This window comes from Amycolatopsis pigmentata, from assembly GCF_042684065.1.
GTDB lineage: Bacteria > Actinomycetota > Actinomycetes > Mycobacteriales > Pseudonocardiaceae > Amycolatopsis_E > Amycolatopsis_E pigmentata.
The window spans coordinates 158,851-274,193 of the sequence record NZ_JBHUKR010000020.1; the positions used below are offsets into that span (position 1 = coordinate 158,851).

Here is a 115,343-nt window from a genome sequence, read left to right on the forward strand (position 1 = left end):
GCCCGCCACCTTCTTCCAGTCGTCGTGCCGGAGCGCGGCGATCAGGTCCTCCGACAGCAGCAGACCGCGCGGCTCGGCCTTGTCGCGAACGCCCAATCCGATGAAGTGCGTGGCGGGCACGTCCGCCGCGGCGATCACCTCCGGCAGCTCGGCGGGGATCCGGTCCAGGATGAGGCTGTAGTCCCGCAGCAGCCCGAAGTTCTCCTTCGTCGGCTCCAGGTCCAGTTCGGACAGCACACCGAGGATGTGGTCGTAGTCCATCCAGGGCGTGGTGGCGAGGTCCTTCTCGACGTCGGCAACGGTGAGACCGAGACCCTGGTCGGCCCACCACCGGGCCAGCCACCACTGCGCCTCACGCGGGTCCTGCTCGTGGGCCGCCTCGCTGAACATCCAGAACTGCATCGGCAACGGCTCGGCGATCTCGGCGGCGGCCTCGTCATCCACGACCTCACGGCCGAGGTCGGAGAAGAGGTCGTCGGCGTCGTCCCACCCGCGGTCGCCGGTCACGCTCCTGGCGTCGGACACGCTCGTGTCATCGGTCACGCTGGTGTTCTCGGACGCGCTCGTGTTCTCGGACGCGGTCGTGTCTTCGGACGTGCTCGTGTCTTCGGACGTGCTGGTCTCGTGGGAAACGCCGGTGGCCTCGGTCAGGCCGGTGTCCTCCGAGATGAGGTTGATCCGGCCGCCCCGCGGGAAGTCGCCCAGGCCGGCGGCCGCGGGGCGACGGGGCGCGTTGGCTCCGCCGAAGTAGCGGAGGGCCCGCTCGCGAAGGTGGTCGGCCAGTTGCTCCGCGCTGAGCCGGTCCGCGCCGAACCTGCCGGTGCGGATGGTGCCCGCCAGCCACTCCAGCCGCCGCGGCTCGACCTCCAGCCGGTCGGCCACCGTGAACACGTAGTCCGCGGTGGTGCCCATCCGGTGCGCCACCCGCGCCAGTTCCTTCGGCACGCGCTCGTGCCGCTCGCTCATCCGCAGCACGTCGCCCACCGGCAGGCCGGTCTTCTTGAGCACCGCCTCGATCCGAGGCGGGACGAACCATTCCTCGCCCGCGAGTTCCCGGTAGCTTTCCTCGGTGATTCCCAGCCGGGCAGACCATTTCGCGGCCAGTTCGGGCCGCCGGTAGTCCACACGCGACAGTCCGGCGCGCGGGTCCACCGGTTGGTGCTCGGTATGCGCCGGCGGCGGTTCGTCCGGTCGCGGCCGGGCGAAACCGGTTGCCCGCAACTCGGCGATGTCGGCCTTGATCTCTTCGTACTGGTCCGAGATCGGGTCGCGGGCCAGGCCGTCGTCCTCCGAGCGCCGGTGGATCCGCTGGATGTCCAGCATCCGGCGTTCGCGCAGCAACCGCGCGAGCTCCACCGCCCGGCCCCGGATGTCGTCGTGCGGGCCGGACGAAAGGAAGTCCGCGACCAGGTCCCTCAGCCGTGCGGTGGTGGCCGCCGCGGTCAGTTCGGTGAGCGGGAAGCCGAGCCGGGTACTCGCCCTGACGTAGGCGCCGAGCTCGAAGTCCCGCTGCTCCACGTCTTCCTTGAGCTTCGCGACGATCCGCAGCGCGTGGTCGCGGGCGCTGTTCCACCGCGGGCCGGTCTCCTCGATGGGCTCCACGTGCGGCAGCACCCGGTCGAAATCGTCCCGCAGCGCCACCAGATCGGCCGGGCGCGCCACCCCCAGTTCGCGCGCCACCTCCGCCATGACCCTGCCGTCCGGCAGCCCCAGGTCACCGGCCAGCACGTCCTCGGCGACCGAGCGGGCATTCGCGTCGTCGTTCGCGGCGTGGACGGCCACTTCTTCCGCGTGCGCCTCGGCGTCGCGCAACCGCGCGAAGTACTTGGAGAGGTTCACCGGCATCTCGTCGAGGAATTCGAGGGAGATCCCCCGGGGCCCGGCGTAGGACTCCAGCGGCCGGAAGTCGCCGGGGGCCCAGTCGAACTCGTTCGCCAGATTCACCAGCAGCCCGAGGTCGCTCGTGGTCCGCACACCGTAGGGACGCAAGCGTTCCCGCAGCTTCGAGAGGAGTTCCTCGCGGCTCAGCAACATGCCGTCGGCGCCCGCCTCACGGACGACGGCGGTCAGGTGCGGCCCCAGCACCCGCAGCCGCTCCGGATCCTCGCCCAGCGCGTCCGCCAGCCGGAACACCGGGATCGGACTCGGCAGCCCCATCTCCCGCGCGACCTCGAAGACGTTCGTCGGCACGTGCCTGAGGAAGACGGTCAGGGCGACCAGCCGCCCGGCGTCCTCGTCACCAAGCTGCCGGGCGAGCCCGGTGAGTTGCTTCGGGCTCGTGTCCAGTCCGAGCGCGGTCAGTTCCGCGAACTTCTCGTCCGGGACGCCGAGCGACTTCGCCAGCAGGCCGGCGACTTCCGGGTCGTATCCGGAGCGGAGCCGCATGATGTCGTCGAACGGACGCGACCAGCCCACATACTCCGGTCGCGGGTCGCGCTCGCCGGGCGCCGGCTTCGGGGCCAAGGCCGCGTGCTCCGGTCCCGGTACCGGGAAGAACTCGCCCTCGGGCAGCTCGTCGTGCAGCGCGAACCAGACGTCGTGGTCGGAACCCTCCAGATACGGCGCAGTGCCCTTCTGTGGGTCGATGAAGTCGGCCAGACCGGTTTCCGGGTTGTGCACGGCGATGATCGCGTGCCCCACGATCTTGCCTTCGGAATTCGCCGTGATCAGCGAGCCCACGGTGCCGATGGGCTGCTTTTCCATGAAGTCCCGCACGCCGTCGTAGCCGCCGGGCAGCCGCGTGTAGCGGCGGCCGATCACGCCTTCCAGCCATGCGGTCTTCGCCCGGCGCGTCTCCGGGGGAGCTTCGAAAGTCCGCGGCGAGCCTTCCTTCCGCGCCTTGTAGGCGTTGTGCCACGACACAACCGTGGCCGGGCAGTTCGTCTTGTATCCGGGCTCGCGGCCGCCCGTGTGGTAGTTCGGGTTCACCGCGGGCAGATCCGGCGAGGCGAGCGCCGCGTACCCGTATTCGCGGAAATGGGCTTCGTAGGGGTCGCCCTCGGCGCGGGTCTTCGCATCCCCCGCAAGCTGCCGCCGGATCTCGGCGATCTCCCCGGCGTCCCGCTCCGGGTGGAGGTCGGTGAAGGTCCGGCCCGTGCCGCGCAGGTGGTCGAACACCTTCGCGATCGGCTCGTGCTCCGACAGTCCCAGCCGCTTCCGCACGGCCTGCGCCCACTTCGGATACCGCTTCACGACCTCGTTGAGCAGGACCTTGCCGTCCTTGTCCCGGCTGACGAAGGGCGTGGACAGCACGAACGTCGCGATGTCCGCCGGATCGGCCACCCGCCGCACCGAAGCCACGAACAGATCGTGGGTCCGCATGCCGCTGCGCTCGGCCAGGTACTCGAAATCCGGGACCCACCGGATCACCCGCGACAGGCCGAGGATCGTGTTCAGATGCTCGGCACCCACCTGCGTGACCGCCCGCTCCAGGGCCGCCGGATCGAACCACTCCTCGGTGTAGACATGAGCGAAGTCCGGCCCCGCCTTGGCCACCAGTTCGGGAATCAGGCCGTGCCTGGCCGCCCAGCGGCGCACCGTGATGTCCGACGGGGACAGCGCCCGCAGTTCCTCCGGCGAGCGCGGGTGCTCGCCGAGGAACTTGAACACCTGCCTGTCGCTCCAGCCCGGCCCCAGCCTGCGTGCCACCGCTTGGGCCCGGGCGCGGATCGCGTCCTCGGTCAGGAGGAGCTGGGCCCGCGCGTGCCCGTATTCGTCGATCAGCTGCCGGCTGTCCGGGATCAGGTCCGCGAACGCCCGCAAGGCCTCCGGCGGGGCGATGAACTTGTCGACCAGCTTGTGGACGACCGCGGTCGTCGTCCCCAGGCGCTCCGCTTCCTTGGGGAGGTCGGGAACTTGGCCCAGGTCGCGGCTGAGGCCGTGCAGCTGGAGGAACCGGTGCTCGGGCCGGTCCAGCGGCTCCATGCGCGTGATCACGTCGAGGATGCGGGCGTAGCTGATCCCCGGACGGCTCTCCAGATCCCGCGCGATGGTGTGATCCGGCAGGCCCCAGGACCGCCACCGCTCCACGAGCCGCTGGCGCATCCGATTACGGACCGGCTTGATCTCCTGGCGTGCGCGGTCGGAGTCCATCGCCAGGAGGTCGGCGAAGGACATCTCGTGCTTCTCGTGGAGCAGGTACTTGAAGACCTCGCCGATCGACTCGTTCAGCGACAGTCCCAGGTGCTCCCGCACGGCCTTGGCCCAGTCCGGGTAGGCGTCGATCACCTTGGAGAGCACGATCTTCCCGGCGTCGTCCCGCACGCTGTCACCGCTGGATCCGACGAACGCCGCGACGTCCGCCGGGTCGGCCTCCCGCGCCAGCGAGGCGTCGAACAACTCGTGCGCCGTCATCTCCACGTCGCGGGCCCAGCCGTGCAGATAGCCCGGCGTCTGCCCGATCGTCCTGGTCAGCTCCAGCAGGTCCGGCAGGCGCTCGATCCCCAGCGCCGTGATCGCCTTCCGCAGTTCCTCGCGGTGGAAGACCGGATCGAGGTCGACCTTCTCGAACTCGTCGTAATTCTTGAGGTAGTCGAACCTCCCCGGCGCGTACGAACGCGCGAGGTCGACATAGTCGACCTCGACGTCGTGCTGTCGCGCCCACTGATTGGCGGCCCGCACGAGGTGGTCCTGCCCGCTCGGTTCCCAGGGTTCGTGCCGGCGCAACGTGTCGAGCGCCGACGTCATCCTCGTGGATGTCACGCGCAGATCGCCGAAGAACCGGTACACGTCACCGGTCCCGAACCCCAGCCGCGTGGCGAACTCGGCGACGGTGGTCTCGATCCGGTCGATCGTGTCGGTCAGCAATCGCGTGGGCCGCCCGTTGCCGTCCCACATCGCACCGGCCTTGAACCAGTGCTCGAACGCCAGCATCGCGTACGGTGGCGCGTCGAATTTCCGCGCCAGCCCGAAGAGACCGTAAGCGTTCAAGCCCAGGAACTTCCCCAAGGCGGGGATCTCTTCCGGAACGTGTTCCCTGGCGATGCTGAAAGTGCGCAGTTCGCGGAAGTACTTCGGCACCGGCGGCAGGCCCATCCGGGGCATCAGATGGACGATGCGGCCGTAGTCCAGCCATCGAGACTCGACCAGGTCACGGTTGACGTCGTCCGCGGGGAGCCAGTAGCCCGCCCAGCGGTCCGCGACCTGACGGCGCAAGTCGTCACGGATCGGCTGGATTGCCTCGCTCACCTGGTGCCGCGACAGCTTCGCGATCCGCGTTTCGACGTCCGCGAAGGGCAGGTCCTCCTCGTCCCGCTCCCGGTACTTGTGGGCGAGATGCCGGTACACGAGGGCAAGCGACTCGTTGGCCGACAGCCCGAATGTCTCCCGCCTGGCCTTGGCCCAATCCGGGTAGCGCTTCACCACGTCGCCGAGCACGACTTGTCCGTCGGCGTCCCGGGCGATGTCCGGTGTCGAAGCCACGAACGCGGCGATGTCGGCGGGATGCGCGACCGTCCGGTCCGTCGCGGTCAGCAGGTCGCCGGGCGCCATCCGGATCTCGCCGGCCAGGTCGCCGAGGGAGCCCGGCGCCTCCGCGATCCGGCGGGACAAATCGAGGATGTCGCCCAGCCGCTCGATTCCGGCCGCCTCGACCGCCTTCCGCAGCTCGACGGGGTCCAGCCGGGGTGCCCGGCGCAGGTCGTTGAACCGGTTCCAGTCCGCGAACAACGCCATCTCGAGGTGGTCCGGCCGCCGCACACCGTTGTTTCCGGCCCACTCCTGGGCGGCCCGGAACAGCGCGTTTTCCCCCACCTCGCCCAGTGCCGGACGCGGGGCGGTCAGTTCGTCCACCGCTTGGGCCGAAGGCCGTTCGGCATCCAGGAACCGGAACAACTCGCCGGGCGACCAGTGGAACCGCTTCGCCAGGCGGTCGACGACCTTGTCGAAGTTCGCCGTGGCTTCGTCGAAGGTGCGGTGACGCAGGTCTTGGAACAACCGGTCGAAGGTCATCAGCGCGGCCGGCCCGGTCTTGTACTTCACCGCCAGCCTTGCCAGGAGTTCCACCGTCGTCCCGCGGTCCCTCGCCAGATCCGCGAATTCGCGGGCCGGCACGAACCGGCCGACATGGACCAGGTATTCGCGCAGCCGCTGGAAATCGACGGGCGCCTGCGTCATACCGAGTTCGGTCAGTGTGGCGGGCACCTTGTCGTGGTCCAGCCACGGCCTTTCCGCCATGTCGGCCTTGATGTCGGCGAGGCGCACGTTGAACTGGGTGGCCAGCTTCATCTGTTTCAGCTCGAGGGCCGCCGCTTCGTCGGTCAGCGTCTTGAGGTCGGCGAACGTGCGCCGCGATTCCTCAAGTGCTTCCTGGACTCCCCACATCGTGTCCGTGTCGGTCATCCGGAGCTTGGCGCGCCAGCCGTCTTCCCACGCGCCGTAATTCCGCACCACCTCCTCCACAACGGACTCTTGGTCGGCGAGTGCCCTCGTGCCCGGAAATTCCGAGGCGACGAAAGCCCGGATATCCCTCGGGTCCCGTCCACTCCGGAAGGCCGCATCCAGAATGCCTCGCGGGCCACCCAGGCGGCGGGTGATCGAGTCGTCCTTGACCACCTCATCGGGGATCCGGTCGTCCCTCCGGCTCACCGCGAGAAGCCGCGCCTCGTAGTCGGCACCCAGCCGGTCGACCAGCGCGTCGATCTTGGTACGCAGGTACCACGGCCTGCCGTAGGAAGCCTTGACCTCGGTGGCCAGCTTGTCGAGGTCCTCGCCCCGCACACCGCCGCGTTCGGCTTTCCACCGCAGCGCTTCGACGTGCGCCGCGGCCTTGTCGGCCAGAACGTCCGGCCCCGCCTTCCGCTCCGCGATGAACCGCCAGACCAGCGGCTGCTTCCACCCCAGCGACAGGGCGAGACCGCGAACGAGGTCCTCGGCTTCCCGGGAGAGGCCGAGGTCGTAGCCCCAGTCGGTCTTGGACGTCCGCAGGCTGGCGATCAGCTTCTGGAACGGCAGCAGTCCTTCCGGTTCGGCACCGCGCTCGGCGGCCAGCCGGAGGAAGCGCTCGGCCGGCACTTTGGCCCCGGCCACGACCTTCGGCAACTCGTAGGGAATCCGCTCCAGTGCGAGACTGAGCCCGCGCAGCCTGCCGAAATTCTCCCGTGTCGGCGGCAGTTTCGCCTGGGCCAGGACGTCGATCAGATCGTCGTAACGCAGGTACGGCGCGGCGAGGTCCTCGACGACGGTGCGGAAATTCAAGCCGAGTCCCCGCTCCGGCGCCGCCCACCACCGGGCCAGCCACCGGTCGGCCTCACGGGGGTCCTGCTCGCCCGCGGCCTGGCTGAACATCCAGAACGCCCACCAGTACCGGTCACCCGGGAACTCGCGGACACCGCCGACGTCCCGGGTGGGAATCATTTTCGCGAGATTCTCGCGGACATGCCCGACCAGCGCCTCCGCGCTCAGCGCGTCCTCACCGTATTTGCCGGTGCGGAAAACCGGTGCCAGCCACTCCAGATACCGCGGCTCGATCCCCGCCTTCTCCGCGACATCGAACAGGTACCCCGCGGTCGTTCCCATCCGGCGTGGCAGCTTCGTCAGTTCCATCGGCACTCGCGCGTGCTGGGCACTCATCGCCAGCACCTTTCCGACCGACCGCCCGGTCTTCGCGACCACCGCCTCCACCCGGTCCGGCTTGAACCAGACTTCGCCGGCGTGCTGGAGATAGAGCTCTTCCGAGATCTTCAGCCGGCGAGTCCACTTATCCACCTGATCGGGCAGCCGATAGTCCACACGCGACAGAGCGGCCGGCCGGAGGGGCTCCGGCACTTCCGCGTCCGGCGCTCGCTCGCCCGCCGCGCCCGGACTCGTCTCGGCGTACCCCGGCGGCGGGTCGCCCACCCGCCGGGGGGCACGGATGAGCTCACCGGCCAGGGCAGCCGCGCGCTTCCGGTCGGTCCCCGGGTAGAAACCGGCGAACCCGTTCCTTTCCCGGTCCACGATGACCTGGTCGAGGTCCCTTATCCGGGCATCGACCAGGCCCGCGGCGAGCGGCGCGCTCAAGTTCGTCGACCCGAAGTACATTTGCCTGCGCAAGACCGCATGCCAGCGCTCGCGTACCAGTTTCGCGTGGGAGACCGCCAGCTCGGCGGTCCTGTCGTCTTCGGTGTCCGCCAGGAAACTCGGGACCAGTTCGAGGATCCGGATCGGCGGTAGCGGCCCGTGCCAGGGCTGCGTGCTCCCGAGTTCCGGATTCTCGTGAGAGAGCAGATCCTTCTCCGACACCAGATGGGTCACCGGGAAGCCCAGCCGGGTGCTCAACTCGACATGGCGATCCAGCGCGGAACTCCGGCCGGCGGCCAGATCCTTCGCCAGGGCCACGACGATCCGCTCCGCGTAGGCGGCGGCGCTTTCGCCCTCGCTTCTCTTGACGCTCGGCAGTATCCGCTCGAAGTCGTCCCGCAACGCGACCAGATCCGCCGGGCGTACCGGGCGTGCGGCTTCCTCTTCCCATCGCTCGGCGGCATCAATCCGCGGAACCGGCGTGGCGGCCGCGGGAGCGGCCTCCCGTGACCCGGACGCACCGGCGGTTCCGGACGGCGTGGCGTCCGAAGCCCGTTGTCCGGACGCGCCCGCGTTCCCGTCGCGCGGCTCCGGCGGTCGCCGCCGCGGATTGGCCAGTCGTTCGCGGGGCGGCGGTTTCAGCCTGGCCGCCACCTCGCGCACCACGTCACCGTCCGGCAGGCCCACGTCCTTCGCCAGCGCGGTGAGGTTGTGCGCGTGAGCCTCGGCGTCGGCCATGCGGCCGAGCCACTGGCCCACGAACTCTTCGGGAAGGTAGTCGGTCAGCGTGTCGAGGAACTCCAGCGACACCGCCCGTCGCCGGGCGAAGGACTCCAGCACCCGCATGTGGTCCGGGCTCCACCCCGGCACCCGGTGCGCGATGTCCAGCAGCAAACCCAGATCGCTCTTCGTCCGCACACCCAGCGGGCGCAACCGCTCCCGCAACTTGCCCACGAGTTCGTCACGGCTCAGTCGAGCGCCTTCGTCACCGGCTTCGCGCACGATCTCGGTCAGGTACGGACCCAGGACCCGCAACCGCTCCGGTGCCTCGTTCATCGCGTCCGCCACCCGGTACACCGGCACCGCGCTCGGCAACTCCAGGGAATCGGCGACCGACCGCACGTCCGAGGACACCGCCGCCGGGGTGCGGTCCAGCGACACCGACAGGCCCACCAGCCTTCCGGCGTCCTCGTCTCCCAGGCTCGACGCCAGAGCCAGCACCCGCGCGGGCCGGGTCCCCGGATCGAGTTCGCGCCACTTGGCGAGGTCTTCCGGGGAAACGCCGGCCAGTGCCTTGTCCGAGCCCCTCAAGCCCCCCGAGCCCAGCAGCCAGTCCTTGAACTGTCCCACCACGTCGGTCGAGGCGCCGAGCCATTCCGGTCGTGTCCAGGGGCCTTCCGTGCCTGCCGGGGCGTCCTTCTCGTGCTCCTCCGCCGGCAAGGGGAATTCCTCACCCTCCGGCAGTTTCCGGTGCAGGGCGAACCACACCTGCTCGTCCGAACCCCGCAGGTCCAGCGTGATTCCCCGCTGGGCGTCGAAGAAGTCGAGGCGCTTGGTGACCGGGTTGTTGACGACGAGGATGGGATGGCCCAGTCCGTCCTTTTCCGACCACGTCACCAGCGAGCCGCGGGTCCCCACGGCCTCCCACTTCATGCGCTCACGGATTTCGTCGTAGCCGCCATCCACCGGCTCGTACCTCGCACCGATCACGCCCTCCAGCCACGTGGTCGGGGTCGGCTGGTCGTCCTTCGCCGGGGGCGCCTCGGTGAATCGCGGCTCCCGGTCCTCGTACCGGGCCTTGAGGATGTTGTCCAGGATCACCATCGCGGCCGGGCAGTTCTTGGTGTAGCCGGGCTTGCCGTAGTTCTGCCGGTTCACCCCGCCTATTTCCGGCTCGGCGAAATCCGCGTATCCGTACTTCTTGAACTCTTCGTAATAGGCGAGCTGCGTCGGGTCCGCGCTCAGGCGCTCGATTTCCGCCAGCCGCTCCCGGATTTCCCTGAGCTCGAACCGTGCGTCGCCGGCATCGGTGATCGCGTCGAGGCGGGCCAGCGGCCGTGACCAGTCGTGCCCGCGCCCGGGCCGCGAGAGGTGTTCGAGCACCGCGGCGAGCGCCCCGTGGCCGGAAACCCCCAGCCGATCCTGCTGGTACTTCGCCCATTCCGGATAACGCTCGATGACGTCGTCGAGGGCGACCTTCTTGTCCGAGTCCAGACGGAGACCCGGCGCCGACGCAACGAACGCTTGGACGTCTTCGGGATGCGCCGCCAACCACGTCGAGGCGATGAAGAGATCCCGCGGCCGGATCAGGCTTGCCGGCTTGGCGGCCTCGACGAAGACCTCGGGCGAGGACCTGGTCGCCATGCCCAGCCGCAGAATGCCCCGCAGCGCGTCGTGACCCACCGCGTCGACCGCACGCCGCAACTTCCACGCGTTGAAATGGGCGTCTTCGCGCAGGTGCGCGAATTCCTTGCCCGCCTTGGCGAGGTAGTCCGGCGGGAAGCCGTGCTCGGCTCCCCATTTCCACACCGACTCATCCTTGGCCGAGAGGTTCTTCAACTGTTCGGGCGTCACCCGCTGATCGACCAGGTAGGCGTAGATCTCCCCCCTCGTCCAGCCGAGCTCACGCTGCACCCTGGTGCCTTCTCGCCCGACGTTTCGCTCCATCGCCGCGTAAGGGCCGACGAGTTGGGACTTGAAGGACTCCAACGCGCGTGGCGGAGCCTTCCGGGCAAGGACCAGACGAGCGACCACATCGTCGCGGAGGTTCACCTTCTTGGCCACGTCCGGGATGCCCTCGGGAAGCATTCCCGTCTCCTGGTGGTACTTCCGCCACTGGGGCAGGTAGCGCTCCCGGTGCCGGAAGAAGCCCAACTCGTCGTTGAGGGCGATCATGCGGCCGTAGTCGAGCGAGCGCGATTCAGCCAGGTCCCGCCGGACGTCCTCGCGCGAGAACCCGGTCCGTGGGGCCCACCGCTCGACCGCGAGTTCGGTCAGCAGGCCGCGGACCGGCCTGATCGCCTCCCGCGCCTTGTCCTCCGGCATCGCCCTCAGCCCGGTGAAGGACGTCCCGGGCGGCAGGTATTCGAACAGCTTCGAGAGCGACTCGTTCGCGGACAAGTCCAGGTGCTCGCGGATATCCCGCGCCCACGTCTCGTATTCCGTCTCGATCTTGCTGGGGTCGACCTTGCCGTCGGCATTCCGGACGAGGTCGCCCGCGGAATGGACGAACGCGACGAGGTCCGCCGGATCCCTCATCGACCGGACCGCGACCCCGAACAGTTCCTCCGCCGTCAGGCCGATTTCCCGGGCGGGCGCGGCGAAATCGCCCGGCATCCGGCCCGTCAACTCGTTCAGGGCGAGAATCGCCTTGAGGTGCCCGAGCCCCACGGATTCGATGGACTCCCGCAACGGCGCCTCGTCGACGAGCGGGCCGCGGCCGAATTCGTTCACCTGCCCGGCGATGGAGCGGTAATCGGGCTGTACGCCGTTCTCGCGTGCCCATTGTCGCGCTTCCTGGAACAGCCTGTTCTCCGGATGCTCCCACGGCCGCCACCGCTGGCCGTAGGCGGCGGCCTCGCGCACCTCCTCGTACGACGGCTTCCGGTGGGCGAAGAACCGGAACAGGTCCTGCGCGGTCCAGCCCAAGAGCTTGGTCAGGTCCACCGTCTGCAGAAGGTGGAACCGGTGCCTCATCGTCTGTGGGGAGAGAGGTTCCCTGGTCAGGATTTCCTTGAAGGGCATCAGCCCCGTGGGGTGGGCGCCCATGCTCAACGCGGTCCGGTAGAAGTGGACGGGGTCCACATTCAGTTCTCGCGCCTGCTGCGGGAGCTTGTCGGGAACGTCCCGGATTTCGATGCTGAAGTCGCGGAGGTCCTCGAAGTTCTCCGGGGTGTCGGGCAAGCCCAGTTCGGTCAGCAGGGCACGCAGCTTGCCTTCGTCGGGACGGAACGGCTTCGCGACGGTGGCCGGCTGTCCCAGGAGCGCGTCCGCGATCGACTCCTCCGCCGACAGTCCCAGCCGGGCCCGCTGCTGGACCGCCCACTCCGGGAAGCGCTGACGGATGTCGTCGATGTCCGTCCTGCCGTCCGGGCCGCGCACCGAGTCGCCCGCGAACGGCACGAAGGCCGCGATGTCCGCCGGGTCCGCGTTGAGCTCCGATGCCGTCGCGAACAGATCTTGGATGTTCATCCCCGAGTCTTCGACCACGCGCGTCGTGTCGTCGAAGATGCGCATCGACCGGGGCTTCACGGCGGCGAGGAACCGGGTGACCCGTTCTTGGGGTTTCCAGCCCAGCCGTTCGGTCAGCCGGTCGATCCGGGAGTTGATGCGGGACACGACCTGGACGCCGAGCAGCGTGGTCTTGCCCGACTCGTCGAAGAGCCAGCGCGGCTGAGGCCCGATCAGGCCTTTGAAGGTGGCCAGCAACTCCGGGTCGGCCTTCAGCGCGGCCGCGAAGTAGTAGGTGAGCAGGGGCGTCATCCCCAGCTTCGCCGCGGTTGCGTGGATATCGAGAACCCGTCCGGCGTCCCGTGTCGCGGCGGCCAGCGCCCGTACCTGGTCGGGCGCCGGGCGGACGCCGAGATCGACCAAGGTGCCCACCAGGCGGCCGTAGTCGACCCACGGGAAATCGGTCTGGTCATCGAGGTACTCCCGCTCGGACTGGCTCAGCACCGGGCCCCAGCGTTCCCGCACCGTGGTGGCCAACTGGTTCCGGAGGCCCGTGATCAGCCGGCGCGCTTCGTCCTCCGGCATCGCCATCGCGTCCGCGAACGACTTCGGCTCCGCCTTGTTTCGCAGGTGCTCGAACACCTCCGCGAGCGGCGCGTTCGCGGAAAGTCCCAGATGGTTTCGGACGCCCCCGTCCCATGCCCCGTACCGCGCCTCGACCTTGGCGGGATCGATGTTCCCCGCGTCGTCCCGCACGGCGTCGCCCACCGAGAGCAGGAACGCCACCAGGTCGGCCGGATCCTTCTTCGACCGCGAAGCCAGGCCGAACAACTCGGCCGGTGTCATCGCGCGGTCACCGGCCTGCTTGATCTCCCCGGCCAACGTGGCGATGTCACCGGGCACCCGCCGGGTCAGCCGGGTCAGGTCCAGGATGGCCGGCACCGCCTCGATCCCCAGCGCCTCGACCGCTTTCCGCAGGGGTTCCCGGATCCAGCGCTGGGTCTGGAGGTCCTCGAACCGGTTCCGGTCCACGTCGACCGCCATGGTCAGGTAGTCCGGCCGCACGTCGTGCGCGCGCGCCCAGTCCGGCGCGTCCTGAAGCAGAGCCCCCTCACCCGGCCGTTCCCAGGGCGCCCAGTTCTCGGCGAACACCGCCGCGCGCGAGACCTCCTCGGCCGAGGGCCGCCGTTCGGCCAGATAGGTATAGACCTCTCGGTTGCTCCAGCCCAACCGGTAGGCCAGTGCCAAGCCCATGCCCCGCACGCGCGTGAGTTCGTCCTCGTCGAGTCCGGGGCCTCCGGTCCTGACGCTTTCCCGCAGCTTGTCGAACATCGGCAGCGCCAGCGAGTCCAGCCCGGTCCCCCGCACCCGGTCCAGCAAGGTGTAGACGCCGGCGCGGTCCAGGCCACGTTCATCCGCCCAGCGGATGACCTCGTCCAGCGGCACGCCGATCTCACGCAGGAGCGGCAGCACCTCGTGGAGCCGGTCGTTGCTGCCGCTCTCGAGACCGATGTCGCTCAGGCGGTCGAAGGTCTTCTGGTGGTCCAGCCAGGGCCTCGTGGCCTGGTCCTCGACGATGTCCTCGAACCTGACCCCGAAGCGGCGGGCCATCCTGGCCTGCGCCACCTCCCGCGCCGCCTGTTCCGGCGAGAGCGCGTCCAGGTGCTCGAACGTCCGGCTTCGCTCCTGCAGCAGGCTGAACACTTCCCGGATCGACACGTCGGGAGGCAGGTTCAGCCGCTCGCGTTGCCTGGTCTCCCACTCCGGATACCGCGCCACCACCGCATCGGTGAACGCAGGGCCGTCGGCCCCGCCCAGCATGCCCCGCTTTTCTTCGGCTCCCTGCTGGTGCACGATCGTGAAGTTCCGGATCTCCGACATGACGAAGGCCCGGATGTGCCACGGGTCCTTCCGCAACCGCAGAGCCGCGTCCCGCATCTGCTCCGCGGTCATTTCGCGCATCACGGTCGAAATCACCGTGTGGTCGAATTCGCCCTGCGCGGGAATCCGGTCGATTTCCAGGGCCAGCGCGAGAACCTGGTCCTCGCGGTCCCGGCCCACCTCGTCGATGAGGCGGTCCAGCCGCGCTTGGGAGAACCAATCCTTGGTGCGGATCCGCTCGCGGTATTCCCGCACCTCGGGTGACGGCTCCGGCTCACGTGGCTCCTGACGCGCGGTGGCATCGGCCGCGGGCTCGGGCTCGGGTCGCGCGCCGTCCCAGATCCTCGCCCTGGCAACCAGCCCTTCCTCGTCGATCGGCCGCGCCGCGCCGGCCGACGCGGCGTCTTCACCTCCGGCGTCGGAGGCGGCCTCATCGGCCGTTCCGTCCCGCTGTGGTCGTAGTTCGGCGAAGAACCGGAGCGCCTTTTCGCGGGGCCACCCCAGGGTGTCCCTCAGGTGTCTCGGCAATCCGTCGAAGGACCGGAGCACTCGTTCCCGGGACCAGCCCAGCGTGTCTTCGAGGTTCTCCAGCATCCCGTCGTGGTCGGTGATCACCTTTTCCATGTGGGCGGGGTCGAAGCCCCGCGACTCCACCAGATGTGGCTGGTCCCTGAGGCTGTCGAGCAGTTCCGGGAAGGACCCCAGGCGCTCCGGCGCGGCCTCCAACCGGTACGCCGCTTCGAGGAGGCGGCGGGCGGGTACACCGAATTCCCCCGCCACCCGGGAAATCTCGTCGGGGAGCCGCTTCAGCACCCCGCCGAGGCCGAAGATCTGCTCGAGCGCCCGCGCCCGTCCCTCGGTGTCCTTCGCGTCGATACCCAGCCCTGGCAGCATGTCCACCGCACGGCCGAAGTCCAGCTCGGGATGTTCGGCGAACAACCACCGCAGATCCGCCTTCTTCAGGCCCAGGTCCTGCTTGGCCCACCAGTTGAGCATCCACCAATCCGCGTCACGCGGACCCTGGTCGTGGCCGAACAGCCAGTGCACCCACCGCGGCCGGACCGGGCCCTCAAGGTCGACCTGGAAGGACTCCCGTGCGTGCTCCCGCAGTTCGGCGACGAGTTCGCGCGGCGAGAGTTTGCTCGCCCCGTACCGGTCCGAGCGCACGATGTCGGACAACCAGAGCAGTTCGTGCGGTCGCAGTCCGCTCTCCTCGACCAGGCCGAGCAGATAGGCCGCACTCACCCCCAGCTGATGCGCCCGCTGCGCGACATCGGCCGGGAGCCACTGCTGCTTCTCGCCGACCCGCAGCCAGTCTTCGACCGGCACCTCCGTGTCCTCGGCCAGCTTTTCCACCGTGGCCGGGTCGAACCACGACTCCCCCGCGAGCCGCCTGAACCTCTCCTCGTCGATACCCAGCCGCTTGGACCAGTCGGCCACCGCCTTCGCGGAGTACTCGTAACGCGGCAGAACCGGTTCGGCGGGCGGCTCCGCGACGAGGCCTTCCTCCGACCCGTAGACGCTCGACGTGTCCGACGCCGCCTTGGGGCGCGGAACCTCGCCCTCGTCCGGCTCGTAGACACTCGACGACGAATCCTCGCGGGGCGGGACCGCACCCTGGCCCGGGTCATGGACCTCCGACGACGAGCCCGGCAGCTCGTAGCGGGACGGAACCGCGGCGTCCGGTGGTTCGAACAGTGTCCTCCGCGGCGGGACCTGGCGCTCGTCATGGATCTGTTCGTTCGGCACGTCGATGCCCGGCGGCGGGGTGCCGAACAACGCTTCGATCAGCGTGCGTTCGGCACCGGCGCCGGCCAGCATCGTCATGCCCGGCCGGTCCAGCACGCGAAGGCGGTTCCTGATCTCGGTCACACTCCGGTCGGTCGCCTTGGCGGACCGGTAGGCACGCAGTTCCTTCGTGTAGGCGGCCGCGCGGTCGGTGACCCGGAAATCGGGGGTGTCCTCCAGGAAGTCCGCGACCAGCCTGCGGAACCGGGGCGAAGTCTCCACCACGACGGCCAGATCCCGCCCCGGCACACCGAGCCGCGTGCTCGTCCGCGTATACCGCGCGAGGTCGATGTGCTCGGCCGCGAAGGCCTCTTCCAGCTTCGTCACGATCAGGTGCGCGTCCGCCACCGCCGACTTGCCCAACTCGACGTTCTCGTCGGCGGCCAGCTTCGCCAGCGCGAGCTTCAATTCGTCCTTCAGGACGATCAGATCCGCCCGCCGCACCCGGGCGACGATCCTCGTCACCGGCGCCGGCTCGTGCGGCTTCACCGCCGGGACCTGGAAACCCTCCAGCACCAGTACCTTGTTGTTCAGCCGGGCCGCCACCTCGTCCATCACGTCGGCGGCGTGTTTCGTCCCATCGATGTCCAGGGCCTTCGGCTTGCCCTTCGGCATGCCGAGGTGCGCGGCCAGGACGCGCCGGTCCTCGGCGAGATCGTGCGCCAGCGCGAACTCACGCCACTGGCGGACGAAATGGTCACCGGGGACGTGGTGCAGCAGAGCGTGCAGCAGTTCCGGCGAAACCGCGCCCTGGCCGGAGATCTTTTCCACCAGGGGCAGCCGGTCCGCGCCCCAGCCCAGCTTGCTCATCGACCTGGCGAGCCAGCCGAGGTCGTTGTTCGTGCGCACACCGTACGAACGCATCTCTCGCCGCAGGCCCGTCAGCAGGCCCGCACCGGTCAGCCTCCCGGCGGCTCCACCGAGTCTTTCGACCACCGCCTTCAGGTGCGGCTCCAGTACCGACAACAGCTGCGGATCCTCGGCCAAGGCCTGCGCCATCTCGTGCACCGCGCGGGCGTGGGGCAACCCGGCCAGGTACGCCAGCCAGGACATGGACTGGAACAACCGCAGCGGCGACCGGCCGGTCAGCAGCGCCAGGTCCACCAAGCGCGCCGCGTCCCGTTCTCCCAGCCGGGTCGCCAGATGCTGCACGAAAGCCGGATCGAGTTCGTCGCCCAGCGCGGCCAGTTTCGCGTACTTGGAGCCCGAAACGCGGGCCACTGGTGAGCCCACGTCGTGATATGCGGACCGGAGATCGTCATCGAACTCGGGCGAGTTGAGGCGCAGCAACCCGGCATGCAGATCCTCGCCGGTCAACCGCGCCACGTCACCGGATTGGGACACCACGCTTCGCAGGTGGGGCACGAGCTTGCGCAGGTTCACCCCGAGTTTGTCCGCCAGCTCGTAGACCGGCCGCACACTCGGCAGCCCCAGCGTGCGCGTGACCTCCTGAAGATCGGCGACCAAAGCCGCCGGTGGCCGGTCGGTGGCCAGCGAAAGCCGCACCAGATCCCGCGCGTCCGGGTCGCCGACCTGCCGCGCGAGGTCACCGAGTTGTTCCGGATCCACCCCGGGATCCAGGGCCTTCAACCGTGCGAAAGTCGCGCCCGAAACGCCGGCCAACGGCGAGTCCAGGCTTTCCAGCGACTCCACGACCCGCAGGTCTGCGGGCCCCCATCCGTTCCGGTTCGCGGCGTCGAGCAACCGGCTCAGCTCGTCGTCGTTCCGGACGCCGTAGGGCTTCAGCCGCTCCACGACGCCGACGTGCAGATCCTCGGCGGTCAGCCGCGCGGCGTTCTCTCCCGCGGTGTCCAGAACGTCTCTCAGGTGCGGCTCCACCAGCCGGACGTCCTCCGGCTCCCATCCCATGTCGGCCAATCCGGCCAACCGGTGCACGCCGAAGGGTTCCGCCTGCTCCCGCACGGCGGCGACCAGTTCCGCGTCGCTCCACCGCCCGGCATCCTCGCCCGCGGCGCGCACCGCGTCTCCCAGACGCAAAGCCAGGAACCGCAACCGGTCCGGCTCCTCACGCAGCGCCCGCACCATCTGATACGCCGGCCGCACGCTCGGCAACCCCGCGCGCTCCGCCAACCGTGACAGACCGTTGAACAGCTCCCACGGTGTCTGACGCAGCAACAGCGACAGGTCCACCAGGCCGTGCGCGTCCCGGTCACCCAGCTCCTCCGTCGCGAGGTGACGGACCAGGTCCGGACGAACCTCGAGACCCAGCGCCCGCAACTCGGCGAACTTCACCGGGGACTCGGCACTCGCCACCTGGTCGTAACCCGGTGGTCGCTCGGCCGCGTCACGGGAGGCGGCCTCCGCGAACATCGCCTCCCGGGGTGTGGGCACTTCGGGTGCCGTCTCCCGGCGGATGACCCTCCCGGACATGCGCCGGGCGGCGTTTCGCAGGCGGCGCAGGCTATCCCGGCCGGGGAAGCCCGCCACCCGATCCGGGCGCGGGTCACGGACATCGCCGAACCGGGGCCGCTCGGCCGGATGCCGGGGCGGCGTGGCCATTGTGTGCTCCGGCCGGGACGGGTGCACGGTGAACCACACCTTGGCGTTGGAGCCACGCGGGTCCGGCGAAGTCCCGTCGTCGGTGCTGTCGGTGCTGTCGAAGAAGTCGACCGTGCCGGTCTCCGGGTCGTGCACCACATTGATGGTGTGGCCCACCCGGAGAGCGGCGTCCTCGGGCTCTTTTTCGTCCACAGTGGACATGATGATCACGGTGCCCCGGGTGCCCTCCGGCTGGGCCGCCATGAACCGCCGCACGGCGTCGATGCCCCCCGGCACCGGGAGGTAGTCCGAGCCGAACTCCCGCTCCAGTCGCGCCGTTGTCATCGGGCCACCGCTCGCCTCGACCTCGAAGTCGCCGGCCGCGCCCGCCAGCCGTGCCTTGATCACCTTGTCGGTACGGATCGCGGCCGGACCGCAGCGAAGGCCCGTGCCGTCACCGGAGTACTTGCTCCCGTTCCCCTGAAGGAGCTCGGGCCACCGCAACCGGGTGTAGGCGTACCTGCGGAAACCGGGTGCCCAGGTCGCTCCCGCGGCGAGCCGTCCCTCGTCGCGCTCCAGGGCCGGACGGAAGGGGTCGATTTCCCGCGCCGCGTCGTGGTCGTCGACGATCGCGTCCAGGTGCTCGAACGTGCGGCCGGTCTTTTGCAGGTGCTCCAGCACCTTGCCGAACGAAACGTGCTCCGGCAGTTCCAGGCGCTTCTTCTGCCGTGCCGCCCACTCCGGGTACCGCTCGTCCACATCGGACGGACGGACGTTCCCTGAGGCGTCGCGGGCGATATCCGGAGTGGACACGACGAACGCCACGAGGTCCGCCGGATCGGCCACCTTCTTCACCGACAGCGCGAACAACCGGTACGGCGTCATGCCGATCTTCTTGGCCAGATCGCCGACGTCCCCCGGCACCCGTGCGATCACCTGGGTCAGCTCCGCGATCGTGGCCAGGTTCTTCTCGCCGAGCGTTTCGACCGCGCGCCGGAGATCCTCGGTCCTGAACCAGTTCTCCGTGCGTAGGTGCTCGAACGACGGCCCGAGCCTGGCGAGGTAGTCCGGGGGCAGGTCGTTCGCCTTCGCCCACTCCGGTACCGAGTCGTCGAGGGCGCTCAGAACCCGGAAGCTTGGCGCGTCAAGCCGTTTCTCACCCGCGAACCGGAGCACCTCGTCGCGGCTCCAGCCCAGTCGGGCCGCCACCCGGTCGGCTCGATCCTCGATCTTGTCCAGCAGTTCGTCGAAGAGCGGCGTGCGGTTCATCGTTGCCGGGTCGAGGAACCCGTCCGCGAAAAGGCCCGGTTTCTTGGCCTCGTCGATGAGGTCGGTGAAGGCCTTCAACGCGTGCGGCGGCGCCTTGAGCAGGGAGGCCGCGATGAAGCCGCCCATGAAGGACAGCCCCGCGTTCGTCGCCGCCTCCGTGAGGTCTTCCGGCACCTCGCGGGACGCGTCGCTGATCAGGCGCATCCCGTGGAAATTGAGCTGGTTCTCCACCAGGCGGAGTTCGTGCAGCGTCTGGGCTATCCGGCCGTAGTCGATCCAGTGCGCGGTGGTCAGATCGTGCTGGATCATCTCGTCGTCGAAGCCGAGCCTCGCGGCCCACCGCCGGCGCACCGACTCGGCCAGTTGCGTCCGGGCCGGCTCGATGAACTGTCGCGCGTCCTCCCGCGACATCCGTCCCTCGACCAGGTCGGCGAACGAGGCCCCCCGCTGTTCGAGGAACCGGTCCAGTTCGGCGAGGGACTCGTTCGCCGACAGCCCCAGACGGCGCCGGGTGTCCGCGGCCCACTTCGGATAGTTCTCCGTCAGCTTGCCGGGCACGACGTTTCCGTCCCCGTCGTGCACGAGCGGGCCGGCCGCCCGGATGAACGCCGCGACGTCTTCCGGGTCGGCGTTCACTCCGAGCGCGTAGTAGAACAAGTCCTCCCGCGACATCCCGGCCTTCGTGGCGGCCGCGTCGATGTCGCCGATTTCGCCGGTCCGCCGGGCCATCCGCAGGATGTCGGGCAGCCAGTCGAACCCGAGCGAGACGACCGCCCGCCGCAACCGCTCCGCGTCGATCCACCATGCCCCGCGCAGGTCCCTGAACTCGGCACCTGAACCGAACGCGGCGGCGATGGACAGGTAATCCGACCGCACGCCGTTGCGCTTCCCCCACTCCTCGGCGCGCCGGATAAGCGCGTTCGAGGCCACGGTCCAGCGCGGCTCCGCGCGGACGAAGGCAACGCCATCCCCGATGGCCTCCGGGGATTGCCTGGTCTCGGAGAGGAACCGGTAAACGTCCCTGTCGCTCCACCCCAGCCAGGCGGCCAGGTCACCGACCTGACTTTTGATCTCCTGAACGGTTTCCCAGTAGTCGCGGTCCGGGTTCCAGAGGCTTTCAAACAGGTCTTCGAACGGCCGCAGGTGCTCCGGGGCGGCACCCATGGTGCGAACCATGTCGTAGAGCGTGCCGGGATCCACCCCGAGTTCGCCGGCCACGTCCACCAGCCGCTCGGGGACCTCCCCGAGCCCGAGGCTGGTGACGCGCATCGGCCGGAAGTCCTCGGGTGCCAGACCGAGTTCCGGCAGCAGCGCCTCCACCGCGGCGTCGTCCGGCGACCAGCGGCCGCCTCCGGCGCCCACCAGGTTCGTCTGCCGCTCGGCCCACTTCGGATAGTGCTCCCCCAGCTTGCGGTGGTCGAGTCCTCCGTCCACGGTCCGCACCGCGCCGCCCTCCGACCCCAGGAACGCCGCGAGATCCGCCGGATCGGCCGTCACCCGGACGGCCCCGGAGAACAGCGCCTGCGCGGTCACCCCGCTGTCCTTGGCCAGACGAGGGCCGTCCGCGAGCAACTGCCCCATGCGCTCCGGCGTCGGCTGGACCGCGGCGAGGAACCGGTAGACCTCATGCGGTTCCCAGCCCAGCCAGCGTCCGATGGCACCGACCCGGCTCGTGATCGCTCGCTTGAGCCGGCGATACCCGGCGGCGGGCTCGCCGGAGGTGGTCAGCAGTTCGTGAGACGTTTCGAACAGGTCCCGGAAGGCGACGAACGCTTTCGGATCCGCGTTCAGCTCGGTGACGAGCCGGTAGCCGACCGGAATGGACCGGAGCTCCGGTGCCGATGCCTCGGGGATGTCGTCGGGAACCCGGCCGATGACGCGGCTCACCGTGCGCAGTTCCCCGAAGTGCGCGGCGTCCTGCGCCATGTTCATGGCCTCGAGCTCGCCGAGGATGGCGCTGTAGCTCACCCACGGTGCGCTTCGCCGGTCGGACTCGATCATCCGCTCCGACAGGCCCAGCCGCCCCGTCCAGCGCCGCCGCACCGAGTCGTCGAGCTGCTTCCGGATCTCGTCGATCGCCCGGCGCGCGTCGGCCGGGTCCTTGAACGCCGCCAGGCCGCCGAACGACGTGCCCTTCTCCCGCAGGAAAGCGAACACCTCGCCGAGCGATTCGTTCGCGGAGAGACCGAGCACGCTCCGCCAATGCGCCGCCCACTTCGCATACCGCGCCTCGACCTCGGGGGTGACAACCCGGCCGTCCTCGTCGGTCAGCGAGGCGAGTTCCGAGTGCACGAACGCGGCGACATCGGCCGGCTCGGCGTTCCGCCGGAGGGACACGCCGAAGAGGTCGGCGGCCGACATGCCGATGCCTTCGACCAGCTTTTCGATGTTTCCGGGCACCACACCGGTGTTCCGGATCAGCCGCAGGATGTCCGGCAGGCGCTCGATCCCCAGCGAGCCGACCGCATCGCGCAGCTGTTGCCGGTCGATCAGCTCGCCCATCGGGGGCTGCCTCAGATCCTCGAATTCGTGGGCGTCGGTGTTCACCGCCAGGTCGAGGTAGTCCGGCCGCACGTCGTGGGTTTCCGCCCACTGCCGGGCTTCCTCGAGCAGTTCGTTCCCCGGCTGCTCCCACGGCACCCAGTCCGTGGTGAAGTCACGCGCCTCGACGATCTCGTGTTCGGCGGGTTGCCGGTCGGCGAAGAACCGGAACACCTCGTGGTTTTCCCAGCCCAGCTTCCGTGCGATGGCACCGGTCATCCCGGTGACACGGTCCGATTCGAGCATGTCCGGCAAGAAGCCGTGCCTGATGCTGTCGAGGAGGGCGGTGAACGGTTTCAGGCCGTCGGGATCGGCTCCGTGGCGTACCGCGAGTCCGTAGAACTCCTTGACCGGCACCCCGAGTTGCTTCGCCACGCCCGGAAGGTGATCGGGGAGGCGGTGAATCCGGATGCTGTACTTACGCAGCTTCTGGAAGTTCGCCAGCGTCTTGGTCCGACCGAAGCCGGGAAGCATGTCCCACAGCCGCTGGTAGTCGTGCAGCCATGGCCTGTTCAGCTTGTCCTCGCTGACTTCCTCCAGCGTCAGCCCGTGGTCGCGAGCGAGGCGGATCCACTCCACCAACCGCGCCGCGTCCTCGGGCGAGCGCTGGTCGAGGTGGGCGAAGGTGAGAGCCCGTCGCCGCAGCACCTCGAACAGGTCCGCGATCGACTCGCCGGGGAGCATCCCCAGCCGCCGGCGTTGCCTTTCCTCCCACCCGGGGTAGTGCGCGACCACCGCGTCCACGAGCGGGTCGGATCCGTCACCGGGCCTGCCCTTGAGCACGAGGTACTCGGACAGCAGGAACGCCTGGATGTCCCGCGGGCTCCGGTAGCCCAGCCGCGCCGACGCGGCCAGCATCTGCTCCGGGCGCATCTCCGGCATGCCTTGCGCGGTGGCCACCCGGGTCAGCTCGTCCGGAACCCCGCCGAGATGCAGGCTCAGCGCGAGGAGCGGTTCCTCGTGCCGGTCACCCATCGTCCGGAGCAGGCCGTCCAGTTTGGCCTGTGCGTTCTGGTCGTACCACGGTTCGGCGTGGACCTGCTCCCGTAGCTCCAGCAGATTCATGCCGAGGCCGTCCACGTCGAACCACAGACGCTCTTCGTCGGTGACGCCGGCCCAGTCCCTCGCCGCGGTGAGCAAGGAATCGTAGTGGTCCGGTCCACCGAGGGCGGGCTGACGATCGGCGAAGAATTCCCAAACCTTCGTGGTGTTCCACCGCAGATCGAACGCGAGGGACCTGACGAGGTTGCCGGCCTCCCGGAGGAGCCCGAAGTCGGGAGCCGTCCAGTCGTCGCCCTTCAGGCTTTCCAGCAGCGCCTTGAACGGCAGCAGGCCCCGCGGCACCGCATGCAGCGTCGCGGTCGCGCCGAAGAAACGGCCGACCGGCACGCCCGCTTCTTCGGCCACCTTGGGAATCTCCGTGGGAAGCCGGTCCATCCGGGTGCTGATCTGCCGCAGCTCGGCGAAATTCTCGCGCGTGGGCGCCACTTCGATCTCGGCCAGCAGCCTCGTGGCGCGGCCCGGCCGCATCGTGGGGGTGCGCAGGGTGTCCCGCACCACGTCCCCGGGCTCCAGGCCCGGTATCCGCCGGGCCCACCAATCACTGAGCCACCGGTCGACCTCCGCCGGCCCCAGGTCCTTCGCCGCCTGGCTGAACAGCCAGAAGATCCACCGCGGCCGCACCCTTTCGTTCTGGTAAAGGGCGAAATGCTTCAGAGCGTGCGCGCGAAGGACCCGGGCGAGTTCGCGTGGGTCCGGCCGGTCCCCACCGTCGTCCGGACGCGCCGCGCCGGCCAGCCATTCGAGGTGCCGCGGGTCCATTTCCAGTTCGTCGGCGAAATCGAACCAGTACCGCGTCCCTTCGGCGATCCGGGCCGGGTCCTCCCGGTGGGCCATCTCCAGGAACTCGGTGGGCACCCGGCCGAACTTCTCGCTCACCCGCACCACGTCGTCGACGGGAAGACCCGCCCGGACAAGCTTTTCCATCTCGCCCGGCTCGAACCAGGCCTGCTGAGCCAGTTCCGTGAACTTGTCCCGGCCGATACCCAGCCGCGCCGACCACTCCTCCACCATCTCGGGCGAGGCGTACGGATGGTCCTCCCAGCGAGGGAGCGGCACGCCACGCTCGCCGGGCGGCGCCGCGTCGTACTTCGGCAACTCGTGTGCGGGTGCCGTGAGCAGGGCCCGGGCCAGCACGTCCCCGTCGGCAGCCAGCATCAGCCGGCCCGGCCGGTCCACGCCCCACTGGGCGATTTGGGCCAGCACGTCTTGCCGGGCGGTGTGAATCTCTTCATGGTCTTCGCCCTCGTGCCCGGCGAGCACCGTGAGGTCGCGGTACTCGCTCAGCAGGCGTGCGAAGGCCGCCGCCCGGTCACCGGTGCGGACCTCGGGCGTGTCCTCCAGGAAGTCCGCGATCAGCTTGCGCAGGTGCGGACCCGACCCCGCGAGTGCCGCCAGGTGTGTCACCGGGAAACCCAGCCGCGTGCTGAGCTGGGCGTACCGGCCCAGTTCGGCGCCCCGCGCCCGCAGATCCTTCTCGATCTCCTCGACGATCCGTTCCGCGTCCCGTTTGGCCGACCGCCCGAGCACGACGCCCTCGCGCTGGACGACGCGGGCGAAATCGTCCCGGAACGCCACCAGGTCCGCCGGCCGTGGTTCGAGCGCCAGGCGCCTGCGCTGGTGGTACTCCATCAGCAGAGGCCGCACCTTCGCGCTCAGCAGAGACGCCACCTCGCGCACCACGTCACCGTTGGGCAGTCCCACGAGCCCGGCCAGTCGGTTCGGGTCGTCCGCGAACTTTTCCGCGAGCCGCACCCATTCGTACCGTTCCCGGGCGAACGCGGACGGGAGGCCGTGCAACAACTCCGGCGACACCGCGCGGGGGCCGGTGATCCGTTCCAGCACCGGCAACTCGTCCGCGCCCCACCCGAACCGGTCGGCCGCGCGGACCAACAGACGGAGGTCGCCGTCGGTGCGGACCCCGTACGGGCGCAGGCGTTGCCGCAGGCCCTCCGCCAACTCTTCGACTGTCGGCGCGTCACCGGCCGCACGCGCCACCTCGGTCAGGTGCGGAGCCAGCGTCCGCAACCGGCCCGGTGCCTCACCCACCAGATGTGCCAGCTCAAAAGCCGTCCGCGTGTCCGGCAGTCCGGCTTCACGCGCCAACCGCGAGGCGTCGTCGAACACCCGGATCGGCGATTGATCGTGCGCCCGCGCGAAATCGGCCAGACGGTGCGCATCGGGCCCGCCCAGGTGCCCCGCGAAGCGATCCAGCCCGACCGGATGACCTGACGCGGCGGCGTCTTCCTCGAACGACTCCACGGCCCGCAGCGCGTCGGGTCCCCATTCCTCCCGGTCCGCGAGGTCGACCAGGTGGCGCACGTCGTCGTCGGTCCGGACACCGAAGTGCGCCAACCGTTCCCGCAGTCCCGTGGCCAGATCCGCGCCGGCCAGCCGCGTGCCACCGGCCTCGGCGACGATCTCCGCCAGGTGCGGCGCCAGCACCCGCATCCGGCGCGGGTCCGCGCCGACCTGCCGCACCAGTTCGAAAGCCGGGCGCAAACGCTTCAACCCCGCGTCGGCGGTCAGCCGCGAGACACCACGGAACACCACCTGCGGCGCCTGATGCAGCGACAGCGACAAGTCGGCCAGACCGTGCGCGTCCGCCTCGCCCAGCCGATCCGCGAGACGCAGCAGGGCAGCGGGTTTCGTGGCGGGATCCAGAGCGGTCAGTTCCGCGAACCGCGGCTCGGAGAGACCCAGCCGTCGCGCGGTCGCCGAAGTGGCCAGGTATTCGGCGCGGGCCCGTCGGTCGTACGACGGCGGAGCCCCGGCGTCCCGGCCCGCACGTCCTCTGTCACCGACCAGATCCGGCCGCCGCTGCGCCTCCGCCTCGTGCGCGGGTTCCGCGGCGGACGGAGAGTCGCCGGCCGAGCCCTTCGTGTGGAGCTTGAACCACACCTTGACGTCCGAACCCCGGAGATCCGGCGAGGTCCCCTCCGCGGGGTCGGGGAAGCCGACCATTTCGACGCCGTCGTGGTATTCCACGAACATCGCATGCCCCACACCGTCCTTTTCGGACAGTGTGATGACCGACCCCTCGGCGCCGGGCCCTTCGGCCCGAAGGCGAGCACGCACCTCGTCGAAACCACCCGGGACCAGCCGGTAAGTCCCGCCGCTGAGCTCGCGCTCCAGCGCCGCCGTCGGCTGCGGCCCGTCCGTCGCCGGTGCCTCGAACCGTTGTGGAGCTCCCGCCCGCTCGGCCTCCCGGCTCTTGACCATCTGCGTCAGCGCGGGCGCGCAGTTCAAGGTGTGACCGGGCATGCCGATCGCGTACCGCATCCGGTTGATCCCGGCCACCGACGGGCGAACCAGGTCCACGTAGCCGTAGCGCGCGAACTCCTCGCGGAAGGCCGCGTCCGCCTTGATTCGATCCGCTTCGGCCGCCAGGTCGCTCCGGAGGTCGTCGATCCGCTCCCGGGTAACGTCCTCGATCGGCCCCAGCACCCGCTGCACCGGCGCGAGCGGCGTGTGTTCGTCGAGTCCGAGGCGCTGCCGCTGGCCGGACGCCCACTCCGGGAACCGGGCGACGACCTCCTCCGGGTCCACGCTTCCGTCCGCCCGGCGCACGGTCGGGCCGGCCGAGGCCACGAACGCCGCGATGACCTCCGGGTCGCCCATCAGCCGCGTCGCCATCGCCAGCATCCGGAACGGCGTGACCCCGATGGTCTCGGCCGCCTTGCCGATATCGGGAAGCTCCCCGGCATCGGCGCGTCGCCCGGTCACCCGCGCCAGCCCCACGACGGTCGGCAGGTGCTTGCGCCCGACCGCCTCGACGACCTTCGTCAGGCCGGTGAGGTCGGCCTGCTCCACCAGGATTTCCGGCAGTTCGTCGATGCCGCGCTCGGCGACGGCCTCGCGGACCTGTTCGCCGTCGATCCACCAGGCATGGGACAGGCCGTCGAATTCGCGTTGGCGCGCGGGCCTCGTGCGGTCCACGGCAAGCGCCATGCCGAGGTAGTCAGGCCGCACACCGGTTTCGCCTGCCCACTTTTGCGCGTCGCGGAGCAGGTCGTTCGTGGCGGGCCGTTCCCACGGCACCCACCGTTGCGCGAACCTCGACGCCTGAATGACCTCGTCCGGCGAGGGGCGCCGGTGGGCGAAGAAGGCGTAAACCTGCTGAGGCGTCCAGCCCAGGCGCGAGGCCAGCGTGTCGACCTTGTCCTCGGCGTCGGTGAGCGCGCGCCATTCCGTCGTGAACGCTTCGGGTTCATCCAGGCTGCGCAGCAGTTTGGGGAACGGTGCCAGCCCGCGCGGGTCGGCGCCGACCTGTGATACCAGACGTTCGAAACGACCGGGGTCCACGCCCAGTTCCGCCGCGACCTTCGCCGGCTCGTGGGCGACCGGAGGCTGAGCCTCACCCAGCCGCTGCCGGATCTCCGCGCCCACTTCGCGCAGCACGTCGCCGGACAACCAGTGCAGCTCCCCGAACATCTCACCGCGGTCGCGCAGAACCTCACCGACGACCTTGAGCGGAACGTCCTTCGACAGTCCCAGCGGCCCGCGCACCCGCTCCTGCCATGCCGGGAAGCGCTCCAGGACCTTGGTGGTGTCCACCCTCCCCCGCGCGTTCCAGACCACCGCGCTGCCCATCACCACGAACGCCGCGATGTCCTCCGGGTTCTCCCCCAGTTCGGCCGCCAGGCCGAAAAGCTGGATCGGGCGCATGTCCGCGTAGCCGGCGAGCCGCTCGATGTCCCGGGTCACGCCGGTCACCCACTCCGGCGACGGCTGCCGTTCGGCCAGGAACCGGTACACCTCCCCGGGCGGCAACCCGATCACCGAGGAGAGCCGGTCGACGCGGTTCTCGATTTCGTGCAGCGCCGCCAGGTAGCGCGCGTTGTAGGACCCGTCGCGGTCGACCAGCCGCCGGGGAGAAGACAGCAGATCCTTGAACGACGCCAAGGCCTTCGGGTCGGCGCCGAGTTCCCGCCCGAGGTCGCGCGCGATCCTGGTGGACCAGCCCTCCTCCGCCTCCGTCAGGTCCTGGGCCGCCGGTTTCACCGAGCCCCAGAACCGGTTGAGGCCGTCGATGAGGGCGTTACGGGTGTCCACCGCGATCCGGTTCAACGTTTCGACGGCGACGGGATCACTGCCCTGCGCCGCCTCGATCACCGCGCGGTCCTGCGGGGGAAGGTTCGCCACCAGATCGCCGAACTCCTGCTTGCCCGGCACCCGTCCCACGCCGTCGATGCCGTGGAACGCGACCTTCGCGATGCTCTTGGTGACGTTCATGTTCAGGCTGGTGGCGGCGTAGTGCGTGAGCTGGTCGGTCCACGTCTTCCGGGACGCGTGACTCTGGATCAGCTTCGTCAGGCCGGTCTCGTCTTCGCCCACCAGCTTGGCGATCCGGCTGCCGTCGGTCCGGACCGCCAAGCCGTCGTCGAAGACGGCGATCCCCTTCGACAACGTCTTGTGCCGCCAGTCGGGGTCGCGCTGTTTCAACAGCGAGTCGAGCAGCCCCTGGCCTTCCCTTGAGCCATAGGTGAACTTGCCCGTGTAAGGGTTCTCGGTACCGAAAGTGACGTCCTGCTCCAGCTGGGCGTCCTTGACGCGGACGAAGGTGTTGACCTCCGGGAAATACACGCTGCGCGGGTCGTGGATCGACATCGCCCGCCGCACGGTCAGGTCCAGCTCGACCGCCGCGTTGGCCAGGTCACCGTCTTCGGGGCGCAGCCGGTAGCCACCAGTGATCACTTCGGGCGCGGCGCCCCCGTTGTTCTTCACCCTCCCGTCGACCGCGTCGAAAAGCGGGCCCTTGGGCGTGACCATCGAATGCACGTCGGCGTCGCCGACGTGCAGATACACCTCGTTGCCCTGGCCCTTGCCCCGGATGTCCGAAATCATCCGTTCGGTCAGCGGATGGCGCGCGATGGTTTCCCGGATCGCGCCGTAGGGAATCGTCCTCTGCGAGATGAGGTCGGTGACCGGGTTCTTCCAGGTGAAGCCCACCACGGCCGCCGGGAACGTCCCGTGCTCTCCCCATTCCCTCTCGAACTCACGGACCTTCCTGGCGACTTCGGCTTCCTTGCCGTGGACTCCGTTGATGCCGATGACCAGGGCGAACCGGCCCTCGTGCGAATTCGGGGAGAATCCTTCCGCGTACTTCCTGGCGATGGCGGCCAGATCGTCGCCGGTGGTGGCGGGCACCGTCGCCACGATCCCCGAGGCGTCCCTGTTGCCCTCGTTCCGTTCACCCAGCGGTTTACCGACGAAACCGGTTTCGGCGACCGAGCGGAAACCGTAGTCCTTGAGGGCCTGATGCAGGTCGGGCTTGCCACCGATCACCGCGGGCGGCTCGGGGTCGTGCGCGATCAGGAGGGACGACTCGCGGGTCAGACCGTCGATGAGGGTGTTCCGGGTTTCGAGCGCGATCCGGTGCAACATTTCGGCGGCGACGGGGTCGCTGCCGTGCGCGGCCTCGGTCGTCGCGCGGTCGCTCTCGGAAAGGTTCGCCACCAGTTCGGACAGCTCCCGCTTTTCCGGCGCCGGTCCCCTGCCGATGCCTTGGAACGCGATGTCGGCCAGTGCCTCCGACAACTTCGGGTCGAGCTTCGTGGCGGTGGCGATGTATCGGGAGAGGTGGCCGGCCCAGGCGGACTTGGTCACATGACCGTTCCCGCCGGTGCGGGGGCCGTCGGCGTGGACCGACATGCCGGGGTCGAAGACGGCGAGGTCGCCGGACCGGCTCGCGGCGCGCCGTTCCAGCACCGAGGCGAACAACCCTTGCGCGTCCGGGAGGCCGTAGTCGAGCTTCGCGGCGCTCCAGATGCCGGCGCCGCGGTCGGCCACCCGGCGGCCGATCTCTTCGGAAAGCGTTGCCCAGTGCCCGGCGTCGACGAACGGAACGGGCTTTCCCATCGTCCCGTCGCGCAGCATTGCCGCGACCTTGAGCGGTACTTCGTCGGTCAGCTTGCGGCGCACGACATCCGCGCCTGCCGCCAGCACGTCGTCGTCGCGCGAGATCTCGTTGACCGCGCGGTTCACCGCGTTCGTCGTGACGGTGTCGACGACTCTCGACACGAAAGCGCCGGTGTCGAACCGCGGCGCCGCCGCGGTCACCGCCTCGGCGAACGTCCTGTCCTCCGCGAGCCCGTCGGCGACCTGCTGCCACAGCGCCCTGACCTGGTCGCCGGCGAACCAGGGTTGTTTGCCGGACGGCCGCCGCTCACCACCGTCTTCGGTTTCCCGCAGCGCACGAGCCAACGAGGTGAGCCGCTGGGTCAACGCCGCGTGCACGTGGTCGCGCACCGCCTCGCGCAAAGCGGAACCGGCTTCTCCGCCAGGGCCGTCCACGTCGAACACCCCGAACCGCGCATCAGCCGTGGCCAAGGCGGCGACCTGGTCCGCCAGGGGCCGGACCGTGTCGGCGAGCACGCCGTCGCCCATCGAATCGATCAGGTCGGCGAAGTCCGTCGCGGTGCGAGGGGGCTTCGCGCCGCGACCGGGCTGCTTCAACTGGTTGCTCATGGCGGCCCGGAGACGCGCGTCGTTGCCGGCCGTGCGCAGCGCCTCGACCACGTCCTTGACCAGCGCGGCGCGATCCACCGCGGGGACGCCCAGCCGCTCGATCTCCGTCGCCGCGATCCCGCTCACCGCGCTGGTCAAGGAGGCAGACGCCTCTTCGAAGGAAAGATTCCGCGCCGGATGCCCGAACCGGTTCAGGACGAAGCCTGGCTTGGCGTCCGGTGCTTCGGCCTCACCGGAACGGCTGCCCTGCCATTCCTGGACGTAGCGATCGAAGCGGCGGGCGAATTCGGGCAGGCTCTCGGCATCGGTGCGGGAAGCGGAGAGATCGGCGAGATCGGCGAGGTGCTCCTGGCGGCCGGCCACCTCGGGCAGGGCGAATCCCTCGCTTCCCTCCGGCACATAGGTGACCAGCGACCCGTCGGCGGCCGATTTCGCCAGCACGGTGAGGTAGTTGCTGCGGAGGTCGTGCGGGTGAACGGTGAGACTGCCACGGCTTGCCGCCAGCCGGATCTCCCCTTCGGCGGCCGCGGCGACGCGCAGGTAGTCGGCCACCGGAACGAGGAACGAACGCAGGACCGGCTTCGCGCTCGCGGCCCGGGCCGTTTCGCTCTGGCGCTCGGGGAGCAACTCCATCGCCCGCGACGGCCGCGTGGCACCCACCCAGGCCTGTGACCTCGCTCCCGGGGCCATCGTGACCTTGCCCGCCTCGTCCTGGTGGACATCGTTGAGCTTTTTCCCCGGCACCACGGCGGTGTAGATCCGGACGTAGTGCCGCCCGGCCACGGTCTCGACGTCGAAGTCACCCCGGCGCAGCGGAGGAGTCCCCGGACCGTCCGGTCCGTGACCGTCCTCACGCGACCGTCCTATATGGACGTTCTCGCGCGTGCCCAGGTACCCCGTTTTCCCGCCGTCCACGATGTGCACCGGCCGTCCGGCGGCAGGCCCGAACGCCGACCACGTGCCGTCCCGGCCGAGCACATGGATCCGCAGTCCCGTTGCGTCACCGAGGCGCGCGAGATCCTCGACGTCAGGGTGTTCCCGGCCGAACTCCTCCAGCTTCCCGGAAATGCGGGCGAACTCGCGCGGAGCGCCGGCCGGCAGGCTGCGCACGATGGCGTCACGGACGTTCTCCGCCCGGCTGCCCCGCGCGGGCACCACGGTCTCGAAATCATGCAGGTGGAGTTGCGCCCGCTGCTGAGGGCTGAAGGCGTCCCGCGACCCGGATTCGCCGCCACGGTCCGCGCCCGGCGCCTGCGAGTAAACGCTTTCCTGGTTCGCCCGCCAGATCAGGGCATCGACATCGCGCGCATCGGCCGCCTCGGCGTCCCGGAGGCCGAGGTTCGCGGCACCGAAGGTGACCTCGTCCTCGAGCCGGTCACCGTGCAGCCGCACGAAGGTGTTCCCCTCCGGGAAGACCACGCTGCGCGGGTCGACGTTCGCCATGGCCTGCCGGACGGAAAGGTCCAGTTGCGCCGCAGCATCGTCGGAAAGCGGTTCGAAGCCACCACTGATCACCTCGGGCGGGTGGTCGCCGTGACTCTTGACCGCCGTTCCGACCGCGTCGAAGAGCGGACCGTGGCGGGTGGCCATGGACCGCACGCCGGCATGGCCCACGTGCAGATACACCTCGTTGGCGCCGCCCTCCCGACGGATCTCGGAGGCGAACCGCTCCGTCAGCGGATGACGCGCGATCGTCTCACGGATCGCGCCGTGGGGAACCGCGGCCACCCCGTCCACCGGGCTCTTCCAGGTAAAGCCCACCACGGCCACCGGGAACTTGCCGTTGTCCCCCCACGCGCTCTCGAAATCCCGGATTTGCCGCTGGATTTCGGCTTCCCTGCCGTGAACGTCATGGAGTCCGATGACCAGTCCGAACCGGCCCTCATGCGAATCCCGGGAAAAGCCGCCGGCGTATTTCCGGGCCACCTCGACGAGATCGTCACCGGTGGTGGCCGCCACCGTCGCCACGATCCCGGCCGCGTCCCGGTTGCCCGCGTTGCGCGAGCCCAGCGGGCCACCGACGAAACCGGTCGTGGCCACCGACCGGAACGCGAAGTCTTCGACGGCCCGGTGGAACCCGGGCGTGCCACCGGTCGGCTCCGCCACCGTCGCGGAATCGTCGACGGCGGAGGCCGCGTCGAACAGGCCGTCCTCGACGTGGGCCGCCACCCGGCGGCCGACCTCGGCGGACAGCTCGGACCGGTACCCGGCGTCGAGGAACGCGAAGGGCTTGCCCATGGCCTCGTCGCGCACCGCGTCGCCCACCTTGGGCAGCACTTCATCGATGATTTTCCGGCGTAACTCGTCGGCGCCGATCGCGGTGAGGTCCTCACGCAGAAGTTCGTTGAGGGCGTTCCTGGCCAATCGCTTCAGCACGGAATCGGTGGCGGCCGTCACGAAGGCACCGGGGTCGAGCCGCGAATGCCCCTCGGCGAGGGCCGCGGCGAGGTCGCCGTCTTCCGCGAACGTGTCGACGACCTCGTTCCACACGGCCTGGCTTCGTGCCCCGCTGAACCATCCCGCTCGGTTGTCCCCCACCGGCAGTTCCTCCAGCGGGTGCGGCCGGTCGGCGTCGGCGGCCGTGAGCTCGTTCGCCAGCGAAGTGAACCGCTTCACCAGCGCGTCCCGCAGATGGTCACGGACCGTCTCGTGCAACGCGGAACCGCTCGCACCGGCCGGGGCGAACGCCCTGAACCGGGTATCGCGGACGACCATCGCGGCGGCCCTGTCCGCGAACGGCGCGACGGTGGTGGCGAGCGAACCGTTGTCCCCGAGCCTCGCGACCGCCTCGGCGAACTCCCGCGCGGTAGCCGGAACGCCGTTGTCGTCCGGTCCTTTCAGCTTGGCCATGGGGTTCAGGCGGTGGACATCGGCCTGGATGCCACGAAGGAGACCAGTCACGTTCTCGACGAGTTTGGCGGTGTCCACCGGTGGCGGGCCAAGGCGGTCGACCTCCGCCGCGGTCAGGTGGCGCAACGCATCGGTTATCTCGGCCGACACGCGAGCGAAGTCGAATTTCTTCGACAAAGGACCGAACCTGTTCAGGAAGAAGTTCAGGTCCCCGTCGGTATCCCGCGGTGGCGTGCCCGGAGAGCCCGCCAGGCCGGACGCGCGTTCGCGCCAGGTCTGGGCATACTGTCCGAGATCACGCGCGAGCACACGCAGCGATTGAAGGTCGTTTCGGAAATGGGCGGTCCCGTTCCGCCATTCGAACCAGGGATCGTGATAACGCCCCAGTTGGTCGGACACGAAGTCTTCCGGAATACCGAGTTTGGCGTAGAGATCGGCGAGATGCTCCTGACGCCCGGCCAGTTCCGGCAACGCGAAGCCCGCGCTCTTCTCCGGCACATAGGTGACCAGGGACCCTTCGAGGGCTGCCTCCTGCAACGCGACGATATCGTCGTGCCGGAAACCGAACTGGTTGGCTTCGGCCCTCCGGTCGACGCTGTCCCTTCGGATCACGTTCGTCGCGATGCGCAGATAGGTCTCCGACGGAACGAGGAACGACCGCAGGACCGGCTTCGTTTCCGGGTTTCCTGCCCACTCGTGCTGATACTTGGCGAGCCACTGCACCGCACGCCACGGACGCCCGCCACCCGACCAGAACCGGGAACCCGATCCGGTCCGTATCGCGATCTTGCCCGTCTCGTCCTGGTGGACGTCCTTGAAGGTGCTCCCTTCAGGCGCTGGATTGACCACCGCGGTGTAGAAGCGGACGTAGTGCCGACCGGCGATGGTCTCGATCTCGAAGTCGCTCCGATGGATCAGGTCGCCGGACCCGACGGCGGTCGACCCTGGGTAGGCGATGCCCGTCCGTCCGATCTGGACGGATTCCCGGGTGGCCAGAGGCCCGTTTTCGCCGTCGGCGACCAGATGCACCGGCCGCCCGGTGACCGGCCCCGAGGCCGTCCAGGTCCCGTCCTCTTCGAGCACGTGGACGCGCAACCCCGCGGCCTCACCGATCCGCGACAGATCCGTGACGTCCGGGTGTTCCCGGCCGAACTCCTCCAGCTTCCCGGAAATCCGGGCGAACTCGCGCGGCGCGTCCTTCGGCAGGCTGGTCAGGATCGCATGGCGAACGTTTTCCGCCGGGCTTCCCTCCGCCCGCTCCAGCACCTCGAAGCCGTGGATGTCGAGTTGCTCCCGCTGCGGGGCGTTGAAGGCGTCCCGGGACCTGACACCATCGGGCGGCGGGGTCTCCATGTCCTGCTGCCGGTCCGCGCGCCAGCGCCCGAACTCGTTCTGGAACGGCCCCTCCTCGGCCGTCCGCATCGTGAAGTCCTTGTCCTCGACGCGGCCGTCCGCCGCGATCACCGCATTGATCTGCGCGAGGGTCGAGAAGGTCTCCGCCTTGGCCATGAAGGCTTCGACCTCGCGGGGATCGACGGGCGCGAAATTCCCGATGTCAAGGGTCGCCTCCGGCCGGCGGTCCCCGGCCGGCTGGGCAAGCAGGCCGTCGATGAGGGCGTTCCGGGTCTCCACCGCGATCCGGCCCACCGTTTCGGCCATGCCGGCGTCGTGCTCGCGTGCCGCTTCGATCGCCACGCGGTCACTCTCGGAGAGGTTCGCCACCAGGTCGCCGAATTCCGCCTTCTCCGGCACCGGTGCCGTGGCGTCCCGGCCTTCGATGCCCTGGAAGGCGATGTTCGCCATGGCTTCCGACAGGCGGGGGTCGAGCGTCGTGGTGGTGGCGAGGTAACGGGAAATGTGCCCGGTCCAGGTGGCCTTGCCGGCGAAGCCGTCCGTCGGCGCCCTCCGCATGGTGGCGGCATGGTCGGTCAACCGGTCGGCGATCTCCGCCGACAACCGGGTCCAGTATCCCGCGTCGATGAACGGGGCGGGGTTTTCCGCGGTCCCGTCGCGCAGGCTCGCCGCCGCCTTGGGCAGCACTTCCTCGGCAAGCTTCCGTCGCAGCTCGTCCGGGCCCACCGACAGCAGGTTTTCGTGCATCAGTTCGTCGAGCGCCTGATTCACGGCCTTCTTCAAGACCGTGTCGGTGAGCGTCGAGGCGAACGCGTCCGGGTCGATTTGCGAATGCGCCTCGGCGATGACCTCGGCGAGTTCCTTCTCCCCGGCGAGCGCGTCGACGGCGTCGTTCCACACCGTCCTGATGCGGTCACCGGAGAACCAGCCGTGGTTCTTGCCCTTGCCCCCGGGCACGTCTTCGATCGGATGCCGCCGGCCGTCACCGGCCTCCGCGAGTTCCTCCGCCAGTGACGAGAACCGCCGGGTCATCGACCTGCTCATGTGCTCATGCACGGTGTCCCACAGGGTGGGGGCATCCGGGTCGTCCGCCGCGGAGTCGAACGACTTGAACCGGGGATCGTTGCCGAGGACCGAAAGGGCCCGGCGCGCCCAGGGCATGACCGTGTTGGGCAGCGAGTTGCGCTGCACCATCGACCGGATCGTTTCGGCGAACTCCAGCGCGGTGTCGGCGGTCCGGCGCCGGCCCTTCCCGGCGCCTGGTTTCACCAGGCCACCCATCGCTCCCCGGATGCCACGGTCGATGTCGTAGCTCTCGCGGAGCGCGCCGATCAGGTCCCGGAGCAGTTTGGCGGAGTCCACCGGCGGTGGGCCGACCCGCTCGATCGCGTCCTTGGCGATGCCGGGCAGCGAAGCGGTCACCTCGGCCGCCAGCCCGTCGAAGTCCAGGTTCCTCGCGGGAGGACCGAACTTGTTCAGGAAGAAGTTCAGCCGCCTGGCCCGCTCGGCTTCGCCGGAGGGCGGCTTCGGCGGGTCGATGTCCGGGATCCGGTCGCGGTCGGGTTCGAAGAACGCGCGGGAATCCCCGCCCCGCCAGGTCTGGTAGTGCTCGCGGAGATCGCGGGCGAGATCGCGCAAGCGGGCGGCACCGCCGTGGAAGACCGGCCCGCCGGTGCCCGTTTCCGGCCACTTGAACCAGGGATCGTTCCCCCGGCCGAGGCCCGTGGACACGAAGTCTTCCGGAATACCCAGCTTGGCATGGAGATCCGCGACGTGCTCCTGCCGGCCCGCCAGCTCCGGCAGCGCGAACCCTTCACTCCCCGGCGGCACGTAGGTCACCAGCGACCCGTCGAGGGCCGACTCCCGCAGGGCGGTGAGGTCCTCGCCGCGAATACCGAACTGGTTGACGTCCTGGCCCTGGTCGACGTTGAACGTGCGGCGGCCGGACGGGTCGGTGATCCCGGTGGAGGCCGAGGTGACGCGCAGATAGGTGTCCAGCGGGACGAGGAAGGACCGCAGAACCGGATTCACGTCCGGCTTGCCGGCGTTGTCGTGCTGGTACTTCGCGAGCCACTGCACGGCACGCAACGGCCGTCCTGCCCCGGCCCAGAACTGCCCCGCCGACCCGCTGGACACCGTGATCCTGCCCGAGGGGTCCTGGTGGACGTCCTTGTGCTTCCCGCCGGGCTCGACCGGGTTGACTATCGCGGTGTAAATCCGGACGTAATGCCGCCCGGCGACGGTCTCGACATCGAACTCGCCGCGGTGGACGAGTTCGGGCCCCATCGTGGTCGAACCCGGGTAGCTGACCCCGGACCGTCCGATGTGGACATTCTCGCGGGTGGCCAGGTACCGGGTGCCCGCGTCGTCCACCACATGCACCGGACGCCCGGTCACCGGCCCGAACGCCGACCACGTGCCGTCCGGGCCCAGCACATGGATCCGCAGTCCCGCCGCTTCGCCGATCCGCTCCGGATCCGCGTCGCCGGGATGCGCCCGCGCGAACTCTTCCAGCTTCCCCGAAATCCGCGCGAACTCCCGGGGAGCGTCCGTCGGCAGGCTCCGCACGATCGCGTCCCGGATGTTCTCCGCCCGGTCGCCCGGCGAAGGCACGAGAACGTCGAAGTCGTGCACATCCAGTTGCGCCCGCTGTTCCGGAGTGAATTCCTCCCGTGGCACCACGTTCTCGGGCGTCCGGTCGCCCGCGCGGGGTTCGGGGACGTCGCCGCGGGGCGGCACGGGCGGATGGTCGCCGTCCGGTGCCCCGGCACGCTCGGCGTCGACGGCATCGTCGAAGAGTTTCTTCAGCTCCGCGAACTTCGCCCGGTAGTCACGGTCGGCACTCGAATACTCGAACGACCGGCCGTCCTCGCCGGTCTTCAGCGCGCCCGTGGCCGGATCCCGCTCGAACCCGGACTGCGGATCGGGTCCGGCCTCGACCTTGCCGGTCCGGTCGTTGACGAAGGCCGCGTCGCTGGTGTAGGAGGAGTAGTCCGCCTGGTAGTACTGGTGGTACTCCTCGAAGAACTTCCGCACGTCCGTGGCGGAAACCGGCGAGCCGTCCGGGTTGCCCGCCCGCACCGCCAGGTCCCGGATGAACTCGTAGGCGCCCTTCGCGTCCACTCCCCCCTTGGCGCGGAAATAGAACCCGAACGGGTCGGCGTCGACCATGGACCGGACCAGCAGGAACTCACGGGTGTCCGGCCACAGTCCCTCGTGCCGGTTCATCTGTATCACGGCGCCCAGGTGCTCGGGCTCCGCGTCGTGACGATCCTGGTTCTCACCGAAAAGGTTCTTCGAATTCACCTTCTCCATGTCATGGAACAAAATCGCTTTCACCAGCGCGTCACGAGAAACGAAACGGGCACTCTCGTCGTCGTCCCGCGTGAGCTTGAGGAACTGGTTGAGCACCATCTGGGCGTGCTCGCCGAAGGAGTGCGGGCCGGGCTCCGGCTTCACCCGGTATCGCTCGCCCCCGGGCTGCTTGGCGATCACCTCGTCGAACTTCCGGCGCAGCATCTCGTGCGCGTCGGTCTTCCCCGCGTCCAGACCGTCGACAAGCGTGTCCAGGATCTTTTTCGCCGACGTCGGCCGGAGATCACCCACCTCCCGGACGACGGCCGCCGAAACCTCCGCGCCGACCTCCCGCTGCCGCGCGAGCTCCTCCGGGTCATGCCACTGCGTATGCGAACGCTCCTGATTCGCCCGCCAGCGCCCGAACTCGTTCAGGAACGGCCCGTCCTCGGCGGTCCGCGTGTTGAAGTCCGACCGGTTGCGCTTGGCGTCCGCCGCGATCGCCGCGGCGATCTCCGCCTGCGTCGCGAAGTCCGGCACCTTGGCCATGAAGGCGTCGACCTCGCGAGGATCGACCGGCACGAACCCGCGGTTTCCGTCCGGCGGCGCCACGCTGCGCGGATCGACGTTCGCCATCGCCTGCCGCACCAGCTGATCCAGGGCCGGCCCGTCCTCGTTTCCCGCGATGTCCCGTGCCTGGGCCCCGCTGCCGAGGAAGCCCGGCCTGCCGTCGGCGGCGCTCGTCCAGTGCGCGGGCGGCCGCTCGTCGTGGGCCCATTCGGGCAGTGAGGCCGGTGTGGCGCGCTCGGGAATCCGCATGAGCCAGACCGGGCGGTCGGAGCCCCTCGGGTGGACGACCTTGGGAGGCTCGCCGGGCTTGGACAGCGAGCCGTCCTTGAATTCGACGACACCACCGTGCCGGTCGGCGGTCTCGCCGGGTCGCGCCGCGCGATGCGACACGTTGAAGACGTGGCCGAGGTTGCCCTTGCCACCGACGACCACCGCGCTCTCGGCGCCGATCGGCGCGTCTTCCATGATGCCGCGAACGGCGTCGAAGCCGCCTTCGATGTGGTCGTAGTCCCCGCCGAACGCTTCCCGCAGCGCCTCGGCCAGCACCGGTCCCTTGGCGGGCGGCAGGATGAAGGGCTGGCCGAACTTGCCGGTGTTGTAGACGGCGACGGTGGCCGGGGCGCAGTTGAGTTCATGGGCGGGCTCGACCTCCATGCGGCCCGGGTTGGTGAAGACGAGGCCGGGGAAGAAGTCGTCGCGGTAGGCGTCTTCGGTGGAAGGCGAGGTGAAGATGTCCGCGGTCACCAGCCGCGCATCGCCGAGGACGCCGGGGGCGCCCCGTTCTCCGGGAACCGCGCCCCGCGTGCCGGCGAGCGGTCGCAGGCCGTCGTGGTGGGGGCGGTCCTCCCATCCCCGCTGCGACGGCTCTTCCGGCTCCTCGGCCACCGTTTCCAGCCGTGACACGGTCGCCGGCGCTTTCAGCCCGAGTTCTTCCAGCCCCAGGCGGTCGACCGCGAGCGTGATCGGCTCGTCCCGGCCGACGCGGATGGTCTTTTGCCACCCTTCGGGCACCTTCTTGCCACCGTAGAAGGGGGTGATCCGCCAGCGGGGGGTGATCTCCACGAGGTAGAGCGGCCCCTTCGGGCGCTCGCCTCCTGGCTGGCCGGGATCGCGCTCGGTGGAGTGCTGGTGCTGGTCGCCCCAGACGTGCAGGAGCGGGAAGTGGATGGGCTCGACCCCGGTCATCGCGGTCCGGTAGGACCCGATGTTGTCGACCATTCCGCCCCGGGCGTCGCCCATGATGGTCCAGTACGGTTCGAGGCTCTGTTTGCTTCCTCCCGTCTCCATCGCGCGCTCGGAGAGATACCTCGTCAGTTCCTCGCCTTCGAGCACTTTCAGCAGCTTGCGCTGGGTGACGTGCGCGCCGACCAGGACCGACTTGAGCCGGTCACCGTTGCCCTCGTTGACATCGAAGGTGATCTCGTGCTGTTCCCGGGTGAAGGCCTCGGGCAGATGTCCGCGAAGCAGGCCGTCTCCGTGCGCCTCCACCAGCAGTTTGTTCAGAGTCGCCGGCCGCAGCACGGGACGCGGGAGCTGGCCCGGTTCGTTGTATCCGCCGCGAGCCAGCGTTTCGAACGCCGACCGCAGTTTCGGTGCGGCGAACGGCTCGACGAAGATGTTCGCCCTCGTACGGCCGGACGAGTCCACGCTGAACCCCTGCTGCGCACCGGCCCTTTCCTGCTCGGTGTGCCACATTCCGTGGGCCGTGTCGAGCGGGGCGGGCTCGTGCCCGTGCTCCGGGATGGTCTCGTCCATTCCGAGTGTCGAACGGGTCGCCCCGCGCAGGGCGAACTTCGCCTGCCAGGGTTCGCCGAACCGCCGGGCGAAGGCGGGCAACGGCAATCCCAGCCCGTTGAGCCCGCCCTCCACCAACTTCCCGTAGGTGCCGGGACGCTGGTACGGATAGACGTCCACGGTGACGTCGAGGTCGTGCAAGAACTGGACCTTGTCGGCGCTTCGCGTCTCGATCCGGCTGCCGTCGGTCTGCCCGCGCGCCGAGCCGCGCTCGTCGGCGTTGTTCCACTCGGTGCCCACCTCCGCGAGGCTGAGGGTGCCCGGCCCCTTCTTGCCGTTGGCGGCATAGAGACCGAGCCCGGCGGCGTAGTCCGCGGTCCAGGCGGTCTGGACGTTCTCGCTGTTTTCCCCGGTCACATCGGTGCTCCGGGTGGTCCGGGCCCCCTCGATCGTCCGGTGATACCTGCCCTCCCCTGGCTTGGCGCGCAGCACCATGAGTTGTTCGAGCTTGCCGAAGGCGGTCTGGCCGGTCACCAGCACCGGCCATCCGTCAGTGATCAGGTGTTCCAGCAGTGCGTCGTTCCCGGCCGAGGCCAGTTGCGGGCCGAGCACGTCCTCGATCGCCCGCTGGTTGAGGTGATCGATCGCTTCTATCGACGGCGTCTGGAAACGCTTGCCCAGCCTGGCCTTCAGGCGCAGTCCGTCCGCCTCGTCCCGTATCTTTCGCAGGCGCTCATGGACCTCCTGATGGTCCGGACCGCCGCGCCTTCGCACGAGTTCGAGCTCCGCGGATTCGGCATCGAGCGCGTCAAGACGCTCCTTCGCCGCCTTGTCGGCTGCCGTCGCCTGATCCCGGGACCACTTGTCGAGGGCGGTCTTGATGCCGTCGGCAAGCTCCATCGCCGCGTTCAGGCGGTACCAGCGGAGGTTCCCCCTCCCTCTGCCGACGTTGTCCGGCGGACGCACCGGCGGCACGGGACTCTCCGGCGCCGCCGTGACGGGTTCGTGCGTTCCGGCGGCGTCTTCACCGGAATCCACCCGCGTTTCCCGCTCGTAGGCATCCACCTCGGACTTGTTCAGCTTGGCGAGGTCCTGGGGGGCGAGCTTGCCGACGAGGTGGATCTCACTGGCCGGAACCCAGAGCTGGACCCCGTCGCGCACATGGGTCCACTTCGTCTTTTCATACCGCGTCCCGTCGTGCCTGCCTCCGTAAATGTCGATCCAGCGACGCCGCGCTTGTGTCCGGAGCTCGTATTTGACGCCGTAGTTGACCAGATAACCCGGCTCGGTATGGCTCTGCTCGTCCTCGTGGCGCACCTTGGTGCTCTTGTTCCACGCTGTCCGCCGGATGACCCTCGCCGCGAAATCGAAAAGGATCGGGGCGAAGTACACCCCCTTGGCACTCAGCGTCATGAAGTCGCCGACGCCGAACTTCAGCCGGCCCCCGCGCTCCTTGAACGCTCCCGAGACCGAACCGGTGGTCGAGGCGACCTTCTTGGGGAACACCTGACGGTCGGCCCGGCGGACGATCGTCGGGTCGAGGAGGTGGCCCCGTAGCGCGACGCTCCCGTCGAGGTGCCGCAGACCGACCAGCCCGCCGACGTTGTGCGTCTCCAACCGCACTTTGTGCTGGTAGAGCATGGTTTCCTGGAACCGCGCCATCCGCGTCCCCGGCTCGGCCATGGCCTCCAGCTTGTCGACGGCCGCGTCGTTGTCCCCGCTGTCCGGACGGCGATGGTCGTGCGTGCCGAAGACGAACGAGTCGTCGTGCTCGTCGAACGCCTTGGGACGACTGCCGAGGAAGGGCCACTTCAGCCATTCCTTCCACCGTGCCGAGCGGGGCACATCGAGCATCGCGGCCGCGGTGCTCGTCTGCTCCGGTACCGGCTTCAGCCCCTCGAGCTTGTAGTCGGGCGGCAGTTTGCCGGGGCGTGAACGCGTCTCCGGCTCGCCGGGGTCGTGCCAGGTGTCCACCGGGGTTTCGCCGAACCGCTCCGTGCCGGGCCACCAACTGCCGGGGTGAGGCGCGACGGACACGTCGACGTGGCCTTGGATCAGATCACCGTCGTGCCACTGCTCGATCGGTCCCAGATCCGACCGCCGCCCGCCCCTCCACACCGCGAAGTCGGTCGGGTAGCGGAAGCCGTGCGTCTCACCGGGGACGTCGACCTCCTGCTGGTGTTCCAGCTCTTGGGTGATCTGCTCGTCGCGGCCGCTCGCGCGCTTGTAGGTGATCTGGTTGCCGACGAACGCGGCGAGGTCCCCGGACGCGTCGTATTCGACCGCCGCTATCCCGAGGGTCAGGTGCCTGGTCTTGCCGTGGCCGATGCCGACCTGCCGGGTGCCGGTGACCGCGGCGGCGTTCCGCGTGCCTTCGTTCACGCCCAGGTAGGTCGCCTCCGAGCGCTTCATGAACCCCTGCACGAAAAGGTCGCCCGGAGCCCCCCGGTACCACGAGTCGAGCGGCAGCCGCAGCAAGTCGCCGCCGTTGGTCAGCTCACGCACCTTGAGCGGGTCCAGCAGGACTCCGCGGATCAGCGTGGCCAACTCGTTGATCTTGTCGAGCGGGATCTTCCCGCTCTTCGGCGCGGTCCGCAGGAGCCACTGGAAGAGACCCCGTTTCGGGGCGATCACCCCGTCGGCGTTCAACCGGTGCAGGACCCGGCCGGTGATGTCGTTCGCCGTCTCTTCCGTCATCTTGTAGTAGGCGTCGAGCCGGTCAGGGGCCTCGTGCCGCCCGAGACCGGGCGGGTCCTCCTCGGGCGGTGTCGGCTTTTTCTCCGGATCCGTCCGGGACAGCGTGGCGGCGAAATCGGGATCGATCTCCTCCAGCCGGCCCGCGGCCTCCTTCCTGAACTCCCGGTCGAGGTCGGCGAAGGCGGGGATCGGGTCCAGCCATTGCCGGGCAGGCCCGGACTCCGGCGGTGCCGTGTCGGTACGGGTTCCGGCATCCCCGGTAGCGTTCTTCGCGGGCCCTTCGGCGGCACCGATCTGCTTCACGTAATTCCGCCAGAATTCCTCGGAATACTGGTGGAACTCCGTCGTGTGCTGGGGAACCTGGGGCAGCCAGTCCGCGTGGACGAACTCGGGGGCACGCCCCGGAGCGAAACGGACCAGATGGTGCGTCCCGCTCGGCAGGTAGCCGTCGTCGATGGACCGGTAGAGGCGCTTGTCGGCCTCGGTTTCCGGTTCCCAGTACCGGTGCGCGCCGTGGGTGAAGTTCTTGTTGATCGCTTGGAGCCTGCTCATCACGTGCTCGTAGCGACGCTGATCCAGCCGGCGGCCGGTGGCGGCGTCCAGAATTTCGTGGACGTCGATGTCCGCGGCGTAGGGACGGACCTCACCGTCTTCCGTCCGCTCGTGGACGATGGTGTCGCGGAGTTCGACGGTGCCGCGCCGGAGAAGGGTCCGCATCGCCGGATCCTGCTCCTCGAAGGCTTTGAGGCGCTCCAGGTAGCGGGACTCGACCGCTTGCGGACCGCCAGGGACCCGCTCCAGGCGCGGGTCCGCGAGCGAGGGCAACTTCGGCCTGAAGTGGGCGGCCAGCCCCTCGGCCTGCGGCGCGCCGAGCAGGACGTCGATCGCGTTGATGGTCTTGGCCTTGATCAGGGGCGGCTTCGGGAGCGCACTCCCGCTCCGGAGCCACTTCGATGCCGCGTGGTTTCGTTCGCGACCGAGGAAGACGACCTTCTCTTCGTCGACGATGCGTTGGATGTCCCGTTGGTCGCCCTCGTCGTACCCGAAACGCTGCTCGACCTCCCTCTGGATGTCCTCGGGGACCTCGGTCTGCTCGGTACCCCGGCCGCGGCGTTGCCACAGGGTGGCCGTGGCGCCGTCGACGAGGAAGGTCCGGTCGCTGGAGCCGTGCTTGGTGAACGACGGCTCGGGCCTGGCGGGGTCGTCCACCCGCACCACGAACGAGATGTCCGAACGGCGCACGCTCAGCGGGCCGCGCTGGGTCTGCCGCAGCTTGAGGGAGGCGCCGGCGCTGACCGCGTCCATCCGCTGCGTGGCACGGTATCTGTTGTAGGTGCCGCCGGCCGCCTCGCCGGTGGCGCCGGTGATGTCGCCTCCGAGGACCGCGCCACCGTGGCCGCGCCGACGGGTCTGCCCGAGCTGGGACGTGGTCTGGGTACTGGTCTCGTCCTCGTGCTCGATGGTGCCTTCGGTCTCGCGAACGGGCCAGGAGATCGGCGGGCCGCCGTCGGCGCCCCGGAGCCCGACCTGGATCTTCCTGGTCCCCGTCGAGAAGTGGAACACCTCCTCGGCGACACCCCCCGCGAACAACTTTCCGGCGTCGAGGGAGGGAAGCCACTCTTCGCGGAACCGCCGTGCCTCGGGATCGTTATGGGCGAACCCCTCGCGCGTCCCGCGGAAGATCGCGCCGAGCTTGGAAACCGTGGAGGAGAGCCAGTTTCTACCGGACGGCCTGGCCTCGCCGCTGCCGGGGGCACGGCCGGCGATCACCGCGGACACACCGTCGTAGATGTCGCCGAGACCGGAGAACTCGCCGTGTTCGATGGTGCGAGGATCGACCTTCGCGGGCAGCCCCGTGCCTTCGTCGGGCCAGGCCAGGGTGACGTGGTTCTCGACGGTGGAGGTCTGGACTTCGGACTTCCGCCACGGGAACGTGCGCGGCCACCGGACCTCGAGGTCGTAGGTGACGCGGTGCTCGGCCTCCACGGCCGGGATCTCGGACTCGTTGACCTGGACCGTGTGCCTCCGGGACCGGAACACGCCGATGGCCGACGTCAGCCGGTTGACCAACCCGGCCAGCATGAATCGCACGATCACGTAGGGGGTGGGAATCCGGATCCAGAGCGGCTCGAGCAGGGTCGGGGCGTTCTCGGTCGTCGAGTCGATCCCGGGACCGCTCCGGGACCGGCCGGCGTCGAAGTCGGTCCTGGTCTCGCCGATGGCGGTGGGCCTCGCCGGATGGACCTGCTTGACCTTGAGCCGGATCTCGGGGCCGCCGATGTGGGCCTTCTCGCCGAGGTTGACGATGAAACGGCCGTCGAGCGTGTCCTTCTGCCAGCGCTTGTCCAGGTTTTCGTCCGAGAACTCCAGTTCGACCAACCGGCGCCAGGGCGAAGCCTGGCCACCGGTCGCCTTGATGGCGGCCTCGCGGATACCGGCCCACCCGGCCCCGCTGACGAACTTCGGCCGTTGCCTGAGGACCCGGCCGGTGACCTCCTCCGGGGTGCCGATCGCCGGGCGCGGGAGGTCCGGCGGCACGTCGTCCCAAGGCGAACGCGGGGGCGCGTCGGCCGGCGTGGTCCCCTCCCCGTCGCGTGGCGGGGGAATGTCCAGCGCCGGGACATCGTGCGGCGACACGAGTTCTTCGTGCGGCGGGAGGCCTCCTCCCCGGCCGGCACCGAACGAGAAGCCCTCGCCGAGGCCACCACCGGCACCCAGCCCACGGTCCCTTGTGGACGGATGCTCGCCGCCATCGGGTGCGTCGCTCTTCCGGACCGACTCCGGCGGACGGGTCACGTCCGCCGGCCTGGGCATGAACTGCAGGGGCCCGGAAAGATCCGGCCGCCTGAAGGTCTCGCCGTCGAAGTGGTAGACCTTCCCGTCTTCGCGGTCGAAGTGCACCTCTACGGAGCGCGGCCTGGTGGTCCCATCCGGCGCCGCGGCGTGCATCACCAGGAAACCGCGCGGTGCGGAGGCAGAGCGCTGCGCCGCCATCCACCGCTCGACTTCGTCGAGACCGGACACCTTTTCGAAGGTCTCCCTCCGGATGGCGGCGTCCCATCGCAACCGCCTGAACTCGTCGGCGTTGACGATCCGGATGCCCTTGACCTCGGAGGGCTCCAGCGCGTCCCGGGCCGGGGCGACGACCTCCTCCCGGCGCGGCACCGCGGGTGCCGTGTGCATGAAGTACAACTCGCCCGCCAGGTCCGGTCGTTCTCCCACCTGGCCGTCGATGAGATGGACTTGACCGCCGTCGGGGCTGAGGTGCGCGGTGACGGGATACCCGTACCGGGTCCCGTCCGGACCCTCGATCACGCCCATCACGACGCCGTGGGCGTTCGGCCCGTCCTCGCCCATCTTCCGCGCGACCTCGCCGAGGCCTGCCACCGGCCGCAGCCTGGCGGGCCTTCCAGGCACCGGATGCATGTGCTGGAACAGTTCTTCCACCCTCGTGGCGTCCACGGGACGGTCCGCGTGAATGTTCGGTCCCGCGGGACGAGACCGGCCGTCCGCGAGGGCCTGATGGGTCGCGACAAGCACCAAAGGACCGTTCGTGCGGTAGCGCCGGTCCCCGCTTTCCCAGTTCTCGCTGTTGACGTCCCGCACCGGCGCATACCGCGCGGATGCCCCGTCGCCGGCGATGCGGATCCCCTCGACGGCCGAGGGGGCTTCCGGCTCGGGTTCGGCGTGGAACGGACGGTCCACGGCGGGCGCGGTGATCATCACCCACAACTCGCCGGAGGGCCGCGCCCGCTCGAACTTCTGGCCGTCGACGGGATAGAGCTTGTGCGCCACGGGATCGACATGGAAGTTGACGGCGTGCCCGATTCCGTCCCGCACCGTCATCACGACGGCGTGGGCGTTCGTTTCCCCTTGGAAATCGAGCAGGTGCAGGCTGTTCTCGATCTGTTCGAGGGATTCCGCCCTGGTGAACCGTGACGGACGGCCCGGCACGCCGAAATGCCGCTGGAACCACTGTTCCAGCTCCGTGGCCAGCGGGAGCTCTTCTCCGGGGAGAGGGCCGGGCTCGGCCTCGTGGGTGACCCCCGTGGCCATGGTGAGGAAGGTGTTGATGACCGCTGACCGGCAGTTCGTGCGGTAGCGCGGGTCGCCGCTGTCGTAGTTCGGGTTGACCCCGCGCACCGGATCGTAGGAGGGCGGCAACTCGTTGCCGGCCTCCGCTTCATGGTCGGCGAAGGACTCAGGCGGAACGGCCGACTCGTGCGGATACACGGTGCCGTGCGGGGAGACGGACCGCTCGATCGGGTCGTCGGCGGGCGCGGCGTGGCGCGAGGAAGATCCCCCCAGGAAACTCTCGAGAGAGTCCTCTTCGGAGGCTTCCGCCACGTCGAACATCACCCGGCGCGGTTGGGCGGCCGACACCCGGCGCGTGCCGGGCTGTTCGCTGCTCCTCCGTGACATATCCAGGGAACTGCTGTTCCGCGAGGCGTCATCGGAACTCTCCAGGAAGCTGACCAGGCCGTCTCCGTCGACAGCCCGGGACGAGCGGCGTCCTCCCGCCGTGGACAACCGCCGGGCGGGCGCCGGTTCTTCCGCCAACGGCGCCTTTTCCGTCGACGGCGCCTTTTCCGCTGCTCGCGACGACTTGGGTTCGTTCCTGAGCGCGGAACGCCGGGCGATCAGTTCGTCCAATTGCCGTCTGGTGGCGTCGCGCTCCGCCTGGAGCTGCTCGTGGCCCTTCTCGGCGAGCACCTGATGTAACTCGTCCGCGTTGACGCTCTCCATCCGCGTCGTCCAGGCGCGTTGGAGCAGCCGTTCATGGGCCTTCATCGCCTTTTCCAGCTTTTGGATCCGCACGCTGATCTCGGCGTCCGGGTCCTCGCTGATCCGGTCGGGGCGCGGCTCGTCCCGGCGCATGAACTCCGACGCGATGGGGAGACCCGGATGTTCGGGCGCCTTGACGGTGCCCCAGGCCTGTGCGGTCTCCAGCGTGGCGCGAGCGTTCTTCAGCTTCGTTTGGGCATCCGCGAGGCGTTGCGCGCGGGCTTGGTCCTCGGCGCGGTGGTACGCGAGAAGTCCGTCCGGGTCCTGTTCACGAGCCGCTCGGGCTTCCGCTTCGGCGAGCAGCCTCGCCGGTTCCTGCTCCTCCCTCCACCTCTGCGCGTTCCTGGCCCGCTGCGCGTCCAGACGCCGCGCTTCGTCGGCACTGAGATCACCGTGACGTGCGCGCAGCTCCAAGGACGCGTCAGCGGGGTCCTCTGGGAAACGTGCTCGGACGGCTTCGAGGTCGGCGCGGCGGCGCGCGAGGAGTTCGACGGTTTCGGGCCTCAGTTCCGGGACCGGCCGGGCCTCGGCTTCGGCGAGCAGCCTGGCCTGTTCTTCCCTTTCCCGGGACAGCTTCTCGACTTCGGCCCTCGCGGCGTTCAGGTCCTCATGCAACGCCGTGGTGCGGGCTTCGAGCCGGTTCGGCCGGGCGTCGTTTTCGTACTTGCGCGCGATCTCCGCGTCGTACCGGCGCCGGGCCTTCCACCACTCCGCCTCGGCCTTGGCTTCGGCGTCCTTCGCCGCCTGGAGTTCGGCCTCCCGGCGCGTGAATTCCTCGCGCGCGTCGGCATCGAGCAGGATGCTGTCGTGCTCACCGGTCTGGTAGGCGTGGTCGCTCTTGATCGCGAAGTCGAGCTTGTCCTTGAGCGAGCGCAGTTCTTCGTCGGCCGCGGCGAGCCGCCGGCCCGCCTCGTCGCGGTCCCGCCCGAGGTCCGGTACGGCCCTCGATTCCGGGTCCCGCGCCACCACGCGGGCCAGCACGCGCTGCATCTTGTCGAACGTCTCGCGTGCCTTTTCCAGCCGGGCCTGAGCCTCCTCGATCTCGCCGGGCAAACGCCCGAGCGCGCTTTCGACGAGGTCTTGGTGGTCGTTGACCCGCTCCTCGGCCTTGTCGAGTTCCAGCTTCGCCTGGCGGGCGGCGTAGTCACGGCCCATCCGCTTGCGCACGGCGTCGGTCCACGCCTGTCCCTTGGCGTGCAGGTCCTTCGCCGCGTCCTTCAGGGACTTCGTCAGGAAATCCCCGGTCAGGGACTCGGCGATGTCGTTGCGCATCCGCAGGCCCACGCCGTCACGCACGATGAACCGGCGGCCGACCGAGAAACCGTCGGGTGCGTCCTTCGGTGCGCTGACCACAGCCCATTCGATGTCGGAGAGCCGTACCTGGGAAAGCGCGTCCGGATCCTCCTCGAGGCGTTCCTTGCCGGTCGGGTACTCGGAGAAGTAGTTGCGCCGCATCCCGGACTGGGTCAGCACCGCCGTCTCGGGTGCCAGCACCGCACGGGTCTCGGGCAGGGAGTTGACCATGTTGCTCTGCCCGATGTGCCGTTCGCCCCGCTGGTCCGCGCCCTCGGGGTGCAGGCTGCCGGCGAAGAAGGGGACGCTGGGCTTGTTCAGCTCGACCGTGGTGCCGGTCTTGACCTCCGAGGCCGACTTCTCCCTGATCCGGATGCGTTCGTCGTGCTTGCTGCCGCTCAGGTGCGCGAATCGCGAGCCGAGCAGCCGGGCGTGGAACTCCAGGGTGCGCCCGGCGCCGTCCGGCAACGGAATCCTGATGCCCTCCTTCAGGATCCTCCTCGGCAACTGCCCCTTGACCATGGCCGGCGTGATGGCGGAATCCAGCGCCCGCTCGACCTCGGGGGTGAGGGTGACCCCGGCTTCCTTCAGCGTGTCCCGGGCCGCCTGCTTCAACTGCTCGAGGTCACCGAAGTAGTCCTCGACGAAAAGGTCACGCTCGCCCGGGAGATCCGCGGTCGGGGTTCCGTCGTCGAGAAACGCGCGCCAGTGGTCCAGATGCGCGCGGAAACGGCCCCACAGCGGATTACGCACGAACGGTTCGGCGAACCCGAGGTGCTCCTTTTTCGGCGCGGGGAACGAAACCTCGGGGGTCTGCAGGATGTTCGCGTGGTCGGTGACCGTGGTCGAGGCGTATTCCTTGCCGTGCCGCGTGATACTCGCGGTGACTTCGAACTTCCCGCGGTAGGCCGCGACGGGCCCGGAGGTCTCCCCGTGGGTCTGCGATTCGTCGGAATGGACGTACTCCTTCTGCCGCGTCCTGTTGCCGAAGGAGGTCGTGATCGTCTCCCCGAGGCCGGCGGCACCCACCGGTGGGCCCTGGCCCTCGGTCGGCTCCGCGTGGTCCGGTCCGAACTCGTTGACCTTGTGCACCCGGAACAAGCCGCGGATGGTGGTGTTCACCGTCGCCAGCGCGCGGCCACGGCGGCGGGCGAGCTTCTGCTCGACCGTCGACCGGTTGGCGAGTTTGAGCTTCTCCACGTGTTCGATGCCGTGGAACTTCGTTTCGGACAGCTTCGCGGTGAGCGCCAGGTCGTAGGTCTCGCCCGTGAACTGGTTCTCCAGCCGGATGGGGTCGGCCTTGCGGCCGTTCAGCAGGTGGTGCATCGCGCGGTTGACGTTCGACAGGAACGCCTCGACCTCGCGGTGGTTGTCGTTACCCTTCTCGACCAGGCGCACCGGCAGCAGGCGATGCGCGGCGTCCCTGCCGATGGAGCGCTCCAGCTGGCTTCGCAGATCGTTGACCACGTGGGCGAGGTCGATGCGGTCCCGGACGCCACCCAGCCCCAGGGACGGCTTGGCCGATCCGCCCTCGCGCAACGACGCGGGCACCGGGAGCGTCCACTCCGGATGCTCTTCTTCCTTGCGCACCGGGGGTTCGTCGGTGAAGTGATGGTCGAAGTCGTGCCCGAACAGGAGCTCCCACGTGTGCGGGTCCTCTTCGTGCATTTTCCGCCGCTGATCGTCCGTCATCACCTCGAAGAGCTGCTTGCGGGACAGCCAGACCTTCACGGGGATGACGGTCTCGCCCTCGAACCTGTTCGGTTCCGTCTTGTCCAGACCGAACTTGAACGTCCTCGAGTGGTCCACCTGAGCCGCGGCCTTGACCGTGACCTGCAGGTGGGTGAGAAGCCGGGGCTCGGCCATGCCGCCGACGGCGAAACGCTCGGAGGACTCGAGCCCGGTTTCGGTGCTCAGGTCCTTGCTGTAACCGCCCAGCGCGGTGTTGAACCAGAACACCCCCAGACCGCCGACGGCGTTTCCGTCCGCGCCACCGGAATCCCCGAACAGGGGGTTTCCCGACACGGACGGGCTCACCACCATCGCGGCCTGCATGCGGCCGGAATGGCCCTTGCCCTCCCCCGGCCGGTATCCGCTGAGGGCGACCTGTTCGGCGACGATCTGCTGGAACTCTTCGGCCGTCGTGGAGACCTTCTCGACCTTGGGATGGAAGGCGAGCTGCACGGAGCCGCTCACCTTGCCCATGCGGCGGTCCTTGTCCAGACCTTCGATCAAAATGGTCCGGCTGAACAGACTCGGGTCGTTGGCGAGTCTCTCGGGAGACAGGTAGTACGCGAGCGTCTCGTCGATCTTGTCGCCTTCGAACGCGAAGATCGGGTCTTCCTTGCCCTTTCGGATCGACGCCTTGGTCAGCAGGGTCTTGGCCATCCGCTGGACCTGCTCGGCGCCGCGCAGGATGACGATTTCGACGTTGTCGAACAGGTGTGACGCCGGCTTCAGAGGTTCGGGGCCGGCCCGGCGGGCGGTGTCCGGGTGGAACGGCTCGATCACTTCGGCCGCGGTGGGCGGCGTGTCCCGGACCAGCTTTTCCGGGACGGTGAACTTCACCTCGGTGGTCCGCCTCAGTGTCTCGGGCGGCAGGTGCTCGGTGATGTCCTTGAACTTCGGCACATGCAGGCCGGGCTTGCCGAACATGAACTTGCGGGTGCCCCGGTTCTGCTTGGCCGACGCCGTCACCTTGAGCTCGAAGGTCATGTCCGCGGCGAATCGGCGCATCGAGGCGGTGCCGAGTTTGCCTTCCTCGGTGAGGGAGTCTCCGCGTTTGATGTCGACGAAGTTGCCGGAGGCGTCGACCACGTGCGATGACTTGGACCGGCCCGTGGTCACGTGGGGGCCGCCGATGAAGGTGAGGCCCAGGTTCGAGAAACCCAGCATGCCCCGGAATCGCGGGAAACCCACCGAGCCGAACCAGTCCTTGGTCCGGCCGGATCGCATGGCCAGGGTCTCCTTCATGCGGAGCGTCCGGCTCGCGTCCTTCGCCGTGAGCTTCTCACCGTCGCGAATGTTGGCGAACCTGCCCTTGATCGTGGCGTGGTAGCGGTAGTTGTGCCCGAAGCCCTTGCGTTTGAAGACGATCTTGAGGCCGTCCTCGCTGCCGATCACGTTGATCAGGGCGGTGATCTCCCGGCCGGACAGGGCGTCGCGCAGGTCGGTTTCCCCCTTGATGAAGGCCGCGATCTTGGGCGTGAGGTCCCTGGCGAGCTCCTTGTCGGCAAAGCCCTTGATGAAGTTGCTGGTGCTGAGATACCAGCTCCGCCGGAGTTCCGAGGGGAACTCCCGCAGCATCGGCAGGACGGTGTCGTACAACCACGCCTGGTCGGCGCTGGAGATTCCGTCGACCCTGCCCGGGATGAACGCGCGCTCGGGATCCTCCATCTCCGCCGGGCCCCAGTGCTGACGGTTCTCGCCCGAGTTGTAGGTGCCGCGCTCGGCATCGGGGTCCTGGACGGCGTCGACAGCCCGCTTCGCCGCGGCGAGGTAGCCGGTGACGGCGCCGGCTACCGCCTCACCCTTCATGCCCAGCGGCCGCACCTGGAGTTCGTAGACGACCTGGTAGTCGGCGGCGTCGTCGATGCCTTCGAACGCGTCCTTCTTCGCGACCGCCCGGGAGACCGCACGCGTGTGGGTACTCCCGAGGCTCCCACCGAACTGGGCCCCACCGCCCAGCGTGGCGATTCCGGCGTCCACGCCGACGCCCACGAAGGTGTCCGCGCCGAAGCGCCGGACGGTCTTCTTCTCGTCGCTGACCTCGATGTGGGTCCGGTTGGTGTCGGTGATCTTCCGCTCGGCACTGTCTCCCACCCGGTACCACTTGGGTACCAGGCGCGCTTCGACCTGGGTGGCATGGGTGAAGAACTCGAACCCGCCCGCGTTGCGTCCCTTGTACAGCGGGTCCGACTTGACCCAGCCCGCCTCGTCGTGCGGATTGGACCCGGCGAGGGCCAGGTCGTGATGGCGCAGGGTGAAGACCTGCTGGGTGAGGAACTGCCGCAGCAACTGCCTGCCGTGGGAGCCGACCCCCAGCACCTTGGCGTACCGGTCTCCGTACTTCGCGGCCAGCCGGTCGGCGACCTGGTCGAAGAACTCGTGGTCTTCCGGCTCATGCACCACCACGGTTTCCGGGCCATAGTCGCGCGGTAGTTCCTGCCCCGGCTTCAGCCGGAAAATCCCCTGTTCCGCCAGTTTCGCCTCGTCGGCCAGTTTGACCTTGTCGATCATTCCGCCGTGCGCGTACCGAAGAACCTCGGGAGCGGGATCCTTTCCGGTCCGCTCGGTCGGGACCTTCAGGATGATCTTGCCTTCGTCGCTGACGGCGGTGTCACGGATTACGGTGCCGTGCTCGTCGGTGTGGGTGAAGGTGACCTTCTCGCCTCGCTCGTCGATCAGCGAGAGGGTGACCTTCAGCGGCACCGCGACGACGTGGGAATCCCCGAGCTCGACCTGGTAGGACTTGCCGTACTCACCCTTCAGGCCCGTACCGTGCTCCCGGTCCGGCGAAATCGGGATACGCGGGGTGAAATAGACCATCGCGCCGGGAACGGACGTGTACGCCACCGTCGGGGTGATGGCGTAGTCGTAGTACGTGCGGTGGGCGACCACGATCTTCTTCTTGTCCTTCGACTTCGTGGTCTTGGCGCCGGTCTTCGCCTCCATGAGCGGCTCCAGCCGCGACCAGTCCGCTTCGGTCCGCAGCCAGGCTTCGTACTTCTTGCCGTTCCGGGTGGTGATCGTGATCTTCTCGCCCCGCCCGAAGAACCGGAGCGGGTTGGTGTCCAGCACGGTCTGGATGGCGTCGATCTTCTTCCAGTGCCGCACCCCGGGCACGAGCCTGCCCAGCATCCCCTCCAGGGAGACCCGCTCGACGGTCCCGAGCAGTTCGGTCGGGCCGGTCTTGTCGATCGGGGCGCCGCCACGGTTGAACAGCAGGTAGTCGGCCAGCTTCTGGCGGATCCGGTCGGCGAGGCCGCGCGGAGGCCCGGAGCCGGGGTCCGGTTCGGAATCCCGGTCCCGGACCGGTTCCGGCTCCGGTTCGCGCTCGCGGTCCGGTTCCCGTTCCGGCTCGTGCTCCGGCTCGCGTTCCGGTCCCTTCCCCGGTGGCACCTGCCCGTCCGGCTCCCGGTCGGGTTGCCGTTCCGGCTCGTGGTCCGATTCCCGGACCGGTTCCGGTTCGGTTTCGGTCTTCACCGCCCCGTTCAGTGCCGCGTTCGGGAACAGGTCGGTCTTGACCCGCTGGATGCGGTTGTCTTCGGCGATGTCGTCGGGAGAAGCGTTCGCGCGCCAGGATTCCCCGATTCGCACGTCCTCGGGCGGGCGCACGCGTCCACCGGGAAGGCCGGAGAAGTCGGGAACGCCGAACTCCTTCTTCAGGAAGTGCGCCAGTACCACCGCGTCGGCGAAGACCGGCTGCTCCTTCGGCCCGGTGCCCAGCGCGTCGTCCCACCCGTCCAGCAACTTGGCCGCCACGACCGCACGGATGTCGTCCACCACTTGCTTCTGTTCGGGCGTCGCGTCGTGCTTCTGCCAGTTGGTCGAGAACGTGTCACGGGCGGCGATCTTCACGTTCTCGGCGCGATCCCACCGCGCCTTCCCCAGCTTGGCGTTGGCTTCGTCCACCTTCGCGTGCCAGCGGGGCGAGTTCACCGGGTTCGGCGATTCACCGTGGAAGAAGACGGCGCCGACGACGTCGGGCCCGATGCGCAGCAGAGCCTGACGGGTCTCCGCCGGCAACCGGAACAGCGGCACCGGGCCGTCAGGATCGTGGGGCTCCGGCGGCGGGTCCATCGGCGGCCGGGGATCGTGGCCGCGACCACCCTTCGGATCGATCAGCGACGCGCCGTCGGCCCCGCGCGAGCCGTGAAGATGGGCCGGGTCACCGGCGAAAAGGTGCGGTGGCAACAACAACGCGGGCGCGCCGTTGTCCTTGTGGGACGTTCCGGAGCGGTCCTTGTGCGAGGCGGCTGTCCCGCTCTCGGTGTGCGGGCGGTCGGAGGGGTGCGCGTTGTCGTCGGGACGCGTCACCTGCAGCGCGCGACGGGGGCCATCGGCCGGAGGTGCCTGGTCGTGCCTGCCGCCCGACTCCGTGGACACCCGGTCCGGACCGCGTTGCTGCGTGGAACCGTGCTGCGGGTCGGACTTCTGGTCACCGGTCCGGGAGTCGGCGGAATCCGGCGGCCTGGTGGTGCCGGAAGACGTGTCGGTGCGGGTGCCGGAATTCGCCGAGGACTGTGGCCGGTCGGACGAGACCACGTCCGGCTTCTGGGTACCGCTATCCTGCGACGACCGGGAACCGCTGGTGTCCGAAGAGGTCCGCGTGTGATCCGGCGCGCCGTTAACGGTCCGCACGGATGACGCGCCGGAATCCGGCCGGGGCGAGACGGTGGAACGCTGAACCTGCTGGTGGTCCTCCGTGGACGAATGCGTGGTCGTCCGCGTTTCCGGCGCCGAGGTGGTGAGGTGCTTCACCGGGGCGGGCGAGCCGGGCCGTGAGTCCGGGTCGGGTGTGGTCGCCCTCGACACCGGATCGGTCGCCGTCGACCACGAGTCGGAACGGGTGGACGCCGACGAATCCGAGCGAGTCGTCGACCACGACTCCGAACGGGGCAGCGTCGTACGCGGCGACGGCGCGGGCGACGGCCCGTCCGGCGGGGGCGTCGGCGGCCGGGGGCCTGCGGACGAGGCGGAGTCCGCGCCGGGCTTGGACACTGTGGACGGACGCGGCGACGGCGCGGTCGAACCGGAGGGTGCGCTCGACGATTCTGTTCCCCGGCTGCCCGCCGTTCCTCCCTGCGCCTCCGCCTGGCCCGCGGCGGCGGGCCCCGGCCGCGAGCCGGTCCCCGATGCGGAGCTATCGGTCCGGGAGCCGGCCGCGGATCCGTCCGCACCATTGGCCGCTGTGGACGGTCGGCCGGAGGTGCCCGCGGTCTGGGACTGCGGCGCCGACGAGGATGAACCTGACCCGTGTGCGGCAGTCCCGTCGCTCCCGTTCGCGGCCGACTCGGCGGCCGGAGTGACGTTGCTCGAAGACGTGGCGGGGCGTCCGCCGAGGAAGTTCGACAGATTGGGCACGCCGTTGCCGCCCGCGCTCGAAGAAGAACCGGACCGGCCACCGGCCCCGATGTCCATTCCGGACGAACCGCGCCCGGCACCGTTCGCACCAGCGGCAGTCCCGTTCGCACCAGCGGCAGCGCCATGGGAACCCACGGCAGCGCCGTTCGGACCCTGGGCTACCCCATTCGAGTCGTGACCGGCGCCGTTCGCGCCTTGGGGCCCCGACGACACGTAAGGCGCGTTGTCCGAACCCCCGTGAGCGAACGGATTCCCTCCGCTGTCGCTCGTTCCGGTGTGAAGGAAACCCGCGCCGAGCGGGTTCGCCGAGTGGTGGACGGTGATGCCGTCGCCCGGGGAGGCGCTGAACGGAGAGGCCGCCTGCGACGAACCGCCGGAATTCCGCGACGCGGTCGAACCGCCCGTTCCGGCGGCATCGGAGGAACCCCCCGACGCTCCGCCATGACCACCTTGCTCACCGGAAACCGTCTGAGGCCGCGAGTCGCCCGAGCCGGCCGAACCACTGCCACCCGACTCCCCGCCGTGCCCGGTGGAATCGCCGCCGCGGCCGGCGGAATCCTGACCGGAACCGCTTCCGGAGCCGGAACCGTGCCCCGTCGAGCCGCCCGCGCCGCCGCCGTCGTGTCCGTCATGGCCGTCGTCCGAACCGCTGTCACCGTTGAGCGTGCTGGTCTCCGAGCCGGAAAACTCACTGGAGGAGACCGCGGTGGTGTCCCCGGAGGACCAACTGTGCACGCTGGAGGCGTCGTCGCCCTTGCCGAATCCACCATCCTTGCCGTAGAGGCTGCCGGTTTCGCCACCGTCCTCACCGAGTCCGGCATGCTTGCCCAACTGCCCCGAGCCGGCCAGATCACTGATCTTGGTGGCGCCATGGTCGACCTGGCTGAGGTCGAGACCGTTCAGTTTCTCGATCCCGAGTTTCCTCAGATCCATGACGTTCACACTGCTGAGGTCCTTGACGCCCAGGGTCTTCAGATCCGTGAGCTTGAGGTCCTTGAGGTTCAGGCTCTTGAGGGCACCCAGGTTCAGCTTGATTCCCTTGGCACCCTGGGCGCGGCTGAACATGCTCAGCAGACCGGCCCACGCGGGCGATTCCGGCGCGTGCGGGCTGTCGGGGCCCTGGGAGGATCCGTCCGGGAACAGTTTCTGTCCCAGCTCCGAGACCGGGTCCTGAAGCTTGTTGATGATCAGGTTGGAGCCCACACCGCCGAGCGCCATCTGGAAACCGGTGTAGCCGAGGTTTTTGAATGCCTGCGTGCTCCGGGTGAACTGCTTGAGCTGGACCGCCGACATTTCCTTCGTCACGATGTGGTTCAGGTTCGCTCGGAAGTCCTTGGAGATGATGTCGATTCCCCGGGAGAGCGCGCGTCCGGCACCGAACAGGCCACCACCCACGAACCCGAGTACGGCCGAGGAGAACAACGCCTGCCCGTCGACACCGTGGTGCCAATGCTCGCCGTGCCTGTTGGTCTCCGCGTCAGTGATGCCGTCGGCGACGAGATCGACGACGCCCATCATGCCGGCACCGAGCGCCCCGTACTTGACGACGTCGATGCCGAGTTGTTTGATGGCCCCAGGCGCGGCCTTGACCGTGTACTGGGCCCCCTTGGTCACGCCCCGCCCGATCGTCTCACCGAGGGCGGCCAGACCTTCCCGGGTGGTCAGCTTGAGCGCGATCTCCCGGATGCTGATCGAGGCCACTTTCGCCACCAGCTGACGGGCGACGGCCATCAGCCCGATCCGAGCCGCCGCTTCCACGGCCGGCACGAAGATGGCGCCGATCAACGTGTCCAGTAGCTCGATCACGATCAGCAGGGCCATCAGCGCCATGAAGACGAACATGATCTTCGCCTTCTGAATGGCCGCCGCCGTCTGCAAACAAGCATCCGACATCTGCTCCGCGGCATCGATCATCGTCTGGAGGTTGTCCGGGATCTGCTTGTGGTACTGGTCGTAGAGCTGATCGGCGAAATCACCCGACATCGCCTCCTTGATCATGGAGGCTTGGGCCAGATACTGCTCCTTGGCCGCCTTGAGCGCGTCCCGGTAATCCAGCCAGTCGTCCGACATGGCCGACAGTTCCTCTTCGTCGCCCTCCGGCCACTTCATGCCCAGAACGACGTTGAAGAAGTTCTGCAGGCTGTCGGGAAGGTGGATAGCGCCCATCGCTACCCCTCCTTCCTCGACCGTTTCCCGCTCGTGTCCCGCTGACTTGATCTTCGCATTGGCTTTTCAGGCCGGTTGACCCCGGGTGCCTGGTGTGGCACCCGGGGTCAACCGGCCTGGGTCGGATTTCTCCGGTGGTGGGTCAGGACCTCCCTGCCGTGGTCTCAGCCCAAGTTGTCCGCGTTCTGCTGGTCGGTTTCGGAGACCTGTGCCGGGACCTGATTGAGGTCCGTCGCGTTCTGCTCTAACTGGACGGTGAGGTCCACACCGTTTTTGATGTAATCGTTGTAGTTCTTCACGTACTCCTTCGCGAACTGATTGCCGGTGTCGTCGGTGCCCCAGCAGCCGTACTTCGCCGCGAGGTTGGTCGTCAACTTGCCGAACGCCGTCGTCAGGTCGTCCGTCGTTTTCGATATTTTCTTGAATGCTTCGGAAGCCGCACCGATGTCGATACTCGTGATGTCGTCCGCCATCTTCGCCTACTTTCCGCGCTCACGTTCGGTTTTACCGTCGGCGCTGTTGTCCGCGCCTTTGACCTGGCCCTTTACTTCCCCGCTACCGCTCAGCGGGGAACCGAAAGCGCTTTCCCAAAAGTCCCCGAGCTGTCCCGCGAGCGGGGCGAGCATCGATTCCACGATCTTCCCCGCATCGGCGCGCCCCGTGGCCAGATCCGCGAAATCGACGCCGAGAAGCGCGCTGGTACCCGCGTTTTCGCTTATTTTCTCCAGGTACTGCGTGCGGCCCGCCCGCACCGTCTCCACGATCAGATGGGCGAGTTCGGCCGGTGCCATCGAGCGGAACTTGGTGCCGTGGAACTTCATCCCGGTCAGCTCGCCGCGGCCGTCGAAGGTCATCGACAGGGACCGGTCCTTCGACCGGACGGTGCTGCTGTCCTCTTCCATCTTCTGCTGGAGATCGGCCAGCTTGCGCTGCTCACCCTCGAACGTCCGCATCGCCGCTTCCGTCGCTTCCGCGAGGGCAGCGTTTTCCGGAGTCAGCCACTCAACCATTCTTGTCTCCTTCGGGTTTGAGCTCCGTGCCGTCCACGGGTGGCAGTTCAGGCGGCGGCTCGGGAAGCCGGACCGGTCGGCCGAGTACCGCCAGCGGGGTGTCCGCCGCCGCGACCCACGAGTCCGGGTCGGCGGAAAGGTGCACCGAGGACGCGTGGTGGCCGGGCCGGGGCATCATCCCGCCCGTGCCCATGGGCATCATCGGAGTGCCTCCGCCCGGCCCCGTGCTCGTGCCGGGGGAACCACCGTGCCCGCCGTGGGCCGTTCCTTCCGCGGGCGTGGCGGCATCGGTTCCGGACGCCGAAAGCGCCGAGACCGTGCGCACCGGCAAGGGCGGCCCCCCACCGTGCAGGGACGGGCCGAGCGGGGCGGTGGCCTGCGCCGGGATCGTCAGATGCATTTCGGCGGCCGGGTTCGGTCCCTTCGGGACGGGCGCCGGGATGTCCGGCGTCACCGGAACGCCCGGGAGGTCGTGTGCGGACGCTCCACCCCCCGTCGCGGTGACGGCCTTCGTCACCACCTTGTCCGGACCGGTGTTCGCCGGCTGAGGGACGGTCTTCGCGGGTTGCTGCGGTGCGGTGGCCGCCGGCTGCCCGCTGTGTGCCGCCGCGGCGGGCGCGGCCGGTTGCGCCGCGGTGGCCGGTTGCGCCGCCGCGGTGGCCGGATGCGCCGCGGTCGTCGCCGTCTGCGACCCGGCGGTGGCCGGTTGCGGTCCGGTGGTGGTCGTCTGCGGCGCGGTGGCCACGGCGTGCTTGATCTGGGGCACGGACTGGGTTTGCGCCGTCTGGGTGGACGGGTCCGCGGTCTGCGAACCGTCCGTCTGGACCGTCGATCCCGTCGGGCCGGTCCGGGCCAGAGACTTGAGCGTCGCCAGTTTCCCGCTCGCGGTGGACCCTCCGGTCGTGGCCGGCTTCAGCGGGTCGGTCTGCTCGCTGGTCTCGGTCTCGCCTTCGGCCGAGCAGGCCGAGCGCGATCGCTTGGCCGGCTTGCCGAGCGCGGTGGCCGGGGCGGCGGATTTCCGGCTTCCCAGCAGGTCCTGCAACTCGTCCTCGGTGGACGTGCCCGAGCCTCGGCTGACCGTCTCGCGGGATTTGGCACTGTCCTTTCCGGACAGAGTGGAGGCGCGGCCGCTGCCGAAGCCACCGCTGCTGCCGGTGATCACGCCACTGTCGGTGAGCTGGGGCTCTCCCCAGCGCGTGCCGCTGTCCGAACCGTCTTCCCCGCCGAAGCCGAACATGCCGTTCCGCCGCATGCCCGATGACCGGCCCAGCACGGCGACCGGGGCGCCGGTGCCCGATCCACCACCGCCGATCGCGAAGGGGCCCGCGCCGGTGCCCGGATCGGCCGCTTGCCCCGGCCCGCCGGCGCGCACGCCCAGGCCAGGGCCCTGGCCCCCGCCGGTCTGCTGACCGGCGCCCGGAAACGGCGGCGGCGCCACCTGCCCGTTGCCGGTCACGCCGTCGAGGGCGAGGCCCTGGCCGAGCAACGCGCCGGAGTCGCCGTAGGCGGTGGCGAGGTCGATGAGGATCTGCCGCGCCTGCTGGTCGAAAAGGGACTGATCACCGTCCGGGTTCTGGCCCTTCTGCGCCTGCAGGTCACGCACGCGCTGCTGCGCCGAGGCGAGGGCGTCGCCCGCGCGGCGCAGGGCGGCGGCATAGTCGGGACCCTGCCGGATCTGGTCGATCAGGGAGGCCACCCGGCCGACCTGACCGCCGTAGGCACCGGCCGAGTCGCCGTGCCACAACTCCTCCAGCCCCTTGGCCTCCCGGCGGAACCCGTCGTTGAGGTCGGACAAGGTCTGCTTGACCTTGTCGAACCACGCCGCCTGCTGGTACCACACCTCCGGGTTTTCGGCGTTGACCATCTGCACGACCTGGTCCATGTTGGGCTGGTCGGGCGGTGGTGGCGGCGGCGGTGGGGCGGGGCTGGGGCCGCCCCCGATGACCTCGGCCATGGGTCAGGCTCGTCCCAGTACCGAAGGCGGTTCGTCGTCGTCGTGATCGTCCCGCCAGGTCCCGTGCTCGGCCTGGAGCCAGGTGTTCGGTTCCCGCTCGCGCTTGTTCCCGCCCATCGCGCCCATGCCGCCCATACCGCCCATGCCCGGCGGCATCATCGGCGGCATACCAGGGCTGCTCTGGACCGCCCCCGCCGGTACTCCCGCGACGGCCCGCTGCTGCACGCCGTCCGGACCGACCTGGTGCAGACCTTCGTTCTGCGCGACATCGGTGTCCAGCCTCGCGTCCGGCCCCGGTGCGCCTCCGCCCCCCGCACCACCGCCGGTGCCCACGCCGAAGCCCGAACCATCATGCCCGCCAAGCGGGTCGGCCGAGTTGAGCACGGGCGTGTGCGCGCCGATCTCGCCCGGGGCGCCCCCGACCGAGGCGTAGTCGGGCAGCGCCTGGATCGCGTGGTCGGCGGCGTCCTTCGCCTGGTGCAGCGCCTGGGCGTAGGCGTCGTTGCCGTTGTACCCGGGCAGGCTCTCGATGGCCTTGTCGATGGCCGACTGCGCGTCGTGCTCCGCCTTGCCCATCGCGGGGTCGCCGGGCTGTCCCGTGCCCTTGAGGAAGTCGGACAGGCTCGACGGGTCGCCAGTGCCGTTCTTCAGCCCGTCGATGGCCTTGTCCGCGGCGTCCTTGGCGTCCTGCAACGCCTTCTGGGTGTCCGGTGACTGAGCACCCGGGTGGTTCGGATCGGACACCGTCGACGGTTTGCCGTCGGCGCCCGTGCCACCGGGGTGGTTCAAGCCGTCGATCGCCTTGTCCGCCGCGTCCTTCGCGTCCTGCAACGCCTTCTGGTTGTCGGGCGAACCGGAACCCGAGCCGGAGCCGGAGCCGTCCGAGCCGCCGCCGCCTTTGCCCGAGCCGCCGCCCTGGCCCGAATCCGAGCCGCTGGGGCCGGCAAGGCCATCGATGGCCTTGTCCGCGGCGTCCTTCGCGTCCTGCAGCGCCTTCGTCCGGTCCGGCGAATCGCCCGGCTTCTTGAGCGCGTCGATCGCCTTGTTCGCGGCGTCCTTCGCCGCCTGCAGCCCCTGCTGCCGCGCCGGGTCGACCGCACCGGAGTCCGAGCCACCGCCCGAACCACCACCGGTCCCCGAACCCGGGTCCCCACTGCCGCTGCCGCCGCCACTCGAGCCGCCACCGGTGCCCGAACCCGGATCACCGAGTCCGCCCGGGCTCTGCAACGCGCCGATGGCACCGTCCGCGGCCTTCTTGGCGTCCTGCAACGCCTTCTGCCGCGCCGCGGCGCCCTGATCACCGCCGCCGGAACCACCGCCGGTGCCGGCACCCTGCGAACCGGAGCCACTGGTACCCGGCGACGAACCGCCACCGGAACCGTCCTGGGACCCGGAACCACCACCGGTTCCGGGTGAACCGGCGCCAGAGCCGTCTCCGGCGCCGCTGCCCGCCCCGCCAGACGGGTTCTGCAGTGCGCCGATGGCACCGTCCGCGGCGTTCTTGGCGTCCTGCAACGCCTTCTGGCGCGCCGCCGCCGCGCCGGGATCGGAGCCTCCCGCACCGGAACCGGAGCTCCCCGCACCGGGACCGGAGCCTCCCGCACCGGAATCGGCGCCGGCACCCGACGCGCCCGTCCCGGGGGCATTCGCCGGCAAATTGGGCATTTCAGGCGTCGCCTGCGCGAACTGCTGCCTCGGCAACAACGGTTGTTGCGGTGTTTCGTAATTAGCCGGAGTACCGTAACTGTAAGGCATGTAGTCGGGCTGGCCGTTCTGCCCGCCGGAGCCGCCGCCCTGCGTACCGGGACCGCCGAACGGCACCTCGACGTGGAGCGGGGAAAGATCGCCTCCGCGCAGCTCGTACCGGTCGCGCCAGCGGCCGAGGAGCTCCCGCAACTTGGTGCACAGCGCCTCCTCGGCCTTGTTGTAGGCGTCTTTCAAGTCGTTTTCGGCCTTGGTGATCGTGGCCGTGTCCGTCGCGCTGTCGATGATCGACTTATAGGTGGATCTGATCGTGTCTTCCGTCTTGTGCGCGTCACGCACGAGATCCCACCAGGCCTGCGCGAAACTCTGGATGTCATGGCCGATGTTGCCCACCGTGGTGGCATAACTACGGCTGCTCATCGTGTTGTAGACGTCTTCGCTTTGCCGGTAGACCTTGCTCGCGAGGTCCTGGAAAGCTTGGTCGGCCACGCCGGCGAACTGTCCCTTGAGGCCCGAGACCTCCTTCTGGAAGGAGGCGTTGGCGGTGCCGAGAGCCTTGATCGCCTTCCCGAGCTTGTCCTCGAGGACATACCACCGCTCGGCGGCGGCGTTGTGGGTCAGATCCGCCCACGCGTCTCCGTTGTGGGTGAGGTCGGAGACCACTTTGTCGAGGTCGTCCCAGGTCTTGTACTGGTTCACGTCCCAGGAAGGAGGCGGAGTCGCGTCTTGCCCGGCGAGCCCAGCGGTCGAGTCAGCCATTTCCTGGTTTCCTTATCTCATCCCACGTGATCGGATTCGACGCCGGGACGCATCGCCGTCGGCGTCGCGTCCCAGGCGCGGGGTCGTTTCGAGAAGGTCCTACTTCTTGGTCCCGATCGACGACGAGTCGGTCGCCACCTTGCTCCCGATGGCGTCGAAGTCCTGCCTGAGCTTTTCGCCGTTGTTGCGGTCGGTGCCCTGGAGATCATCGGCGACATTGTTCAGACCGGTGCAGATGTCGGTGAACGCCGTCTTGAGGATCTGCGCCTGCTGCTGAACCGCCGTGACCCGGTCCGCGACCCGGTCGTGCAGCCACGTCGCGGTCGGGAAGCCACCCGCGGTGGGCGGCTGGTCCTTCAAACCCTGGAACACGGTCATCACGTCGTCACTCATGATGCCGTCGATGCGCTTCGCGGCTGCGCGTAGTGAATCCGGATCGATACCGGTCTGGTCAGCCATATGCCTTGTCCTTCCTGATCGAAGCTGTCCTGCCGAAAGGAAAGCGCCGACTCTCGCGTGGATCGCACGCCTTGGCGAGCCGGCACCTTCCCATGGGAACGTCGCTCAAGCGAGGGTCACTGGAACAGCTGCGCGAGGTGCTTGTCCTGGTCCTCGAGCTCCTGGCTGCCGTCCTGCACGTTGCCGGCCACCTGGTGCAGCCGCTCGGTGCTTTCCAGCAGGTCGTTGCCGATTTTCTGGGCGTTCATCCCGTACTGGTCCGAGCTGGAACCGAGGTAGAGTTCCTTGTTCGCCTTCACCTGGTTCTCCAGATCCTCCATCTGCTGGGTGATCTGGTTGTTGGCGTTGAACATCTGCTGCACGGTCTCGTGCAGGGCGTCGTGGTTGTACTTGATGAAACCGTCGTTGGCGACCATTCGGTTTTCCTTTCGTGAGAACTGCCGGCTGTGGCGAGGATTACTTGATGGTGTTCTGGGAGTCCTGCGCCTGGAGCTTGGACAGCGTGGTCTTCATGGCGTCGATCATCTGGTTGAGGTTGTTGTTGATGTCGTTCATCTTGGCGTCCCAGTCGTCGTGCACGCTGACCAGCGAGTTGATCATCGCGCCGCTGTTCTGCGCCTGGGCCTGCTCGACCTCGCTGCGGATCTGCGCCTGCTGCTGCTGGATGTAGCTCTGGACATCCGCGTGCTTCTGGATGATCTGCTGGAACGCGCTGTGATCGATCTGTGTGGTCTGAGCCACTTGTCGCCTCCTCGGTACTGGTCTGACCCTTGTGGTTTCATGGAATCAAGATTTCGTCCACGGCACGGCCCGGATCGGCCACCGTGGGCATGCTCCTAGGGGCTTCCCTCGGCAAGAGCCGCCGTCGGGCTCAGCACCGGTCCCGTCGGCAGCAAGGCGAGCAGCTGGTTCGGCACGTCCGCCGCCGAGTCGTCCGAGTAGCCGAGTGCCGCGGCGGAGTTTCCCGGCAGCGGGAACTTCACCCCGAAGTCGGTGACGAGGAATTCCGTGCCGCCGGACGCGCCCTGCGCCGGCAGATCGCGCGCGAGCACACCGGTGCCGGCCGGGATCCCCACCTGATCGGCGGTCACACCCGCGAGGTGCTTGCCCGCCGGCGCCGAACTCGCGTTCACCTCACCCGTGGGCACCGTCAGCAGTGTCGTGCCAGGGTTTCCCCCGACGTCGAACCGGGCACAGGGTTGTGTCCCTTGTGACAGGGAATCGTTGACCATGTGGGGCATGGGCGAGGGATAACCGGCGAGATCGGCGGCACCGGCCGCGGTCGGCACCGCGGCCATCCCGGCCGGGGAAACCGGGATCGGCGCGACTTCGCCGCCGGCGTAGGCGTTTTTCGTACTCGGCGCGGAGAGCAGGAGCGACTCCGTGGTGGGGTTCAGCGGCGCGAGACCGTCCTGACGGACCACGAAAACCTGGTCCGTGCCCAGCGCCGGGTTCTTCGCCTCGTAGATCTGGCCGACGATGCTCTGCCTGCCGTCGATCACCGGACCCGGCGATCCGGTGCCGTCGATCTTCGGTACGGTGAGGTCACGGCCCGGCGGGATCGGGTTCAGCCAGTTCGCCGGAACCTGCAGCGGAGTCGTGCTGTTGAGGCCCAGCGCGGCGAGCACGGTCGAGTTCGCCAGCCGGTAGCGGGTTCCCCGCCACAGCAGGTACTTCGAATCGTCCGTTGTGGACACCAGCAGCCCCTCGCTGTCGGCCAGCGGGGAACCGGGATGCTCACCGAGCAGCACGGTGACGGCAGGCGTGGTCCCCGTCCCGACGCACACCGTCCACGGTCCCCTGTCGAGCCGGCCCGGCTGCGGGATCGCGTCCGGGGCACCGGGAATGCCGATCGGCGGCCCGACCGGAACGCCGCTGAGCGAGTTCGCCGAAACGGCCACGATGGCGGCGGCCGACGTGGAGCCGGAACCCGATCCCGTCGCCAGCTTGGCGGAGCTGAAGTTCAGCACCGGCCGCAGTTTCCCGTCCAGGAACAGGAAGCGGGCGCCGGTCTCCTTGTCGATGATGATCGAGCCCGGCTTCTCCCACGCGTTGGTGGTCCCGGGCGAATAGATCCCGATGATCGCGAAGATGCCGATCAGCAGTCCCCCCAGGACGCCGCCCAGCGTGACTCCGGTGCTGAACCGGCGGCTCGGCGTCTCCAGGATGTCCGGCTTTCCGTGGGTCAGGGCCGAGAAAAGCCGGCCCACCACGAAGAAGTAGGCCTGGACCTGATCCTTTCGCGACTGCATCAGCCGATCGCCCCACGAATCGCGGAGTAGACGTCCAGCATGCCCAGGAGCAACGGGAGGACCGCGACCGCGGACAGCGACTCCAGAATGTCGACCGCCCGGCCCCAGTAGGGCCGCAGCCGGTTGCCCGGCATCCGTTCACTGAGCATCAGCAACAGCACCGCGATCGCGACCAGCGGGAACCACACCTGCAGCAGCCGGCTCACCAGGTCCTGCGGCATTCCGAGCCGCAGGACCAGGGTCAGCACCCCGACACCGCCGGGCACCAGCACGGCCCACCTCGACACGGTGCCGTTGTTGTGCTTGGAACGCATGAACAACAGCGCCGCGACGACGGCGTTGAGGATCACCGCGAAAATCCCTTTCGCGGGCAGGAAAAGCAGGAACAGGATCGACTGCGCGATGCCGGTCCCGATGTGCAGCGCCATGAGATAACCGATGGTCGCCTGACCCCGGTCGACCACCACCTGGAAGGGCACCGGATCGGTGTCCTGGCGCAGTTCGTCGGCGTTGGTCGGCAGCAGGGGCAGAGTCAACCCGGACAACCGGAACGCCAACCCCGGCACGAAGAGCCCGACGACGAGACTGACCGTGATACCGATCGCGGCGGCCTCCGGCGCGGTGAGCGAGGTCGTCGCACCGATGATCAGCGGTACGCAGAGCAGCAGGTCCGCGGTCAGCGCCCCGGCGAACAGCAGCGCCCCGTCCGCCACGAGGGTGAGTCCGGCGCTCAACGCGACGAGTGCGCCCAACGCCGCACTGGCCCAGTGCACCTGCCACGAGGCCAGCGGGGCGACGACGCCCACCCCGACCCCGCAGGCCACGGCGGCGTAGAGGGTGGCGACCCCGGCCAGCACCGTGGCCGCGAGCGGGTTGACCATCGCGCGTGCCGCTACCGCCGCGCCGGCCAGCATGGCGAGCGCGCCGACGCCGGCCATCGCGGCACGCATCCCGGGATCACCGCCGCCCAGCAGCAACGGCAGCCCGGTGATCAGCGCCGCACCGGCCCCGAGCAACAGCATCCACCGGGTTCTTTGCGGCGACCAGGCACCCGGGTGGTTTCTGATCTGCTCGCCCACGCCGTCGACGAGATCGTCGTAGTCGATGGGCGCGAGTTCGGCGGCACGCGGGCGCAGGTGCAGCGTCTCACCGTCGAGCAGGTTCAGCTCGGTCGGTGTGCGTTCCTCGTCCAGCGGTGGTTCACCGAGCCGCTGGACGACCCAGCCTTCGTGCTCGGCGCCCTGCTCGATCACCTCCGCGCCGAACTGCGCCAGTACCGCGGGCAGCAGATCGCCCAGCGGGACTTCGGCGGGCAAAGCCAGATCCGTGCTCTGTTCGCCCAAGACGAACCGTAGCCGTCCCGGCGCGATTATGCGATGCTGTGTGCGCTCTTCCATTTCCCGGTTGTCCGGTCCTTCCTGCCAGGGCGAGAACCCGAGACGAGGGACAAGGTAGTCACGGCCGTCCGCGGGTGTACCCCGTTTTCAGGCCGTCACCTGGAGTTCTGGGGAAACCACTCGGCAAGGGAGAGCGCAGAAGATGGGCACGGTGTTGTTCAGCCGGCGGGCGCGGCGGTTCGGGCCGTCGGCACCCGACGGTGAGATAGCCATGCAGGAACCTCCGTCGGTACCGGAGCGGGCTCCGGGCGGCGTCGGTTCCATCCTCGTGTACGCGCCGATGAGCCTGAGCTCCCTCGCCATGGTGATGATCTTCCTGCGGCCCGACTCCGGTCTGATCGCCTACATCGGCGGCGGCCTGATGCTGGTCGCCTCCATCGGCATGGTCGTCGCCCAGTTCATGCGGAATTCGCTGAACCACAAGGAAAAACTGCACGGTGACCGGCGCGACTACCTGCGCTACCTGACGCAGCTCCGCAAGTCGGTCCGCAAGGCGCTGAGCGAGCAGCAGAACGCCGGGCGCTGGCTGCATCCCGACCCCGGCGCGCTGTGGTCGGTGGCGATGTCCTACCGGTTGTGGGAGCGCAGGCCTGCCCACGACGACTTCGGCGAGATCCGGATCGGGCTGGGCACCCAGCGGTCGACCACCAAGCTCATGCCACCGGAAACCAAGCCCGTCGAGGACCTCGAGCCGCTGGCCGCCCATGCGCTGCGCCGGTTCCTCCAGGCCTACACGTCGCTGCCGCACGCGCCGATCGCGGTGTACCTGCGCGGTTTCGCGCAGATCCAGTTCTCCGGCGATCCCGACGCCATCCGCGGCCTGGTCCGGGCCATGCTCGCCCAGGCCGCCACCGCGCACGCGCCCGGCGACCTCAAGATCGCGATCTGCGCCACGGAGGAGACGGCGCAGCACTGGGACTGGATCAAGTGGCTGCCGCACGCGCAGGACCTGGAATCACGCGACGCCACGGGCCCGCGGCGGCTGGTCACCGACAGCATCACCGACGCCGAGGCGCTGCTCGGTGCGGAGGTGTTCACCGGCCGTCCGGGGTTCGAACCGGACACCCCGGTGACCGCGTCGGAACCGTTCGCGGTGCTCGTCCTCGACGGGGTCGGCGTGCCCGGGGACCACCGGGCCGGCGAAGAGGGTTACCGCAATGCGGTGGTGCTCGACCTTTCCGGGTCGCTGCCGTGGGCGGCACGCCAGAACACGCTCTTCCTCTCGGTCGACGCGGAAGCGATGAGCACCGTGTCGTTCGACCGGCTCGGCAAGCCCGTGTCCAAGCATCTGTGCGAGCCGGACCAACTCACCCAGCGCGGCGCGGCGACGCTGGCCAGGGTCATGGCGCGGTACCGGGTCGGGGAAGCGGCCGAGACCGAGGAGCCGCTGGCCACCGACTACGACCTGAGCGTCCTGCTGGGACTGGGTGACGTGAGCACCTTCGACCCGGTGAAGTACCGGCGCGAGCGGATGAGCCCCCGGCGGCGGCTGCGGGTGCCGATCGGGATCGCCGCCAACGGGTCGCCGATCGAACTCGACATCAAGGAATCCGCCGAAGAGGGCATGGGCCCGCACGGCATGTGCGTCGGCGCGACCGGGTCCGGCAAGAGTGAACTGCTGCGCACCCTCGTGCTGGCGATGGCCACCACCCACACCTCCGAGGACCTCAACTTCATCCTGGTCGACTTCAAGGGTGGTGCCGCGTTCCTCGGTTTCGACCAGCTCCCCCACACCTCGGCGGTGATCACCAACCTGGCCGACGAGCTCGAACTCGTCGACCGGATGCAGGACGCGCTGACCGGCGAGATGAACCGCCGCCAGGAACATCTGCGGGCCTCGGGGAACTACGCCTCCCGTCGCGACTACGAAGCCGCGCGTGCCCAGGGTGTGCCGCTGGAACCGATGCCCGCCCTGTTCATCGTGATCGACGAGTTCAGCGAAATGCTGTCCAGCAAGCCCGAGTTCATCGACGTGTTCGCGATGATCGGCCGGCTGGGCCGGAGCCTCGGCGTGCACCTGCTGCTCGCGTCGCAGCGGCTCGACGAAGGCCGCATCCACAAGGTGGAGACGCACCTGTCCTACCGCATCGGTCTGCGGACCTTCTCGGCCATGGAAAGCCGCAGTGTGCTGGGTGTGCCGGACGCCTACGAACTGCCGAAGAGCCCGGGCAACGGTTATCTGCGCCCGGACACCCAGACCCTGGTCCGTTTCAAGGGCGCGTACTCCTCGGCGCCCTATCGCCCGGCCCGCAAGCGCCAGCGCGGTGTGATCAACCATGAGCTGGTGTCGTTCGGCACCTCGTACGTGCCGCCCGCCAAACAACCGGAGCCGGAACCGGACGAGGTGGACAAGGACGCCGGCGAGCCCACCAAGACCATGCTGGACATGCTGATCGAGCGGTTGCGCGACATCGGCCCGCGGGCCTACCAGGTGTGGTTGCCACCGCTCCGCGAACCGTCCACTTTGGATCAGCTGTTGCCGCCGCTGGTCGACCACCCCGAGTTCGGCCCGCGCCCGGTGGGCGATCTGGGCGTGGGCACGCTGACCGTCCCGGCGGGACTGATCGACGTGCCCGCCCAGCAGCGCCGGGAACCCCTGATCGCGGACCTGTCCGGCAGCAAGGGCAACGTCGCGGTGGTCGGTGGCCCGCAGAGCGGGAAGAGCACCCTGCTGCGCACCCTCATCGGCGGGCTCGCGCTCACCCACAGCGCCTCCGACGTGCAGTTCTACTGCCTCGACTTCGGCGGCACGCTGTCGTCGCTGGCGAAGCTTCCGCACGTCGGCAGCGTGGCGAACCGGCTGGACCGGGACCGGGTCACCCGGACCGTGCTGGAGGTGTGCAACCTCATGGCGCGCCGGGAAACCCTGTTCGCCGAGCACAACATCGACTCGATGACCTCCTACCGCCGTGTCCGGCGGAGCGGCACCCTGTCCACTGTGGACCCCTATGGGGACGTCTTCCTGGTGGTCGACGGGTGGTACACCATCCGGCAGGACTACGACGATCTGGAGGAGCGGTTCAGCGAACTGGCCGCGCGGGGACTGTCGTTCGGCATCCACCTGATCGTCGCGGCGGGCCGCTGGTCGGAAATGCGCCCCTGGCTGCGGGACGTGCTGGGGACCCGGTTCGAACTGCGCCTCGGCGACCCGATCGACTCCGAGATCAACAGCCGCCTCGCCGCGAAGGTCCCGCAGATCCCCGGTCGCGGGATCACCCCCGACCGGTTGCACTTCCTCACCGCGCTCCCCCGGATCGACGGCAGCACCACCACCGACGACCTCGCCGAGGCCACCATGGACATGGCCGAGGCACTGGCCACGCCCAACGCGCCGACCGCGCCGAAGGTGCGCCTGCTCCCGCACGAACTGCCGGCCGCCGACCTGCCGGCGCCCTCCGCGCCGTCCCCGACGGCGGACATGCGGATGCCGCTGGGCATGGAGGACGTCGAGTTGTCCGTGCAGTGGCTCGACTTCGACGCCAACCCGCACCTGCTCATCTTCGGCGACACCGAGACCGGCAAGACGAACCTGTTGCGCCACATCGCGCAGTCGGTCGCCGCGCACTACACACCGGACCAGGGCCGGGTGATGTTCGCCGACTTCCGGCGCGAACTGCACGACGCCGTCCCGGCCGAACACCAGATCAACTACACGGTGGCCGCCGACGGCCTCAAGGAAGCCGTCAAGCAGGCCGCCGAACTGCTGAGCGCACGGGTGCCGGGCCCGGAGATCACCCCGGAACGCCTGCGCAAGCGCGACTGGTGGAGTGGCGGAAGGCTGTTCATCCTCATCGACGACTACGAACTCGCCGAAGGCGGCATGGGCGACCCGCTGCAGCCCCTCATCCCGCTGCTGCCCCAGGGCGCGGACATCGGGCTGCACCTGATCATCGCGCGCAGCACCTCCGGTGCCGCCCGCAGCATGATGAACTCGGCCGTCCGGCGCCTGTGGGAACTCGGGGCACCCGCGCTCCTGTTCTCCTGCCCCAAGGATGCCGGTGTCTTCCTCGGCACGTTGAAGCCGCGGACACTGCCCACCGGCCGCGCCCAGTTCGTCAACCGCCGCCGGACCGTCCGGCTGGTCCAGACGCCGTTCGTCGCGGGCGTCGCCAAACGAGACGACTGATCCCCACTGCCGGGCTCCCCCGCCGGGAGCCCGGCAGCGCCGTGGCGCGGCAACCACGCGAGGCGTCAGAACGGTGGCGGATCGTGGGCTGGGTGGCCGGAATCGGATTCCGGGGCGGCGGGGCCGTCGTGCCGGCCGGTCTTGTCCTGTGTCGGCGGGTCTTCCTCGGTGCTGGGTAGGGGAATGACCGGGTCGTGGAGGGGTTCCCGGGGAATCCTTCAGGTGATGGTGCCGGGCGCACAACGTGGTGAGATTGTCGTCGGCTGTCTCACCGTTGTCGGCGACCCACTGCTCCGCATGATCGGTCTCGCACCGCTGGGCAGGCCGATGACACCCCATCATCCGGCACTCGCGATCTCTGACCTTGACCAGCCGGGCAAGACAGGCGGTCGGCCGGTAGGCCTTGCGGCCCACGGAGATGATCTGCCCGGTCTCCGGATCGGTCAGGATACGGCGGACAGTGGTGTTCTCGCCCGAGGCGATCTGCCGCGCCAGCCACGCCGGGATCGCCCCCTGGCCCGCCATCTCCGCAGGATGGTCGTTCAGCCCGAGCCAGGCCACCACTTTCCCGGCCGCGGGACGACCGATGGACAACCCCAGCGCCAGCTCCTGCGGCACCGTCGACGGCTCCTCCGCCGACCGCACGAACTCCGCCGCCGTCGCCAACTCCTCCGCCTGCAAACGATTCATCCGCCTGCGCAACTGCTGAATCGTGCGCAGCATCCCTTCACGCGTCCTCACGGGACGGTCAGGGTCAGGGACAGGCTGGTCGCTCATGCCTCAATTTTATCGAACTCACGGTCGCACATCTAAGACAAAATAAAAGACCACCGAGAAGTATTAAAAAGTCCGTTTCCCGTCACTCGAAAGTATTATCATGAGCGACCAGCGGGCACACGACGGCGTGAAATCATCCGTCGACCGGAAACTCTCCGTGTTCAAGGAGGAAATTGACGTCCTTAGTGGACAGTCGAGGCAGCCGAAGCCCGCGGACGACAACTGCCGGGCAGATTGCGCGGTCGACCATGAAGAGCGCGAAAGAGAAGCCCCGGCGAGCACACACCGATCGACCCAGACCCCAGGTCCCGCAACGGTCACGCCGACCCCCGAGGCTCCTTCTCGGCCACCAACGACTCGCGACGCGCCGTCCCGGCCAGGTTCTTGATCATCCGCAGCCGGTCGTCCCACCGTGCCGCGACGGCCGCCATGACCCGTGCCGCCGCGTCGAGCCGTTCCGCGCGCACGGCGTAGCGCATCTCCCTGCCCACCCGCCGTCCCTGAACGAGTCCGGCGCGCTCCAGTACCGCGAGATGCTTGGTCACCGCCTGGCGCGTGAAGGGCAACTCGGCGGCGAGGGCGGTCGGAGTCGTTTCGCCGCGGGCGAGCAGGACGTCAAGGAGCCGGCGGCGGCTCGGTTCGGCCACCGCCGCCCACAGCTCCTCGTCTTCTTGGTACGTCAACGGACCGACGAGCGCTCCTTCCGCGGCAAGCCCTCGCGCAAGCGGCCGAGGTGGACCTCCCAGCCGTGCGAGTGGCCCTCACGGTAACCTGCCCGTGTCCTTGGCGGCGACCTTGCCGCCGTCCTTCGTGGTCTCGAGATCACCGGGCAGGTGCGGCACGGGATTGCCCCGGTAGCGCGCGAACTTCAGCGACTCCTGATCCGGCTCGGCCCGCAGGGGCTGGGTGACCTCGACGAAGTACCCTTCCGCGTGCCGTTGGATCACGCCGGTGCCCACGCCGTGCCGGATCACGTCCCGGTCGGCTCGCTGCAACGCCAGGCAGATCCGGTAGGTGAGGTAAAAGGCCAGCGGAGGCAGGACCAGGACGCCGATGCGGCCGAACCACACCACCCGCTCGAACGGGACGCTGAACACGAAGTCGATCACGTCGTCGTTCCCGGCGATCACCAGCACGAAATAGAAGGCCAGCGTCATCGCGCCGAACCCGGAGCGGACCGGCACGTCACGGGGCCGCTGCGCGATGTTGTGCGCCAGTCCGGTGTCCCTGGTCAGGCGTCTTTCGACGAACGGGTACACCAGGATGGAGCCGAAGAGCAGGATCGGCATGACCACGGCGGGCCAGAACACCGCGGGGACCGTGTAGTTCCCCAGGTCGATCCGCCAGCCCGGCCACAGGCGCATCGCGCCCTCGATCATCTGGAGGTACCAGTCGGGCTGCGAGTTGATCGAGGACATGGAGGGCTGGTAGGGCCCGTAGGTGAAGATCGGGTTGATCTGGAAGATCCCGCCCATCAGTGCCAGTATTCCGGTCACCATGATCGCGAGGCTCGTGCTCCTGGCCGCGAAAGCCGGGAAGGTCCGCACCCCCACCACGTTCCGCTCGGTCCCCCGCTCGCCGGGGAACTGGGTGTGTTTCTGGTACCAGACGCCGGCCAGGTGCACCGCGATCAGGACGAGGATGAGCCCGGGCAGGATCAGGATGTGCCCGGCGAACAGCCGGGGGATGATCAGCTCACCCGGGAACTCGGAGCCGAAGACCAGCCAGTGCAGCCACGTGCCCAGCAGCGGGATGGACAACACGATCCCGGACATGATCCGCAGCCCGGTGCCGGACAGGAGGTCGTCAGGCAGCGAGTAGCCGGCGAATCCTTCGGCGATGCCGAGGATCAGCAGGAACACGCCGATGATCCAGTTGGCCTCGCGCGGTTTGCGGAAGGCGCCGGTGAAGAAGATCCGCAGCAGGTGCACCAGGATCGCGGCGACGAAGATGTTGGCCGCCCAGTGATGCATCTGGCGGACCAGCAAGCCGGCCCGGACGTCGAAGGAGATGTCGAGCGTGCTGGCGAAGGCCTGCGACATCTCGACATCGTGCATCGGGGTGTAGCTGCCGTGGTAGACGAGTTCGGCCGAGGACGGCTGGAAGAACAGCGCGAGATACGTCCCGGTCAGCAGGAGCACCACGAAGCTGTAGAGCGCGAGTTCTCCGAAGAGGAACGAGAAGTGTTCGGGGAACACCTTGTTCATACGGGGCCGCAGCCCTTTCGCGGCCTGGTAGCGCTCGTCGACTTCCTTGGCCTGTTTGAAGATCAGGTCTTTCACGCTCATTTCCCCGCCTCCGGCCTGCCTCCGGCCAGGGAGAGGCCCGTTTCCCGTTGCCTGGCAAGCCGGTCTTCGCGCGCCATCCACCGCCAGGTCACCGCGACCGCCGCGATACCCAGCGGCAGCATGCCGACGATCATGGCGAGGCCGCCCGGCTCGTTTCCGCGGATGATCAGGTAGACGGCGGCGAGATCGAGGGAAGGTCCGGCGAGGAACAGATACACCGTGCGGGCCGCGTCCGGCGCGCCCGGACGCGGCTGGAGGACCGGCAGCCAGAACCACATCGCGGCCACGAGCAGCAGGCCGTGCAGAGCCAGGTCCGCCGGCACGGCGAACTCGGCCACCCCCATGGCGATCGTGATCGCCGCGTGCAACGCCAGGAACAGCGGCAGGACGAGCACGGGCTGCGCGGGAACCCGTCGCCACGGCACGAACCGCCGTCCCGCCATCACGATTCCCGGCGCCACGACGGAAGTCAGCAACCCCATCGCTCCCATGTGGACCATCTCTTCGGTCATGACCGCCCCCTACGCCGCACAGCCGCGAGGGCCGCCGCGACGAAGCCCACGGCCTTGGCCGCCTTCTCCTCCCCCGGCCTCGCGGGCTCGGGCCGGAGCGGGCCGCTCCGGACTTCGGTCGACGAGGCGGGCAGGCGGCCGGCCGGGAGTCGCTCGCGGCGGAACGCCACCACCGCGAGCAGGACCGGGAACACCGCGAGATAGCTCAGCCACGGAGTGAACACGAAACCGACCGCGAACAGGATGGCGGCGAGCCCGAGAAAGCCGGCCGAGGCGCTGCCACCCGGCATGTGCCGGGGCCAGGACAACTGCCGCCGGTTGGCCAGGAACACCACCACACCGACCACCACGGTGCCGAGCACCGCCAGCCCATAGAGACCGATGAACTCGAGGCTTTCCCCGTAGGCGAACATGATCGAGGCCAGCACGGCGTTCACCGCGGCCCAGCCGAGCACGACCCCCGCCGGTTTCACGACCGCTCCTGCTGAAGGTCGAGCAGAGGTGTGTAGCTCCGCGCGGGCGGAAGCGGATGCTCCGCGTCGAAGTTCAACGGCGGCGGGGGCGACGAGGTCGCCCATTCGAGCGTGAAGGCCTCCCAGGGATTGTCGCCCGCGCGGCGCGTCCGGCGCTTGACGACGGAGACGACGATGTTGACCAAGAAGCACAACATGGCCAGACCGAGCAGCCCGGCACCGGTGGACGCGAGCAGGTTCTGCGTGCCGAAGCCGTCGCGCGCGGTGTATCCGGCGACCCGGCGCGGCATGCCCTCGATGCCCAGCCAGAACATCGGCAGGAAGGTCAGGTTCGTCCCGGCGACCATGAGCCAGAAATGCGCGTGGCCCAGCACCTTTCCGGGCATGATGCCGGTCGCCTTCGGAAACCAGTAGTAGAAACCGGCGAAGAACCCAAACAGGCTGCCCGCGACCAGGGTGTAGTGGAAGTGCGCGACCACGAAATAGCTGTCCTGCGCCTGGTAGTCGAACACCGGGGTGCCGACCATGATGCCGGTCAGCCCGCCGACCAGGAACTGCGGAATGAACGCCAGCGCGAACAACATCGGCACGGTGAACCGCATCCGCGCGCCGATGATCGTGCCGATCATGCCGAAATACTCCAGGCCGGCGGGCACCAGCAGGAAGATCGAAGTCAGCGAGTAGTAGTTGTCGCTGACCTGCCCGGTGGTGAACATGTGATGGCCCCACACGCTCATCGACAACGCGGCGAAGAGCAACAGGGACAGCACTGTCGGCTTGTAACCGAAGAACCGGCGGCGGGCGAAGGTGGCCAGCACCTCCGCGACCGCCCCGACGAACGGGAAGAACATCACGTAGACCACGGGATGGCCGTAGAACCAGAACAAATGCTGATATCCGACATTCCAGATATTGCTGGCGAACACGTCCGGGGTGATGCGGCCGAGAGCCAGCATGCCGAGCGCGATCAGGAGCGACGGGAAGGCGGCCAGCACCATCAGGTTCGTGGCCACCATCGACCAGCTGAACACCGGGAGCCGCAACATGGTCATGCCCGGGGCGCGCCGCAGCAGCACCGTCCACAGCACTGTTCCGGCCATCAGGATCATGCCAAGGCCGGCGGCGAAGTTCCCGGCTATCCACAGGTCACTGCCCACCCCGGGCGAAAAGCGGGCGCTGGACAGGGGCGTATAGGCGGTCCAGCCGTTGGACGCGGCGCCGTTGGTGGTGGCGAACCCGGAGATCACGGTCAGCGCGCCGAAGAAGTACAGCCAGAAGCCGAGCATGGTGAGCCGGGGCGCGGCCACCGTCGGAGCGCCGACCTGCAGCGGCACCAGATAGAGCCCGAACGCGATCGCCAGCGGCGTGATGACCAGGTAGATCATCCCGGAGCCGTGCATGGTGAACAGCTCGTCGTAGGTCTGGTTGCTCATCAGGTGCTGACCGGGCCGCGCCAGTTGCGCGCGCATCAGCAGCGCGAGCGCGCCCATGGCGAAGAACAGCACGAGCGCGGTGGCGATGGTCAGCAGGGCGATGCGCTTGTGGTCCGTCGTGCCCAGCCAGGACCGGCGAGGCGGTCCCGTTTCCGCGACCGCCGGCGCCGACGCGGTCGTGGTCATGTGTGCGCCCCCTGCGCCTGCCACTGCTGGTACTGCTGCGCCGGGACCGCGCGGACCCAGAAGTGCATGGTGCTGTGGGAGTCGCCGCAGTACTCGGCGCACCGGCCGATCCACTGACCGGCCTGGTCGAAGTTGAGCGTCACGGTGTTGACGTGGTCGGGAAAGGCGTCCACTTTGACCCTCAGATCGGGAATCCAGAACGAATGCTGGACATCGGTGGAGGTGATCCGCAGCTGGACCGGCTGTCCCACCGGGACGACGAGCGTGGGCAGGCTTCCGCCATTGTTGTCGCAAACGCCCGAAAAGGAGCGGTCCGGCTGGGTGTAGTGGAAACGCCAGCACCATTGGAAGGCGTCGACGTCGATCTGGGTGGCCGGAGCTCCACTGGCGCCCTTGGGCACCACCGAGGCGGAGAGCGAATTGTGTGCCGAAGCGGTGATGAACGTGATCACGCCCGCGACGGCGGCGAGCGCGACCGCGTAGGCGACTTCCACCAGGGGATGAGAATCGCGGCGCCGCTTGTCACCCGACCGTTTCCGGCTCAGCAGCAACGCCAGCGTCACGGCCAGGCAGACCACCACGAAGACGATCCCGGCGATCAATCCCTCGAATCCGGCCATCCGCGCGAACGCGTCCCGGAACTGCACGCCACCCTCCCTCCCACGCGCGGGCACGACCGGTGACGCCCCGGAGATACCGTGGCGCCACGACCGTCATGGACAGATCAAGGGTTGCGCACCGCAAAGGTCCCCGCAATTCGGCGGATCCGTGCGCCTGGCCGGGAAAAAAGTCCGCCGGAAGCGGTTAGCTTCCCCCCGGGACGGGTAGGCCGTCGCAGGCAGCGGAAGGCGGGAGGCAGCCATGGGAATGCCGCGGTGGATCCGCGACTGGCCGGTGTACCGGCAGTGGAAGCAGGGTGATGTGAGCGGCCGCGGAGCGGCGGCCAAGAGCGCCACCAGCGCCCGGCTCACCCCCCGCACCCGGACCGCGGAGCAGGTGGTCAAGTCGGTCTGCCCGTACTGCGCGGTCGGCTGCGGCCAGAACGTCTTCGTCGAAAGCGGAAAGGTCACCCAGATCGAGGGCGACCCCGACTCGCCGGTCAGCCGGGGCAGGCTGTGTCCCAAGGGTTCGGCCAGCCTGCAGCTCACCACCGGTTCCGCCCGCAAGTACCAGGTCCTCTACCGCCGTCCTCATGGGACGGAGTGGGAAACGCTGGATCTGGACACCGCGATGGACATGATCGCCGACCGGACCATCGCGGCCAGGGTCAAGGGCTGGCAGTGGGAGGCCGACGGCGCCAAGGTCCGGCGCACCATGGGCATCGCCAGCCTCGGCGGCGCCACTTTGGACAACGAAGAGAACTATCTGATCAAGAAGCTCTTCACCGCGCTGGGCGCTATCCAGATCGAGAACCAGGCCCGTATTTGACACTCCGCCACGGTTCCCAGTTTGGGGACCTCCTTCGGCCGTGGCGGCGCCACGACGTTCCAGCAGGACCTGGCCAACGCCGACTGCATCGTGATCCAGGGCTCGAACATGGCGGAATGCCATCCGGTCGGGTTCCAGTGGGTGATGGAGGCCAAGGCCCGGGGTGCGAAGCTCGTTCACATCGACCCGCGCTTCACCCGGACCAGCGCGCTCGCCGACATCCACGTGCCCCTGCGAGCCGGCGCGGACATCGCGTTCCTCGGCGGCATCATCAACCACGTCCTGAATGAGGAGAAGTATTTCAAGGAATATGTTCTCGCCTACACCAACGCGGCGACCATCATCAACTCCGACTTCGCCGACACCGAGGATCTCGACGGGGTGTTCTCCGGGCTCGACCGCGAGCACCACACCTATGACGTCGGGACCTGGCAGTACGAAGGAGCCGACATGCAGGCGGCTTCCGGCCAGCGGGACCAGGAGTGGGACCGCCGGACCCGGGGCGGGGGCGCGGTGCGGGAAGCGGCCCGTGGTGAGGCGCACGGTTCCGGTGGCGCGGAGGTCGGCACCGAGCCGAACACCGACGAGACGCTCCAGCACCCGCGGTGCGTCTTCCAGATCCTGAAGCGTCACTACGCCCGTTACACACCGGAAGCGGTCGAGCAGATCGCCGGTGTGCCGCAGGATATGTTCCGCCAGGTGTGCGACCTGCTCACGGAGAATTCGGGACGCGACAGGACGAGTGCCTTCGCCTACGCCGTGGGCTGGACGCAGCACAGCGTCGGGGTGCAGTACATCCGGACGGCGGCCATCCTGCAGGCGCTGCTCGGCAACATCGGCCGTCCCGGTGGCGGGATCATGGCCTTGCGCGGCCATGCCTCGATCCAGGGTTCGACCGACATCTCGACGTTGTTCAACCTGCTGCCCGGTTACATTCCGATGCCGCACGCGCACACGAACGAATCCCTGGACACCTTCGTCCAGGCCGAGGGCACCGAGAAGGGCTACTGGGGCAACATCCGCGCGTACCTGGTGAGCCTGCTGAAGTCGTACTGGGGCGTCGCCGCCCGGCCGGACAACGACTTCTGCTTCGACTACCTGCCACGGCTCACCGGCAGCCACAGCACCTACGAAACGGTGATGGCGCAACTGGAAGGCACCTGCAAGGGCTACTTCCTCTACGGCGAGAACCCCGCCGTGGGCTCGGCGAACGCCAAGATGCAGCGCCTGGGCATGGCCAACCTGGACTGGCTGGTCGTGCGCGACTTCTCCCTGATCGAAAGCGCGACCTGGTGGAAGGACGGGCCGGAAATCGAGACCGGTGAGCTGCGCACCGAGGACATCGCCACCGAGGTGTTCTTCATGCCCGCCGCCGCGCACACCGAAAAGGACGGCAGCTTCACCAATACTCAGCGGATGCTGCAGTGGCACCACCTGGCCGTCGAGCCCGCCGGTGACGCCCGGAGCGACCTGTGGTTCACCTACCACCTCGGCCGCAAGATCCGGGAAAAGCTGATCGCGGCCACCATGGACGAGTCCACTTCGGACGAACAGCGCGAACGGGACCGGCCGGTGGTGGAACTGACCTGGGACTACCCCACCAAGGGACCGCTCGCCGAACCCGACGCCGAGGCCGTCCTCGCCGAGGTCAACGGCCATGACGCCGAAGGCAACCCGTTGAGCAGTTACGAACAGCTCAAGGATGACGGCTCGACATCGTGTGGTTGCTGGATCTACTGCGGCTGCTACGCGAACGGCGTGAACCAGTCAGCCCGGCGCAAGCCCGGCGACCAGCAGAGCTGGGTCGCTCCGGAGTGGGGCTGGGCCTGGCCCGCCAACCGGCGCATCCTCTACAACCGTGCCTCCGCCGACCCGGACGGCAAGCCGTGGAGCGAGCGCAAGGCCCTGGTGTGGTGGGACGCCGAGCAGGGGAAGTGGACCGGCCACGACGTCCCCGACTTCAAGCCGACGAAGGCGCCGGACTTCAAGCCGGCCGAGGGCGCCAAAGGCCCGGACGCGCTGACCGGGAGGGACGCGTTCATCATGCAGGCCGACGGCAAGGCATGGCTGTACGCACCCGCGGGCCTGACGGACGGGCCGCTGCCCACGCATTACGAACCGCAGGAATCGCCCTTCACCAACCTGCTCTACCCGCAGCAGCACAACCCCGTCCGGCAGATCCTTTCGTCGCCGCACAACAAGATTCAGCCCAGCGGCGACGAGGCGGGCTCGGAGGTGTTCCCCTACCCGCTGACCACCTACCGCCTCACCGAACACCACACGGCGGGCGGCATGTCACGGTGGCAGCCCTACCTGTCGGAGCTGCAACCGGAACCGTTCTGCGAGGTCTCCCCCGAGCTCGCCGCCGAACGGGGCCTCGAACACGGAGAATGGGCCACGATCATCACCGCCCGCACCGCGGTCGAAGCCCGCGTGCTGGTGACCGGCCGCCTGACCCCGCTGACCGTCCAGGGCCGCACGACCCACCAGGTCGGCCTGCCCTACCACTGGGGCCCCAACGGGCTCAGCAAGGGCGACGCGGCCAACGAACTGACCTCGGTGGTGCTGGACCCGAACAGTCACATCCAGGAGGTCAAGGCCCTGACCTGCGACATCCGCCCCGGCCGCAGGCCGCGGGGCCCCGCGAAGGTCGAGCTGGTCCACGAGTACCAGCGCCGTGCGGGCATCACCGAAGAGACCGGGAAGGAGCCCTGACGTGACCGCCATCGATGCCACGGCGCTGGGTTACGAGGACCATCAGCCGCGGATGGGCTTTTTCACCGACACCTCGGTGTGTATCGGCTGCAAGGCGTGCGAAGTCGCGTGCAAGGAATGGAACGCGGTGCCGGCCGACGACATGGCGCTCACCGGCATGTCCTACGACAACACCGTGGGGCTCGGCGCGGACACCTGGCGGCACGTGGCGTTCATCGAACAACGCAAGCCGCTCGCCCTCCAGGACCCGGGCCTGCACCACGACACCGACGTGCTGGCCATGGCCGAGCAGGGGTCCGCCACGAACCCGTCCGAGGCCGCGATGACCCCCACCGGCGCCGGTCCCGGCGACGAGTTCCGCTGGCTCATGGCCTCCGACGTGTGCAAGCACTGCACCCACGCGGCCTGCCTGGACGTCTGCCCCACCGGCGCGCTGTTCCGGACCGAGTTCGGCACGGTGGTGGTGCAGGAGGACGTCTGCAACGGGTGCGGCTACTGCATTCCCGCCTGTCCCTACGGGGTCATCGACCAGCGCAAGGACGACGGCAGGGCCTGGAAGTGCACGCTGTGCTATGACCGGCTCGGCGACGGCATGGAACCGGCCTGTGCCAAGGCGTGCCCCACCGAGTCGATCCAGTTCGGGCCGCTCGACGAACTGCGGGAGCGTGCCGACGCCAGGGTCCGGCAACTTCACGACGCGGGGGTCTCCGACGCGCGACTCTACGGCGAGAACCCGCACGACGGTGTCGGCGGCGACGGCGCGTTCTTCCTGCTGCTCGACGAACCCGAGGTCTACGGGTTGCCGCCCGACCCCGTGGTCACCACGCGCGACCTGCCGTCGATGTGGGGCCACGTCGTCAAGGCGGCGGCGACCCTGGCCGGTGGCGCGCTCGCGGCGGTCGCCGCGTCGATGATCGGGAGGCGCAAGTGAACTCCAAGGCCAACCCGCCTGCCCGCGAACGTGCTTTGTGGGGGCACGGCCCCCACACCCCCACTGGGGGCAAGCCCCCAGACCCCCTCACCGGCGTAGCGACCGGAAAACGGCGCAAGCGCGGCGAGCAACCGGTGGTTCCGGACAGCCAGTTCACCTCGTACTACGGGAAACCGGTCATCAACGGACCGGTGTGGCGCTCCCCCGACATCCCGGGTTATCTGTTCCTCGGCGGGCTCGCCGGTGCCTCGTCCTTGCTCGGCGCCGGAGCGCAGGCCACCGGCAGCGATGTCGTCGCGAAGGCCGCCAAGACGGGCGCGTTCGGCGCCATCAGCCTCTCGCTGGTCGCACTCGTCAACGACCTCGGCCGTCCCGCCCGCTTCCTCAACATGCTGCGCGTGTTCAAGCCGACCTCACCGATGAACATCGGCTCGTGGCTGCTCACCGCCTACGGGCCTCTCGCGGGCGCGTCGGCGGCTTCGGCCGTGACGGGCAAACTGCCCCGGATCGGCACGGCCGCCACGGCGGGTGCCGCGCTGCTCGGCCCCGCCGTCGCCGCCTATACCGGCGCGCTGGTCAGCGACACCGCCGTACCCGCCTGGCACGACGGGTACCGCGAAATGCCGTATGTGTTCGTCGGCTCCGGCGCCACCGCCGCCGGCGGTCTCGGCCTGATCGCCGCGCCGGACGGCGAAGCGACGGCGGCGCGCAACCTGGCGCTGTTCGGCACCACCTTGGAACTCGGCGCGTTCAAGCGGATGGAACAGCGCCTCGGCATGGTCGCCGAGCCGTACCGGCGGGGCAAGGGCGGCAAATACGTGCGGGCGGCCGAAGTCCTCTCGCTCGCGGGCGCGGCGGGCGCCGTGCTCGGCCGGAGCAACAGGATCGTGCGCATGCTCTCCGGCGCCGCTCTGGTCGCGGCGTCCGCGTGCACGCGGTGGGGCATCTTCCACGCCGGCAAGGACTCCGCTGATGACCCGAAATACACGGTCGTGCCCCAGCGCGAACGGCTGAACGAACGGTCCTGAGTCCACAGTGGATGGACGTCGGCCGCGAAAAGGGCCACCATGCCCCCATGGACGACGGCCTTTTCTCGCTCTCCTTCGACGGTGAAATGCGCGCCGATTCCGGCGCGCTGACCCAGGCTGCCGAGGATTTCGGGCACGTGGTGGCGGACCGGCCCCGCGCGGTCCTGCGCCCGGGCTCGGCCGCGGACATCGCCACGGTCCTGCGTTTCGCGTCGGAGCAAGGGATTCCGGTCGTGCCGCGCGGTCAGGGCCACTCGACCTACGGTCAGGCTCAGGCGCGCGACGGCATCGTGATCGACATGTCGGCGCTCGACCGGGTCTCTCACCCCAGCGAGGATCACGTGATCGTCGAAGCGGGCGCGACCTGGGCCGATGTCCTGCGCACGACCCTCCGGCAGGGCCTGACGCCGCCCGTGCTCACCGACTATCTCGGCCTGTCCGTGGGCGGCACGCTCTCCGTGGGAGGACTCGGCGGGACCAGTCATCGTTACGGCGCACAGACCGACACCGTGCTCGCACTGGACGCGGTCACCGCCGACGGCCGGACACGGAGTTGCTCGCCCACGGAGTCGCCCGAACTGTTCCGGTCTCTTCTCGCCGGGCTCGGGCAATGTGGCGTGATCACGCGCGCCACGCTCCGGCTCGTCCCAGCCCCGGCTCGTGTCCGCCGCTACAAGCTCTTCTATCGCGATATCGACTTGTTGACCGCAAGCCAGCGCGTGCTGATGAGGGAAGGCAGGTTCGACCACCTGCAGGGTCAGATTCTCCCCGGCCCACAGGGCTTCCGCTTCATGCTCGACGCCGCCACCTACTACACCCCGCCCGCTGCCCCCGACGACCGGGAACTCACGGCAGACGCCGGGCACGAACCCGGCTCCGAAGAGATCGAAGACCTTTCCTACTGGGATTTCGCCGATCGCCTCAGCGACGGTGAAGCCGAACTCCGCCGGCTCGGCGCGTGGACGCATCCCCATCCGTGGGCCAACCTGCTGCTTCCCAACACCACGACCGACGACTTCCTCGCCCGGATCCTGACCGGCCTGACGCCCGACGACCTGGGCGCCGCTGGGCTGGTACTGGTCTACCCGCTCCTCACCCGGCGACTGGCCACCCCGCTGTTGCGCACCCCCGCCGAAACCATCACCTTCCTCGTCGCCGCGCTCCGCTTCCCGCCACCCGACCCGGCCACGGTCCGGCGGATGATCGCCGACAACCGGAGCTGGTACGAGCAGGCCCGCGAACTCGGCGGCGTCTCCTATCCCATCGGCACCATCCCGTTCACCGGCGACGACTGGCGTCATCACCACGGCGCCGGACATCCGGCCTTCCTCGAACTCGTGGACCGCTTCGATCCCGCGCGGATCCTTGGTTCCGGCCTTGTCCGGGAGAGCTGACGGATCACTGGGTGCGATAGGTGCCAGGGATGCTCCAGGTTCCGGCGAGCCGGCCGAGCGGAACCACGGGAACCGGCCTGCCGTAGGGCCACAGGTCGTTCGGTGGCTGTTCCCGGAAGTACAGTTCCCCGCTCACCCCGGGAACGGGATTGTCCTTCAGGCTGAACAGCGCGTTCCGCACGTCCGCGGCGGTGGGCAGCTCGGAAATCGCCGGAGTGTCGGCGGCGCGGTGGTTGTTGAAATCCGACTTCGCGTTCGCGTCGCGGCGCGCGGCCCACACCACGGCGGCCACCGCGTCCCGGTGGGTGATCGCGTAACCGCTCGCGAGGTCGGCTTCGGAGAAGCCGAGACCGCCACGCTCCTGCGGAGTCGTGAAGTAGGTGCGGAAGGCCGCGTAGGCTCTCGGCGTTCCGGACCCGCCCGCGCGCCAGCCGCCGGGATCCGCGGCTGTCGCGTCGAGCAGTCCCATGGTCCCCGCGTCCAGGTCACCGGTGTTCACGGCCAGGCCGACCGTTCCCGTGACGAGCATCAGCGGCCGCACCGGGTTCTGGCAGCGTCCGCGCTCGCCCAGGGCCTGGATCAGGGCCGGGAGGTCGCGGCCACGGCCGGCGTAGAACAGGACGTCCGGATTGGACGTGCAGATGTCGCTGACCGCGTCGTGGAACAACAACGGCGTCCCGCCCTGCGGCGGCTTGCTGCCGTTGAACCCGCTGCTGTGCTCACTGAGCGAGTACTCGCTGTCGAAGGTCTCGGTGAACGCCGCTTTCAAGGTGCGCACGTAATCGTCGGCATTGCGATCGTAGAGGAGATAACCGCCCAGCGCTGTCGTACTCGAATGGTTGTCCAGCACAGCTTTCAGCGCTCGGACATAGTCGCGATTGGACGGTGACACCTTGAACAACCACGGATCGACCATGTTGTCGGCCGTGATCGCCGCGCCGATGCTCGGGATGCCCTCGGCGCCCAGCCGCGCGGCGGTGTCCCGGGTGTGGGCGTCGCTGATCCCCATCCCGGCGGCCGCGACGAGCGGATGGTCCCCGTCCTTCAACGCGGCCAGTCGTCCGGCCACCTCCGGCCCAGCACTCTCGTCGTACCCCTCGTTGGCCAGCACCAACTGGACGAGCGGCGTCGTGTCGCCGAGCGCGGTGGAATGGTTGGCCTGCATCTGTGCCGCGTACATCCCCCGCAGCGAGGTGCCGATGTCCTCGGTCGTCATGGCGCTGCCGGGCCGGGCGAGCATCGGCATCAGCACGGCGACGCGGATGTAGGGCTTGGTGTTCTGATCGCGGACCGCCTGGTTCTCCGCGACGATCTTCGCGATGGCGGAAACCGCGACGGGATCGGGGGAACCGAACGGGAAATCGCGTTCGACGGTCCAGCCGACGCACTCGCCGCCGGTCCCCGTCCATCGCGACAGCGCGAAACCGTCACCGGACGTCTGATCGAGGCCCTGGCACGGTTCGGGGCCGCCCCACTGTGGCAGCACGGCCCAGGCCGTCCCGCCGAGCGCGAGGACGACCACCAGCGCCAGCAGGATGCGGCGATTGCGGCGGCGCCGCCGCCCCGCGCCGGTCTCCGGTGGCTCGAACTGATCAGGTGTCACTGTTCCTCCGCGAGTTTGCGCGCCCCCGTGATCGTGTCGACACAAGGGGTGTCACTGTGTTTCCTCGAGGACGTCGAATTCGTGGGAGCCGCGGCGCCACAGCGTGGAAAGCCGGTCGTAGCGGCGGATCCGGTCGAGCAGTTCGTCGGAACGCCCTCCGGTGTGCCGGAAGAGATCCCGGTACGCCTCGGCGATGCGGGCGTAGAGCCAGCCGCGATCGGCCCCGCACATCGGGTCCGCCGCCTCCTGGAGTGCGGAAATCAGGGCCTCGACGAACGCCGGCGCACTGCCCTCGCCCGCTTCGAGCAGCGGAGCCGGTGGCCGCGGTGCGGTGACCACGCCGTCGAGGAGCGTGAGCCAGTTCGCCAGCGACTCTTCGGTGAGCTGTTTGGTCAGTACCGACGCGACCGCGGTGACCTTGCCGAGCGCGAGGCTGTGGTACAGCTCGGCCTCGATGTCCGTGGCGTCCTTGCGAAGCCGTTCGTGAGCGGTGCGCCAGTCCCCGGGACGGCGGGCGAGGCGGCGCAGCAACAGCATGCGCAACAAGGTGGTGTGCGTGCCGGGCTCCCACAGGCCGACCGGGAAGGGCTCGGGCCGGACCTCCTCTCGCAGGCGCAGCCCTTCGGACGGGTCGCGGCCGGCCGCGCAGAAGGTCAGAGACTCGGCTTCCGCTTCCGGGACACCGGCCAGCAGGCGATCGCGGAGCACGTCTTCGAGCCGCGGCGTCAGCAACTCCGCGGGTTCGAAGGTACCGCTCCGCTCGGCCGCCGCGGCGTCGAGCAGGATCTTCGTCCCGCCGGGATGGCCTCGGCCGAGCCGGTACAGCAGGGTGCCCAGGTTCAGCGCGTCACGCTCGGAGATGCCCAGACGCCGTGTCATCTCGCGGATCTCTTCCACCGTGAACGGCGGAAGGCGGCGCAGCAGCCACAACGTCTCACGGTCGGAGAGCTCCCCTTGCTCGCCACCGGAAACCTGCCGTACCTTCGCCCGTTCCGCGTTGCTCAGCTCGGCGAGGAAATCGCCGCGGGTGGTCGCGACCACGGTCAGCGGATCGCCGACGCCCAGCCTGCGCTTCCCGGTCAGGCCACGCAGCACCACCCGGCCCAGTTCGGTGTCGGCATTGTCGAGGAGCACGAGGCAGTTCATCGACCATTCCCCGGCACGCCGGGCGGTGCGGAAGTTGTCCCGGAGGTCGGCCAGGAACGCCGTCCACAGCACTTCCTCGCCACCGCCCAGGGCACGCGCCGACCGGTTGAGCTCGACGAGTTCGTCGACCGGATCCAGGCCGAGCTCGGCATCCTGGTGCCCGTACCAGCCGGCGAACCGCCCGGGCCGCCCACGCGTGGAAATCCACGAGGCCGCCTTGTCCACGACCAGGTCCACCGCGGCACCGATCGCCCCCTGACCGGCGTCGACCCCGGCGCCCAGCCGGAGGCCGTCCCGCGCCAGGTCCGCGAGGACCTTTTTGACCGTGGAAAGCGGAAGCCGTTCCCGCAGCAGTTCTCTCACCTGCGCCTGGGCCCGCTTGCGGTCGAGGCGGTCCAGCTCCCAGCGCCGGGCCAGCAGACCGATGACCAGCCGGTTGAACCGCAGCGAGCCGTAGAGCCGGCAGTGCCGGGCGAGCTGGAAGGCCAGCGCCGCAAGCAGTTCCGGCGTGTCGACGTGCCCGGAGGCTTCCTCCGCGCTCGCGAGATCCAGGTACGCGCAGGGCACGGTGCCCGCGCACCGGCGGAGAAGTTCGTGCAGCAGCACCGTTTTCCCGGTCGCCGCACCCCCTTCGACCACGAGGACCGGCCGTGGCGGATCATCCGCTCCCGCATCGCGGAGCATCAGCCTGCGCACCAGGCCGATCTCGGGCTTGCGGCCGTAGAACGGCTCGGTCACCTCCCACCCCCCTGTTTCCCCTTGCCGGAAAACACTATTGGCGGATCTTCTTCCGCCCCGTCGTTCGCGGCCCCTTGATTGTTACACCATGTTTTGCGCAAAAAATACTGAGCCCGGCAAACTATTCACCCATTCGCGTTAGCCGTTATTGCCTGAATGTCAATAGATGCCGGCTGCCACACCACGCACGGGTACTGGAACCTCTCCTCGGACGGGGACGATGGCGTCATGGTGACTGCCCGGCGTGCCCGCCACGACAAGCTCTCCGCTCTTCTCAGGTCGTACGACGACAGGGAACTGGCACTGCTCTTGGCCACGGGTCGGCCAGGCAGTGTAGGCGACGGTCCGCAACGAATATGTACTCCGGTGCGCCACTGGCGACATCCCGGACGACGTACCGGCGACCGTGGCTACGATCCTGGCTCGGCATGCGCCTGCTGCCGAGAGAATGAACAGCTTCTACTGGAGGCTGTTCGACGGTGACCTGAAGGCGGAATATCCCGACTCGGGCCAAATTCGCCCCTGACGATCGCGTCCTGGATCGTTGACGAGGTATACCCCGTCAACGTCGGTAGCGAGGCGCGGAACAGGGGAGCGTCCACGATGGACGCTCCCCTGTTCCGCGAACCGCGTCAGTACGTCGGCTGGACCCACAGCTCGTACTGACCGTCGTGCAGGTCGTCACAGTGCCAGCCGACCCAGCGGGCCCTGCGGGAATCCGGCGTTGCCCGCGTCGACGCAGGCTTCGAGCGACGGGTAGACGCCCCCCGGGACGAACTCCGCAGCCGACGCGACACCCTGGTTGACGGCGAGACCACCGGCGACCCCCAGCGTGAGCAGGGTGGCTGCGACCAGCTTCCGAATCATGTGCGCTCCATTCGCATCGAGGTGACATGACGTCGGCTTCAGGGGAATCGACGCATCGCCGGTCAGCTTATGGGCGCAAGATCAATCGCGGCCGGGTCAGGCGAGGTGGTAGAGCAAACGCGGTCAGGAACACCCCCCGAAGGGGCAAAGGCGAAGTGCCGCAAGGTCATCGCACGGCGGTGACAGCTTCCCGGTCGTACCCGCGCGATCCCTCTCCGGCCAACAGACCGCGCCGGGCGAGTTCGGGTCGTACGCCTTCGCCGAACCAGTACGCCTCCTCCAGATGCGGGTAACCGGACAGGACGAACTCCTCCACACCAAGGGCGTGGTATTCCTCGATGAGATCCGCGACTTCGGTGTGGCTGCCGACCAGCGCCGTGCCCGCCCCTCCGCGGACCAGTCCGATCCCGGCCCAGAGGTTCGGGTGGATTTCCAGGCCACGCACGCCTTTCGAAGGGTCTCCGCCATGTAACGCGACCATACGTTGTTGCCCTACCGACTCGCTCGCCGCGAGTTGGGCCTGTGCTTTGGCGACTTGTTCCGGGTTCAGCGCGTTCAGCAACTTGCCTGCCTCGGCCCATGCTTCGCCCGAGGTGTCACGCGAGATGGTGTGGAGACGGATACCGAACCGGACCCGCCGGCCCTCGGCCTCGGCCAGGCGCCGCACCTTCCCGATCTTGTCCGCGACGAGCCCCGGAGGTTCGCCCCAGGTGAGGTAGACGTCGGCATGCCGGGCGGCCACCGGCAGGGCCGCGGGTGAGGACCCTCCGAAGTAGACAGACGGCACCGGGTCGGGAGGCGCCAGCACGGTCGCTCCCTCGACGCGCAGATGCTCGCCGGCGAAGTCGAACGGTGCCCCGCCCCAAACGCCCCGCACGATCGTGAGGAACTCGTCGGTGCGGGCGTAACGCTGGTCGTGATCGTGCCAGTCGCCGAAACGCCGCTGCTCGATCGCGTCGCCGCCGGTGACGACGTTGAGCAGCAGCCTGCCTCCCGAGATCCGCTGGTAGGTCGCCGCCATCTGGGCCGCCAGCGTCGGGGACACCGATCCGGGGCGGAACGCCACCAGGTACTTCAACCGCCTGGTCTCACGGATCAACGCGGCGGTAACCAGCCAGGCGTCCTCGCACCAGGTACCGGTCGGGGTCAGTACCCCTTCGAAACCGAGCCGTTCCGCCGCCCGCGCGACCTGCGCGAGGTAGTCGATACCGGCTTCCCGGTGGGCCGGCGGACCCGGCGAGCGGTTGGCGTGGAAGCGTTCCACGATGGTGCGGCCGTCCCCGGAGGTGGGCAGGAACCAGTGCAGTGTGACGGACATCGGTCAACCCCTTGCGGTCGCGAGGTCGGCCGCGTACCGGCGGTCGACGAAACGGGAGAAATCGATCTTGCCGGGAAGGTCCTTGTCCCCGGTGAAGGCGTCGGCGAGTTCCTGTTCCGAGCCGACGACCGCGTCATCCAGCGGAACCGGCAGGTCGGGCCCTTCCTGCGTCGCCGCGAGCGTGACCTGCGGTGCCAGTCCGGTCTCCGCCGCCCACGCCTGCGCCCACTGCTCACGGTGGGTGTCCGACCAGCGTTCCGCGCGGGCGATGCGCACGACGTAGTCACGGATCGCGGCGTCGCGGCCCGCGTCCCCGAGCGCGGACTTGCCCGCGACCTGGAAGGTGTACCCGTTCGCGATCCCCGTGCCGTCGGCCAGGACCCGCGCGTTCGCTTCCAGCCTCGCCTGCGCCGTGTACGGGTCCCACACCGCCCAAGCGTCGATCCGATGCTGCTTGAACGCGCCGTAGGCGTCGGCCGGTTGCAGGAAGGAGATCTTGACGTCCTTTGTGGACATTCCGGTCTTCGCCAGGTTCAGCAGGATCTGACCGTGAGCCGAACTGCCCTTGGCCACGCCGATGGTCTTGCCCCTCAGTTCCGGCACGCTCCGCAGTGGAGAATCGGCGGGCACCAGCAAGGCGTCACCGGCGACGCTGCCTTGCGCGGCGCTGACCACCGAGATCTTGCCGTTGGCCGCGGCGGAAAAGATCGGGGGCGTGTTGCCGACGGCGCCGACATCGATGGCTCCGGCCGAGGCGGCCTCCAGCAGCGGTGGACCAGAGGTGAAGGTGGACCACTCGATCTTGTACGGCACATCGGCGAGCAGCCCGGCCGCCTTGAGCAGAGCCTGCGAGCCACCCTTCTGGTCCCCGACCTTGAGCGTGACCTTGCTCAGGTCGGCCGGGGCCGCCGACGGATTGGCGGTGCCGCTCGTGCCACAACCCGTCAGAGACACCAGCGCGGCGAGGACGGCGAGAAGGACGCCGGTGACGGCCCGTTCGGACGGTTCAGGCGAGCGCATGGTCGGTCACTCCCAGGTCGGTCAGGATGCCCGCCCTGGCGGCGAGATGATCGCCGGGACGGCGCGGGCGCGGACGGTCGAGCACGTGCTCGGCGATGACGCGGCCGTCGCCGAGCACCAGGACGCGATCGGCGAGCAGCAAGGCCTCGTCGACGTCGTGGGTCACCAGAAGCACCCCGGGCCGGTGCCGCTGCCAGAGGTCTTCCACCAGCCGGTGCATGGTCAGCCTGGTCAACGCGTCAAGCGCGCCGAAAGGCTCGTCGAGCAGGAGCAGGCGCGGCTCGCGCACCAGGGCCCTGGCCAGCGACACCCGCTGGGCTTCACCACCGGAGAGGGTTCGAGGCCAAGCGTCGCCGTAGCCGGTCAGCCGGACTCCGGCCAGGGCCTGCTCGGCCTTCTCCCGGTCACGGCCATGCTCCCGCAAACCCAGCACCACATTGCGCCAGACCCGGCGCCACGGCAGCAGACGGGGCTGCTGGAACGCCACCGACACCGTGCCGCGCACGATGACCTCACCGTCCACAGTGGAGTCCGTTCCGGCCAGGATCCGCAGCAACGTCGACTTCCCCGACCCGCTCCGGCCGAGCAACGCGACGAACTCGCCCTGCCCGATGTCCAGGTCCAGGCCGGAGAGGACCACCCGGTCGCCGAAGGCCTTCTCCAGTGCGCGCACCCGCGCGATCAGTTCCCCCGCCACCGCAGCATCCTTCCTTCGATCAGCCGGACCAGGGCGTCGGTGAGCAACCCGACCAGCGCGTAGACGACCAGGCCCACCACGACCACGTCGGTGCGCAGGAACTCCCGGGCGTTGTTGATGAGGTAACCGAGCCCCGCGTCGGCGTTGACCGTCTCCCCCACGATCAAGGCCAGCCACGCCGTTCCGAGCGACTGCCGCAGTCCGACCAGCGCCTGCGGGAGGGCTGAGGGCCCTACGACGTGCACCAGGCGTTCGAACCGGGTGAACCCCAGCACCGCGGCCGCCTCCAGTAAATCGCTCTCGACATTGCGGATCCCGGAGAACAGGTTGAGGTACAAGGGAAACGCCACGCCGAGGGCGACCAGCATGATCTTCGGTTCCTCGCCGATACCGAACCAGAGGATGAACAGCGGGATCAAACCGAGGAACGGCAGGGTGCGCAGCATCTGCACCGGCGGGTCGACCAGGGTCGCGCCCCATCGGGACAGCCCGGCCACCAGGCCGAGCACGACGGCCGCACCCGCGCCCAGCGCGAACCCGGCGCCCACCCGGCCGAGGGAAACCGCCAGAGCGGCACCGAGTTCACCCGAGCGTGCCGTGTCGATCCCGGCCCGGAGCACGGTCGACGGCGCACTGAGCTTGTCCGGCGGCAGCAGTCCGGACGAGGACGCCACCTGCCACAGGAGGACGAGCGCGAGCGGGCTGAGCCAGCGCCGCAGATCGGGCACACCGCGCCGGGGACGGCGACGCGGTGGCCCGGCCGCGGACTCCTCCGGGGGAGCCAGGACGCTGGTAGCGGGAACAGACACGGAATCACTCCCGGTGAAGGCCTCGGTTTCTTGGTCGGGGTCAGAGTTCGGAGTCAACGGGCGCTACCACGAACCGGTCAAGAATTCTCACGGCCTGGAACCGGAATTCTTTTCTTTCCGATCGAAAACAACGCGTTCGGGGACTGAGACATCATTGACGCCTTCTCCTCCCCCGGCTCGAATGGGAAAGGTGTCCTCTCCTTCCAGCTCCTTCCTCCACCTGGCGGTCGCACTCGACGGTGCCGGGTGGCATCCCGCGGCCTGGCGGGAAAACGACGCCCGGCCCGCCGAACTGTTCACCGCGGGTTACTGGGTGGATCTCGTCTCCGAAGCTGAACGCGCTTCGCTCGACTTCGTCACCATCGAGGACTCGCTGAGCCTCCAATCCACCGATCGCCGCGGCCCGGACGGGCGCACCGATCAGGTCCGCGGCCGCCTGGACGCGGTCCTGATCGCGGCGCGCGTGGCCCCGGTGACCACCGGAATCGGTCTCGTGCCTTCCGTGGTCGTCACCCACACCGAGCCGTTCCACCTTTCGAAGGCCATCGCGACACTGGATTACGCCGCGAAAGGCCGAGCGGGCGTTCGGGTACGCGTCTCGGCGAACCCGCACGAAGCCGCGCATTTCGGCCGCCGCGCCATCCGGGACGAGTCCGCTGGAGACCTTTTCGACGAGGCCGCCGACTATGTCGAGGTGCTGCGGCGCCTGTGGGACAGCTGGGAAGACGACGCGGAAATCCGTGACGTGGCCACGGGGCGTTTCGTCGACCGCGAAAAACTGCACTACATCGACTTCCACGGCCGGTTCTTCAGCGTTCGTGGCCCGTCGATCACCCCGCGCCCGCCCCAGGGCCAGCCGGTCGTGACCGCCCTCGCGCACGGGGAACCCGCCTACCGCCTCGCGGCGCGTTCGGGCGAAGTCGCCTTCGTCACCCCTCAGGACGCGGACCACGCCCGCCGGATCACCGGCGAACTCCGGGAACACCACCACGGGCCGCCGCACGTGTTCGGTGATCTGGTGGTCTTCCTCGACGACGACGAAACGACCGCCACCGCCCGCAAACGACGACTCGACGAGTGGGCCGACACCGCCTACACCAGTGACGCCACCGTTTTCACCGGCACCGCCGAGGCGCTCGCGGACCTCCTGCTGGACTGGCACGAAGCCGGCCTGTCCGGCTTCCGGTTACGGCCGGGCGCCCTTCCGCACGACCTGCGGCAGATCACCCGCCGCCTGGTCCCGCATCTCCGGCGGCGCCAGGCCTTCCGCACCGCCTACGAGGCCACCACGCTGCGCGGCCTGCTCGGTCTGGCGCGCCCCGCCAACCGTTACGCCGCTTGAATTCGCAGGAGAGCCGCCATGAGCAAGCAGATCCATCTCGCCGCGCACTTCCCCGGAGTCAACAACACGACCGTGTGGAGCGATCCGCGTTCCGGCAGCCACATCGAGTTCGACTCGTTCGCGCATTTCGCCAGGACCGCCGAGCGCGCGAAGTTCGACTTCCTGTTCCTCGCCGAAGGGTTGCGGCTGCGCGAGCAGCGGGGCCACATCCACGACCTCGACGTGGTGGGCAGGCCGGACACCTTCACGGTGCTGGCCGCACTGGCCGGGGTCACCTCACGGCTCGGCCTGGCCGGCACCATCAACTCGACCTTCAACGAGCCGTACGAAGTGGCCCGCCAGTTCGCCACGCTGGACCACCTCTCGGCCGGCCGCGCGGCGTGGAACGTCGTCACCTCGTGGGACGCCTTCACCGGCGAAAACTTCCGTCGTGGCGGCTTTCTCGCCGAATCGGACCGCTACGAGCGGGCACGGGCGTTCCTGGACACCTCGCTCGAGTTGTTCGGCTCGTGGCACGGCGACGAAATCGTGGCGGACAAGGAGTCCGGCGTGTTCCTCACCGACGCCCGCGCCGGCTGGTTCAAGCATCAGGACGCGCATTTCGACATCGAAGGCCAGTTCACCGTGCCGCGAAGCCCGCAGGGCAGGCCGGTGATCCTCCAGGCGGGCGACTCCGGGCAAGGTCGCGAGTTCGCCGCGTCCCACGCCGACGCGATCTTCAGCCGCCACAGCACCTACGACGCGGGCCGTGACTTCTACACCGACGTCAAGGGCCGCCTCGCCCGGCACGGACGGCGTCCGGAGGACCTGCTGATCCTTCCCGCCGCGACGTTCGTGCTCGGCGACACCGAAGCCGAGGCCGCCGAGATCGCCCACGAGGTGCGGCTGGCACAGGTCAGCGGGCCGACCGCGATCACGTTCGCCGAACACGTCTGGAACCGCGACCTCTCGGCCTATGACCCCGACGGACCGTTGCCCGCGGTCGACCCGCTGGACGGCGAGCACACCGTGGCACGGGGAAGGGCGAGCGTGCGGATGTTCGGCGACCGGCTCGCCACCGCGAACGAGTGGCGGGAGCGCGCGGCGGCGAGGAACCTTTCCCTCCGCGAGGTGGTTGTCGAGGTCACCGCCCGTCAGTCGTTCGTCGGCACTCCGGGCGAGGTCGCCTCCGAGATCAACCGTTTCGTCCAGGACGACGCCGCCGACGGGTTCGTCCTCGTTCCGCACATCACGCCGGGCGGCCTGGACGAATTCGCCGGCAAGGTCGTGCCACTGCTCCAGGAGCGAGGCGTGTTCCGCGCCGAGTACACCGGCGAAACCCTGCGCGAGCACCTCGGGCTCGCGGCCCGTCGCTGAGGAGAAGGAGATCCGCATGTCCCGCGCCCCACTCGGCGTTCTCGACCTGGTGCCGATCCCGTCGGGCGCCACGGCTGCCGACGCCCTTCGCAACAGCGTCGATCTGGTGCGGCGCACCGAAGAATTCGGCTACACGCGCTACTGGTTCGCCGAACACCACCTCAACCCCGGGGTCGCCGGGGTTTCACCCGCGGTGGTGATCGCGCTCACCGCCGCTTCGACGTCGACGATCCGGCTCGGCTCTGGCGTGGTGCAGCTGGGGCATCGCACTCCGCTGTCCGTCGTGGAGGAGTTCGGCCTGATCGACGCGCTGTTCCCGGGCCGGCTCGATCTCGGGCTCGGCCGGTCCGGTGGCGGACCCACCCCGCGGAGCGCCCCTTCGTCCAATGTGGACTCGTCCGGCCACGCGCCGAACGGGCTGCGCATCCCGCCCCGGTTCGCCGTGGAAAAGCTGGCTTCCTCACCTCGGTTCCGCGTCCACCAGGCGCTGCTCAAACAGCCTGGCGCGCAAACGCCCGACTATGCCGACCAGGTCGCCGAGGTCCTCGATCTGTTGAGCGGGACCTACCGCGGCGACGAGGGTCTCGAAGTGCGTCCCGTGCCCGGCGCGGGTGCGCGCGTGCAGGTGTGGATCCATGGCAGCAGCGGCGGAACGAGCGCGATCGCCGCCGGAAAGCACGGCCTTCGGTTCGGCACGAACTACCACGTCGCGCCCTCGGGAGTGCTGGACGCCGTCGAGGCATACCGGGCGGCTTTCCAGCCTTCCGCGGATCTTTCCCGCCCCTACGTGATCGTCTCCGCCGACGTGGTCGTCGCCGAAGACGAGGCGAGCGCACGGGAACTCGCGACCGGATACCCCTTGTGGGTGCGCAGCATCCGGACCGCCGAGGGAGCCATCCCGTTCCCCGCGCCCCACGAAGCCCGCCGCCATGTCTGGACCGACGAGGACCGGCGACTGGTCGCCGATCGGGTGGAGACCCAGTTCGTCGGCTCCCCGGCCCAGGTCGCCGACGGGCTGGAACTGCTCCAGGACGCCACCGGAGCCGACGAACTGCTGATCACCACCATCACCCACGACCACCGCGACCGGATCCGGTCCTACGAGTTGCTGGCGGCCGAATGGTCGGGCCGCGGCGGTGCGGAAGCCCCCGGTATCGCGGCCAGCAACTCCCTCGTGTAATCGTGTCCGGGGCGGCTGAACACCTGATCCGCCGTCCCGTACTCGACCAGGGCCCCGTGCCGCATCACCCCGACGTGATCGGCGATCTGCCGCACCACGGCCAGATCGTGCGAGATCACCAGGTAGGTCAGCCCCAGTTCCTCCTGCAGGCGCACCAGCAGTTCGAGAATCCGCGCCTGCACCGACACGTCGAGCGCCGACACCGGTTCGTCGCACACGAGCAGATCGGGCCGCAACGCCAGGGCACGGGCGATCGCGACCCGCTGGCGCTGCCCTCCGGACAACTCCGCCGGCTTGCGGCCCGCCAGGGTGGCCGGGAGCGCCACCTGATCGAGCAACCCCGCCGCATCGCTCCGGCCGCCAAGGCCGAACGCGCGCAGCGGCTCCGTCACGATGTCGGCGACCGTCATCTTCGGATTCAGGGCGGCATAAGGGTTCTGATAGACCAGTTGCATCCGCCGCCGCAACCGGCGTAACGGCTCTCCCGTCAGCGTCGTGATGTTCTGGCCGTCGAACTGGACGGTACCCGCCGAAGGCGTCTCCAGCCTGAGCAGGAGCCGCGCGGTGGTCGACTTCCCGGATCCGGATTCGCCGACCAGCGCGAGGGTCTGGCCCCGCCTCAGCGAGAAGGAGACACCGTCGACGGCGGTGATCGAACCGAAACGCTTACGCAGCCCGGAAACCTCGACCAGTACCGGACCACCTTCGCGCGGTGGCCGTGGCGAGTAGTCCGCCAGGCTGGGTGCGGCCGCGAGCAGTTGCCGCGTGTAGGCGTGCGTCGGAGCGGCGAGCAGTTCCCGGGCCGGCGCGCGCTCGGCCACCCTGCCCCGCGACAGCACGACGATCTCGTCCGCACGATCCGCGGCGACCCCGAGATCGTGGGTGATCAGCAGCAGCGCCAGATTGTCCCGGGCCGCCAGCTCGCCCAGGTAATCGAGAATGCGGCACTGCACCGTCACGTCCAGCGCGCTCGTCGGCTCGTCGGCGATGATCAGCTTCGGTCTCCCGGCGAGCGCGGCGGCGATCAGGGCGCGTTGCCGCAACCCGCCCGACAGCTCGTGCGGGTACTGCCTCGCGCGCAGGCGGGGGTCCGCGATGCCCGCGCGGGCGAGCAGGTCGACCGCCTCACTGGGAGCGGCCCTGCGGGTGGCGAGGCCGTGCACGACCAGTGCCTCGGCGACCTGGTCGCCGACCCGGCGCACCGGGTTGAGCGCCACCCCCGGATCCTGCGGCACGAGCGCGACCTCCCTTCCGCGCACCGCACGCCAACCGCGTTCGGACAACCTCGTGAGGTCACGGCCGGCGAAGGTGATCGAGCCCCGCACGATCCGCCCGCCACGGGGCAACAGGCCGAGCACCGCATGCGCGGTCGTACTCTTGCCGGATCCGGACTCGCCGACCAGCGCCACGGCCTGTCCACTGCGGACGGTCAGCCGCACACCGTCCAGTGCCGGGATCGTGCCGCGTCTGGTGCGGTAGGCGACCTCGAGTCCGTCTATCACCAGCAGCTCAGGCATGAAGTTCTCCGTCCAGGGCGCGGGAAATCCGGTTCACCGAAAGCACGACCGCGGCGATCACCAGCCCCGGCAGCGTGGTCATCCACCAGGCGCTGGCCAGGTAGGCGCGGCCGCCCGCGACCAGCGAGCCCCATTCCGGAGCCGGCGGCGCCGCGCCGTAACCGAGAAAGCTCAGCGCGGAGATCTCCAGCACCGCCGTGCCCAGGGTGAGCACGGCGAGCACCACGACCGGACCGGCCGCGTTGGGCAGGATGTGCCTGGCCAGCACGGTGAAGGGACGCACGCCGGCCGCTCCGGCCGCCTCGACGTAGGGGCTGGTGCGCACGCGCAGCACTTCGGCACGCATGAGCCGGGCGAAATGCGCCACGTTCGCCACGCCCACCGCGACGGCCACCTTCCCGGTGCCGAAACCCAGTGCGGTGACCAGCGCCAGCGACAACAGGATCGCCGGAACCGCGAGCAGCACGTCGGTGAGCCGCATCGACACGGTGTCGGCCAGGCCGCCCAGTGCGCCCGCGGCGAGGCCGAGCGCCGAGCCGGCGAGCACCGCGATCAGTACGGCCGCCACCGTGGCGCCCAGCGAAAGCGCCGAGCCGTGCACGACCCGGGCGAACACGTCGCGGCCGGTTTCGTCGGTGCCGAAAAGGTGTGCCGCCGACGGCGCACTCAGCTTCTCCCTGGGGATGCCGGCCAGGGGGTCGTGGGTGGTGAACAACCCTGGCGCCGCGGCCCATCCGGTGACGAAGACGAGGACCGCGGCGGAGGCCACCAATCCGGGCCGTCGCACCAGGAACCGCACGCGGCCGGCGGCCGGCGCACTGAACTCAACCATGGACCAGCTCCTTGCCGGCCAGGCGCGACGGGTCACGCCGCAGCCTCGGGTCGAGCAGCGGGTAGAGCAGGTCGACCAGCAGATTGATCGTCACGAAGAAGAACGCCGCGAGCACGATCACCGCCTGCACCACCGGGATGTCCTGCGCGTTGACCGCGGCCGTGGTGACGCGGCCGACGCCGTCGCGTGAGAACACCGTCTCGGTCACCACCGAGCCGGCCAGCAACCCGCCGGTGACCACCCCGGTCATGGTCAGCGCGGGCATCGCCGCGTTCCGCAGCGCGTGTCCGAAGTGGACACGAGCGCGGCCCGCTCCACGCGCTCGCGCGGTCTCCACGTATGGCTGGGCGAGCTGCGTGCGCAGGCTCTTCGCCAGCACCTGGGCGATGACCGCGCCGGTGGGCAGGGCGAGGGTGACCGCGGGCAGGATCACCGAAGCGAATCCGTGATCGCCCAGCGCGGGCAAGAGCCTGAGCTGGAACGAAAAGGTCTGGATCAGGACCAGCCCCACCCAGAACACCGGCAGGGAAATGCCCGCCGGCGGCAGGGAAAGCAGCAGATTCCCCAGCCATTTCGACCGGGTGTAGGTGGCGGCGAACGCCGTGCCCGCCCCGCCGGCGACGGCGAGCACGAGCGCGAGCCCGGTCACTGCCAGCGTGGCCGGCAGCGCGGTCAGCACCAGGTGTGTGGCGCTGTCCCCGGTGGCGATGGACCTTCCGAAGTCGCCGTGCAGCGCGGCGAACAGGCGCTTGCCGTACTGCACCGGCCACGGATCCGACAGTCCGTACTCCGCCCGGGCCCGCGCCAGATCCGCGGCGGTGACCGTCATCGCGCCCTCACCGCCGCCGAGTTTGGCGAGCACGGCGTCACCGGGCATCAGGTACAGGATCACGAACGACAGCGTGAAAGCCGCCCACAGCACGACTATGGCCTGCGCGGCCCGTCGAAGGAGATGGCCGCTCACGAGCCCGACACCCAGGTGTCGAACAGCTGGAGCCGCGAAGACGCCTCGAACGCGACCTGATGGGCCGTCGGGCCGACCGCGACCACCTGAGTCAGCTCGAACACCGGAATCGCGTAGGCGTGTTCGACGATCAGCCGCTGCGCCTGCTCGGCGGCCGGTCCGCGGGTGCCCGGGTCGCTCGCGGCCGCCTGCCGGTCCAGCGCGTCGTCGAGCGGGGTACCCGCCGGCAGTTTGCCCAGGTTGCGTGCCTTGGTGGAGAAGAAGTTCCGCAGGATGTCCGGGTCCGCGCGGGTGGTGTTGTACCACAGGAAATCGTAGTCACCGGTCTGCTGGACCTGCAGGCTTTCGGTGGCGGTGCGCGGCGCCGGCCTGAGGTCGAACCCGACCTTGCGGAGCTGCTGCTGCACCAGCTCCAGCACACTCTGGCTCTGGTTGAACACCGGCGCGAAGATCACTTCGGCGGACAGCCGGCCACCGTCCTTCACCCGGATTCCGTCAGGCCCGGGCACCCAGCCCGCCGAGTCCAGCAACCGTCCCGCACCGGCCGGGTCGTAGGCCAGTTCGGCGGACAGGTCGGTGTAGAACGGCGTGGTGGACGCGAGAACGCTCGTGGCGGGCTTGTAGTTCGGGCTGAGGACGGTGTCGGCGACCTCTTGGCGATCGACGGCTTTGTCCACCGCCTGCCGCACCCGTTCGTCGGTCAGCACTCCCCTGGTCACGTTCGCCTGCAGGCTGAACACGAAGCCGGGGTTCGGGCGGGTCAGCTCAGTGAACCCGTTGCCCTGGAACTGCTTCTCGTCGACCGGCTGCACCTCGGTGGTCGCGCTCAACTGTCCCGAAAGGAGGCTTCCGGTGCGCACGCCCGGTTCCGGGACGATCTTGTAGTCGACCCGGTCGAGGTAGGCCTCCCCGTGGTGCCGCCACAGCGACGAACCCCAGTTGTAACCGGCGCGCTTGACCACCACCACGTCGGAGTTCTTGGTGAAGCTGGAGAACACGAACGGACCCGACCCGGTCAGCCCGTCGCCCTGGCAGCGCTCCTCTGCCGTTTTCCGGTACGCGGACGGGGAAAGCAACCCCAGCGACATGGTGGAACTCGCCTGGAGGAACTGGGCGCTCGGGGCGGAGAAGTCGACGCGGACCGTGCGCGGGTCGAGCACGGTCGCGCCACGGTAGGCGGCGAGGTAACCGGCGCCGAGCAGTGCCTTCGCGCCCAGCGCCTTGATGGCGTCGAAATTGGTCTTCACCGCCGCCGCGTCGACCGGGGCGCCGTCGGAGAAGGTGGCGCCGGAGGCCAGGTGGAAGGTGAAGCTGGTGGAATCGCCATTGCCTTCCCACTTCTCGGCCAGCCAGGGTTTGAGTTCCCCGGTCGCCGGGTCCTGGTCGGTGAGGGAGTCGACAAGCTGGCGGCCGACGTTGAGGCTGGCGTTGGTGCCCGCCTGCTGGGGGTCGAGGCAGTCGGGGTTGGACCCGACCGCGATGGTGAGCGTGCCACCCGGCCGGGGCGGGCCGGAATCCGAGGTGGCCGCTCCCGGGGAGCAGGCCGTCAGCGCGAGCACGCCCGCGGCGAGGGAGACGAATTTTGCCGGGGAGAAGGAAGACACGCCATGACGGTAAGCGATTCTTCCCGTTTCCGAGCCGGTTCCCATACCGTGAACTGTCCTTTGCGGACGATCATCGGAGTACGCTCAGGAAACCGCTGCCACGGATGGGTTTCTGTTCAGAGCGTTCGTAAATCCATCCACAATGGACATCAGAGGTGCTTCGATTTCCGGGTTCGGCACGGCGCGCCCGCCCACGATGTCGATCAGCTTGTCCAGCACGAAGTAGCCGGGCACCACGTGACCGGCGCCCATCGACTGCAACATCGGCCGGAACGCGTAGTCGACCGCCAGGACGTGTGCCGTGCTACCGCCGGTGGCCAGCGGCAGCACGGTCTTCCCGGCGAGCGCGAACTGCGGCAGGAGGTCGAGCAGTGACTTGAGCAGCCCGCTGTAGGAGGCCTTGTACACCGGCGACGCGACGATCAGCCCGTCCGCGCCGGCGATCGCCGATGCGACCGCCGCGATGTCCGGGTGCGCGGCGTCACCGGCCAGCAGTGGCGCGGGCGGGAGTTCGCGGACGGCACTCACCCCGACCTCGTGGCCCTGGGCGCGCAACCGCGCCGCCAGCGTCTCGACCAGTGCCTGTGTCCGTGAGGTCGCCGACGGGCTTCCGGACAGCGCGAGAATCCTGGGCATGGGGGGTCCCTTCCAAGGTCACAGTGCGGTGGGCGCGGAACGTCAGGGGACGGGCGGGGTTCCGCCCTCGCGAACGGGCAGGCCGGCGGCCGCCCACGCGCGGAAACCTCCGGCGAGGTCCGTGGCGTTCCGCAGGCCGATCCGTTTCAGGTCACGGGCGGCGAGACTGGAGGCATAGCCTTCGTTGCACACCACGATCACGATCGCGTCCTCGGTGACCTCGGGCAGCCGGTAGGCGCCGTGGGGGTCGAGCCGCCACTCCAGGACGATCCGCTCCACCGGCACCGAACCGGGGATCTCTCCTTCGGCGACGCGGTTGTGCAGTGGCCTGATGTCGACCAGCAACGCGCCCTCCTGCCGCAGCGCGTCGGCCTCATGCGGGCCGATCCGGCGGAGTTCCGCGCGCGCCGCGCGCAGGTAGTCGTCGGCGGTCATGGGGCGAACACCGTCAGCGAGGGGATTTCGTCCGGAATGTGGTACAGGCTCTCGTACTCCCGCGTCGGCACCAGGGGCGGCGAGTAGGCGTGCACGCTCACCGCCGGGGCTTCGGAGGAGTTGCGCAGGACATGGGCGTGCCCGGGACCGAACCCGATGGCGGTGCCCGCCCCCCGGGTGGCGCGGCGGACCGGCCGTCCGGGGTAGCGGTAGGTCTCGGAGAGGTCGCCGCTCAAGACCGCGAACGCGCCCGCGGCGCCACCGTGGTCGTGCGGGGCGGTGCCCTGACCGGGAAGCCACGACAGCAGCCACACCTCGACCTCGGGGGTCAGCGCGAGCCGGGTCCACCACCGCTTGGCCGGTCCATAACGGACCAGGTCCCACAGCGGCGCGGCCATCGTGCCGATCATTTCCGCGGTCACCGCGCGCAACTCGGCGCCGGTCCACACCGGAGCGCCGGCGTCGAGGATCAAGCCCAGGCGCGACCCGGCGAGCCGGGGATGCATGGCGGCGTCCTGACTGAATTCGGAGATGGTGTCCACGCGACCTTTCAGTGCCTCTCTTGCTTGTGCCGGCTCCCGCGGAGACGGTCTCATTTCACTTCGCCGAGTTTGCCGGTGGCGACGTCGAAAACGAAACCCCGGACGGAATCGGTGTGCGGGATGAAGGGGCTCGCCTTGATCCGCGCGATCGACTGGCGGACGTCGGCGGCGGGGTCGGGGAAGGCTTCGGCGGCCCAGGCCGGCTTGATCCCGGTCTCGGCCTCGATGTCACGCTTGAAGCCGTCGTCGGTGAAGGTCAGCATCCCGCAGTCCGTGTGGTGGATCAGGATGATCTCCCGCGTGCCCAGGAGCCGCTGGCTGATCGCGAGCGAGCGGATCTCGTCCTCCGTCACCACACCGCCGGCGTTGCGGATGACGTGCGCCTCGCCCTCCTTCAGGCCCAGAGCCCCATAGACGTTCAGCCGCGCGTCCATGCACGCCAGCACGGCGACTCCCTTGGCGGGCGGCAAAGGCAGCGGGCCGGTGAAGTTTTCGGCATAGCGGGCGTTGTTGGCCAGCAATTCGTCGGTGACCGACATCGCGTCCTCCGTATTTCGTGAAGCCCGGAAAATAATTTCCCCTTCCGGCGCGCGGCCGGAACACGATCCAGGTTAGACGTTTTCCGGCGAAATCGAAGGCGTCCCAAATCGCGGTACCGGCAACGCCGGCTCCGGCGACGGCGCCGTGACCGCGGACCGCGCCGTGCCGCGTCCGGCCTGCGCCGGGGCGGTCGTGCCGACCGTCACGATGGAGTCATCGCGGGGTCCCCGCACCGCGGCCATTGATTTCTTTCTGAACAAAATAATCCGAGATCTTTTCACCGCGTTAAGAACGGCGCGAACGAAATTCCGCGCAGCTCAGCGCGGGGCGGCCCGGTGATCTCCGTGAGCGTGCTTCCGCGCGGAAGTCAAGCGTCGTCCCAGCGGCCGGATACCGGTGGAACGCGGTCGCCTCACCTGCCAGCCTCATGCCATCCCCTTACACCGGAAAGGCCGATCATGGGTTCCCGCTACCGACGACTCCTGCCTGCCGCGCTGGCCGCGCTCACCCTGGCGGCCCTCCTGGCCGGTTGCTCCCGCGCCGATCGGGCCACCGGTGACACCGGCGGATCCGGCGGGCAGGACAAGGGCGCCGCCGCCGAAGTCCGGCTCGGGTACTTCCCCAACGTCACCCACGCCCCGGCGATCGTCGGCGTGGACCGCGGCCTGTTCACCGGCAGGCTCGGCGCCACCAAACTGACCACCCAGACCTTCAACTCCGGCACCGACGAGGCGAACGCCCTGCTGGGCGGCTCGCTCGACATCGGCTTCATCGGTTCCGGCCCGGCCATCAACGCCTTCGCCAAGTCCGGCGGGACGATCAAGGTGATCTCGGGCGCGGTCTCCGGCGGCGCCCAGCTGGTGGTGAAACCGGACATCACCACACCGGCACAGCTCAAGGGGAAGACCGTCGCCACCCCGTCCAAGGGCAACACCCAGGACGTGTCGCTGAAGAAATGGCTGTCCCAGAACAAGCTCACCGACCAGGTGAACGTCGCCAACCTCGACAACCCGCAGACCTTCGACGCCTTCCGCAAGGGTGACGTGGACGGTGGCTGGCTTCCGGAACCGTGGTCGTCCCGTCTCGTGGTCGACGCCGGGGCGAAGGTCCTGGTCGACGAGAAGTCGCTGTGGCCGCAGGGCCGCTTCCCCACCACGGTCGTGGTCGTCCGCAGTCAGTTCCTCGCCGAGCATCCGGCGACCGTGAAGGCCGTGCTCCAGGGCACCGTCGACGCGATCGACTGGGCGGGCGCCCATCCCGCCGAAGCCGCCACCGCGGTGAACGACGGCATCGAGAAGCTGACCCACAGCAAACTGTCCCAGGCCGTGCTGGACCGCGCCTTCAGCGGCATCACCCTCGACATCGATCCCGACAGCGCCACCTACTCGCAACTGGCCCAGGACTCGGTGACCGCGGGTGTCGTGAAGACCGCGCCGGGCCTGCAGGGCTTCCTCGACCTGAAGACGCTCAACGAACTACTGGCCGGACAACACAGGCCCGCGCTCGACGCGGCCGGGCTGGGTAACGGGTGAGAAACATGACCATGACCGCCGAAACCACCTCGTCCGAACGCTCGACCGCCGTCGCGGTCCGGCTCGAAGGAGTCGCCAAGACCTTCGGCGACACCGGCAGGAACACCGGGACCGTCGTCGCGCTCGACCGCCTCGACCTGACCGTGGCGCCGGGAGAGTTCGTCTGCGTGCTCGGCGCTTCGGGTTGCGGCAAGAGCACGCTGCTCAACATCGTCGCCGGGCTCGACGAACCCACGACCGGCACGGTCACGCGCGACACGGCGCGACCGGCCATGATGTTCCAGGACAGCGCGCTGATGCCGTGGTTGTCCGCCGTGCGCAACGTCGAACTTCCCTTACGGCTCAACGGTTTCGGGCGATCGGCTCGCCGCGCCACGGCGCTGGAACTGCTGGACCTGGTGCGCCTGTCCGACGCGGCGGGCAAACGACCGCACGAGCTGTCCGGCGGGATGCGGCAGCGTGTCGCGCTCGCCAGGGCGCTCGCCGCCACGCACCAGCGGGAGGGCGAGCGGGGACGGGCCCTGTTGCTGATGGACGAACCGTTCGCCGCGCTCGACGCGATCACGCGGGACGTGCTCCAGGCCGAACTCCAGCGCATCCACCGCCGCACCGGCACCGCCGTCCTGTTCGTCACGCACGACGTCCGGGAGGCGGTGCGGCTCGGGGAACGCATCGTCCTGCTCTCCTCGCGCCCCGGACGGGTCGTGGCCGAGTGGCGGAACGACGGACACGGTGAGGACTTCCGCCACGCCCTGACGGAGGAGATCAACGCACGGCTGCGGGAGGCGATCAGCACTCATGGCACACCCTGACCACGTCGCCGACCTCGACGCCGTCCGCTCCGGGCTGGACGTCCTCGACGCCCCGCCCGCTCCCACCGCACGGCGGCCCGGACGGCGGTTCGCGCGCACCGTGCTACCCCCGCTCGTCGCGGTGGTGGTCGCCGTCGCGGTCTGGCAACTGCTCTGGGCGGCCGCGTTCTGGCCGGAATACAAGCTGCCCGCGCCGCTGACGGTGTGGGACGAGTTCTGGGCCAGGGTGTCCGACGGATCGGTGTTCGGCATCGTCTGGACGTCCATGCACCGCGCGGTCATCGGATTCGCCGTCGGCGTCGTGATCGGCACGCCGCTCGGACTGCTGGTGGCCCGCCTCCCGCTCGTGCGCTCCGCGATCGGCCCGCTGCTGTCCGGGCTGCAGAGCCTGCCCTCGGTGGCCTGGGTGCCCGCCGCGGTGCTGTGGTTCGGCATCAAGGACGGCGCGATCTACTTCGTGGTGCTGCTGGGTTCGGTGCCCTCGATCGCCAACGGCCTGGTCTCCGGGATCGACCAGGTCCAGCCGATCCTGCTGCGGGTCGGCACCACGCTCGGGGCAGGCCGCCTGGCCGCCGCGCGGCACATCCTGCTGCCCGCCGCGCTGCCCGGCTACCTCGCCGGGCTGAAACAGGGCTGGGCGTTCTCCTGGCGGTCGCTGATGGCCGCGGAACTGATCGCCGTGTCACCACAACTCGGCCTCGGCCTCGGCGCGTATCTGGAGCAGGGCCGCAGCTTCAGCGACATGCCCACCGTGTTCGCCGCGATCCTGCTGATCCTGTTCGTCGGCATCGGCGTCGACCTGCTGCTGTTCCGGCCACTGGAACGGTCCGTGCTGCGGGCCCGCGGCCTCGCTCCGGCCTAGTCACACCGAAGCGAGCACTCACACCGAAGCGAGCACGGCCAGCGGGTTCTGGTAGAGCTGGTCCAGCAGGCCCGTGCACGCGGCCATCGCCTGGACGTCGGGCCCGAACCGGGTGACCTGAACGATCCCGTGACCGGGCAGCGTGGTAGTCGCGGCGAACGCGCCGAGGAGGTCGTCGAGGAAGTCCGGCGCCTCGGTGACGGCCTGACCGCCCAGCACCACGAGTTCGGGGTCGAGCACGTCCCGGAGGACGCCCACGGCCTTGCCCAGCATCACGGCCCGGTCGCGCAGGATTCCGGCGGCCTCTTCCCCGCCCGCTTCGGCGGCCCGCCTCAGCGCGGAGATGTCCGGGTCCGCGATCACGCCCCGCCGCATCGCCTCCTCGACCACGGTGCCTTCCGCCACGGTGACTTCCAGGCAGCCGGTTCTGCCGCAGGGGCAGGCGACGTCACTGCCCACGTCGAGGTGCGCGATGTTCCCGGCACCGCCCGGACCGCGGTGCAGCCTGCCGTGCACCGCCACCGCCATGCCGACCACCTGGCGGGCATAGAAGTACAACAGGCTCCCCGCCCGCTGGGCCGCGCCGAACAGCAGTTCCGCGTTGGCCATCGCCGGCACGTGCCCGTCCACGTACACCCGGAGCCCGGTGGCGCGCCGGAGCAGGTCGCCCACCTCGACCCCGGCCCAGCCGAGCCGGTCGTGACTCACCGTGCCGCCCGACGGGTCGACCTGACCACCGGTGGCGAAGCCGAGCCCGATGACCGTACGCGTGGGCCAGCGCCTCAGGAAGGTCCGCACCCGTGCGGCGATCCGGACCAGGGCGTCCTCGGGAGGGCCCGCCGGGGTCGGGATGCGCTCGCTGCCGAGCAGGCGGCCGCGGGGGGTGGTCAGGCCGTAGGTGGTCGTGGCGACCCCGACGTGCACGCCACACGCGGCCACCACGCCGTCGTCGATGTCCACCAGCATCCCGGGCCTGCCGACACCGCCGGAGCGCCGGCGGTCCGGAAACTCCCGCAACAGGCCCAGCCCGGTCAGCGTGGCCACCTGGCGACTGACCGTCGGAGCGCTCAGCGAGGTCTCCGACCCGATCGACCCGCGCGAGAGCGGACCCTTGTCACGGACGACGGTCAGCACGGCGGCCGCGTTGGCCTCGCGCACACCACCGGTCTCCGTCACCGCGGGTGCGAACGTGCTCACCCTTCCCCTGCCCTGGCTCGATCGACGATTTCCTCGTCATGAAACCGGCCGCGGCCGGGCCAGTCAAAGCAGTCCACCAGCCGGAACCCCGGCGACCGGGACACCGGGCTCGTGCACGGACCTTCACGGAACCGAATGGGGGATCCGGGGAGCCGGGATCGCCCCTTCGGACTCGGTCCGCTTGCCATCGATCGTCACCGGGACACCGGTCCGGCCGCGCAGGCAAAGCTGGCCCAGGTCGTCCAGGAAACCCAGGTCGCCGGTGCGGTACCAGACCTCGCCGCCGTCGCGGACGAACCGCGAGTTGGTTTCCCGCGGGTCGTCGAGGTGCGGTACGGCGTCCGGATCCACACTTCGCCGTCGACGAGCCGCAGGTCGGTCTCCGGCAGCGGCCTGCCGACCGGCTGGATACCGGGCACCGGCTCGCCGACCTCGTGACAGAACTTGGCCAGCGTGGTCTCCGGCGGGCCGTACAGGTTGATCACGCGCGTGTCCGGAAACCGTTCGCGCCACCGGGAAACCGTGACGTCGCTCAACGGTTCACCGGCGAAGAACGACAGCCGCAGCCCGGACCACGGTTCAGCCGGACCGGCCGCGGCGAGCCAGCGGGTCGCCAGGCTGGGCACGGCGTGCACGGCGGTGATACCCGCGTCGCTCAGCCAGGCCGTGACACCACCGGGCCGCACGGCGACATCGGCGGGCGCGACGCACAGCGTCGCTCCCGCACCGAGCGGTGTGAACACGTCGCGCAGGAGGCCGTCCGACGACGGCCCGGTGAGCTGGGCGAAGCGATCGCCGGAACCGGCGAGGAAGCGGACCCGTTGCCACCGCACGAAGTGCGCAGCGGCGGCCTGTCTGCCCAGCACCGCCTTCGCCTCACCGGTCGTTCCGGACGTGAAGAACACGTAGGTGGCGCTCCCGCCCGCCGGCCCCACCGTGGGCAGCGGGCCGGCGAGGGAAAGACCGTCGGGCGAGAGGTGGCAAATGGGCACCCGGCCGGGCCGTTCGGCCGTGTCGGTGGATTTCTTTTCCTTGGCGGGCACCAGGTTCAGCGAGGCGGCCTCGATCGCGGACGCCTCGTCCGTCGCGAGCACCAGGTCCACGGCGGCCGTCTCGAGCATCGCGACGCGGCGCGCCGCGGGAAGTCCGGGATCGACCGTGACCAGCCGTACCGGCGCGGCGGCCGCCGCCAGAAGCGCGACCACGAAACCGATCCCGCACGGCCCGGTCACCGCGACCGTTCCGGCGCCCGCCTCGCGCAGTTCGTCGGCCAGGCGGTCGGCCGAACCCACCAGGTCCCAATAGGTCACGGCGCGACCGCCGGCCTCCACCGCGACCGATTCCGGCGCGGCGGCCGCGGCCTCGCGGACCAGGTCGGCCAGCGGAGCGGGGGGCAGCACGGGCAACTCGTCCGCCATCACGGTCAGGGTCCTCTCGCCTCGTGGGTTCACATCCGGGTCAGGCGGCCCGGAGACGGGAAAGGGCGCCGTACTGTGCCGGTCGTTACGAATCCGACCGCAGCCACGGCGGAAACGGGTCTTTGCAAGAGGTTCGGTTGCGGGCCGTCTCCGCCTACTTTTTGGCCGGATTGGTAACGCCACGCGACACTCATCGTTCGGCATCCCCGGCACCGAGGGCCGACAGCAAGGTGCGCAATTGCGCACTCGTCCCAGCGGCGCCCTCTTCCGGTGTGGAGGTCTCGACCACACCCGTGCCCGCGTACAGGCGCAGCGAGGCGTCGCGGAGTTCCCCGCACCGAAGCGCGATCGCCCATTCCCCGTCGCCCCAGGTGTCGGTCCAGCCGACGATCCCGGTGTAGAAGTCGCGCCGGAACGGCTCCACCTCGTTGATCACCTCACGGGCGGAGCCGTCCGGCCTGCCGCACACCGCCGGCGTGGGGTGCAGCGCGAGGGCCAGGTCGAGCGCCGTCACCCCTTCCCTCGGCAGCGCCGTGACACGGCTCGACAGGTGCCACATCTGCGCGGTGCGCAGCAGTTCGGGAAGCTTCGGCACACGGAGCCTCCGGCACAGCGGTGCCAGCGCGTCCGCCACCTTGTCGACCACCATGTGGTGCTCCTGGTGTTCCTTGACCGACCGCAGCAGTGCGGTGGCGTTGTGGCCATCTTGCACCGGGTCCGGATCGCGCGGCGCGGAACCGACGATCGGGTTGGCCAGTACCGTCCCGCAACGCCGTGACACCAGCAGTTCCGGGCTGGCGCCGAGCAGGGTCCGGCGCCCGAGATCGGTGGCGAAGACATAGGCGCTGGGGTCACTCGCGGCCAGTGCGGCGAGCAGTTCGGCGGGGCGGGGCGGCCGGTCCGCGATCAGTTCGGCCGACCGCGCGAGGACCACCTTCCGAAGATCTCCCGCGGTGATCCGGTCCAGCGCCCGGGCGACCGCGACCTGGTAGGCCCCGGGGTCGGGATCGTTCCACGACCATCGGACCGCGCTCACGCCCGCGGGCGTCGTCACGCTGCCCGGCACCATCGGCGCGGCGTGCCGGACCCGCTCGGACAGTCCCACCCTGGCCGGACGGCGGAGGTCGAACGGGAACGCCCCGACGAGCAACGTTCCGGGCCGGGCGTCCGCGAGCGCCGAGCGCGCCTCGTCCGGTGAAGTCAGTCCGAAGGCCGGAGACGGCGCCAGCACCACACCGCGGGGAGAGGCCAGGAAGAAGGATTCGGGCCGGTAGTCCCGTAACAGGGTGGCCACGGTGTCGTGTTCGCCGGCTCGTACGCTCAAGGGTTTTTCCCTTCGGTGCGAAGGTGGGACGGGTGTTTCCCGTTGAGGCTCAGAGTCGCCCGCCCGTCACCATTCATCGCGCATACCTCTGTGGGGGCGCCACCACTCCGCTGTGCTTGCGGTACCGAAGAAAGGCGGAGAACACACCGGGTCCGTCGGCGTGATTCCGATCGCGCAATTTCGCTACCGTCGGGAATGCTAGTCACGGAACCCGTCGCGACCCTCGTCCGGCGCTCATTGTTGAGCTTCATTTGAGGTTTGCCCGCCAGGCCGTGACCAGCCGTGCGCACCACGATTTCGGGGAGCCCACGTGCCTGCCGTACCGGATCCGGAAGATCGCTACCCGGGAAGGGCACCGACGTTATGTTATTCGCCGTGACCGGCGTTACCGGCGAGTATTTCTCGCATATCGGCCGTCGGGTGCCGGCACCGGGATACCGCGCCGGCGATCCTGTCCGATTCCTTCAAGAAAAGGACCTCCCCGCCGCCGTAGGGTGCCGGCATGACACCTCGTTTCGACCTGATCGGGCTGGCGGTCGCCGACATGGCGACGTCACTCGCGTTCTATCGCCGCCTCGGGTTCGAGATCCCCCCGGATTCGGACACCGAGCCACACGTCGAGGCGTCGCTGCCGGGCGGGCTGCGCCTGGCGTGGGACGCCATCGACAACATCCGCTCCTTTGATCCTGACTGGGTGAAGCCGGAGGGCGGCAGCCGCATCGGCCTGGCGTTCCTCTGCGACAGCCCGGAGGAGGTGGACGCGGTGCACGGCGAACTGACCGCCGCGGGATACCAGAGTCACAAGGAACCGTGGGACGCGTTCTGGGGCCAGCGCTACGCCACAGTGATCGATCCCGACGGCAACAGCGTGGACCTGTTCGCCCCGCTCCCGGCGGCTTCCTGACCTCCGAGCGAGCGGCCGGACCGGGGTAGGGGCTCCTCGCACCCGCGGCCGCCTTCAGGGCGCCAGCAATTGCCGCAGGGGCACGCCGGCCAGGTCCTTCACCTCCCGCGCGAGGTGTGCCTGGTCGGCGTACCCGGCGGTCACGGCCGCCGAGGCGCCGGCGTGCCCGCTCCTGGCGAGGTCGAGGGCGCGCTGGAGCCGGAGCACCCTGGCCAGCACCTTCGGCCCGTAACCCACCAGCGCGAGGAAGCGGCGGTGCAACTGCCGCTCACTCAGGCCGACCGCGTCCGCGGTGGCCGCGACCGAACGACCACCACGCAACAGGGCGACGGCGGCACGGATGTCGAGATCGGCCGACGGCGCGGTCCGCAACCGATCGTCGGCCACCCGCTCGAGCAGCCGCGCCTGGCCACCCATGGACGCCCTGGCTTCCCTGGCTTCCAGTGCCTCCAGCCGCTCGGCCAGCCGCCGTACACCGGCCGAAGGCCACAGCGCCGTCAGCGGAACCCGCTGATCCCGAAGTTCGTGAGCGGGCACGCCGAGGACGGAGGGACCCATGCCGGGCCCCAGCCGAAGCCCGACATACCGCGCGCCGGCGTGTTCGACGGTGACGTGGGCACGGGTGTCGGGCCCCGCGACCAGCAGCTCGCCGTCACACCAGATCAGGTCCATGCAGCCGTCGGGGAGGATCCGGGCATGCCCGGGTGCGACCGCGGTCCGCTGCCACACCACGGCGCCCTCGACCACCGACTCCCGCTCGACGTACATGCCACCAGAATCGCACGGCCAGGCGTGACCGTCGCTTCACGCGCCCGCGGAACGCGCAGCGCCGACCCGCGCTGCCCGCCGGACAACAGCGCGGAATCGACGAGGAACCGCTTTCCCACCACCGAACAAAAACCGCCGAGGCAAGATGATCATCCATTATGGATACATCGCGCCCGCCTGACGGCAGGCGAGGCCCGTCAGGTTATCAGTCGCGTATCTGTTGTGTTGTCAAGCATCCCCGGTGACTCCCTCACGAAGCGAAGCTCACCGTCTCCAGAACCCTACGCCCGGTCAGCCGAATCCCGGAACGAACCCGCAGCACTTCCACACCATCGCGTGAACCTCGCTCGAACATCTGTTTTTCGGCTCCCTGTTCGATAATCTCGGCACATGCAAGCACAGTCCTCCCCCATGCCGCAGGCCACCCTCGACGCCCCCTGCCACCCGCGCCCGCCACGGCGACGCCGGGTTCTCCTCGCCCGCCACCCTGCCCGGCGGAGGGCCACCGCCGGGCACGAGAGTTTCCCCGAAATTTCCCCCAGGGAAAGCAGAAAGCCGTCACCCGTCGGGACATACTGTCCCGTCAGTTCTCGACCCCAACCCGGCGGAGGCGGCCTTCATGAACCATGTCAACCGCAGGCGTTTTCTGCAACTGGCCGGCGGCACGGCGGCCGCATCGATGCTGTCGGACAGCATCGCTCGCGCGGCCGCGATCCCGGCCGACCGCCGCACCTCCAGCCTCCGCGACGTCGAGCACATCGTGGTGCTCATGCAGGAGAACAGATCGTTCGACCACTACTTCGGCACGCTGCGTGGGGTACGGGGATTCGGCGATCCCCGGCCAGTCGTCCTGCCCAGTGGCAAGCCGGTCTGGTACCAGTCGGACGGCAGCCGGGAGATCCTGCCGTTCCGGCCCGAGGCAGACAACCTCGGGCTCAAGTTCATCCAGGACCTCCCGCACGGCTGGAACGACACACACGCCGCCTGGAATCAGGGCCGGTACGACGGGTGGGTGCCGGCCAAGGGCACCACATCGATGGCCTACCTCACCCGGGAGGACATTCCCTTCCACTACGCGCTCGCGGACGCCTTCACCATCTGCGACTCCTACCACTGTTCGTTCATGGGTTCCACCGACCCGAACCGCTATTACCTGTGGTCGGGCTGCACGGGCAACAGCGACACCGGTGGCATCGGTGGCGGGCCGGTTCTCGGCAACGACGAGGCCGGGTACTCGTGGACGACCTATCCCGAGCGACTGGAGAAGGCCGGGGTTCCGTGGAAGATCTACCAGGACATCGGGGACGGGCTGGACGCCGGAGGCTCCTGGGGGTGGATCCCGGACGCCTACCGCGGCAACTACGGCGACAACTCGCTGCTGTACTTCACTCCCTACCGCGACGCGAAGCCTGGCGACCCGTTGTACGACAAGGCACGGACGGGCACCAACGCCAAGCAGGGCCAAGGATTTTTCGACATCTTCGCGGCCGATGTGAAGTCCGGGAACCTGCCCGCGATTTCCTGGATCGTCGCGCCCGAGGCGTTCTGCGAACATCCCAACTGGCCGGTGAACTACGGCGCCTGGTACATCGCGCAGGTCTTGGACGCGCTCACGGCGAACCCAGCGGTATGGAGCAAGACGGCGCTGTTCATCACCTACGACGAGAACGACGGGTTCTTCGACCACGTGATCCCGCCCTACGCGGCGCCATCACCAGACCACGGAAAGTCCACTGTGGACGTCCGCGCCGAGTTGTACGCGGGATCGGCCGCCCACCCGGCGGGTCCGTACGGTCTCGGCCAGCGCGTCCCGATGCTGGTGGTCTCGCCCTGGAGCAAGGGCGGCTGGGTCTGTTCCGAGGTCTTCGACCACACCTCCGTGATCCGGTTCATGGAGCGGCGCTTCGGCGTACACGAACCCAATATTTCGGCCTGGCGGCGGGCGGTGTGCGGCGACCTCACCTCGGCCTTCGACTTCGCCCGTACCGAGGGTGGGTTTCCGTCGCTGCCGGACACCGCGGGCTATGTTCCGCCAGACCGCGACCGCCACC

At 69.2% G+C, this 115,343-nt stretch carries 49 protein-coding genes (2 of these 49 only partly in view); 14 read left to right on the forward strand and 35 right to left on the reverse strand.

Annotated features, from left to right (window positions below; genetic code table 11):
• The 10 genes from ACFSXZ_RS30555 to eccD form a co-directional block, all read right to left on the reverse strand.
• Positions 1-58,503: the 5' portion of a WXG100-like domain-containing protein gene (locus tag ACFSXZ_RS30555; RefSeq protein WP_378268860.1), read on the reverse strand. It extends 18,282 nt beyond the left edge of the window; the window shows 58,503 of its 76,785 coding nt (coding positions 1-58,503); the start codon lies at positions 58,501-58,503; the stop codon falls past the left edge of the window.
• A 164-nt stretch (positions 58,504-58,667) separates the two neighbouring features.
• Positions 58,668-58,976 (reverse strand): hypothetical protein, encoded by a 309-nt coding sequence (locus tag ACFSXZ_RS30560; RefSeq protein ID WP_378268862.1) that lies wholly within the window; start codon positions 58,974-58,976, stop codon positions 58,668-58,670.
• 6 nt (positions 58,977-58,982) lie between these two features.
• Positions 58,983-59,513: a YbaB/EbfC family nucleoid-associated protein gene (locus tag ACFSXZ_RS30565; RefSeq protein ID WP_378268864.1), complete on the reverse strand. Its 531-nt coding sequence runs from the start codon at positions 59,511-59,513 to the stop codon at positions 58,983-58,985.
• Positions 59,506-61,467, reverse strand: a complete 1,962-nt coding sequence (locus ACFSXZ_RS30570; protein WP_378268866.1) for a hypothetical protein — start codon at positions 61,465-61,467, stop codon at positions 59,506-59,508. The genes ACFSXZ_RS30565 and ACFSXZ_RS30570 overlap by 8 nt, the downstream gene beginning before the upstream one ends.
• 3 nt (positions 61,468-61,470) lie before the next feature.
• The gene (locus ACFSXZ_RS30575) at positions 61,471-63,930 is read right to left on the reverse strand and encodes a hypothetical protein (protein ID WP_378268867.1); all 2,460 of its coding nucleotides are present in this window, start codon (positions 63,928-63,930) and stop codon (positions 61,471-61,473) included.
• A gap of 99 nt (positions 63,931-64,029) precedes the next feature.
• Complete coding sequence (locus ACFSXZ_RS30580; protein ID WP_378268868.1) at positions 64,030-64,389, reverse strand: hypothetical protein; 360 nt, start codon at positions 64,387-64,389, stop codon at positions 64,030-64,032.
• A 116-nt stretch (positions 64,390-64,505) separates the two neighbouring features.
• Positions 64,506-64,805 (reverse strand): WXG100 family type VII secretion target, encoded by a 300-nt coding sequence (locus ACFSXZ_RS30585; protein WP_378268870.1) that lies wholly within the window; start codon positions 64,803-64,805, stop codon positions 64,506-64,508.
• Between the two features lie 40 nt (positions 64,806-64,845).
• On the reverse strand, positions 64,846-65,130 hold the full coding sequence (locus tag ACFSXZ_RS30590) for a hypothetical protein (protein ID WP_378268872.1): 285 nt from the start codon (positions 65,128-65,130) through the stop codon (positions 64,846-64,848).
• A gap of 95 nt (positions 65,131-65,225) precedes the next feature.
• Positions 65,226-66,641 (reverse strand): type VII secretion protein EccB, encoded by a 1,416-nt coding sequence (gene eccB, locus ACFSXZ_RS30595; RefSeq protein ID WP_378268873.1) that lies wholly within the window; start codon positions 66,639-66,641, stop codon positions 65,226-65,228.
• On the reverse strand, positions 66,641-68,038 hold the full coding sequence (eccD, locus tag ACFSXZ_RS30600) for a type VII secretion integral membrane protein EccD (protein WP_378268875.1): 1,398 nt from the start codon (positions 68,036-68,038) through the stop codon (positions 66,641-66,643). The genes eccB and eccD overlap by 1 nt, the downstream gene beginning before the upstream one ends.
• Positions 68,039-68,180: 142 nt before the next feature.
• Here eccD and eccCa point away from each other — a divergent pair, with 142 nt between their 5' ends.
• Positions 68,181-72,164: a type VII secretion protein EccCa gene (gene eccCa, locus ACFSXZ_RS30605; protein ID WP_378268876.1), complete on the forward strand. Its 3,984-nt coding sequence runs from the start codon at positions 68,181-68,183 to the stop codon at positions 72,162-72,164.
• Between the two features lie 460 nt (positions 72,165-72,624).
• The gene (locus tag ACFSXZ_RS30610) at positions 72,625-72,873 is read left to right on the forward strand and encodes a hypothetical protein (RefSeq protein ID WP_378268877.1); all 249 of its coding nucleotides are present in this window, start codon (positions 72,625-72,627) and stop codon (positions 72,871-72,873) included.
• Positions 72,874-73,258: 385 nt separating this feature from the next.
• Here the strand turns inward: ACFSXZ_RS30610 and ACFSXZ_RS30615 are convergent, their stop codons facing one another.
• From ACFSXZ_RS30615 to ACFSXZ_RS30640, 6 genes are all read right to left on the reverse strand, one after another.
• Positions 73,259-73,624, reverse strand: coding sequence for an ArsR/SmtB family transcription factor (locus tag ACFSXZ_RS30615; protein ID WP_378268878.1), 366 nt, complete (start codon positions 73,622-73,624; stop codon positions 73,259-73,261).
• Between the two features lie 78 nt (positions 73,625-73,702).
• Positions 73,703-75,229 (reverse strand): cytochrome bc1 complex cytochrome b subunit, encoded by a 1,527-nt coding sequence (qcrB, locus tag ACFSXZ_RS30620; RefSeq protein WP_378268880.1) that lies wholly within the window; start codon positions 75,227-75,229, stop codon positions 73,703-73,705.
• On the reverse strand, positions 75,226-75,741 hold the full coding sequence (locus ACFSXZ_RS30625) for a hypothetical protein (protein ID WP_378268882.1): 516 nt from the start codon (positions 75,739-75,741) through the stop codon (positions 75,226-75,228). Before ACFSXZ_RS30625 ends, qcrB begins: the two co-directional genes overlap by 4 nt.
• A complete protein-coding gene (locus ACFSXZ_RS30630) occupies positions 75,738-76,214 on the reverse strand; it encodes a hypothetical protein (protein ID WP_378268883.1) in 477 nt (158 codons plus the stop codon). The genes ACFSXZ_RS30625 and ACFSXZ_RS30630 overlap by 4 nt, the downstream gene beginning before the upstream one ends.
• Complete coding sequence (locus ACFSXZ_RS30635) at positions 76,211-77,833, reverse strand: cytochrome c oxidase subunit I (protein ID WP_378268884.1); 1,623 nt, start codon at positions 77,831-77,833, stop codon at positions 76,211-76,213. The genes ACFSXZ_RS30630 and ACFSXZ_RS30635 overlap by 4 nt, the downstream gene beginning before the upstream one ends.
• Positions 77,830-78,480 (reverse strand): cytochrome c oxidase subunit II, encoded by a 651-nt coding sequence (locus ACFSXZ_RS30640; protein WP_378268886.1) that lies wholly within the window; start codon positions 78,478-78,480, stop codon positions 77,830-77,832. Before ACFSXZ_RS30640 ends, ACFSXZ_RS30635 begins: the two co-directional genes overlap by 4 nt.
• Positions 78,481-78,694: 214 nt before the next feature.
• On the opposite strand from ACFSXZ_RS30640, the gene fdh reads away from it, so the two are divergent.
• The 4 genes from fdh to ACFSXZ_RS30660 are packed head-to-tail and all read left to right on the forward strand — an operon-like array spanning position 78,695 to position 85,329.
• On the forward strand, positions 78,695-81,976 hold the full coding sequence (gene fdh / locus ACFSXZ_RS30645) for a formate dehydrogenase (protein ID WP_378268887.1): 3,282 nt from the start codon (positions 78,695-78,697) through the stop codon (positions 81,974-81,976).
• Positions 81,977-82,028: 52 nt separating this feature from the next.
• Positions 82,029-82,907: a 4Fe-4S dicluster domain-containing protein gene (locus tag ACFSXZ_RS30650; protein WP_378269095.1), complete on the forward strand. Its 879-nt coding sequence runs from the start codon at positions 82,029-82,031 to the stop codon at positions 82,905-82,907.
• Between the two features lie 35 nt (positions 82,908-82,942).
• Complete coding sequence (nrfD, locus tag ACFSXZ_RS30655; RefSeq protein WP_378269096.1) at positions 82,943-83,935, forward strand: NrfD/PsrC family molybdoenzyme membrane anchor subunit; 993 nt, start codon at positions 82,943-82,945, stop codon at positions 83,933-83,935.
• A gap of 47 nt (positions 83,936-83,982) precedes the next feature.
• Positions 83,983-85,329 (forward strand): FAD-binding protein, encoded by a 1,347-nt coding sequence (locus ACFSXZ_RS30660; RefSeq protein WP_378268889.1) that lies wholly within the window; start codon positions 83,983-83,985, stop codon positions 85,327-85,329.
• Positions 85,330-85,333: 4 nt separating this feature from the next.
• Here the strand turns inward: ACFSXZ_RS30660 and ACFSXZ_RS30665 are convergent, their stop codons facing one another.
• The 7 genes from ACFSXZ_RS30665 to ACFSXZ_RS30695 form a co-directional block, all read right to left on the reverse strand.
• Positions 85,334-86,932, reverse strand: a complete 1,599-nt coding sequence (locus ACFSXZ_RS30665; protein WP_378268890.1) for an ABC transporter substrate-binding protein — start codon at positions 86,930-86,932, stop codon at positions 85,334-85,336.
• Positions 86,933-86,983: 51 nt separating this feature from the next.
• Complete coding sequence (locus ACFSXZ_RS30670) at positions 86,984-88,816, reverse strand: hypothetical protein (RefSeq protein WP_378268892.1); 1,833 nt, start codon at positions 88,814-88,816, stop codon at positions 86,984-86,986.
• Positions 88,817-89,497: 681 nt separating this feature from the next.
• Complete coding sequence (locus ACFSXZ_RS30675; protein WP_378268893.1) at positions 89,498-89,683, reverse strand: hypothetical protein; 186 nt, start codon at positions 89,681-89,683, stop codon at positions 89,498-89,500.
• A 166-nt stretch (positions 89,684-89,849) separates the two neighbouring features.
• The gene (locus tag ACFSXZ_RS30680) at positions 89,850-91,001 is read right to left on the reverse strand and encodes an LLM class flavin-dependent oxidoreductase (RefSeq protein WP_378268895.1); all 1,152 of its coding nucleotides are present in this window, start codon (positions 90,999-91,001) and stop codon (positions 89,850-89,852) included.
• Between the two features lie 3 nt (positions 91,002-91,004).
• Positions 91,005-92,021, reverse strand: coding sequence for an ABC transporter substrate-binding protein (locus ACFSXZ_RS30685; protein ID WP_378268896.1), 1,017 nt, complete (start codon positions 92,019-92,021; stop codon positions 91,005-91,007).
• Positions 92,008-92,718: an ABC transporter ATP-binding protein gene (locus ACFSXZ_RS30690; RefSeq protein WP_378268897.1), complete on the reverse strand. Its 711-nt coding sequence runs from the start codon at positions 92,716-92,718 to the stop codon at positions 92,008-92,010. Before ACFSXZ_RS30690 ends, ACFSXZ_RS30685 begins: the two co-directional genes overlap by 14 nt.
• Complete coding sequence (locus ACFSXZ_RS30695; protein WP_378268898.1) at positions 92,703-93,527, reverse strand: ABC transporter permease; 825 nt, start codon at positions 93,525-93,527, stop codon at positions 92,703-92,705. Before ACFSXZ_RS30695 ends, ACFSXZ_RS30690 begins: the two co-directional genes overlap by 16 nt.
• Positions 93,528-93,717: 190 nt before the next feature.
• Here ACFSXZ_RS30695 and ACFSXZ_RS30700 point away from each other — a divergent pair, with 190 nt between their 5' ends.
• From ACFSXZ_RS30700 to ACFSXZ_RS30710, 3 genes are read left to right on the forward strand one after another with little or no spacing between them, the layout of a single operon-like run.
• Entirely contained in the window at positions 93,718-94,869 is a 1,152-nt protein-coding gene (locus ACFSXZ_RS30700; protein WP_378268899.1) for an LLM class flavin-dependent oxidoreductase, read from the forward strand.
• 18 nt (positions 94,870-94,887) lie between these two features.
• Complete coding sequence (locus tag ACFSXZ_RS30705; protein ID WP_378268901.1) at positions 94,888-96,225, forward strand: NtaA/DmoA family FMN-dependent monooxygenase; 1,338 nt, start codon at positions 94,888-94,890, stop codon at positions 96,223-96,225.
• A gap of 16 nt (positions 96,226-96,241) precedes the next feature.
• Positions 96,242-97,405: an LLM class flavin-dependent oxidoreductase gene (locus ACFSXZ_RS30710; protein WP_378268903.1), complete on the forward strand. Its 1,164-nt coding sequence runs from the start codon at positions 96,242-96,244 to the stop codon at positions 97,403-97,405.
• Here the strand turns inward: ACFSXZ_RS30710 and ACFSXZ_RS30715 are convergent.
• The 8 genes from ACFSXZ_RS30715 to ACFSXZ_RS30750 all read right to left on the reverse strand — a co-directional run bounded on the left by ACFSXZ_RS30715 (position 97,324) and on the right by ACFSXZ_RS30750 (position 104,474).
• The gene (locus tag ACFSXZ_RS30715; RefSeq protein ID WP_378268904.1) at positions 97,324-98,922 is read right to left on the reverse strand and encodes a dipeptide ABC transporter ATP-binding protein; all 1,599 of its coding nucleotides are present in this window, start codon (positions 98,920-98,922) and stop codon (positions 97,324-97,326) included. The two genes, ACFSXZ_RS30710 and ACFSXZ_RS30715, sit on opposite strands and share 82 nt — an antisense overlap.
• Entirely contained in the window at positions 98,915-99,754 is an 840-nt protein-coding gene (locus tag ACFSXZ_RS30720) for an ABC transporter permease (RefSeq protein ID WP_378268905.1), read from the reverse strand. The genes ACFSXZ_RS30715 and ACFSXZ_RS30720 overlap by 8 nt, the downstream gene beginning before the upstream one ends.
• Positions 99,747-100,718, reverse strand: a complete 972-nt coding sequence (locus tag ACFSXZ_RS30725) for an ABC transporter permease (protein WP_378268906.1) — start codon at positions 100,716-100,718, stop codon at positions 99,747-99,749. Before ACFSXZ_RS30725 ends, ACFSXZ_RS30720 begins: the two co-directional genes overlap by 8 nt.
• On the reverse strand, positions 100,715-102,322 hold the full coding sequence (locus tag ACFSXZ_RS30730; RefSeq protein WP_378268907.1) for an ABC transporter substrate-binding protein: 1,608 nt from the start codon (positions 102,320-102,322) through the stop codon (positions 100,715-100,717). The genes ACFSXZ_RS30725 and ACFSXZ_RS30730 overlap by 4 nt, the downstream gene beginning before the upstream one ends.
• A gap of 84 nt (positions 102,323-102,406) precedes the next feature.
• A complete protein-coding gene (ssuE, locus tag ACFSXZ_RS30735; RefSeq protein ID WP_378268908.1) occupies positions 102,407-102,958 on the reverse strand; it encodes an NADPH-dependent FMN reductase in 552 nt (183 codons plus the stop codon).
• A gap of 42 nt (positions 102,959-103,000) precedes the next feature.
• Positions 103,001-103,393: a rhodanese-like domain-containing protein gene (locus ACFSXZ_RS30740; protein ID WP_378268909.1), complete on the reverse strand. Its 393-nt coding sequence runs from the start codon at positions 103,391-103,393 to the stop codon at positions 103,001-103,003.
• The gene (locus ACFSXZ_RS30745) at positions 103,390-103,899 is read right to left on the reverse strand and encodes a cysteine dioxygenase (protein WP_378269098.1); all 510 of its coding nucleotides are present in this window, start codon (positions 103,897-103,899) and stop codon (positions 103,390-103,392) included. Before ACFSXZ_RS30745 ends, ACFSXZ_RS30740 begins: the two co-directional genes overlap by 4 nt.
• 86 nt (positions 103,900-103,985) lie before the next feature.
• Positions 103,986-104,474, reverse strand: a complete 489-nt coding sequence (locus ACFSXZ_RS30750) for a beta-class carbonic anhydrase (protein ID WP_378268910.1) — start codon at positions 104,472-104,474, stop codon at positions 103,986-103,988.
• Positions 104,475-104,933: 459 nt separating this feature from the next.
• Between ACFSXZ_RS30750 and ACFSXZ_RS30755 the strand changes: the two genes are divergently transcribed.
• From ACFSXZ_RS30755 to ACFSXZ_RS30765, 3 genes are read left to right on the forward strand one after another with little or no spacing between them, the layout of a single operon-like run.
• Positions 104,934-106,007 carry an ABC transporter substrate-binding protein gene (locus tag ACFSXZ_RS30755; protein ID WP_378268911.1) on the forward strand — a complete coding sequence of 358 codons (1,074 nt, stop codon included), beginning with the start codon at positions 104,934-104,936 and terminating at the stop codon, positions 106,005-106,007.
• 5 nt (positions 106,008-106,012) lie between these two features.
• Entirely contained in the window at positions 106,013-106,819 is an 807-nt protein-coding gene (locus ACFSXZ_RS30760) for an ABC transporter ATP-binding protein (RefSeq protein WP_378268912.1), read from the forward strand.
• On the forward strand, positions 106,806-107,681 hold the full coding sequence (locus ACFSXZ_RS30765; RefSeq protein WP_378268913.1) for an ABC transporter permease: 876 nt from the start codon (positions 106,806-106,808) through the stop codon (positions 107,679-107,681). Before ACFSXZ_RS30760 ends, ACFSXZ_RS30765 begins: the two co-directional genes overlap by 14 nt.
• An 18-nt stretch (positions 107,682-107,699) precedes the next feature.
• Here ACFSXZ_RS30765 and ACFSXZ_RS30770 read toward each other — a convergent pair whose 3' ends face one another.
• The 3 genes from ACFSXZ_RS30770 to ACFSXZ_RS30780 form a co-directional block, all read right to left on the reverse strand.
• Entirely contained in the window at positions 107,700-108,878 is a 1,179-nt protein-coding gene (locus ACFSXZ_RS30770) for an ROK family transcriptional regulator (RefSeq protein ID WP_378268915.1), read from the reverse strand.
• A 194-nt stretch (positions 108,879-109,072) separates the two neighbouring features.
• On the reverse strand, positions 109,073-110,296 hold the full coding sequence (locus tag ACFSXZ_RS30775) for an AMP-binding protein (RefSeq protein WP_378268916.1): 1,224 nt from the start codon (positions 110,294-110,296) through the stop codon (positions 109,073-109,075).
• A 190-nt stretch (positions 110,297-110,486) separates the two neighbouring features.
• Positions 110,487-111,620 carry an isochorismate synthase gene (locus ACFSXZ_RS30780; protein ID WP_378268918.1) on the reverse strand — a complete coding sequence of 378 codons (1,134 nt, stop codon included), beginning with the start codon at positions 111,618-111,620 and terminating at the stop codon, positions 110,487-110,489.
• Between the two features lie 502 nt (positions 111,621-112,122).
• Here ACFSXZ_RS30780 and ACFSXZ_RS30785 point away from each other — a divergent pair.
• On the forward strand, positions 112,123-112,524 hold the full coding sequence (locus ACFSXZ_RS30785) for a VOC family protein (protein WP_378268919.1): 402 nt from the start codon (positions 112,123-112,125) through the stop codon (positions 112,522-112,524).
• A gap of 54 nt (positions 112,525-112,578) precedes the next feature.
• Here the strand turns inward: ACFSXZ_RS30785 and ACFSXZ_RS30790 are convergent, their stop codons facing one another.
• A complete protein-coding gene (locus tag ACFSXZ_RS30790; RefSeq protein ID WP_378268921.1) occupies positions 112,579-113,292 on the reverse strand; it encodes a helix-turn-helix domain-containing protein in 714 nt (237 codons plus the stop codon).
• A gap of 619 nt (positions 113,293-113,911) precedes the next feature.
• Here ACFSXZ_RS30790 and ACFSXZ_RS30795 point away from each other — a divergent pair.
• A protein-coding gene (locus ACFSXZ_RS30795) for a phosphocholine-specific phospholipase C (RefSeq protein WP_378268923.1) crosses the window boundary here: on the forward strand, positions 113,912-115,343 show its 5' portion. It continues 623 nt past the right edge of the window; the window shows 1,432 of its 2,055 coding nt (coding positions 1-1,432); it begins with the start codon at positions 113,912-113,914; its stop codon lies off the right edge, out of view.

What these genes read in the sequence shown, in the direction of transcription:
- ACFSXZ_RS30560 (WP_378268862.1), bottom strand. Translation starts at nt 58,976, where the DNA reads ATGGCGGACGACATCACGAGTATCGACATCGGTGCGGCTTCCGAAGCA.
- ACFSXZ_RS30565 (WP_378268864.1), bottom strand. Translation starts at nt 59,513, where the DNA reads ATGGTTGAGTGGCTGACTCCGGAAAACGCTGCCCTCGCGGAAGCGACG.
- ACFSXZ_RS30570 (WP_378268866.1), bottom strand. Translation starts at nt 61,467, where the DNA reads ATGGCCGAGGTCATCGGGGGCGGCCCCAGCCCCGCCCCACCGCCGCCG.
- ACFSXZ_RS30575 (WP_378268867.1), bottom strand. Translation starts at nt 63,930, where the DNA reads ATGGCTGACTCGACCGCTGGGCTCGCCGGGCAAGACGCGACTCCGCCT.
- ACFSXZ_RS30580 (WP_378268868.1), bottom strand. Translation starts at nt 64,389, where the DNA reads ATGGCTGACCAGACCGGTATCGATCCGGATTCACTACGCGCAGCCGCG.
- ACFSXZ_RS30585 (WP_378268870.1), bottom strand. Translation starts at nt 64,805, where the DNA reads ATGGTCGCCAACGACGGTTTCATCAAGTACAACCACGACGCCCTGCAC.
- eccB (WP_378268873.1), bottom strand. Translation starts at nt 66,641, where the DNA reads ATGCAGTCGCGAAAGGATCAGGTCCAGGCCTACTTCTTCGTGGTGGGC.
- eccD (WP_378268875.1), bottom strand. Translation starts at nt 68,038, where the DNA reads ATGGAAGAGCGCACACAGCATCGCATAATCGCGCCGGGACGGCTACGG.
- eccCa (WP_378268876.1), top strand. Translation starts at nt 68,181, where the DNA reads ATGGGCACGGTGTTGTTCAGCCGGCGGGCGCGGCGGTTCGGGCCGTCG.
- qcrB (WP_378268880.1), bottom strand. Translation starts at nt 75,229, where the DNA reads ATGAGCGTGAAAGACCTGATCTTCAAACAGGCCAAGGAAGTCGACGAG.
- ACFSXZ_RS30625 (WP_378268882.1), bottom strand. Translation starts at nt 75,741, where the DNA reads ATGACCGAAGAGATGGTCCACATGGGAGCGATGGGGTTGCTGACTTCC.
- ACFSXZ_RS30635 (WP_378268884.1), bottom strand. Translation starts at nt 77,833, where the DNA reads ATGACCACGACCGCGTCGGCGCCGGCGGTCGCGGAAACGGGACCGCCT.
- ACFSXZ_RS30650 (WP_378269095.1), top strand. Translation starts at nt 82,029, where the DNA reads ATGGGCTTTTTCACCGACACCTCGGTGTGTATCGGCTGCAAGGCGTGC.
- ACFSXZ_RS30660 (WP_378268889.1), top strand. Translation starts at nt 83,983, where the DNA reads ATGGACGACGGCCTTTTCTCGCTCTCCTTCGACGGTGAAATGCGCGCC.
- ACFSXZ_RS30675 (WP_378268893.1), bottom strand. Translation starts at nt 89,683, where the DNA reads ATGATTCGGAAGCTGGTCGCAGCCACCCTGCTCACGCTGGGGGTCGCC.
- ACFSXZ_RS30680 (WP_378268895.1), bottom strand. Translation starts at nt 91,001, where the DNA reads ATGTCCGTCACACTGCACTGGTTCCTGCCCACCTCCGGGGACGGCCGC.
- ACFSXZ_RS30685 (WP_378268896.1), bottom strand. Translation starts at nt 92,021, where the DNA reads ATGCGCTCGCCTGAACCGTCCGAACGGGCCGTCACCGGCGTCCTTCTC.
- ACFSXZ_RS30705 (WP_378268901.1), top strand. Translation starts at nt 94,888, where the DNA reads ATGAGCAAGCAGATCCATCTCGCCGCGCACTTCCCCGGAGTCAACAAC.
- ACFSXZ_RS30710 (WP_378268903.1), top strand. Translation starts at nt 96,242, where the DNA reads ATGTCCCGCGCCCCACTCGGCGTTCTCGACCTGGTGCCGATCCCGTCG.
- ACFSXZ_RS30715 (WP_378268904.1), bottom strand. Translation starts at nt 98,922, where the DNA reads ATGCCTGAGCTGCTGGTGATAGACGGACTCGAGGTCGCCTACCGCACC.
- ACFSXZ_RS30720 (WP_378268905.1), bottom strand. Translation starts at nt 99,754, where the DNA reads ATGGTTGAGTTCAGTGCGCCGGCCGCCGGCCGCGTGCGGTTCCTGGTG.
- ssuE (WP_378268908.1), bottom strand. Translation starts at nt 102,958, where the DNA reads ATGCCCAGGATTCTCGCGCTGTCCGGAAGCCCGTCGGCGACCTCACGG.
- ACFSXZ_RS30740 (WP_378268909.1), bottom strand. Translation starts at nt 103,393, where the DNA reads ATGACCGCCGACGACTACCTGCGCGCGGCGCGCGCGGAACTCCGCCGG.
- ACFSXZ_RS30745 (WP_378269098.1), bottom strand. Translation starts at nt 103,899, where the DNA reads ATGCATCCCCGGCTCGCCGGGTCGCGCCTGGGCTTGATCCTCGACGCC.
- ACFSXZ_RS30750 (WP_378268910.1), bottom strand. Translation starts at nt 104,474, where the DNA reads ATGTCGGTCACCGACGAATTGCTGGCCAACAACGCCCGCTATGCCGAA.
- ACFSXZ_RS30755 (WP_378268911.1), top strand. Translation starts at nt 104,934, where the DNA reads ATGGGTTCCCGCTACCGACGACTCCTGCCTGCCGCGCTGGCCGCGCTC.
- ACFSXZ_RS30760 (WP_378268912.1), top strand. Translation starts at nt 106,013, where the DNA reads ATGACCATGACCGCCGAAACCACCTCGTCCGAACGCTCGACCGCCGTC.
- ACFSXZ_RS30765 (WP_378268913.1), top strand. Translation starts at nt 106,806, where the DNA reads ATGGCACACCCTGACCACGTCGCCGACCTCGACGCCGTCCGCTCCGGG.
- ACFSXZ_RS30775 (WP_378268916.1), bottom strand. Translation starts at nt 110,296, where the DNA reads ATGGCGGACGAGTTGCCCGTGCTGCCCCCCGCTCCGCTGGCCGACCTG.
- ACFSXZ_RS30785 (WP_378268919.1), top strand. Translation starts at nt 112,123, where the DNA reads ATGACACCTCGTTTCGACCTGATCGGGCTGGCGGTCGCCGACATGGCG.
- ACFSXZ_RS30790 (WP_378268921.1), bottom strand. Translation starts at nt 113,292, where the DNA reads ATGTACGTCGAGCGGGAGTCGGTGGTCGAGGGCGCCGTGGTGTGGCAG.